The sequence below is a fragment of the Burkholderia sp. SIMBA_051 genome (genome assembly GCF_046534915.1).
Classification (GTDB): domain Bacteria; phylum Pseudomonadota; class Gammaproteobacteria; order Burkholderiales; family Burkholderiaceae; genus Burkholderia; species Burkholderia ambifaria.
In genome coordinates this window covers 55,486-170,398 of sequence record NZ_JAWRXS010000015.1, presented here as the reverse complement: position 1 = coordinate 170,398, position 114,913 = coordinate 55,486, and the positions used below count along the sequence as shown (strand labels likewise).

Genomic DNA, 114,913 nt, shown 5'->3' with positions numbered 1-114,913 from the left:
CAAGGCGGTGATGATCGGCACGGTGCCGGCGCTTGTCGTGCTCGGCTGGCGCTGGAAGCCCGCCCGGCTGATGATGGCGTCGATCGCGGTGCTGTCGCTGCTGTCGATCCAGATCTACCAGGGCGATCTCGCGCGCGCCGATTCGGCGTTCTTCCTCAAGTACTTCCTGTCGAGCCAGTCCGCGATCCTGTGGATGAGCGCGCTGTTCGTGCTCGCGACGATCTTCTACTGGATCGGCTTGCTCGCACGCTCGGAGTCGGGTTCCGCGATCGGCCAGAAGCTCACGTGGGTCGCCGTGCTGATGGGCTTCACCGGCCTAATGGTGCGCTGGTACGAGTCCTACCTGATCGGTGCCGACGTCGGGCATATCCCCGTATCGAACCTGTATGAAGTGTTCGTGCTGTTCAGCCTGATCACCGCGCTGCTTTATCTGTATTACGAAGGCCACTACGGCACGCGCGCACTCGGCGCATTCGTGCTGCTGGTCATCAGTGCGGCTGTCGGTTTCCTGATGTGGTACTCGGTCGCGCGCGATGCGCAGCAGATCCAGCCGCTCGTGCCGGCGCTGCAGAGCTGGTGGATGAAGATCCACGTGCCGGCGAACTTCATCGGCTACGGCAGCTTCGCGCTGTCGGCGATGGTGTCGGTCGCGTACCTGATGAAGGAGCGCGGCGTGCTCGCCGATCGCCTGCCGACGCTCGAGGTGCTGGACGACGTGATGTACAAGTCGATCGCGGTCGGCTTCGCGTTCTTCACGATCGCGACGATCCTCGGCGCGCTCTGGGCCGCCGAAGCATGGGGCGGCTACTGGAGCTGGGACCCGAAGGAAACCTGGGCGCTGATCGTGTGGCTCAACTACGCGGCTTGGCTGCACATGCGCCTGATGAAGGGCCTGCGCGGCGCGGTCGCCGCCTGGTGGGCGCTGACGGGCCTGCTCGTGACGACGTTCGCGTTCCTCGGCGTCAACATGTTCCTGTCCGGGCTGCACAGCTACGGCAAGCTGTAAGATTTCCGACGCTGGTCCGACAAAAGACCGCCGGCGCACTGCGTGCCCGGCGGTTTTCTTTTGTAACGGGCTGGTGGCCCGGGCGTCGAACGGCGCATGGTCGGCCGGGTCGAACGCTGATGAAGCGTGCGCGCCGCGCATGCAGGAGGAGCAGCACGATGTGGATCAAAACCCCTTGGCGCACCGTACTGACCGGCGGTGATATCGCGCAGAGCGAGATTACGCCGCGCGCGATGTTCGAGAACCGGCGGCGCGTATTGCAGGCGGCCGGCCTGGCGGCGGCGGGCGGATTGCTGGGCGGCAGCGGCGCGGCGTTCGCCGCGTATGCGTCGCCCGACGCGCGGGCCGCGAAGCTCGCGGCGAAAACGAACCCGAAGTTCGTCGCGGCCGACAAGGTGACGCCGTTCAAGGACATCACGTCCTACAACAACTACTACGAATTCGGCACCGACAAGGGCGACCCGGCGCAGAACGCGAGCACGTTGCGGCCGCGCCCGTGGCGCGTGAGTGTCGAGGGCGAGGTGCTGCATCCGAAGGTATTCGATCTCGACGAACTGCTGAAGCTCGCGCCGCTCGAGGAGCGCGTGTATCGGCTGCGCTGCGTCGAGGGCTGGTCGATGGTGATTCCATGGATCGGCGTGCCGCTGTCCGAGCTGATCAAGCGCGTGCAGCCGACCGGCAACGCGAAATACGTGCAGTTCGTCACGCTGGCCGATCCGTCGCAGATGCCGGGGTTGTCGACGCCGGTGCTCGACTGGCCGTACTCGGAAGGGCTGCGGATGGACGAGGCGATGAATCCGCTGACGCTGCTGACGATGGGCGTCTACGGTCAGGTGCTGCCGAACCAGAACGGCGCGCCGGTGCGCATCGTCGTGCCGTGGAAGTACGGCTTCAAGAGCGCGAAGTCGCTCGTGAAGATCCGCTTCGTCGACAAGCAGCCGAAGACGAGCTGGAACACGTATGCGTCGAACGAATACGGTTTCTATTCGAACGTGAACCCGAACGTCGACCACCCGCGCTGGAGCCAGGCGACCGAGCGCCGGATCGGCGAGGACGGCTTCTTCACGCCGAAGCGCAAGACGCTGATGTTCAACGGCTACGGCGATCTCGTCGCGTCGATGTATCAGGGCATGGATCTGAAAAAGAATTTCTGAGCGCGACGGTGAGAAACGACATGCCTCCTTCGACACTGGAGCCCGTGCGCGCGTCCGGCACGCGCACGGCAGCCGCGGGTAGCGCCCGGGCCGGCGCCGTGCGTACGACGTCGCCGCGCTGGCTGGTGCCCGCCAAGGTGCTGGTTTTCGCGGCCGGCCTCTATCCGCTCGCGCGACTCGTGCTGTTCGGGCTGACCGACCGGCTCGGTGCGAACCCGATCGAGTTCATCACGCGTTCGACGGGCCTCTGGACGCTGATAATGCTCTGCGTCACGCTCGCCATCACACCGCTTCGGCACGTGACGAGCGTTCCTGCGTTGTTGCGTTTTCGCCGGATGATCGGCCTGTTCGCGTTCTTTTATGCGACGCTGCATTTCACGACGTACCTGTGGTTCGACAAGTGGTTCGACGTGCTCGCGATCCTGAAGGATGTCGGCAAGCGTCCGTTCATCACGGTCGGCTTCGCTGCGTTCGTGCTGCTGATTCCGCTGGCCGCGACATCGCCGCGTGCGATGGTGCGCCGGCTCGGCCGTCGCTGGGCCACGCTGCATCGCGCGATCTATGCGATCGCGCTGTTCGGCGTGCTGCATTTCTGGTGGATGCGGGCCGGCAAGCACGATCTCGCGCAGCCGAGGCTCTACGCGACGATCGTCGCGGTGCTGCTCGGCTGGCGGCTGCTTGCATGGGGCTGGCGGCGCGTCCGTACCTGACGTGCGGGCCTGAGAAAAACAAAAGGCGATGACCGGAAGTCATCGCCTTGGGGCGCGAGAGAAACCGCCGCGGCGGGCGTGCGACTACTGCGCGGCGGCCGGGCCTGATGCCGGCGTGGCGGGCTTCGGCGCACTGCTCGACAGCTCGGGAGACAGCGTAAGCGGCGTGCCGGAAGAATCGGGAATACTGTCGGACGCGTTTTCATCGGTCGGCTTGACGTCCGACGGCGGCGTGTCCTGTTGCTGGATGGGCTTCGCCGGCAACGGGGGCACGGTAGGCAGATAGAGCGGACCGCGTTGCCCGCAGCCGGCAAGAATCGCCAAAGCCGCTACAATCGCGCTCATCCGGAAAACGACTCGCATGATCGTCCCTGAGCAATTATTTAACCGATAGAGTTTAGCATGTCCGATACTGAATACCTGGCCCGTGCCGAGGCTGTGCTGGCGTCCGTCGAACGTACCGTGGACGCCGCGAACGACGGCGATCACGACATCGATCTGGAGCGCAACGGCAGCGTGCTGACGCTCACGTTCGAGAACGGCTCGAAGATCATCATCAACCTGCAGCCGCCGATGAAGGAGCTGTGGATCGCCGCGAAGGCGGGCGGATTCCATTACCGTTTCGTCGACGGCGAATGGCGCGATACGCGCACCGGCACCGAGTTCTTCTCGGCGCTCACCGACTACGCGACGCAGCAGGCCGGCCTGGCGATCACGTTCCGCGCATAACGACGCTCGCCCGCCCGCCGGGCGCCGATACGTCGGATCAATGCACAAAGAAAAAGCGCCCCAGCGGGGCGCTTTTTTCATGGCCGGGCCGTTCGTCAGTGGCCGCGGAAGAGGTTCATGATGTCCTGCTTTTCCTGCTCGTCGACGTGCGGCACCGGTTCCTCGGTGTCCTGCACCGCCGGCGCCTGCGGCACGCCGACCGTCGACACGAAGCCGTGCCCCGGCGTGAACTCGGTGAAGTACAGCTCGCCGCCGATCGACTGGACGTCGTCCGGCATCGTCGGCTTGAACTCCGGCACGCCCTTCAGCGCCGCACCCATGTATTCGATCCAGACCGGCAGCGACAGGCCGCCGCCGGTTTCGCGATCGCCGAGGCTGCGCGGGTTGTCGTAGCCGATCCACGCGATCGCCGCGAGCGTGTGCTGGTAGCCGGCGAACCACGCGTCGTGCGAGTCGTTCGTCGTACCGGTCTTGCCCGCGAGGTCGGTGCGCTTCAGCACGTTGGTGCGTGCGCCCGTGCCGCGCTGCGCGACGCTCTGCAGCAGGCTGTTCGTCACGTACGCGTTGCGTGCGTCGATCGCGCGCGGCGCGTTCTGCTCGGCGATGAGCGGCTGCGCGCGGGCGACGATCGCGCCGTTCGGATCGGTCACTTCGGCGATCAGGTACGGGTTCACGCGGAAGCCGCCGTTCGCGAACACCGAGTACGCGCCGGCCATCTGCAGCGGCGTGACCTGGCCCGCCCCGAGCGCCATCGGCAGGTAGGCCGGATGGCGGTCGGCGTCGAAGCCGAAGCGCGTGATGTACTGCTGCGCGTACTTCGTGCCGATCTGGTTCAGGATCCGGATCGACACGAGGTTGCGCGAGCGCTGCAGCGCGGTGCGCATCGACATCGGACCTTCGAAGCCGCCGCCGTAGTTCTTCGGCTCCCACGGCTGGCCGCCGGTTTCCGCGGCGCTGAAATACAGCGGGCCGTCGTTGATCACCGTGGCCGGCCCGAGGCCCTTGTCGAGCGACGCCGAGTAGATGAACGGCTTGAACGACGAACCCGGTTGCCGCCACGCCTGCGTGACGTGGTTGAACTTGTTCTTGTTGTAGTCGAAGCCGCCGACGAGCGAGCGGATCGCGCCGTCTTGCGGGACGATCGAGATGAACGCGCCCTCGACCTGCGGCAACTGCGTGATCGACCACTTGCCGGCATCGTTCTTCACGACACGGACGATCGCGCCCGGGCGGATGCGGCGGTTCGGCTGCGCGTTGGCCGACAGCGCGCCCGACGCGAAGCGCAGGTTGTCGCCTTCGATCGTCGCGGTGCTGCCGTCGATGAAGGCCACCGTGATCTGGCGCGGGGTGGCCGCGGTGACGACCGCCGCGATCAGTTCGCCGTTGTCGGGATGCTCGAGCAGCGCGTCGTCGATCGCCTGTTCGCGGTCGTCGGCGCCGGCCGGCAGCTCGATGAAGCCTTCCGGCCCGCGATAGCCGTGGCGGCGCTCGTAATCCATGATGCCCTTGCGCAGCGCGGTGTACGCGACCTGCTGGTCGGCGGAATCGATCGTCGTGACGACGTTGAAGCCGCGCGTGTAGGTTTCCTCACGGTACTGCGCATACATCATCTGCCGGACCATTTCCGCGACGTACTCGGCGTGCACGCTGAACTCGCGGCCCGCGCCCTTGACGACGAGCGGCTGCGCGACAGCCTCGTCGTACTGCTCGCGCGTGATGAAGTTCAGCTCGAGCATCCGCTGCAGGATGTATTCCTGGCGGACCTTCGCGCGCTTCGGGTTGACGACCGGGTTATACGCCGACGGCGCCTTCGGCAGCCCCGCGAGCATCGCCGCTTCCGCGAGCGTGATGTCCTTCAGGTCCTTGCCGAAATACACGCGCGCGGCGCTCGCGAAGCCGTACGCACGCTGGCCGAGATAGATCTGATTCATGTAGACCTCGAGAATCTGATCCTTCGTCAGCGCGCGCTCGATGCGGTACGCGAGCAGCATCTCGTAGATCTTGCGCGTGTAGGTCTTCTCGCTCGACAGGAAGAAGTTGCGCGCGACCTGCATCGTGATCGTGCTCGCGCCCTGCGACGCATGGCCGTTCGTCAGCGCGACGAAACCGGCGCGGGCGATGCCGGTGAGGTCGACGCCGCCGTGATCGTAGAAGCGCGCGTCCTCGATCGCGAGGATCGCCTTCTTGAGCGAGTCGGGCACCTCCTTGAAATGGACGATGTCGCGGCGTTCCTCGCCGAATTCGCCGATCAGCACGTGATCGGACGTGTAGATGCGCAGCGGTACCTTCGGACGATAGTCGGTCAGCGCGTCGAGCGACGGCATGTTCGGCCACGCGACGACGAGCGCGTAGCCGAGCACGAGGCCGCCGGCCACGACGAGGGCCACGCACATCGCGGCGACGCCGATCAGGGCTTTCTGCCACCAGGGCCGTTTCTTCGGCTCCGGCGGGGGAGGCGGGGACGTAGGAGACGTGGATTGCATAGGCATACCGGAAAACAGTCCCGCGATTATAGCTGCCCGGTAAGACCGGCCCTGACGCGACGGGTGGCCGGCGAAAAGCGGCGCATCGCGGTGCCGCCAGCATAACGTCCGCGCGGCCGCCGCGCGCCATGCCTGGCCGTCCGGCCGACTGTCGGAGGCACGCGCCACTTTGCAGAATCAGGCATCGGAAACGCGGCGTGGGCCGCAACGAGCGCGGGAGGCTGGGATGACAGCACGATGGGCGGCGCGGTTCGCGCCGGGCAGGCACCGTTCGACGGGCATCGACGTCGGAGCGGACGAGGTGAGGGTGGCCGTGCTGAACCGGCGCGGCCGGGGCGCGGATGTGCGGGTCGAAGGGCTCGAGCGGGAGCCGGTAGGACTCGCGGACGGGCCGGAGGACGCGCGCTGGGCCGCGGTCGCACGGGCGTTGGCGGCCGCCGTGTCGCGGCTGTCGGCGGCAGGCGTGCGCTGCGGCGCGCATGGCGTGATGGCGCTGCGCGACGACGAGATGCGCACGGCAACGCTCGACCTGGCCGGGCGCGAGGACGTCGCCCACGCCGCCCGGCAGGCGGCCGAACGCATCTCGGGGCTGGCGCCGGACAGTTTCGCGTTCGACTGGCGGCAGGAAGATGGCGCGCATTCGGGCGAGATCGCGGTCGCCGTGGCGCCGCAGGCCTTGCTCGAGCGGCGGATCGACGTGGCCGCGCAGGCCGGCATCGACCTGACGGCCGTCGACGGCGAGTCGGCAGCCGCGCTGCGCGCATTGCGCCATGCCGCACAGTTCGAGCTCGACGCGCACGGCCCGTACGCCGCATTCTGGTTCGGCGACACGGGTGTGCGCGGCTGGCGGGTCGACGGTCCGGTTGCCGCGCCTATGCTCGCGGTATCCGGCGACGTGCGGGCGGCGCTCCCCGACGCATTGCGGCAGTGCGTATTCGAGCCGGTGCGCTGCGTGCTCGTGGCCGGCGACGCGCGCTGCATCGCCCGCTGCGGTACGTCGGTCGCGGACATCGGAGATGCACTCGGCGTGGCGGCGGTGCCGTTCGACTGCACGGGATGGAACGGGCTGCCGGGCGAGCCCGGCGGTGTGCCGGACGCTGCGGCATTTGCCCTCGCGGTCGGGCTGGCGCTGCGCGGGGTGTGGGAATGATGGCCGATACGGGGTTCGGGCGGACCATCGTCGGCCACGCCGCGCTCGGCGGCTTCAATCTGCTGCCGTACCGGGAGCGTCTGGCGCACGCGTTGCGGCGGCGCCGTGCCACGCAGTGCGGAGCAGCGATCGTGCTCGGCGTGTTCGGGGCCTGCGTGTGGACGGGCGCGCAGACTGTGTGGAGATGGGGCGTGGATGCGGAGCGTGCGCGGGTGGAGGCGCAACTGCGGCAATTGCAGCCCAAGGTCGCGGCCGTCCGGCGTGCCGCCGGCGCGGCCGCCGACCTCGCGCAACGCGATGCGCGGTCGGTCGTGCTTGCCGCGCCTTACCGGCGTGCCACCGGGCTGCTCGCGACGCTGGCGCAGGTGCGCGACGACACCGTGCGGCTCGACGCATTGCGCACGACTTCGTCCGGCGCCGTGCTCGACGCGCGCGCGACGAGTTACCGCGCGGCCGCGCGATGGCTCGCGCGGATCGCTGCCGAGCAGCGCGACTGGCGATTCGATATCGGAGAGCTGACACAGGCTTCGGCCACGCCGGTCACGGCTTCAGCCGCGCCGTTCCGGTTTTCAGTACAGGTGCGCTGGCACGACGCGTCGCCGCAAGGCGCAGCGGGAGGCGGCGCATGACGGCGATCGTGCATAGGTCCGTGCCGCGCGTTGCCGGGGCGCTTGGCCACGTGGCGCGGGTATCGCCGGCCACCGCGCACGCCATCGGCTGCGTGGTGGCATTCGTGTCCGTGCTGGTGGGCGGCATTCATCTGATGGATGCCGGCGACTGGAGCGGGCTCGCGCGCAGTCGCGCGTTGCTGGCAACGGCACAGGCGCGTGCCGCCGACACCCAGCGGGCACTCGCCGCCGCGCAACGGCACGACCCGGCCCCGGGCTCGGCCGCCGGGCGCAATGTCAGCGCGACGCGTGCGCCGGCGTGGCCCGCGCTGATGCTGGAACTGGCCGACCTGGCCGGAGCGAGCGGACTGCGGATCGTGTCGATCGAACCGCAGCGCGCGGACGATGCAGCACCGGATGGCCGGCGTACGGTGCGGATCGTCGCGGACGGCGGCTTTCCGGCGCTGCTGAGGCTGATGGGCGGGCTGGCGGGTTTGCCCGCGCTGGTGGTGCCGTCGGTCCTGCATATCGAACGAAAACCGCCCACGGCGCGGGTCGACATGACAATCGACGTGTTTCCGGCGCTGCCGGGAGCCCGTTTGCCGGATGGGGCGGCGCCCATGCTCGCCGGTGCGTCAGGCGACGATCCATTCGGCGGCGCGGGTTCGCTCACGGTAGCCGACGATGCGGTGCCGCGTCTGGCCGGCACCATTCGCGACGCGCGCGCCGGGCTTGCGTTGTTCGACGCCGGTGACGCTGGATTCGCGACCGTCGCCCGCGGTGAAGCGCTTGGCGCCGCGCGGGTGATGCGCGTCGATGCCGGCGCCGTGACGCTTGCGACGGCCGATGGCGCGCGCCGGTTCGTCATGGACGACGGAGGTCGTCCATGACGAAATACGGATGGTGGGCGATCGCATTCCAGGTCGCATCATGCGTGGCCACGGCGCACGCGGCGCTAACGCCATTGCCTCCGTTGCCCCCTTTGCCGCCGGCCGGCTGGTCGATCGCATCGGTGCCAGCGTCTGTCGAGGACACACCGCTGCCGCAGGGCACGCTCGATGGCGCGGACGGCATGAACGGTGCCGCATCCACACAGGACGGCCCACAGCCGTTCGATCAGGCCGCGCGTGCAGCCGTTCGGGCAGGCACGACCGCGCCGGTACCGTTGCTGGAAGGGCCGCCGATCCCCTTGCCGCCGCCGACGCGCATGAGCGACGCCACGGCGCGGCACCCCGGCGATGCGGACGACGCGCGGCGAATCTCGCTGAACCTGCAAGGCGCCGGGCTCGCGGCCGCATTCGACGCACTCGCACGATTCACCGGGCTCAACATCATCGTCGGTGAACAGGTGCGCGGCACCGTGACGTTACGTCTGAACAATGTCCGCTGGCGCGATGCATTCGATACGTTGCTCGACACGCACGGGCTGGCCATGTCGCGGCGGGGCAACGTGATCTGGGTCACGCCGGCTGCCGAACTCGCCGCGCGCGAGCGCGAGCGCTTCGAAACGCACGCCCGCGCGGCCGATCTGGAGCCGCTCGCGAGCCGGACCTTCGCGCTGCACTACCCGCGCGCGCTGGACGTGCAGCGGCTGCTGGCCGGTGCGACCGGCCAGCGCCTGCTGTCGAAGCGCGGTGCCGCGGCGGCCGATCCGCGCACGAACCTGCTGTTCGTCACCGATCTTGCGCCGCGCATCGCGCAGATCGCGGGGCTGATCGACGCGATCGACCGGCCGTCGCGACAGGTGCGGATCGAGGCGCGCATCGTCGAAGGCGAACAGGGCTTCTCGCGTAACCTCGGCGCTCGCATCGCGTTGCGCGCGCAGGGGCGGGCGCCCACCGCCGATGGCGCGGCATCCGCGACCGACACGCGCAACGCGCTCGATCTCGCCGCGCGGCCGCTCGGCGGCTTCGAGGCGGCGACGGCCGGCTTCACACTGTTCGCCGCGCCGCTCAGCCGCGTACTCGACGTCGAGCTGAGCGCGCTCGAGGCACAGGGGCGGGGCCAGATCGTCTCCAGCCCGCGGGTGGTCACGGCCGACCGCGTGAAGGCGATCGTCGAACAGGGCTCGGAGCTGCCGTATCAGGCCAAGGTCGGCAATGGCGTGAGCGGCGTGCAGTTCCGCCGCGCGACGCTGAAGCTCGAGGTCGAGCCGCAGATCACGCCCGACGGGCGCGTCGTGCTCGACCTGGACGTGACGAAGGACAGCATCGGGGAGCCGACCGCGGCCGGCCCCGCGATTCATACGAAGCACGTCCAGACGCGCGTGGAGGTCGAAAACGGCGGGACGGTCGCGATCGGCGGGATTTATGAGCAGCTGAACCGGGATGATGTGACGCGGGTGCCGCTCTTGGGCAAAATACCGATACTGGGCGCGCTTTTCCGGCACCGCGCGCGGCGCGACCAGCGCAGCGAACTGGTCGTCTTCATCACGCCGACGGTCGTCGGCACGCAGTGCGACACGCCCGGCGGGGGCGACGCGGACGCGGGAAAAAGGGGGCCGGAAGCGGGCGGCGCAGGCTCGACAAGGCAGCCGCTTTGCCAGTAAGCTGCGCCACACACCAGCAGATTCAAGCAGAGGAAGCCGTTGCAAGCGCGGGACCCACACGCAAACGTATTTTTCGTCGGCCTTATGGGAGCGGGTAAGACCACCGTGGGCCGTGCGGTCGCGCGCCGGCTCGACAGGACGTTCTTCGACTCCGACCACGAAATCGAGGCCCGCACGGGTGCGCGCATTCCGGTGATCTTCGAGATGGAGGGCGAGGCCGGCTTTCGCGACCGCGAATCGCAGGTGATCGCCGATCTCACGCAGCGCGAGAACATCGTGCTCGCGACGGGCGGCGGCGCGGTGCTGCGCGCCGAAAATCGCGATTGCCTGAAAGGCCACGGCATCGTCATCTATCTGCGCGCCAATCCGCACGATCTGTGGCTGCGCACGCGCAAGGACAAGAACCGCCCGCTGTTGCAGACCGGCGATCCGAAGGCGCGTCTCGAAGCGCTCTACGAAGTGCGCGACCCGCTGTACCGCGAATGCGCGGACTTCATCATCGAGACCGGCCGTCCGTCGGTCAACGGCCTCGTCAACATGGTGCTGATGCAACTCGAACTCGCAGGCGTCATCGCCAAGCCGCTACAAGCATGATTACCGTCAACGTCGACCTGGGCGAGCGCGCCTACCCGATTCACATTGGTGCCGGCCTGATCGGCCGCACCGACCTGTTCGCCCCTCATATCACCGGTTCGTCGGTCACGATCGTCACGAACACGACGGTCGATCCGCTCTACGGCGACGCGCTGCGCGCGGCGCTCGCGCCGCTCGGCAAGCGCGTATCGACGGTCGTGCTGCCTGACGGCGAGGCCTACAAGAACTGGGAAACGCTGAACCTGATCTTCGACGGCCTGCTGACCGAGCGCGCCGACCGCAAGACGACGCTCGTCGCACTCGGCGGCGGGGTGATCGGCGACATGACCGGCTTCGCCGCCGCGTGCTACATGCGCGGCGTGCCGTTCATCCAGGTGCCGACGACGCTGCTGTCGCAGGTCGATTCGTCGGTCGGCGGCAAGACCGGCATCAACCATCCGCTCGGCAAGAACATGATCGGCGCGTTCTACCAGCCGCAGGCGGTGATCGCCGATATCGGCGCGCTGACCACGCTGCCCGATCGCGAGCTGGCGGCCGGCGTGGCCGAGGTCATCAAGACGGGCGCGATCGCCGATGCGGAATTCTTCGACTGGATCGAGGCGAACGTCGACGCGCTGAACCGCCGCGAGCCGGCCGCGCTCGCGCATGCCGTGAAGCGCTCGTGCGAGATCAAGGCGAGCGTGGTCGCGGCCGACGAACGCGAAGGCGGCCTGCGCGCGATCCTGAACTTCGGCCATACGTTCGGCCATGCGATCGAGGCCGGGCTCGGCTATGGCGAATGGCTGCACGGCGAAGCGGTCGGCTGCGGGATGGTGATGGCGGCCGATCTGTCGGTGCGGCTCGGCCTCTTCGACGAAGCGTCGCGGCAGCGGCTCGATGCCGTGATTGCCGCCGCGCACTTGCCGGTGCGCGGGCCGGCACTCGGCGATGCGCGCTACATGGACCTGATGCGTGTCGACAAGAAGGCCGAAGCCGGCGCGATCAAGTTCATCCTGCTGAAGCGATTCGGCGATACGCTGATCACCCAGGCGCCCGACGAAGCGGTGTTCGCTACACTGGCGCAGACGACCCGGTAACGGCGCCCCGGATGCCCCGGCGCCACTGACATGGAGCAGACGTGAGCGAGACATCCAGCAGCAAACTGCCCGAGGCCGGCCGCGCATCCGTCGCGACGCTGGTCGAGCCGCCGACGCTGGCGGCGCTGGAAGCCCATCTCGCTCCGTATGCCGCCCACGCGTCGCAGTCTCGCGGCCGCCGCCATCCGGAAACGCCGCCGGCGGCGCGCACCGAATTCCAGCGCGACCGCGACCGCATCGTTCATTCGACCGCGTTTCGCCGGCTCGAATACAAGACGCAGGTCTTCGTCAATCACGAAGGCGACCTGTTCCGCACGCGCCTCACGCACAGCCTCGAAGTCGCGCAGATCGCCCGCTCGGTCGCGCGCAACCTGCGCCTGAACGAGGATCTCGTCGAAGCGATCTCGCTCGCGCACGATCTCGGCCATACGCCGTTCGGCCATGCCGGGCAGGACGCGCTGAATGCATGCATGCGCGAGCACGGCGGCTTCGAGCACAACCTGCAGAGCCTGGCCGTCGTCGACGAGCTCGAGGAGCATTACGGCGCATTCAACGGCCTGAACCTGTGTTTCGAGACGCGCGAAGGCATCCTCAAGCACTGCTCGCGCGAGAATGCGCGCAAGCTCGGCGCGCTCGGCGAACGGTTCCTGCAAGGGCGCCAGCCGTCGCTGGAGGCGCAACTCGCGAATATCGCGGACGAAATCGCATACAACAACCATGACGTCGACGACGGCCTGCGCTCGGGCCTCATCACGATCGGGCAGCTCGCCGAAGTCGAGCTCTGGCAGCGCCACTACGAGGCCGCGCTGGCGGAGTTCCCGCATCTCGAAGGCCGCCGCCTCGTGCACGAGACGGTGCGCCGCATCATCAACACGCTGATCGTCGACCTGATCGACGAGACCACGCGCAATCTCATGCGCGTCGCGCCCGCGTCGCTCGACGACGTGCGCGCGGCGCCGCCGCTCGTCGCGCACAGCGAAGCGGTCGCCGCGCAGGCCGCCGCCCTCAAGCGTTTCCTGTTCAAGAACCTGTACCGCCATTACAAGGTGATGCGCATGGCGAACAAGGCGCAGCGCGTCGTCACCGGGCTGTTCGACGCGTTCATCGACGATCCGCGCCTGCTGCCGCCGCCGTACCAGTCGGACGACGAAGCGCAGCAGCCGCGCCTCGTCGCGCACTACATCGCCGGCATGACCGACCGCTTCGCGCTGAAGGAATACCAGCGCCTGTTCGTCGTCAACGACAACTGACTGTCACAAACGATCACTAGACTTCGCCGGTTCAATGGCGACGGGAATGTTGCACACGCTGTTGGTAACGTTTTCATAGGAGAGGTCGATGAAGAAGAAGCCTGCGGGGACCACGATTCGCTCGATCGCGCTTGGCGGCGCGCTGATGTTCGGTGTGCAGCATGCGGCGTTCGCCGCGACGGAGATCCAGTTCTGGCATGCGATGGAGTCGGCGCTCGGCGAGCGCGTGAACGAGCTCGCCACGCAGTTCAACGCATCGCAGAGCGACTACAAGATCGTGCCGGTCTTCAAGGGCACTTACGACCAGGCGCTCGCGGCGGGCATCGCCGCCTATCGCAGCGGCAACGCGCCGGCGATCCTGCAGGTCTATGAAGTCGGCACCGCGACGATGATGCAGGCGAAGAAGGCCGTCGTGCCCGTCTACGACGTGTTCAAGCAGGCCGGCGTGCCGCTCGACGAAAAGGCGTTCGTGCCGACCATCGCGAGCTACTACAGCGATGCGAAGACGGGCCATCTCGTGTCGATGCCGTTCAACAGCTCGACGCCGGTGCTGTACTACAACAAGGACGCGTTCAAGAAGGCCGGGCTCGATCCGAACCAGCCGCCGAAGACGTGGGCGGACGTGCAGGCCGATGCGGAGAAGCTGCGCAAGTCCGGGATGACCTGCGGCTTCACGACCGGCTGGCAGGGCTGGATCCAGCTCGAGAACTACAGCGTGTGGCACGCGCTGCCGTTCGCGAGCCGCAACAACGGCTTCGACGGCGCCGACGCGGTGCTCGAATTCAACAAGCCGCAGCAGATCGCCCACATCGCGTTCCTGCAGCAGATGCAGAAGGACGGCACGTTCACGTACGCGGGCCGCAAGGACGAAGCGTCGGCGAAGTTCTACAGCGGCGACTGCGGGATCCTGACGACGTCGTCGGGCGCGCTCGCGAACGTGCAGAAATTCGCGAAGTTCAGCTACGGCACGGGCATGATGCCGTACGACGCGAACGTGAAGGGCGCACCGCAGAACGCGATCATCGGCGGCGCGAGCCTGTGGGTGCTGGCCGGCAAGGATCCGGCGACCTACAAGGGCGTCGCGAAATTCCTCGCGTTCCTCGCCTCGCCGCCGGTCGCCGCGAAGTGGCACCAGGAAACGGGCTACCTGCCGGTCACGACGGCCGCGTACGACCTCACGCGCCAGCAGGGCTTCTATGCGAAGAACCCGAGCGCGGAAACCGCGATCAAGCAGATGTTGAACAAGCCGCCGCTGCCCTACACGAAGGGGCTGCGTCTGGGCAACATGCCGCAGATCCGCACGGTCGTCGACGAAGAGCTGGAGCAGGTCTGGGCGCAGAAGAAGTCGCCGAAGGACGCGCTCGACTCGGCCGCCTCGCGCGGCGACGAGCTGCTGCGCCGCTTCGAGAAGTCGGGCGGCTGATCCCGCATCGCGTCCGTACCGCCGGCCGCCGCCTCGCGCATGCGCGCGGGCCGGCGGCGCGGTTCCCTTTCCGTTTCGCCTGACCGGATGCCCGCGATGGAATCCCGTTCCCGTTTCGGCGCGAGCCTGCTGCCGTACCTGCTGATCGCGCCGCAGCTCGCGATTACCGCCGTGTTCTTCCTGTGGCCGGCCGGCGTCGCGCTGTGGCAGTCGACGCAGATGCAGGATGCGTTCGGCACGTCGAGCGAATTCGTCGGCTTCGCGAATTTCACGCACCTGTTCGCCGATCCGCTGTACCTCGACTCGTTCCGCACGACACTGGTGTTCAGCTCGCTCGTCACGGTCAGCGGGCTCGTCGTGTCGCTGGTGCTCGCCGCGTGCGCCGACCGCGTGATCCGCGGCGCGCGCGTGTACCGCACGCTGCTGATCTGGCCGTATGCGGTCGCGCCGACGATCGCCGCCGTGCTGTGGGCGTTCCTGTTCAACCCGAGCATCGGCCTCGTCACCTATGCGCTCGCAAAGGGCGGCATTGTCTGGAATCACGCGCTGAACGGCAGCCAGGCGATGTTCCTCGTCGTGCTCGCGTCGGTGTGGAAGCAGGTGAGCTACAACTTCCTGTTCTTCTATGCGGGGCTGCAGGCGATTCCGCGCTCGCTGATCGAGGCGGCGGCGATCGACGGCGCCGGGCCGGTGCGGCGTTTCTTCAACATCGTGCTGCCGCTGCTGTCGCCGACGAGTTTCTTCCTGCTCGTCGTGAACCTCGTCTACGCGTTCTTCGACACGTTCCCGGTGATCGACGCGGCCACCGCGGGCGGCCCCGCGCAAAGCACCAAGACGCTGATCTACAAGATCTTCACGGAAGGCTTCCAGGGGCTCGACATCGGCAGTTCGGGCGCGCAGTCGGTCGTGCTGATGATCATCGTCGTCGGGCTCACGGTGATCCAGTTCCGCTTCGTCGAACGCAGGGTGCAATACGCATGATCGAAAATCGCAAGGGTTTCGACCTGTTCTGCCACGCGGTGCTGGTCGCGGGCGTCGTGGCGATCGTGTTCCCCGTCTACGTCGCATTCTGCGCGGCGACGATGAACGCGCAGGAAGTGTTCACGATCCCGCTGTCGCTGGTGCCGAGCACGCACCTGCTGGAGAACATCGCGTACATTTGGGGGCACGGCAGCGGCGGCACGACCGCGCCGTTCGGCCGGCTGCTCGTCAACAGCTTCGTGATGGCGCTCGGGATCGCGGTCGGCAAGATCGCGGTGTCCATCCTGTCCGCGTACGCGATCGTCTATTTCCGCTTCCCGTTCCGCAACACGGCGTTCTGGCTGATCTTCATCACGCTGATGCTGCCGGTCGAGGTGCGGATCTTCCCGACCGTGCAGGTGGTGTCGACGCTGCACCTGACGAACGCCTACGCGGGGCTCACGCTGCCGCTGATCGCGTCGGCGACGGCGACGTTCCTGTTCCGCCAGTTCTTCATGACGCTGCCCGACGAGCTGATGGACGCCGCGCGCATCGACGGCGCGGGGCCGATGCGCTTCTTCTGGGACGTCGTGCTGCCGCTGTCGAAGACGACCATCGCGGCGCTGTTCGTGATCACCTTCATCTACGGCTGGAACCAGTATCTGTGGCCGATCCTGATCACGACGGAGGCGTCGCTGTCGACGGCGGTGGTGGGCATCAAGACGATGATCGCGAGTGGCGACGCCGCGACCGAATGGCAATACGTGATGGCGGCGACGCTGCTGGCGATGATTCCGCCGCTCGTCGTCGTGCTGGCGATGCAGCGCTGGTTCGTGCGCGGCCTCGTCGATTCCGAGAAATGAACACGGACGGCAACCGGGAGAAGGACCAAGTATGGCTGCGCTGAGCTTGAAGGGCGTCAGGAAATCCTACGACGGCAAGCAGCACGTGCTGCACGGCATCGACGTGGAGATCGCCGACGGCGAATTCGTCGTGCTGGTCGGCCCGTCGGGCTGCGGCAAGTCGACGCTGCTGCGGATGATCGCGGGGCTCGAGACGGTGACGGACGGCGAGATCGCGATCGGCGACCGCGTGGTCAACGCGCTGGAGCCGAAGGATCGCGACATCGCGATGGTGTTTCAGAACTACGCGCTCTATCCGCACATGACGGTCGCGCAGAACATGGGCTACGGGCTGAAGATTCGCGGCATCGAGCGCGCGACGATCGACTCGCGGGTAGCCGCGGCCGCGAAGATCCTCGAACTCGAGCCGCTGCTCGCGCGGCGCCCGCGCGAACTGTCGGGCGGCCAGCGGCAGCGCGTCGCGATGGGGCGTGCGATCGTGCGCGAGCCGTCGGTGTTCCTGTTCGACGAGCCGCTGTCGAACCTCGATGCGAAGCTGCGCGTGCAGATGCGGCTCGAGATCCAGCGGCTGCATGCGCGGCTCGCGACGACGAGCGTGTACGTGACGCACGACCAGATCGAGGCGATGACGCTCGCGCAGCGCGTGATCGTGATGAACCGCGGCTATGCGGAGCAGATCGGCGCGCCGGTCGACGTGTACGAGAAGCCGGAGACGGTGTTCGTCGCGGGCTTCATCGGCTCCCCGGCGATGAACCTGATGCATGGTCGGCTGTCCGAGGATGGCGCGACCTTTGCGGTCGCGGGCGGCGGTCCGGCGCTGCCGGTCGCCGGCGCGCCCGGCATCGGCACCACGATCGCCACCGGGCGCGACTGGGTGCTCGGCGTGCGCCCGGAGCACATGACGCCGCAGCCGGGCGTCGCGCAGGCATCGTTGCCGGTCGATTCGTGCGAGCTGCTCGGCGCGGACAACCTCGCGCACGGCCGCTGGGGCAACCACGACGTCGTGGTACGCCTGCCGCACGCGGATCGTCCCGCGCGCGGCACGGCGCTGGGCGCCGCGCTGCCCTCGCACCGGCTGCATTTCTTCGATCCCGAGACCGGCAAGCGTGCCGGCTGACCCTGACGAACCCGCTGCGAGGCGCACGATGACTTCCCGTACCGACTGGCCCTATCCGCGCGTGGTCGCCCATCGCGGCGGCGGCACGCTTGCGCCGGAGAACACGCTTGCAGCGCTCGACGAGGGCGCGCGGCGCGGGCACCGGATGGTCGAGTTCGACGCGAAGCTGTCAGCCGACGACGTGACGTTCCTGCTCCACGACGACACGGTCGACCGCACGTCGAACGGCCGCGGGCCGGCGGCGGGCATGCGTTATGCAGCGCTGGCCGCGCTCGACGCCGGCGCGTGGTTCGACGCGCGCTTCGCGGGCGAGCGGATGCCGACGCTCGAGGCGGCGGCGGCGCGCTGCATCGCCCACGGGCTGGCCGCGAATGTCGAGATCAAGCCGTGCCCGGGGCGCGAGCGCGAAACCGGGCAGCGCGTGGCGGCCGACGCGGCTGCGTATTGGCACGGCGCGGCGGTGCCGCCGCTGCTGTCGTCGTTTTCGTTCGATGCGCTGCAACAGGCGCGCGCGACCGCGCCGGCGCTGCCGCGCGGGATGCTCTACGAAGCCGTGCCGGACGACTGGCATGCGCAGGTCGTCAGGGCGCTCGGCTGCGTTTCGTTGCATGCAGACCACAAACGGCTCGACGAACCGCTCGTGCGGGCGATCAAGGCGGCCGGGCTGCGCATCCTGGTCTACACGGTCAACGACCTCGAACGGGCGCGCGAACTCGTGCGCTGGGGCGTCGACGCGGTCTGCACGGACCGGATCGACCTGATCGGCCCGACGGCACTCGACGACCTCGTATAGCGCCGCGCACCCCGGGCAAAATTCTGTCCGGGAACCTGCGTGACGCGAAAAAACGACGCCCCGACGGGATTCCCGCCGGGGCGTTTTGCATCGTGGAGACGTTACGTCGGGAAAAATCCGCTACAAATTGCAGCAGGATTAACCATTCCCCAAATATTCGACTACGCTTAGAAGCGGTAGCCGACGTTCAGGTACGTGACGATCGGGTTCAGCGAGATCTTCGCTTTCGACGTTTCGGTCAGGGTGCCGACCGGCGTTCTGCGGGCCGTCGTGAAGGTGGCGGTCACGCTGACCGGGATGTACGAGATCGACAGGCCCCCGAACCAATGCTTCGTGAAGTTGTACGTGAAGCCGGCATTGAGCACGGGCGCCCACTGGTTGCTGGTCGTCGCGCTGGTCGGGCCGCCGAGCACGCCGTTCTCGAAGCTGCTGTTCGTGATCTTTGCGCCGGTGAACCAGACATACGTCGCGCCGACGCCGAGATACGGACGGAACTTCGCGTTGGCGTCGTTGAAGTGGTAGCGAAGCAACAGGGCGGGGCTCCACTGGTACGCACGGCCGAGTACGCCGAAGTTTTCGAACCGACCCTTGCCGGTGATGTCGAACTTCGGCGGTATCCCCATGACGAGCTCGGTGGAGATGTGGTCGGTAACGAAGTAGCCCGCGGCGAGGCCGAGCGTATCGGCGTCGTTGATGCCGGCGCCCGTATTGGGAATCGATTGGTTGATGGGCGTGCCGCCGACGCGGTAGACGAACAGCGGGTCGCTGCTGTCCTGCGGCGACAGGTGCAGCCAGCCGGTGCTGACGTAGAAGTCACCTGCGGATTGTGCGTGTGCCGGGCCGCCCGCAAATGCGAATGCGAGCGCTGCGGCCCCCGTAATGGCCAGTTTTCGTTTCATTGTGTCTCCTCCGATCAAAGGCGTGCTCATTATGACGACTGCGTTTAAAACCAAACAAGCTCGCAAGTTAGAGCTTTCTCCCTAGGATTCGCACGACCGTACGCTTCCGCGCCCCGTAGGGACAGGCATTCTACGCAGGTGCGCACTTTCGGACCTTCGGGTATTTCCTAACGCGTTCAAACGGACATTCAGCATGGCACGGTTAGCACGACTCTACGTTCCCGACCAGCCGCAGCACGTGATACTGCGCGGCCTGGATCAGCAACCCGCGTTCGTCGACGACCAGGACTACGAACTCTTCATCGATTGCCTGAAGGCCGCGGCACGCGATCACCATCTTTCGGTGCATGCCTATGTGTTGCTCCCGCGTCAGGTGCAACTCCTCGTGACGCCGAGCGACGAGGCGAGCCTGCCGAAGGCGATGCAGGCGGTCGGCCGCCGCTACGTCGCGCATTTCAACCGGCGCTATTCGCGTCGCGGCACCCTGTGGGAAGGCCGCTATCGGGCGACCGTGATCGAAGGCGAGCGCTATTTCCTGCTCGCGAGCCGCGTGGTCGAGATGAGTCCGGTGCGCGCGCAGCTCGTCGCGACGCCCGACGCCTATCGCTGGTCGAGCTACCGGCACCACGTCGGGCTCACCGTCGACAGCCTGATCACCGACCATCCGCTCTACTGGGCGCTCGGCAACACGCCGTTCGACCGGCAGCGTGCGTACAAGGAGCTGTGCGAACAGCCGCTCGACGAGCGGCAGGCCGATCAGCTTCAACAAGCGACGCTGAAGGGCTGGGTGCTCGGCGGCGAGAATTACCGCGAGTGGGCGGCCCGCACCGCGAATCGTCGCGTGTCGCCGCTGCCGCGTGGACGCCCCAGAAAGGTGCGTGAAAACACGCCGCCCATCCAGCAATAGCGCGGGACAGGCGGATCACGAGGCGGCGCCGCGGGCGCCGCTTCTTTTTGCACCAAAACGATACGGCCCCAATAAAAGAGCACCAGATCAGCGCGCGGCTTTAATTGGGGTTCGATCAAGCGGTTTTTGTTGCTATTCCTTTGATTCGTCGCGTATATTCCGAATTCCGGTGGCCCGGGTGAAGCTCGCCCAACCACTGTCGGCCGTGCCGTCTCCCGTCGGGAGCGGGATCGACGGCAACAAAAAAATGGTTCAACGGCCCTCGAGGCCCCCTTTACGACGGTGTCCCCATGAACGACCACCAGAAGCCGCTCGCCGCGGTGCCCGCCGCACAAGGTCTGTACGACCCGCAAAACGAACACGACGCCTGCGGCGTCGGCTTCGTCGCTCACATCAAGGGCAAGAAGTGCCACGAGATCATTCAGCAGGGTCTGAAGATCCTCGAGAACCTCGATCACCGCGGCGCGGTGGGTGCCGATCCGCTGATGGGCGACGGCGCCGGCATCCTGATCCAGATTCCGGACGCGTTCTATCGCGAGGAAATGTCGAAGCAGGGCGTGACGCTGCCGCCGGCCGGCGAATACGGGGTCGGGATGATCTTCCTGCCGAAGGAAAACGCATCGCGTCTCGCGTGCGAGCAGGAGCTCGAGCGGACAGTGCGGGCCGAGGGGCAGGTCGTGCTCGGCTGGCGCGACGTGCCGGTCGACCATGCGATGCCGATCTCGCCGACGGTAAAGGCGAGCGAGCCGCTGATCCGCCAGATCTTCATCGGCCGCGGCAAGGACATCATGGTGACGGACGCGCTCGAGCGGAAGCTGTACGTGATCCGCAAGACCGCGAGCCACCGCATCCAGGCGCTGAAGCTCAAGCACGGCAAGGAATACTTCGTGCCGTCGATGTCGGCGCGCACGGTCGTCTACAAGGGGCTGCTGCTGGCAGGCCAGGTCGGCGTGTATTACCGCGACCTGCAGGATGTGCGCGTCGTGTCGGCGCTCGCACTCGTGCACCAGCGCTTCTCGACCAACACGTTCCCGGCATGGGAACTCGCTCACCCGTACCGGATGATCGCGCACAACGGCGAGATCAACACCGTGAAGGGCAACGTGAACTGGCTGAACGCGCGTACCGGCGCGATCGCATCGCACGTGCTCGGCGACGACCTCCCGAAGCTCTGGCCGCTGATCTACCCGGGCCAGTCGGACACCGCGTCGTTCGACAACTGTCTCGAACTGCTGGTGATGGCCGGCTACCCGCTCGTGCACGCGGTGATGATGATGATCCCGGAAGCGTGGGAACAGCACACGCTGATGGACGACAACCGCCGCGCGTTCTACGAATACCACGCCGCGATGATGGAGCCGTGGGACGGCCCCGCCGCGATCGCGTTCACCGACGGCCGCCAGATCGGCGCGACGCTCGACCGTAACGGCCTGCGCCCGGCGCGCTACATCGTCACGGACGACGACCTCGTCATCATGGCGTCGGAAGCCGGCACGCTGCCGATCCCCGAATCGAAGATCGTCAAGAAGTGGCGCCTGCAGCCGGGCAAGATGTTCCTGATCGACATGGAACACGGCCGCATCATCGACGACAAGGAGCTCAAGGACAACCTCGCGAACGCGAAGCCGTACAAGAGCTGGATCGACGCCGTGCGCATCAAGCTCGACGAGATCGAGCCGAAGGCCGAGGACGTCGCGGCCGGCCGCACGCAGGGCGCCGCGCTGCTCGACCGCCAGCAGGCGTTCGGCTATACGCAGGAAGACCTGAAGTTCCTGATGGCGCCGATGGCGCAGCAGGGTGAGGAGGCCGTCGGTTCGATGGGCAACGACTCGCCGCTCGCGGTGATGTCGAACAAGAACAAGACGCTCTATCACTACTTCAAGCAGCTGTTCGCGCAGGTCACGAACCCGCCGATCGACCCGATCCGCGAAAACATGGTCATGTCGCTCGTGTCGTTCATCGGCCCGAAGCCGAACCTGCTCGACACGAACAACATCAACCCGCCGATGCGTCTCGAAGTGTCGCAGCCGGTGCTCGACTTCAAGGACATCGCGAAGATCCGCGCGATCGACCAGTACACGGGCGGCAAGTTCAGCGCATACGAGCTGAACATCTGCTACCCGGTCGCATGGGGCAAGGAAGGCATCGAGGCACGCCTCGCGTCGCTGTGCGCGGAAGCCGTCGACGCGGTCAAGTCGGGCTACAACATGCTGATCGTGTCGGACCGCAAGACGGACGCCGAACACGTCGCGATTCCGGCGCTGCTCGCCACGTCGGCGATCCATACGCACCTCGTCCAGCAAGGGCTGCGCACGAGCACGGGCCTCGTCGTCGAGACGGGCTCGGCACGTGAGACGCACCATTTCGCGCTGCTCGCGGGCTACGGCGCGGAAGCCGTGCACCCGTACCTCGCGATGGAAACGCTCGCGCAGATGGCCGAAGGCCTGCCGGGCGACCTGTCGCCGGAAAAGGCCGTCTACAACTTCACGAAGGCGGTCGGCAAGGGTCTGCAGAAGGTGATGTCGAAGATGGGCATCTCGACGTACATGTCGTACACCGGCGCGCAGATCTTCGAAGCGCTCGGCCTGTCGAGCGACCTCGTCGAGAAGTACTTCAAGGGCACGGCGTCGAAGGTCGGCGGCATCGGCCTGTTCGAAGTCGCGGAAGAGGCGATCCGCCTGCACCGCGATGCGTTCGGCGACAACCCGGTCCTGCGCGACATGCTCGACGCGGGCGGCGAGTACGCGTACCGCGTGCGCGGCGAAGACCACATGTGGACGCCGGACTCGATCGCGAAGCTCCAGCACGCGACGCGCAGCAACTCGTACCAGACGTACAAGGAATACGCGCACCTGATCAACGACCAGACCAAGCGTCACATGACGTTCCGCGGCCTGTTCGAGTTCAAGGTCGAGCCGACCAAGGCGATCCCGATCGACGACGTCGAGTCGGCGAAGGACATCGTCAAGCGCTTCGCGACGGGCGCGATGTCGCTCGGTTCGATCAGCACCGAAGCGCACGCGACGCTCGCGATCGCGATGAACCGGATCGGCGGCAAGTCGAACACCGGCGAAGGCGGCGAGGACGAGAAGCGTTATCGCAACGAGCTGCGCGGCATTCCGATCAAGTCGGGCGAGACGCTGAAGTCGGTGATCGGCGACGAGATCGTCAGCGACATCGCGCTGAAGGACGGCGATTCGCTGCGCTCGAAGATCAAGCAGGTCGCGTCGGGCCGCTTCGGCGTCACCGCCGAGTACCTCGCATCGGCCGATCAGATCCAGATCAAGATGGCGCAGGGCGCGAAGCCGGGCGAAGGCGGCCAGCTGCCGGGCCACAAGGTGTCGGAATACATCGGCAAGCTGCGCTACTCGGTGCCGGGCGTCGGCCTGATCTCGCCGCCGCCGCACCACGACATCTACTCGATCGAGGATCTGGCGCAGCTGATCCACGACCTGAAGAACGTGAACCCGAGCTCGAGCATCTCGGTGAAGCTCGTGTCGGAAGTGGGCGTCGGCACGGTTGCGGCCGGTGTCGCGAAGGCGAAGGCCGATCACGTCGTGATCGCGGGCCACGACGGCGGCACGGGCGCATCGCCGCTGTCGTCGGTCAAGCATGCGGGCACGCCGTGGGAACTCGGCCTGGCCGAAACGCAGCAGACGCTGGTGCTGAACCGCCTGCGCGGCCGGATCCGCGTGCAGGCCGACGGCCAGATGAAGACGGGTCGCGACGTCGTGATCGGCGCGCTGCTCGGCGCGGACGAATTCGGCTTCGCGACGGCACCGCTCGTCGTCGAAGGCTGCATCATGATGCGCAAGTGCCACCTGAACACGTGCCCGGTCGGCGTCGCGACGCAGGATCCGGTGCTGCGTGCGAAGTTCAAGGGCCAGCCCGAGCACGTCGTGAACTACTTCTTCTTCGTCGCTGAAGAAGTGCGCGAGATCATGGCGCAGCTCGGCATCGCGAAGTTCGACGACCTGATCGGCCGCGCCGACCTGCTCGATACGCGCAAGGGCGTCGAGCACTGGAAGGCGAAGGGCCTCGACTTCTCGCGCGTGTTCTACCAGCCGGAGGAGTGCGAGGAAGTCGCGCGGCGTCACGTCGACGTGCAGGATCACGGGCTCGAACGCGCGCTCGACCACGTGCTGATCGAGAAGGCGAAGGCCGCGATCGAGAACGGCGAGCATGTGTCGTTCATCCAGCCGGTGCGCAACGTGAACCGTACCGTCGGCGCGATGCTGTCGGGCGTGATCGCGAAGAAGCACGGCCACGACGGCCTGGCCGACGACGCGGTGCACATCCAGCTGAAGGGCACGGCCGGCCAGAGCTTCGGCGCGTTCCTCGCGAAGGGCGTGACGCTCGACCTCGTCGGCGACGGCAACGACTACGTCGGCAAGGGCCTGTCGGGCGGCCGGATCATCATCCGTCCGACCAACGACTTCCGCGGCAAGTCCGAGGAAAACATCATCTGCGGCAACACGGTGATGTACGGCGCGATCGAAGGCGAGGCGTTCTTCCGCGGCGTCGCGGGCGAGCGCTTCTGCGTGCGCAACTCGGGTGCGACGGCGGTCGTCGAAGGCACGGGCGACCACGGTTGCGAATACATGACGGGCGGCACGGTCGTCGTGCTCGGCGAAACCGGGCGCAACTTCGCGGCCGGCATGTCGGGCGGCCTCGCGTACATCTACGATCCGGAAGGCACGTTCGCGGCGAAGTGCAACAAGTCGATGGTCGCACTCGATCCGGTGCTGCAGCAGGCCGAGCAGGAGCGTACGGTCGACCGCGCGCTCTGGCATGCAGGCATGACGGACGAAGCGCTGCTCAAGGGGCTCGTCGAGCGTCATTTCCAGTTCACGGGTTCGCCGCGCGCGAAGTCGCTGCTGGAAAACTGGGACGCGGCGCGCCGCCAGTTCGTGAAGGTGTTCCCGCACGAATACAAGCGCGCGCTGGGCGAGATCGGTGCGAAGAAGGCGGCGAAGGAAGTGCTGGCCGCCTGAGCGACGAACGACATAGCGAATGCCGCGCGCGCATGACTGCCGCGCGCGGCTCCCCCACCCGATACACCGAACAGAAGAGCACCTTATGGGCAAGGCAACCGGTTTTCTGGAGTTCGAACGCCGCCACGAGGCGTACGAAGCACCGCTCACGCGCGTGAAGCACTACAAGGAATTCGTCGCGGCGCTGACCGACGCGGACGCGAAGGTCCAGGGCGCGCGCTGCATGGATTGCGGCATCCCGTTCTGCAACAACGGCTGCCCGGTCAACAACATCATCCCGGACTTCAACGATCTCGTTTACCGCCAGGACTGGCAGCAGGCGATCGAAGTCCTGCATTCGACCAACAACTTCCCCGAGTTCACGGGCCGCATCTGCCCGGCGCCGTGCGAGGCAGCGTGCACGCTCGGCATCAACGACGATCCGGTCGGCATCAAGTCGATCGAGCACGCGATCATCGACAAGGCTTGGGCGGAAGGCTGGGTGAAGCCGCTGCCGCCCGAGCACAAGACCGGCAAGACGGTCGCGGTCGTCGGTTCGGGCCCCGCGGGCCTCGCCGTCGCGCAGCAGCTCGCGCGTGCGGGCCACGACGTGACGGTGTTCGAGAAGAACGACCGCATCGGCGGCCTGCTGCGTTACGGGATCCCCGACTTCAAGCTCGAGAAGTGGCTGATCGATCGCCGCATGCGCCAGATGGAAGCGGAAGGCGTGACGTTCCGCACCAGCGTGTTCATCGGCAAGGATCCGCTGCCCGAGTCGATCGGCAGCCTCGCGAAGGAAACCATTTCGCCGGAGCAGCTGAAGGAAGAATTCGACGCGGTCGTGATCGCGGGCGGTTCGGAGACGCCGCGCGACCTGCCGGTGCCGGGCCGCGAGCTCGCCGGCGTCCATTTCGCGATGGACTTCCTGCCGCAGCAGAACCGCGTGAACGCGGGCGACAAGCTCGTCGACCAGCTGCTCGCGAAGGGCAAGCACGTGATCGTGATCGGCGGCGGCGATACGGGTTCGGACTGCGTCGGCACGTCGAACCGTCACGGCGCGAAGCAGGTCACGCAGTTCGAGCTGCTGCCGCAGCCGCCGGAAGAGGAAAACAAGCCGCTCGTGTGGCCGTACTGGCCGATCAAGCTGCGCACGTCGTCGTCGCACGAAGAAGGCTGCGAGCGTGACTGGGCGGTCGCGACGAAGCGTCTCGAAGGCAAGAACGGCAAGGTCGAGAAGCTGATCGCGGTGCGCGTCGAGTGGAAGGACGGCAAGATGCAGGAAGTGCCGGGCTCCGAGTTCGAGATGAAGGCCGACCTGGTGCTGCTCGCGATGGGCTTCACGCAGCCGGCAGCCACCGTGCTCGAGGCGTTCGGCGTCGCGAAGGATGCGCGCGGCAACGCGCGTGCGGCAACCGAAGGCGATCGCTCGTACTACACGTCGGTCGACAAGGTGTTCGTGGCCGGCGACATGCGTCGCGGGCAGTCGCTCGTCGTCTGGGCGATCCGCGAAGGCCGCCAGTGCGCGCGCTCGGTCGACGCGTATCTGATGGGGCATTCGAACCTGCCGCGATAAGCGCGGTTCGCGGGCCACTGCCGTACCAGCCGGGCGTCCGAAAGGGCGCCCGGTTTTTTTATGGCCGGCGTGTGGAGGTGTCGCAGGCGTCGGCCGTCGATGCCCCCGGCCGTGCGGGTTTGCGGCGGCTCCGACTCCTCATCATCTCCCCGAAGCGTCGCCTAACCTGATCACATCAGACGTTGATTTTCCCCGATCCCGTTTCCTTTCAATTCGTAATAATCCTTGGAAACTGTCATATCATGTCGCCCCTCCGGCAGCGTTCGCGCGACCGCCGAATATGACTTATCCCATTTACAAGGATTCTGGATGGAAGCATTCGTGCAAGGGCTGATCGATGCCGTCAACGGTGTGCTGTGGAACTACGTGCTGATCGCGCTGCTGCTCGGCGTGGGCGCGTGGTTCACGCTGCGGTTCCGGATGATCCAGCTGAAGGCGCTGCTCCTCAGCATGAAGCTGGTCGGCAGCAAGGGCGAGCCGGGCAGCATCTCGTCGTTCCAGGCGTTCGCGACCGGCCTCGCGAGCCGCGTGGGCACCGGCAACATCGCGGGGGTCGCGGTCGCACTGACGGTCGGCGGGCCGGGCGCGATCTTCTGGATGTGGATGACGGCGCTCGTCGGCATGTCGTCCGCGTTCGTCGAGGCGACGCTCGCGCAGATCTTCAAGGTGTCGCATCCGGACGGCAGCTATCGCGGCGGCCCCGCTTACTACATCCAGACAGGCCTGCGCTCGCGCGGCTTCGGCGTGCTGTTCTCGCTGTCGCTGATCCTCGCGTTCGGCTTCGTGTTCAACGCGGTGCAGGCCAATGCGATCGCCGATGCGTTTCACACGTCGTTCGGCTGGCGCCCCGAGACGGTCGGCCTCGGCCTCGTGTTGCTCACCGCGCCGCTCATCTTCGGCGGCATTCGCCGCATCGCGTCGGTCGCGCAGGTGATCGTGCCGGTGATGGCGATCGGCTACCTCGGGCTGGCCGTCTACGCGGTCGCGACACACGCGGCGCTGGTGCCGGGCGTGCTCGCGCTGATCGTGAAGAGTGCGTTCGGGCTCGAGCAGGCGGCGGGCGGCCTGACCGGCTATGCGGTCAGCCAGGCAGTCGCGATGGGCGTGAAACGCGGGCTGTTCTCGAACGAAGCCGGCATGGGTAGCGCGCCGAACGCGGCCGCGACCGCGAGCGTGCGGCATCCGGTCGTGCAGGGGCTGATCCAGATGCTCGGCGTATTCGTCGACACGATCGTGATCTGCAGCGCGACCGCGTTCGTGATCCTGCTGTCGGGCCAGTACGAGCTCGGCACCGGCATGGAAGGCGCGGCGCTCACGCAGCGCGCGATCGCGAGCCACGTCGGCGGTTGGGGCGGCATCTACATGGCCGTCGCGATCTTCTTTTTCGCGTACTCGTCGGTGATCGGCAACTACGCGTATGCGGAAGGCAACGTCGAGTTCATCACGAAGCGGCGCGGCGTGCTGCCGCTGTTCCGCATCGCGGTGCTGGGGATGGTGATGTTCGGCAGCGTCGGGCAACTGCCGCTGGTGTGGGCGATGGCCGATACGAGCATGGGGCTGATGGCGATCATCAACCTGGTCGCGATTCTCGCGCTCGGCAAGTATGCGCATGCCGCGTGGCGCGACTATCGCCACCAGCGCGCGCAGGGCATTGCCGAACCGGTGTTCACGCGCGACACGATTCCCGAGCTCGCACGCGTGCTGCCGGCCGACGTGTGGGGCGAGCACGGCCCGTTGCCGCTGCGTCCGGTTTCGGCCGATGCGGTGGACGACGTGGTGGCCGAGGCCCGCGTCGCGGTGCGCGAGTCATGAACGGCGACCGGCTCCGTGCGTTCGTCGCGCTGATGCCCGATACGGCATCGCGCGACGCGCTGCACGCGCTGCCGGTCACGCGCGGCGCACGGCGCACGCTGCCCGCGCAACTGCACGTGACGCTTGCGTTCATCGGCGCGATCGAACGCGCACGGTGCGACGCGCTGGCCGAGCGGCTGCCGGCGCTCGCGAGCGCGCATGCGCTGCCGTTGCAGCGGGTCGAGCGGATCGCGTGGTGGCCGAGCCTGCCGCGCGCGCGGTTGATCGTCGCGGAACTCGCCGCCGATCCCGCCTGTGCGGCGTTGAATGCCGATTTATCCGCGCTGTTGCGCGACCTGGGCGTGCCGGCCGACCGCCGGCCGTTCCGGCCGCATGTGACGCTCGCGCGGCTGCCGCGCGATGCTGACGGACAGCCCGCGCACGGCGGCGCGACCGGCCGGCCGGTCGCGGTGCGCTTCGTCGCGCTGACGCTGTTCGAAAGCCGGCTGTCGCACGACGGTGTGTCGCATGTGCCGATCGTGTCGGTGCCGATCGGGCGGGCGTAGCGGGAAGGGGGCAGGACGAACGAGAGAAGGCCGGCGCGTGCGCCGGCCTTTTGCTTTTGCGCTTACGCGGCGACCTTGTCGGTATCGGTCACGCGCTCGACGTTGATCATGCCGACGTGGAACGCGGCCAGCGACTCGCGGTGGGCGATGCTGACGATCGCAGCCTTCGGCAGCCGTTCGGCGAACAGGTGATAGAGCCGCGCTTCGTTGTCCGCGTCGAGCGCGCTCGTCGCTTCGTCGAGGAACAGGAAGTCCGGCTTGTGCAGCAGCACGCGCGCGCCGGCGAGACGCTGCTGTTCGCCGGGCGACAGCACGCGCGTCCAGTGGCCGGTTTCGTCGAGGCGCCCGACGTAGTCTTCGAGGCGGCATGCGCGCAGCGCGTCGCGGCACGCGTCGTCGGTGAACGCGTCGGGCGCGGCCGGATAGGTGAGCGCGGCCTTCAGCGTGCCGATCGGCAAGTAGCTCGTCTGCGGCACGAACATCATCCGCGCGCCGACCGGCGCGTCGATCGCGCCGTCGCCGAACGGCCACAGGCCAGCAAGCGCGCGCATGAACGTGCTCTTGCCGGAACCCGACTTGCCGATCACGAGCCAGCGCGAGCCGGGTTCGATCGTCAGGCTGCCGATGTTCGCGAGCGCGGTGCCGTTCGGCAGCGCGAGCTTCAGCGACGATGTGGACAGCTTCGCGGCATCGACGTAGTGCAGGTTGATGCCGCCGTGCTCGGTTGCCGGCGACAGGCTTTCCTTCAGGTGCGACGTTCCCATCACGCGCTTGAATTCACGCAGACGGTTGACGGTTGCGCGCCATTCGACGAGGGTCGAGTAACTGTTGATGAACCACGAGAACGAATCGCTGACGGTGCCGAACGCGGACGAGATCTGCATCAGCACGCCGAACGAGAACGCGCCCGCGAAATAGCGCGGCGCGGCGACGACGAGCGGGAAGATGATCGCGATCTGCCCGTAGAAGCTCAGCACGAACGTGAGGCGCTTCGTGTACTTCATCACGCGCCACCAGTTGTCGCGAATGCGCATGAACAGGCTCTGCGCGTTGCGGGTCTCGGTTTTCTCGCCGTCGTAGAACGCGATCTGCTCGGCGTTCTCGCGCACGCGGATCAGCCCGAAGCGGAAATCGGCCTCGACGCGCTGCTGCTGGTAGTTGATCGACACGAGCGGGTGGCCGACCTTCTGGATGATCAGCGAGCCGATCACCGCGTACAGCGCGGCCGCCCACACCATGTAGCCGGGGATCGTGATCGGCGTCGCGCCGAGCGAGAGCGTCAGCGCGCCGGCGAGCGACCACAGGATCGTAATGAACGACACGAGCGTGACGACCGTCGACAGCAGGTCGAGCGACAGCGCGAGCGTCGTCGTCGCGAACGACTGGAGGTCGTCGGTGATCCGCTGATCGGGGTTGTCGGCGAGGCGGTCGCGTTCGATCCGGTAGAACGCGCGATCGCCGAGCCACTGGCCGAGAAAGCGGTCGGTGAGCCACTGGCGCCAGCGGAACCCGAGCATCTGCCGCAGGTAGCGGCCGTACACCGCGAGGATGATGAAGCCGAACGCGAGTGCCGAGAACTGCATCAGCAGGTTCGGGAAGTCGTGGACGTCCTTCGACTGCAGCGCGTTGTAGAACTGCGCGTTCCACTTGTTCAGCTTGACGTTGATCCAGACGACGCAGAGATTGATCACGATGATCGTGACGAGCAATCCCCACGCGGTTTTCCATTCGGACGACACCCAGTAGGGCTTGATGAGGCTCCATGCGGATACCGGGCGCTCGTCCTGCGGCGCGTCTGAGGCGGAGCGGACGGGATCGATCGATTGGGTCATGTGCTTCCTGATGAGTAGCCGGCGCGCGGGCCGGGCGAAGCCGGGCGCGCGCCGCGATAAGGCATGCCGGGGCGCGGCGCCGACTGACGGCGGGCGCACGGATGGTCGCCCGCGCGTCTTAAACGGCGCTTAAGGGCCGGCGGTGACGCGGCAACCGGCCGCTCGCGCGGCCGGCCTGCGGGCATTGTGCCAGAGCGGCGCTGCGCGACGGCGAATTTGCCGCAAGGGGGACAGTTTGCGGCGCTTTCCGCTTTTATGGTCTAATGGCCGACGACGAAACAGGGGTGCTTCGAGCGCGGCCGACGGTTCATTCCGGGCGACGCGGCGAGGCTGAGAAAGACCCTTCGCACCCGATCCGGGTAATACCGGCGAGGGAAGTTTCTGATCCCGCCGGGCCGCGCTGGCCGCCATCCCACATGGTCAGCGCCCGAGTCCCGCCCGGCCGGCCTTTGCTGCCGGTTTCGTCCTTTTGGGTACGCGCGTTGCGCGTTACGGAAGGAATGATGACCGCTCAATCTTCAGTCTTTTGCGCTGTTCCCGATCCGCTGTCGTGTGCGTTCGCACAGGGCGGCGCGCGCACGTCGACGTCCGTCGCACGGGCCTGCGCGGTTTGCGGGGAGGGCGCGCGATGAACGTCCACGCTTCACGACCGGATTTCGCGGTGCTCGGCGGCGGCCTCGTCGGCCGTCTGATCGCGTGGCGGCTCGCGGGCGACGGGCATCGCGTCGCGCTGTACGAGCGCGGCGGCCCGGACGGCGAGCAGTCGGCCGCGTGGATCGCGGCCGCGATGCTCGCGCCGCTCGCCGAGGCGGCGAGCGCCGAGCTGCTGATCACCGAGCTCGGCGTCGCATCACTCGCGCGCTGGCCGCAGTGGCTCGCGGAACTGCCCGAACCGGTGTTCTTCCAGCATCACGGCACGCTCGTCGTCTGGCATCACGCGGATCGGGCGGAGGCGCCGCTGTTCGAGCGGCGCGTGCGCGCGAACACGCCGGCCGAGCTGTTCGACGGCGGCTTCGTGACGCTGGCCGGCGCGCAGGTCGACGCGGCCGAGCCCGCGCTCGCGGGGCGCTTCGCGCGCGGGCTGCTGCTGCCGCGCGAAGGGCAGCTCGACAACCGGCAGGCGCTGCGCGCGCTGGCGGCGGGCCTCGCGCAGCGCGGCGTCGAGCTGCACTGGCACGCGACGATCGACGACGCGAACCGGCCCGACGCACATTTCACGATCGACTGCCGTGGCCTCGGCGCGAAAGCCGCGCTGCCCGCGCTGCGCGGCATCCGCGGCGAAGTCGCGCGGGTGCACGCGCCGGGCATCGGGCTCACGCGGCCCGTGCGGCTGTTGCATCCGCGCTATCCGCTGTACATCGCGCCGAAGCAGGACGACCTGTACGTGATCGGCGCGACCGAGGTGGAGGGCGAGGACATGTCTCCCGTCAGCGTGCGCTCCGCGCTCGAACTGCTGAGCGCGGCGTTCTCCGTGCACCCGGCGTTCGGCGAGGCGCGCATCCTCGAACTGAATGCGCAGTGCCGCCCGACGCTGCCCGACCACCGCCCGGCGGTGATCTGGGACGGCGCGACGACGCTCGCCGTCAACGGCCTGTACCGGCACGGCTTCATGATCGCGCCGGAAGTCGCGCATGCGGCGGTCGCGTTCGCGCAGGCCGCGCTCGGCGGCGCGTTCTCCGATGCCGATGCGTTCACCGCGTGGCGCGATGCCGCGCGCTGGCCGGCGCTCCTTCATCACCGCGACGACGCGCGCCAGCCGGCCTGATGCGCGCCGCCGACCGAATTCGATCAAGCCTCATGGATATCCAGATCAACCAACAGACCCTGACGCTGCCCGACGGCGCGACGGTGGCCGACGCGCTCGTCGCGTTCGGCGCGCGTCCGCCGTACGCGGTCGCGCTGAACGGCAATTTCGTCGCGCGCACGCAGCATGCGGCGCGCGCGCTCGCGACGGGCGACAAGCTCGACGTGGTGCACCCCGTCGCGGGCGGCTGAGCGCCGCCGGTTCGCCCCCGCTCTTCCAGGAAAACGACATGACGTCCCTCACTTCCGCCGACGCGCTGACGCTGTACGGTGAAACCTTCGCAAGCCGCGTGCTGCTCGGCACGTCGCGCTATCCGTCGCTGCAGTCGCTGTCCGATTCGATCGCCGCGTCGCGTCCGGGAATGGTCACGGTCGCGCTGCGCCGCCAGATGACGGGCGGCACCGCCGAAGCCGGCTTCTTCGACCTGCTCAAGCGTCACGCGGTGCCGCTGCTGCCGAACACGGCCGGTTGCCAGACCGTCGCCGAGGCGGTGACGACCGCGCACATGGCGCGCGAGGTCTTCGAGACCGACTGGATCAAGCTCGAGCTGATCGGCGACGACTACACGCTGCAGCCCGACCCGGTCGGGCTGATCGAGGCGGCCGCGCAGCTGGTCAAGGACGGCTTCAAGGTGCTGCCGTACTGCACCGAGGATCTCGTGATCGGCCGGCGCCTGCTCGACGTCGGCTGCGAGGCGCTGATGCCGTGGGGCGCGCCGATCGGCACCGGCAAGGGCGTCGTGAACCCGTACGGGCTGCGCGTGCTGCGCGAGCGGCTGCCGGACGTGCCGCTGATCGTCGACGCCGGGCTCGGCGTGCCGTCGCATGCGTGCCAGGTGATGGAGTGGGGCTTCGACGGCGTGCTGCTGAACACGGCCGTGTCGCAGGCCACGCATCCGGAGATCATGGCGCGCGCGTTCGCGCAGGGCGTCGAGGCCGGCCGTGCGGCCTACCTCGCCGGGCCGATGGATGCGCGCGAGACCGCGCACGCGAGCACGCCGGTCGTCGGGATGCCGTTCTGGCACCAGGACGGGGGCGGCGCATGAGCGCGCGTTTCGCCGATGCGTTCTGGCCGCCGGCCGACGAGCTGGCCGAAGCGGCCGAGCGGATTCGCGCCCGCCTGGGCGACTGGCCGGCCGGCACGACGCCGTGGCGGCTGTGCGTCGCGGCGCCCGACGTGCCGGTCGACGGCGACGTGCTGATCGTGTCGGCCGGCGACCATGCCGCGCAGGCGCGCGCGTCGGCGGCATCGCGCCCCGCGGCGCCGGATGCGGTCGCGATCGAGTTCGACGAACACGGCGCGACGTTGCATGCCGCGGGCGTGCGCCATGCGCTGGAAGCCGCGCATCCGCTCGGCGACGACTGGATCGCGGCACTCGCCGCATTCCTCGATTGTGGTTTCGCGCCGATCGACGCGCTGGTGCTGGCGCTCGCGTGGCGTGACGGCGACGAAACGCGCGGCGCGGATGCGTGGCCGGTCGACGCCGCGCGATTTCCGCGCGTCGCCGGCCTGGCCGCCGCGCCGGAGCCCGCATTTCCGCCGTGCCCCGCGCAACTCGGCCTCTATCCGGTCGTCCCCGACGCCGAATGGGTCGAGCGCGTGCTCGATTGCGGCGCGCGGACCGTGCAGCTGCGCGTGAAAGACGCGGACCCTGCCGCGTTGCGCGCTGAAATCGCGCGTGCGGTCGCGGCGGGGCGCCGCTATCCCGATGCGCGCGTGTTCATCAACGATCACTGGCAGATCGCGGTAGAAGAAGGGGCGTACGGCGTACATCTAGGTCAGGAAGACCTGGAGACGGCCGATCTGGCCGCGATCGCGCGCGCCGGCCTGCGGCTCGGGCTGTCGAGCCACGGCTATTACGAAATGTTGCGGGCGTTGCACGAGCGGCCGAGCTATCTCGCGCTCGGCCCCGTGTACGCGACCGCGACCAAGGCGGTTGCGGCGCCGCCGCAGGGACTCGCGCGGATCGCCCGCTATGCGCGCTTCGCGGGCGCGCGGGCGCCGCTCGTCGCGATCGGCGGCGTGGGCCTCGACGCGTTGCCCGACGTGCTCGCGACGGGTGTCGGCAGCGTCGCGGTCGTCAGTGCGATCACGGGCGCTAGCGATTATCGGGCGGCGGTTGTTGCGTTGCAGCAATGTTTTGCCCGACAATTTGACAATCATTGACCGCAGGGCCTGGAACGCCGTCACGACATCATTCCAATGCAGGCCCTATAATTCGGCGTTCTGCGTTAAAGGACTGTCCGCTCCGTGAGCCCCACTCCTACCGAGACTCTGCTGGAACTTCGCGACGTCGACTTTGGCTATGGCGAGCGCCTCGTCCTGTCGAACCTGAACCTGCGCTTCGGGCGCGGCCAGGTCGTCGCTGTCATGGGCGGGTCGGGCTGCGGCAAGACGACCGTGCTGCGCCTGATCGGCGGCCTGGTGCGTGCAAGCCGCGGCCAGGTGCTGTTCGACGGCGCCGACGTCGGCGCGCAGACGCGCGACGGCCTGTACGCGCTGCGCCGCAAGATGGGCATGCTGTTTCAGTTCGGCGCGCTGTTCACCGACATGTCGGTGTTCGAGAACGTCGCGTTCGCGCTGCGCGAACACACCGACCTGCCCGAAGACCTGGTCCGCGACCTCGTGCTGATGAAGCTCAACGCGGTCGGGCTGCGCGGCGCGCGCGACTTGATGCCGTCCGAGGTGTCGGGCGGGATGGCGCGCCGTATCGCGCTCGCGCGCGCGATCGCGCTCGATCCGCAGCTCATCATGTACGACGAGCCGTTCGCGGGCCTCGATCCGATCTCGCTCGGCATCACCGCGAACCTGATCCGCACGCTGAACCAGGCGCTCGGCGCGACGTCGATCCTCGTCACGCACGATGTGCCGGAATCCTTCGCGATCGCCGATTACGTGTATTTTCTGGCCAACGGCGGCGTGCTCGCGCAGGGGACGCCCGCCGAGCTGCGCGCGTCCACCGAGCCGAGCGTGCGGCAGTTCATCGACGGCGCGCCGGACGGCCCGTTCAAATTTCATTACACGAGCCCGCCGCTGGCAGCGGATTTCGGGCTCGGCGGAGGGCGCGCATGATCAGCGCGATCGGACGTTACGTCATCGGCGGCCTCGAGCGCGCGGGCTACGGCACGCGGCTGTTCGTGCGCCTCGTGCTGGAATTCTTCCCGCTGCTGCGCCGGCCGCGGCTCGTCACGAAGCAGATCCACTTCCTCGGCAACTATTCGTTCGTGATCATTGCCGTGTCGGGCCTGTTCGTCGGCTTCGTGCTCGGTCTGCAGGGCTACTACACGCTGAACCGCTACGGGTCCGAGCAGGCGCTCGGCCTGCTGGTCGCGCTGTCGCTCGTGCGCGAGCTCGGCCCGGTCGTGACCGCGCTGCTGTTCGCCGGCCGCGCGGGCACGTCGCTCACGGCCGAGATCGGCCTGATGAAGGCCGGCGAGCAGCTCACCGCGCTCGAGATGATGGCCGTCGACCCGATCAAGACGGTGATCGCGCCGCGCCTGTGGGCCGGCATCATCGCGATGCCGCTGCTCGCCGCGATCTTCAACGCGGTCGGCGTGCTCGGCGGGTATTTCGTCGGCGTCGTGCTGATCGGCGTCGATCCGGGCGCGTTCTGGTCGCAGATGCAGGGCGGGGTCCAGGTGTGGGCCGACGTCGGCAACGGCGTGATCAAGAGCATCGTGTTCGGGTTCGCCGTGACCTTCATTGCACTGTTTCAAGGGTATGAAGCGAAGCCCACGCCCGAGGGCGTGTCGCGCGCGACGACCAAGACGGTCGTATTCGCGTCGCTCGCCGTACTCGGCCTCGATTTCCTGCTGACCGCGCTGATGTTCAGCTAAGCCTCAGCCAAGCCAAATTTTGGGATGACGATGAAAAAGACTGCTCTCGACTTCTGGGTCGGCCTGTTCGTGGTGGTGGGCTTCCTTGCGGTGCTGTTCCTGGCGCTCAAGGTCGGCAACATGAGCTCGCTGTCCTTTCAGCCGACCTACTCGGTGCGGATGAAATTCGACAATATCGGCGGGCTGAAGCCGCGCGCGGCCGTGAAGAGCGCCGGCGTCGTGGTCGGCCGCGTGAAGGCGATCGGCTTCGACAGCAATACGTATCAGGCGCTCGTGACGATCGACGTCGACGGCCAATACCCGTTCCCGAAGGATTCGTCGGCGAAGATCCTGACGTCCGGCCTGCTCGGCGAGCAGTACATCGGCCTCGATCCGGGCGGTGACACCGAAATGCTGAAGTCGGGCGATACGATCACGATGACGCAGTCGGCGATCGTGCTCGAGAATCTGATCGGCCAGTTCCTGTACAGCAAGGCGGCCGACGCGGGCGGCGCGAAGCCGGCATCCGGCGCATCGGCTGCACCGGCAGCGCCGGCCGCGCCCGCACCGGTCGCGGTGCCGGCGTCCGTGGTGGCCGGCTCGGCCGCCCAATAACCACACGAGAGAAAGACAAGAGGGAATGACCATGCAGACGATCCGCATCAGGCACGCCGCGCTCGCAGTGGCGGCAGTCGCCGCGTTGAGCGGTTGCGCGACCGTACAGACGCCGACCAAGGGCGATCCGCTCGAAGGTTTCAACCGGTCGATGTACAAGTTCAACGACACGGTCGACACGTATGCGCTGAAGCCGGTCGCGAAGGGCTACCAGTACGTGGTGCCGCAGCCGGTGCGCGACAGCGTGACGAACTTCTTCTCGAACATCGGCGACGTCTACATCGCGGCGAACAACATCGTGCAGCTGCGGATCGCGGACGGCGTCGGCGACATCATGCGCGTCGTGATCAACACGGTGTTCGGCGTCGGCGGCCTGTTCGACGTCGCGACGATCGCGAAACTGCCGAAGCACACGGCCGACTTCGGGATCACGATGGGCCGCTACGGCATGCCGTCGGGCCCGTACCTCGTGCTGCCGCTGCTCGGCCCGAGCACGCTGCGCGACACGGCGGGCCTCGGCGTCGACTACGTCGGCAACCCGCTCACCTACGTGAAGCCGGACGGCCTGAGCTGGGGCCTGTTCGGCGTGAACCTCGTCAATACGCGTGCGAACCTGCTCGGCGCGGGCGACGTGCTGGATGCCGCGGCGCTCGACAAGTACTCGTTCGTCCGTAACGCGTACCTGCAGCGCCGCCAGATGCTGATCAGCAACGCGCGCGGCGAGGCCGCCGCGACGTCGAGCAACGACGCGCTGCCGAAGTACGAGCTGCCGGACGACGGCGCGGCACCGGCGGCAGCCGGCGCGGCCGGTACGGCGGGCGCGGCGGCGGTGGGTGGCGCGACGGCGCCGGCAGGCGCATCGGGCGCGGCGGTGCCCGCACCGGCGTCGGGTACGCCCGAAGCGCCGAACCCGGCCAGCGAAACGAACGTGCCGGCGATGCAGGTGGCGCCGCCGTCGCCGGGCGGGTTCCGCTTCCCGAGCATCCGGCTGCACTGACCCATTTACATTCGTTACAGCCGGAAACGATTCAGTCGGTAGCGTTCGCGAACTTGCGCGTAAGCTACCGGCTCCAACCTCCGCATCGACTCTTCATGCAGGTCACTATGATGAAAAAACTGTTCCTGATTCCCGTTTTCGCGGCGCTGTTCTCGTTCGGCAGCGCAGCTCACGCGCAAGTCGACCAGTCGAACCCGCAGGCGCTGATCAAGACGGCGACCCAGCAGGTGCTCGACGAGGTCAAGCAGCAGACGATCAAGCAGGGCGACACCAACCGCATCATCACGATCGTCAACAAGGACATCCTGCCGTACACGGATTTCCGTCGCACCACGCAGCTCGCGATGGGCCGCAACTGGCGCGCGGCGTCGGCCGAGCAGCAGCAGCAGGTTCAGGAGCAGTTCAAGCTGCTGCTGATCCGCACGTATTCGGGCGCGCTCGCGCAGCTGAAGCCGGATCAACAAATCCAGTACCCGCCGTTCCGCGCCGATCCGGCCGACACCGACGTCGTCGTGAAGACGGTCGCGCTGAACAACGGCCAGCCGGTCCAGATCGACTATCGCCTGTACAAAACGTCCAACGGCTGGAAGGTGTATGACCTGAACGTGCTCGGCGCGTGGCTGATCCAGACGTACCAGCAGCAGTTCAACGAGAAGATCCAGCAAAGCGGCGTGGACGGCCTGATCAAGTTCCTGACGCAGCGCAACCAGGAACTTGCCGCGGGCAAGCAAGCTTCGTGAGCGGCTTCGCGGCCGGCTCCTCGCTGACCGTCGCGAGCGCGAAGTCCGCGCTCGCGGACGGTCTCGCGCGCATCGACGCGGGCGCCACCGCCGTCGATTGCGCGGCGCTGACGCAGTTCGACTCGTCCGCGCTCGCCGTGCTGCTCGCATGGCAACGCGCCGCGAAAGCCCGCGGCGCGACCCTCGACATCCTCAATCTCCCCCCGAAGCTCGCCAGCCTCGCGAACGCCTACGGCGTCGACGCGCTCATCGAAGGCACCGGGCGACATTGACCCTGTCCGATCGAAGCCTGCCGCGCCAGCCGGCGCGCGCACGCTTCAGGCCGCGCGCCTTCAGCGCCGGCCTCTCCAGCCGGTTTGCCCTATAATCAAGCGTTTTGCGGGGCAGCCAATCGGCGTCCGGCCCCCATTTTCATCCGCAGCAAGCACAGAATAGGCGTCGCGGCCCTTGCGTCGCGCACAGTCATGTCAGCCATAGAAATCCGTCACGTCAAGAAGCGCTACAAATCGCTTCAGGCGCTCAAGGGCGTCAGCCTGTCGGTCGAGGAAGGCGAGTTTTTCGGTCTGCTCGGCCCGAACGGCGCAGGCAAGACCACGCTCATCAGTATCCTCGCCGGGCTCGCCCGGGCCGATGAAGGCAGTATCTCCGTGCTCGGCCACGACGTCGTCAAGGACTTCCGCGGTGCGCGCCGCGCGCTCGGCGTCGTGCCGCAGGAGCTCGTGTTCGACCCGTTCTTCACCGTTCGCGAGACGCTGCGGATCCAGTCCGGCTATTTCGGGCTGCGCCGCAACGACGACTGGATCGACGAAGTGATGGCCAATCTCGACCTCACCGAGAAGGCCGACGCGAACATGCGCGCGCTGTCGGGCGGGATGAAGCGCCGCGTGCTGGTTGCGCAGGCGCTCGTGCATCGGCCGCCCGTGATCGTGCTCGACGAGCCGACCGCCGGCGTCGACGTCGAACTGCGCCAGACGCTGTGGAAATTCATCTCGCGGCTGAACCGCGAGGGCCACACGATCGTCCTGACTACCCATTACCTCGAGGAAGCCGAGTCGCTGTGCGACCGCATCGCGATGCTGCGTCGCGGTGAAGTCGTCGCGCTCGACCGCACCGACGCGCTGCTGCGCCGCTTCGCGGGGCTGCAGCTGTACCTGCGGCTCGCGACGGGCGCGCTGCCCGCCGAGCTGCGAGGGCTGGAGACCGATCCGGCCGCGCGCGCGCCGGGCGAGCATCTGCTGCGTCTGACGAACTACGACGATGTCGAGCGCATCCTCGCGCAGTGTCGCGCGGCGGGCTGCACGTTCGACGAGATCGAGGTCCGCAAGGCCGACCTCGAAGACGTGTTCGTCCAGGTGATGAACGGGGCCGAGGTGATCGAGGGGCTGGCATGAACCAACAACCCACACGCGAACTGCGTTCGCCCGGCGAGGCGCGACCGCCCCGTTCCCTGCAAACGCCCGAGCCCGCCGTGGTGGCGGGCAGCGGGTTTCGCACGCTGTTCTACAAGGAACTGCTGCGGTTCTGGAAGGTGTCGTTCCAGACGGTGTGCGCGCCGATCGTGACGGCGCTGCTGTATCTGACGATCTTCGGCCACGCGCTGTCGGGCCGCGTCGAGGTGTATCCGGGCGTCGAGTACGTGAGCTTTCTCGTGCCCGGCCTCGTGATGATGAGCGTGCTGCAGAACGCGTTCGCGAACAGCTCGTCATCGCTGATCCAGTCGAAGATCACCGGCAACCTCGTGTTCATGCTGCTGCCGCCGCTGTCGTACCGCGACATCTTCGGCGCGTACGTGCTCGCGTCCGTCGTGCGCGGCCTCGCGGTCGGCGCGGGCGTGTTCGTCGTGACGATCTGGTTTGTCCCGATGCATTTCGCGGCGCCGTTGTTCATCATCGCATTCGCGCTGCTCGGCTCGGCGATCCTCGGCACGCTGGGGCTGATTGCCGGGATCTGGGCCGAGAAGTTCGACCAGCTCGCCGCGTTCCAGAACTTCCTGATCATGCCGCTGACGTTCCTGTCCGGCGTGTTCTATTCGACGCACTCGCTGCCGCCCGTGTGGCGCGAGATCTCGCGTCTCAACCCGTTTTTCTACATGATCGACGGCTTCCGTTACGGGTTCTTCGGCGCGTCCGACATCAACCCGCTCGCGAGCCTCGCGATCGTCACCGGTTTCTTCGTGCTGCTCGCGATCTTCGCGATGCGGCTGCTCGCGACCGGCTACAAACTGCGTCATTGATATCGACAGGCAGCGGCCGCCCACGGGCGGCGCGCGCCGACAGGAGCCCCCTCATGTTGCCGACTCCCGAACAGGTCAAGCAATACATCGCCGGCGGTCTCGCCTGCACTCATCTGGAAGTCGAAGGCGACGGCCAGCATTTCTTCGCGACGATCGTGTCGGCGGCCTTCGAAGGCAAGCGGCCGATCCAGCGGCACCAGCTCGTCTATGCGGCGCTCGGCGATCGCATGAAACAGGAAATTCACGCGCTCAGCATGAAGACGCTGACGCCCGCCGAATGGCAGAACGCATAACCGGAACCACTGAGTGCAAGTCACCGTCAACGAGCGCGACGCCGTCCAGAGCGTCGCCACGGCACACCCGGCCGCCAACGGGGAATCGCAGGGACACGGGATGGACAAGCTGGTGGTCGAAGGCGGTCGCCGGCTCTCGGGCGAGATCGTCGTGTCGGGCGCGAAGAATGCCGCGCTGCCGATCCTGTGCGCGGGGCTGCTCAGCGCCGAGCCGGTCGAACTCGACAACGTGCCGAACCTGAAGGACGTGCGCACCACGCTGAAGGTGCTGAACCAGATGGGCGTGAAGAGCGAAACGGACGGCTGCCGCGTGCAGCTCGACGCGTCGCGCGTCGACAACCTCGTCGCGCCGTACGAGCTCGTCAAGACGATGCGCGCGTCGATTCTCGTGCTCGGGCCGCTGCTCGCGCGCTTCGGCGAGGCGAAGGTGTCGCTGCCGGGCGGCTGCGCGATCGGCGCGCGTCCGGTCGACCAGCACATCAAGGGCCTGCAGGCGATGGGCGCCGAGATCAGCATCGAGCACGGCTTCATCGAAGCGCGCGCGAAGCGCCTGAAGGGCGCGCGCATCGTGACCGACATGATCACGGTGACGGGGACGGAAAACCTGCTGATGGCCGCGACGCTGGCCGACGGCGAGACGGTGATCGAAAACGCGGCGCGCGAGCCGGAAGTGAGCGATCTCGCACACCTTCTGGTCGCGATGGGCGCGAAAATCTCCGGCATCGGCACCGATCGCCTGGTGATCCAGGGCGTCGAGCGGCTGCACGGCGCGCGCCATTCGGTGATTCCCGACCGCATCGAGGCCGGCACGTTCCTGTGCGCGGTCGCGGCGGCCGGCGGCGACGTGCTGCTGACGGGCGTGCGCCCGCACATCCTCGACGCGGTGATCGACAAGCTGCGCGAGGCCGGCGTGTCGATCGAGGAAGGCGACAGCTGGCTGCGCGTGCGGATGGACCGCCGCCCGTCGGCGGTGACGATCCGCACGTCGGAATACCCGGCGTTCCCGACCGACATGCAGGCGCAGTTCATGGCCCTCAATTCGGTCGCGACGGGCACCGCGCAGATCGTCGAGACCATCTTCGAGAACCGCTTCATGCACGTGCAGGAGCTGAACCGGCTCGGCGCGAACATCACGATCGACGGCAACACGGCGCTCGTGACGGGCGTCGACAAGCTGTCCGGCGCGAACGTGATGGCGACCGACCTGCGTGCATCGGCGAGCCTCGTGATCGCCGGCCTGCGCGCCGAAGGCGAAACGCTCGTCGACCGCATCTATCACCTGGACCGCGGCTACGACCGCATGGAAACCAAACTGACCGCCGTCGGCGCGAACGTGCGCCGCCTCTCCGGGAGCCAAGCATGACCGCGCCGCTGACCCTCGCCCTGTCGAAGGGCCGGATTTTCGAGGAAACCCTGCCGCTGCTGGCTGCCGCCGGCGTGCAGGTGGCCGAGGATCCGGAAACGTCGCGCAAGCTGATCCTGCCGACGACCGATCCGAACCTGCGCGTGATCATCGTGCGCGCGAGCGACGTGCCGACCTATGTCGAATACGGCGCGGCCGATTTCGGCGTGGCCGGCAAGGACGTGCTGGTCGAGCACGGCGGCTCGGGCCTGTACCAGCCGATCGATCTGAACATTGCACGCTGCCGGATGTCGGTGGCCGTGCCGGCCGGCTTCGACTACGCGAACGCGGTGCGCCAGGGTGCGCGCCTGCGGGTCGCGACCAAGTACGTCGAAACGGCACGCGAACACTTCGCCGCGAAGGGCGTGCACGTCGACCTGATCAAGCTGTACGGCTCGATGGAGCTGGCGCCGCTGGTCGGGCTGGCCGACGCGATCGTCGACCTCGTCAGCTCGGGCGGCACGCTGAAGGCGAACAATCTGGTCGAGGTCGAGGAGATCATGGCGATCTCGTCGCGCCTCGTCGTGAACCAGGCTGCGCTGAAGTTGAAGCGCGCGGCGCTCAAGCCGATTCTCGACGCGTTCGAACGCGCGTCGCAGAATGGCAATTGAGCGCATCACCGTAACGGAACTCCCATGGCCATCACCATCCGCAAACTCGATTCGACGAGCGACGGCTTCGGCGCCGCGCTGCGCGCGCTGCTCGCGTTCGAGGCGAGCGAGGACGAGGCGATCGAGCAATCGGTCGCGAAGATCCTCGCCGACGTGAAGTCGCGCGGCGACGCCGCGGTGCTCGAGTACACGAACCGTTTCGACCGGCTGGACGCGAGCAGCGTCGCCGCGCTCGAACTGCCGCAGGACGCGCTGCAGACGGCGCTCGACGGCCTCGCGCCGAAGGCGCGCGCGGCGCTGGAAGCGGCCGCCGCACGCGTGCGTGCGTACCACGAGAAGCAGAAGATCGAGTGCGGCACGCATAGCTGGCAGTACACGGAAAGCGACGGCACGGTACTCGGCCAGAAGGTCACGCCGCTCGACCGCGTCGGCCTGTACGTGCCGGGCGGCAAGGCCGCCTATCCGTCGTCGGTGCTGATGAACGCGATTCCCGCGCGGGTTGCGGGCGTCGGCGAGATCGTGATGGTCGTGCCGACCCCGGACGGCGTGAAGAACGACCTCGTGCTCGCCGCGGCGCTACTCGGCGGCGTCGATCGCGTGTTCACGATCGGCGGCGCGCAGGCGGTCGGCGCGCTCGCGTACGGCACGGCCACGGTGCCGGCGGTCGACAAGATTTGCGGGCCGGGCAATGCGTACGTCGCATCGGCGAAGCGCCGCGTGTTCGGCACGGTCGGCATCGACATGATCGCCGGCCCGTCGGAAATCCTCGTGCTGTGCGACGGCACGACCGATCCGAGCTGGGTCGCGATGGACCTGTTCTCGCAGGCCGAACACGACGAGCTCGCGCAGTCGATCCTGCTGTGCCCGGACGCCGCGTTCCTCGAGCGCGTCGAGAAGGCAATCGACGAGCTGCTGCCGACGATGCCGCGCCGCGAGGTGATCCGTGCGTCGCTCGAAGGCCGCGGCGCGCTGATCAAGGTGCGCGACATGGCCGAAGCGTGCCGGATCGCGAACGACATCGCGCCCGAGCACCTCGAGATTTCCGCGCTGGAGCCGCAGCAATGGGGCCAGCAGATCCGCCACGCCGGCGCGATCTTCCTCGGCCGCTACACGAGCGAAAGCCTCGGCGACTACTGCGCGGGCCCGAACCACGTGCTGCCGACCTCGCGCACCGCGCGCTTCTCGTCGCCGCTCGGCGTGTACGACTTCATCAAGCGCTCGAGCCTGATCGAAGTCAGCGCCGAAGGGGCGCAGACGCTGGGTGAAATCGCCTCCGAGCTCGCGTACGGCGAAGGGCTGCAGGCGCACGCGCGCAGCGCCGAGCTGCGGATGAAGGGGTGACACGCGCCGCAGCCGGTGCCGACGCACCGGCCGCGGTCGACGAGGAGACCCTGCGCAGGGCGGCAGCCGCCGCCGTGCCGAGACCATTTGACGCCGGCGCGAAGCACGCCGGCTTGAGACCATGACGACGCCCCAAGACATCATCCGCCGCGACGTGCTCGCGATGACGAGCTACCCGGTGCCCGACGCGAGCGGCTTCGTGAAGCTCGACGCGATGGAGAATCCGTATTCGCTGCCCGCGCCGCTCGCGGCCGCGCTCGGCGAGCGCCTTGCGCAGGTCGCGCTGAACCGCTACCCGGCGCCGCGCCCGGGCGCGCTGCTCGACAAGCTGCGCCGCGCGATGGGCGTGCCGGCCGCGTGCGACGTGCTGCTCGGCAACGGCTCGGACGAAATCATCAGCATGATGTCGGTGGCCTGCGCGAAGCCGGGCGCGAAGGTACTCGCGCCGGTGCCGGGCTTCGTGATGTACGAGCTGTCCGCGAAGTTCGCGCAGCTCGAATTCGTCGGCGTGCCGCTCAAGGGCGACCTGACGCTCGACGCCGACGCGATGATCGCGGCGATCGCCGAGCACCGGCCCGCGCTCGTCTATCTCGCGTACCCGAACAACCCGACCGGCACGCTGTACGACGAAGCCGACGTCGAGCGGATCATCGCGGCCGCGCAACACAGCCTGATCGTGATCGACGAGGCGTATCAGCCGTTCGCGGAACGCTCGTGGCTGCCGCGCGCCGCCGAGTTCGACAACGTCGTCGTGATGCGCACGGTGTCGAAGCTCGGCCTGGCCGGCATCCGCCTGGGCTATCTCGCCGGGCTGCCCACCTGGCTGACCGAGTTCGACAAGGTGCGCCCGCCGTACAACATCAACGTGCTGACCCAGGCGAGCGCCGATTTCCTGCTCGATCACCTCGACGTGCTCGATGCGCAGGCGGCCGAACTGCGTGCGGAACGCACGCGCCTCGCGCAGGCCGTGGCCGCACTGCCGGGCACGACGGTGTTCCCGAGCGCCGGCAATTTCCTGCTGGTGCGCGTGCCGGACGCCGCGGCGGTGTTCGATGCACTGCTCACCGAGCGGGTGCTGATCAAAAACGTGAGTAAAATGCATCCGTTGCTGGCCGAATGCGTGCGGCTGACCGTCGGTTCTCCCGACGAAAACGCACGCCTGCTGGCTGCCTTGAAACTCGCGCTGCCCGGTTGAGCCCAGGGCGCGGCGGCGCGCGACGATCAATCCCCATTTACATCAGACTCAATCAAGGAATTGCCATGCGTGTGGCGGAAGTCGTTCGCAATACCAGCGAAACGCAGATCCGTGTGAAGCTCGATCTCGACGGTACGGGCCGGCAGAAGCTGGCCACCGGCGTGCCGTTTCTCGACCATATGCTCGATCAGATCGCGCGCCATGGTCTGATCGATCTCGAGGTCGAAGCGCATGGCGATACGCATATCGACGACCACCACACGGTCGAGGACGTCGGTATCACGCTCGGCCAGGCCGTCGCGAAGGCGATCGGCGACAAGAAGGGCATTCGCCGCTACGGCAATTCGTACGTGCCGCTCGACGAGGCGCTGTCGCGCGTCGTGATCGACTTCTCGGGCCGGCCGGGTCTCGAATTCCACGTGCCGTTCACGCGTGCGCGCATCGGTACGTTCGACGTCGACCTGTCGATCGAATTCTTCCGCGGGTTCGTGAACCACGCGGGCGTCACGCTGCATATCGACAACCTGCGCGGGATCAACGCGCACCATCAGCTCGAAACGGTGTTCAAGGCCTTCGGCCGGGCGCTGCGTGCGGCGGTGGAGCTCGACGAGCGCGCGGCGGGGCAGATTCCGTCGACGAAGGGCAGCCTCTAACCTTCCGGACGGGCGCACGCCCAGGACAACCTCACGGCTTCGGCGCGACGCGCCGGCTTGCGATGGATCTGCTCAAATCGTTCATTTCGCTGCTGGCGCTGATCAACCCGGTCGGCGCGGTGCCGTTCTTCCTGAGCCTGACCGCGCAGCAAACGGACGGCGAGCGGCGCCGCACGATCCGGATCGCGTCGGTGTCGGTGTTCTGCGTGATGACGGTGACGACGCTGCTCGGGCAGCAGATCATCGACTTCTTCGGCATTTCGGTCGGCTCGCTCGAAGTGGGCGGCGGGATCATCATGCTGCTGATGGCGATCAACATGCTGAACGCGCAGATCGGCAACACGCGATCGACGCCGGAGGAGCGCTACGAGGCCGAGTCGAAGGACAACATCGCGGTCGTGCCGCTGGCGATTCCGCTGCTCACGGGCCCCGGCTCGATCAGCACGGTGATCATCTATGCGGCGAACTCGCATCACTGGTATGAGCGGGCCGGGCTGGTCGCGATCGGCGCGGCCCTGGCTTTTCTGTGTTTCGTCGCGATGCGGCTCGCCGAGCCGATCGCGAACTGGATCGGCCGCACCGGCATCAACATCGCCACGCGGCTGATGGGTCTGATGCTGTCGGCGCTGGCGGTGGAATTCATCGTCAACGGACTGAGGGCGCTACTGCCTGCACTGAGATGAAAACTTCGATTGCGATTGTGGATTATGGGATGGGCAACCTGCGCTCGGTCGCGCAGGCGCTCAAGAAGGCCGAACCGGCCGCCGACGTGGCGATCGTCGACACGCCGGCCGCGATTCGCGCGGCCGACCGCGTCGTGCTGCCCGGCCAGGGCGCGATGCCTGACTGCATGCGCTGCCTCGGCGAATCGGGGCTGCAGGACGCGGTGATCGAGGCCTCGCGCACGAAGCCGCTGCTCGGCGTGTGCGTCGGCGAGCAGATGCTGTTCGACTGGAGCGCGGAAGGCGACACGAAGGGCCTGGGCCTGTTGCCCGGCAAGGTCGTGCGCTTCGAGCTCGACGGCCGGCTGCAGGATGACGGTTCGCGCTTCAAGGTGCCGCAGATGGGCTGGAACCGCGTGCGCCAGTCGCAGCCGCACCCGCTGTGGGACGGCGTGCCCGACGACGCATACTTTTACTTCGTACACAGCTATTACGTGAGGCCGGACAACCCGGCACACACGGTCGGCGAAACGGCATACGGCGCGCCGTTTACGTCCGCGGTCGCGCGGGACAATCTCTTCGCGACCCAATTCCACCCCGAGAAAAGCGCGGAAGTCGGGTTGCGTCTGTATCGCAACTTCGTACACTGGAAGCCGTGAGCGTCGCGTGCGTGCCACAGTCGGCGGGCCGGAACGGCCTGTCGCACGATGCACGCACACGAAAGCGCCGAAAGAGTTGTACTAAACTAGCGAGGCGGCGCGGTACCGGATCGACCGGTGCGCGCCGGATTCTTTTCTTCTTCCACGACGACACCCGATTGCTATGCTGCTGATTCCGGCCATCGATCTCAAAGACGGTCAGTGTGTGCGCCTCAAACAGGGCGATATGGACCAGGCCACGATTTTCTCCGAGGACCCGGCGGCGATGGCCCGCAAGTGGGTCGATCTCGGCGCCCGGCGGCTGCATCTGGTCGACCTGAACGGCGCATTCGCCGGCAAGCCGAAGAACCTCGATGCGATCGAAGCGATCCTCGACGAAGTCGGCGACGAAATCCCCGTACAGCTCGGCGGCGGCATCCGCAGCCTCGAGACGGTCGAGAAGTATCTCGACGCCGGCCTGTCCTACGTGATCATCGGCACGGCGGCCGTGAAGGACCCGGGCTTCCTGCGGGATGCGTGCACCGCGTTCGCGGGCAACATCATCGTCGGCCTCGATGCGAAGGACGGCAAGGTCGCGACCGACGGCTGGAGCAAGCTGACGGGCCACGAAGTGATCGATCTCGCGCTGAAGTTCGAGGACTACGGCGTCGAATCGATCGTCTACACCGACATCGGCCGCGACGGGATGCTGCAGGGCATCAACATCGAGGCGACCGTGAAGCTCGCTCAGGCGGTCGGTATTCCGGTGATCGCCAGCGGCGGCCTGTCGAACCTCGCGGACATCGACAGCCTGTGCGAAGTGGAAGAGCACGGCGTCGAAGGCGTGATCTGCGGCCGTGCGATCTACTCCGGCGATCTCGATTTCGCGGCCGCGCAAAAGCGCGCGGACGAACTGAACGGCGAACTCGACAACGCGTAAGCGCGGTTGTCCCGTTCGCCGGGGCTGCCTGCGGGCGGCCCCGACCGGAAGCCTCGCGCGAGGCTTCCGTAACCGGCCGTCCCATCGCGGCCTTTGGCGCAACATCATGGCTCTAGCTAAACGCATCATCCCCTGCCTGGACGTGACCGCCGGGCGCGTCGTCAAGGGCGTCAATTTCGTCGAGCTGCGCGATGCCGGCGACCCCGTCGAAATCGCCCGCCGCTATGACGACCAGGGCGCCGACGAACTGACGTTCCTCGACATCACCGCGACCTCCGACCAGCGCGACCTGATCCTGCCGATCATCGAAGCCGTCGCGTCGCAGGTGTTCATTCCGCTGACCGTCGGCGGCGGCGTGCGCGCCGTCGAGGACGTGCGGCGCCTGTTGAACGCGGGCGCGGACAAGGTCAGCATGAATTCGTCGGCGGTCGCGAATCCGCAGCTCGTGCGCGACGCGGCCGATAAATACGGCTCGCAGTGCATCGTCGTCGCGATCGACGCGAAGCGCGTGTCGGCCGACGGCGAGACGCCGCGCTGGGAAGTGTTCACGCACGGCGGCCGCAAGAACACGGGTCTCGACGCGATCGAATGGGCGCGCAGGATGGCCGAGCTCGGCGCGGGCGAGATCCTGCTCACGAGCATGGACCGCGACGGCACGAAGTCGGGCTTCGACCTCGCGCTCACGCGCGGCGTGTCGGACGCGGTGCCGGTGCCGGTGATTGCGTCGGGCGGTGTCGGCTCGCTGCAGCATCTGGCCGACGGCATCAAGGACGGCCGCGCCGATGCGGTGCTGGCCGCCAGCATCTTCCACTACGGCGAGCACACGGTCGGCGAGGCGAAGCGCTTCATGTCCGATCAGGGCATTCCGGTGAGGTTGTGATGAATACGGAAACGAAAGCGCTGCCCGCGTGGCTCGACAAGGTCCGCTGGGACGACAACGGCCTCGTGCCGGTGATCGCGCAGGAAGCGTCGACGAACGACGTGCTGATGTTCGCGTGGATGAATCGCGAGGCGCTCGCGAAGACGATCGAAACGCAGCGCGCGGTTTATTATTCGCGTTCGCGCAAGCGCCTGTGGTTCAAGGGCGAGGAGTCGGGCCACGTGCAGCACGTGCACGAGGTGCGGCTCGACTGCGACGAGGACGTCGTGCTGCTGAAGGTCGAGCAGGTGTCGGGCATCGCATGCCACACCGGCCGGCATTCGTGCTTCTTCCAGAAATTCGAAGGCACGGTGGACGGCGGCGACTGGGTCGCGGTCGATCCGGTGCTGAAAGACCCCGAACACATCTACAAATGACGCAATCGACCGAAGACACGCTGCTGCGCCTCGCGGCCGTGATCGATAGCCGCAAGGGCGGCGACCCCGATCAATCGTACGTATCGCGCCTGTTTCACAAGGGCGACGACGCGGTGCTGAAGAAGATCGGCGAAGAAGCGACCGAAGTCGTGCTGGCCGCGAAGGACGTGCGTCAGGGCGGCGCGCCGACGGCGCTGGTCGGCGAAGTGGCCGATCTGTGGTTCCACTGCCTCGTGATGCTGTCGCATTTCGACCTGAGCCCGGCCGACGTGATCGGCGAGCTCGAGCGCCGCGAAGGGCTGTCGGGCATCGAGGAAAAGGCGCTGCGCAAGCGCCGCGAGCGCGAGGAAAACGGCGGGTGACGGCTCGCAGCCTGCCGCGCCGGCAACAGTGCGGTAAGCTGTAAGAATTGTCATCTAACGGGGGTAGCATCATGACCGATACGCCGAGCGAGTTTCCGACGCCGTCGCTGCCGGGCGCAGCGGATGCCGAGCGGTTGAAGGGCTTGCGCACGCTGACGCACGTGCTGTACGGCCTCTACGCGATTCATTGGCTGACGGGCGGCGTGACCGGCATCATCGCGATCATCATCAACTACGTGAAGCGCGACGACGTGGCCGGCACGCAGTACGCCGATCATTTCGAGTGGCAGATCCGCACGTTCTGGCGCGCGCTGATCGCCTACGTGATCGGCTTCGCGCTGATGTTCGTGGTGGTGGGATTCGTGATCATGTTTGTCACGTGGATCTGGACGCTGTACCGTATCATCAAGGGTTGGCTGTACCTGAACGACAACAAGACGCTCGATCCGCAGGCCTGGTTCTGACCGGCGCGCGGGGCGTTTCGCAGGAGCAACATGAGTCACGATCCGAATTGCCTGTTCTGCAAGATCGCGGCGGGCGAGATCCCGAGCGAGAAGGTGCACGAGGACGACGAATTCGTCGCGTTTCGCGACATCCGCCCGGCGGCCGAGACGCACGTGCTGGTGATTCCGCGCCTGCACCTGCCGACGCTGTCGGCGGCGAGCGAAGCCGATGCGCCGATGCTCGGCCGGCTGATGCTGCTCGTCGCGCGTCTGGCCGACCAGCTCGGGGTGGCCTACACGGGCGGCGAAACCGGTTTTCGCACGGTGATCAACACGGGCCCCGGCGGCGGGCAGGAGGTCTACCACCTGCACGCGCATATCCTGGCCGGTCCGCGCCCGTGGCTGCGGATGGGTTGACGTAGCGGGGCGTTTCCCCGCATCGATAGTCGAAGCCGGCGTGCCGCCGGCGATTTGCGCCGCCACGCGGCATGGTTGAGGAGAGGTTTCATCATGGGTGGATTGAGCATTTGGCACTGGCTGATCGTGCTGCTGATCGTCGCGCTGGTTTTCGGTACGAAGAAGCTGCGCAACATCGGCAACGACCTCGGCAGCGCCGTGAAGGGCTTCAAGGACGGCATGAAGGAAGGCGAGACGCCGGCGGATGCGCAGCAACTGCCGCGCACGGGCACGGTCGACGTCAACGCGAAGGAAACGACGCGTTCCGACTCGAACAAGGCGTAACGCCGGCAAGCTGACAGGCATACGCGATGCTGGATCTCGGTCTTTCGAAGATGGCGCTGATCGGCGTCGTCGCGCTCGTGGTGCTCGGCCCCGAGCGCCTGCCGCGCGTCGCGCGTACGGCCGGCGCATTATTTGGCCGCGCGCAGCGGTACATCAACGACGTGAAGTCCGAGGTCTCGCGCGAAATCGAACTCGACGCGCTGCGGACGATGAAGACCGATTTCGAGTCGGCCGCGCGCAACGTCGAGACAACGATTCACGACAACCTGCGCGAGCACGAGAAGGAACTGAACGACACGTGGCATTCCGCGGTCGGCGGTCTTAACGAAGGCTCGGTCGATGCCGGCACGTACGGCTCCGACACCCCCGCGGCGCCGTCGTGGCGCGGCAGTACGGCCGCGCTCGCGCGCAAGCGTCGCAACTGGCGTGTGAAGCAGGCGGCGATGCCTGTCTGGTACAAGCGCGCGACCACCCGCCGCACGCACGTGCAGTCGGGCGCCGCGCGTGTCGCGCGCCACCAGCCGGCCAGCCTGCGCCGGCCGACGCGCTTTCTCTGAGTCGAGCGCATGCTCGCTCGTCAATCCTACCGAGGGCCGGTGTGAGCGACCCCCAGCAGAACCCGGGCGACGCCCCGGAAGAAACCTTCATTTCCCATCTCGTCGAGCTTCGCGATCGCATCATTCGCGCGGGGCTGGCCGTGATCGTCGTGTTCCTCGGGCTCGTGTACTGGGCGCCCGACATCTTCCGGCTGCTCGCGCGGCCGCTGATGGAAAACCTGCCGAAGGGCGGCAGGATGATCGTGACCGACGTCACCGGCTCGTTCTTCGTGCCGATGAAGGTCACGATGCTCGTCGCGCTCGTGATCGCGTTGCCGATCGTGCTGTACCAGATCTGGGCGTTCGTCGCGCCGGGCCTGTACCAGCACGAGAAGAAGCTCGTCATGCCGCTCGTCGGCAGCAGCTACTTCCTGTTCCTGTGCGGGATGGCGTTCGCGTACTTCCTCGTGTTCCCGACGATCTTCCGTGTGATGGCGCACTACAACGCGCCGCTCGGCGCGGAGATGTCGACTGACATCGACAACTACCTGAGCTTCGTGCTCGGGATGTTCATCGCATTCGGGGTCACGTTCGAGGTGCCGATCATCGTCGTGCTGCTTGTGCGGATGGGCGTGCTGACGCTGAAGAAGCTGAAGGAGATGCGGCCGTACGTGATCGTCGGCGCGTTCGTCGTCGCGGCGGTCGTCACGCCGCCGGACGTGTTCTCGCAGCTGATGCTCGCGCTGCCGCTCATCGTGCTGTTCGAGGTCGGGCTGCTGGCCGCGCGGTTCTTCGTGCCGAAGCCGACGACGGAAGAACCCGAGCCGGAGAACGGCGCCGCCAGTTGAGCAGGAAAGGGTGCGCGGTGGCCGGCATGCTGGCCGCCGTCGATGCGGCCTTTCGGCCAGCGACATCGCAGCCGGGCGAGCGGCTGGAAGGGCCGGTGATGAGGGCAAGAACAGGGCTTCGCCGCGACGAAGGCGTTTCGTGGCAAAGCGGAAGGGCAGCCGAATCGAGTTGACCCCCAAGCGTTGGACATCATTCCAGCGCTTGGGGGTTTTTCGTTTCCGGCTGCTGCGTGCAAGCGGCGCAGACGCGCCGCCCGCTGGATGTCACTCGCTGTCGCTGTCCTGTTCGTCGAGCGCTTGCTTCGGTGGCGGCGGGCGCTTGCCGATCACGACGTTCACGTCGAACTCCTTGCCCTTGCGCACGACGTGCACCTTGGTCGACGTGCCCGGCTTGATCTGCGCGACGGTGTTCAGCAGCTTTGTGGTGTCGGTGATTTCGTCGCCGTTCACGCTCACGAGGATGTCGCCCGGCTTGATGCCGGCCTTGTCGGCCGGCCCGCCCTGCAGCACGCCCGCGACGATCGCGCCCGTCTTCTGCTGGAGCCCGAACGACTCGGCGATTTCCGGCGTGACGTCCTGCGGCTCGACGCCGATCCAGCCGCGCGTGACCGAGCCCGTCGTGATGATGCTTTCGAGCACGGTGCGCGCCGTCGACACGGGGATCGCGAAGCCGATGCCGAGCGAGCCGCCCGAGCGCGAATAGATCGCCGTGTTGATGCCGAGCAGGTTGCCGTTCACGTCGACCAGCGCGCCGCCCGAGTTGCCGGGGTTGATCGGCGCGTCGGTCTGGATGAAGTTCTCGAAGGTGTTGATGCCGAGGTGATTGCGGCCGAGCGCGCTGATGATCCCCATCGTGACCGTCTGGCCGACGCCGAACGGGTTGCCGATCGCGAGGACGACGTCGCCGACCCGCGACTGGTCGGAACGGCCGAGCGTGATCGTCGGCAGGTTCGTCATGTTGATCTTCAGGACGGCGAGATCGGTCTCGGGGTCGCTGCCGATCACCTTCGCGGTGGCCGTGCGGCCATCGGCGAGCGCGACTTCGATCTGGTCGGCGCCGTCCACGACGTGCTGGTTCGTTAGAATGTAACCTTCAGGGCTCACGATGACGCCGGAGCCGAGGTTGGCGGCCGGTTCGTCCTGCTGCTTGCGTGCGTTGCGGTCGCCGAAGAAATAGCGGAACAGCGGATCCTTCGCCCGCGGATCGGGCGGCAGCGAGCCGTCCTTGCTGGAGAATACGTTGACGACGGCGGGCATCGCCTTTTGCGCGGCTTCCGCGTACGACGTGGTCGCCGGCGCTCCGCCGATGCCCGGCGCCACTTCCCGCAGCGCAACGATCGGCGTGGCGAGCTGCTTGCCGAGCTGTCCTTGCCGTTGCAGCCATTGCGGCTTGAGCGTCACGACGATGAACATCAGCGCGAGCAGTACGGTCACCGCCTGCGCGAAGAACAGCCAGAAGCGTCTAAGCATCTGAATGGATTAGAGGTTTATATGGATCGGATCGAACTTGAATTGTACTTGAACAATACCCTTGAAACCGCGCGCTTCAAGGACTATTGCCCGAACGGCCTCCAGGTCGAGGGGCGCCGCAAGATCGAGAAGATCGCCACCGGCGTGACGGCGTCGGTCGCGTTCCTCGAAGCCGCGCTCGAATGGGGGGCGGATGCGGTGCTCGTCCATCACGGCTATTTCTGGCGCAACGAGGCGCCGCAGATCACGGGCCGCAAGTACCAGCGCCTGAAGCTGCTGCTCGCGAACGACCTGAACCTGTTCGCGTTCCACCTGCCGCTCGACGCGCATCCCGAGCTCGGCAACAACGCGCAGCTCGGCCAGAAGCTCGGGCTGATCGGCGATCAGCGTTTCGGCGACGGCGACCTCGGCTGGATGGCGACGCTGCCGATGCCCGTCACGCTCGAGCACTTCGTCGCGAAGGTCGAGCGCACGCTCGGCCGCACGCCGCTCGTGCTCGGCGATGCGGACATGCAGCTGCGCCGCATCGCGTGGTGCACCGGCGCCGCGCAAAGTTATTTCGACGCCGCGATCGATGCCGGCGCCGACGTGTTCCTGACCGGCGAGGTGTCGGAATCCGTCACGCACGCGGCCGCGGAGAGCGGCGTCGCGTTCGTTGCGGCAGGGCACCATGCCACCGAACGCTACGGAATCCAGGCGCTGGGGCGCCACTTGTCCGAAGAATTCGATATCGAACACCTTTTTATCGATATTCATAATCCGGTCTGAACGACGGATTTGCGGCAGTGCATCCAAATTTCACAATGTAGCAGATGCTTAAAAGTGAAATGATTTAATTGCTCCGATAGTGGGGGAAAACCCTTAACTATCAACCACTTCGAAGGGATTTTCATCTCCGGGCCTTGTAAATGACGACTCCATTCGAGCAAACTAGCGGCGGAATGGAAAGTCGTGACGGAAAATCCAACTCAGAAGTGGGGCGTGTGATGCGAGACAAGGAAGAGAAACGCGTCGACAGCGGCCGCCGTACCTGGCTGATTGCGACATCCGTAGCAGGTGGCGTGGGAGGTGTCGCCACCGTTGTACCTTTCGCGGCGTCGCTTGCGCCGTCCGCGAGAGCGAAAGCGGCCGGTGCGCCGGTCGAGGTCGACATCAGCAGCCTGAAGCCCGGCGAGATGGTGACGGTGCCGTGGCGCGGCAAGCCCGTCTGGATCCTGAATCGCACCGATTCGATGCTGGCCGATGTGGTCAAGGCCGACAAGGAAGTGGCCGATCCGACCACGAAATCCCCGTATTCGATGCCGTTGCCCGCGTATTGCGCGAACGAATATCGCGCGCGGACCGATCGCAAGAACATTCTCGTCGTGATGGCCGTCTGTACGCACCTCGGCTGCACGCCTAGCCAACGCTTCACGCCGGGTCCGCAGCCGAACCTGCCGGACGACTGGCCGGGCGGTTTCCTGTGCCCGTGCCACGGTTCGACCTACGACCTCGCCGGTCGCGTGTTCAAGAACAAGCCGGCGCCTCAGAATCTCGACATCCCGCCCTACATGTTCACGTCGGCGACGACCCTCGTGATCGGCAAGGACGAGAAAGGAGAAGCGTGATGGCCGTCGACAACAAGGAAGTCTCCACCACAGGTCTCACCGGCTGGATCGACCAGCGCTTCCCGCTCACGTCCACCTGGAAGAAGCACGTTTCCGAGTACTACGCGCCGAAGAACTTCAACTTCTGGTACTTCTTCGGCTCCCTCGCGCTGCTGGTGCTCGTCAACCAGATCGTCACGGGCATCTTCCTGACGATGAACTACAAGCCCGACTCGACGCTCGCGTTCGCGTCGGTCGAGTACATCATGCGCGAGGTGCCGTGGGGCTGGCTGATCCGCTACATGCACTCGACCGGCGCATCGATGTTCTTCGTCGTCGTGTACCTGCACATGTTCCGCGGGCTGATGTACGGGTCGTATCGCAAGCCGCGCGAGCTCGTGTGGATCTTCGGCTGCGCGATCTTCCTGTGCCTGATGGCCGAGGCGTTCTTCGGCTACCTGCTGCCGTGGGGCCAGATGTCGTTCTGGGGGGCGCAGGTGATCGTGAACCTGTTCTCGGCGATCCCGTTCGTCGGCCCGGACCTGTCGCTGTGGATCCGCGGCGACTATGTCGTCTCCGACGTCACGCTGAACCGCTTCTTCGCGTTCCACGTGATCGCGATTCCGCTCGTGCTGGTCGGCCTCGTGATCGCGCACCTCGTCGCGCTGCACGAAGTGGGGTCAAATAACCCGGACGGCATCGAGATCAAGGCAAAGAAGGACGCGAACGGCGTTCCGCTCGACGGCATCCCGTTCCATCCGTATTACTCGGTGCACGATTTCTTCGGGGTCTGCGTGTTCCTGATGGTGTTCGCGCTGATCGTGTTCTTCTCGCCGGAGATGGGCGGCTACTTCCTCGAGTCGAACAACTTCGTGCCGGCGAACCCGCTGCAGACGCCGCCGGAGATCGCGCCGGTCTGGTATTTCACCGCGTTCTACGCGATGCTGCGCGCGACCACCGACCCGTTCAAGATCGTGCTGATGATCGTGATCGCGCTGCTCGGCGTGCTCGCGCTGGTCCGCGCGCGCGGCAAGTGGAAGATCGGCCTGCCGGTGCTGGCCGCGGCGATCGTCGTGTTCATGTTCCTGACGGAGTCGAAGTTCTGGGGCGTAGTCGTAATGGGCGCGGCGGTGATCACGCTGTTCTTCCTGCCGTGGCTCGACCGCAGCCCGGTGAAGTCGATCCGGTACCGGCCGTTCTTCCACAAGGTGTTCCTCGGGATCTTCGTCGTGGCGTTCCTGACCCTCGCGTTCCTCGGCACACGGCCGCCATCACCGGTCGCGACGCTGATTGCGCAGGGCTGTGCGCTGATCTACTTCGCGTTCTTCCTCGGCATGCCCGTCTGGACGCCGCTTGGCACGTTCAAGCAGCCGCCGGAGCGGGTGCGCTTCAAGCCCCATTAATGTGAGCGAGGAGAGAACGACATGAAGAAACTGCTTTCGACGCTCGCACTGATCGGGGCGACGGCCGTTGCGCTGCTGGCGGCGCCGGCCGTGCGCGCGGAAGGTAATTTTCCGCTCGACCGGGCGCCCGATAACACGGAAAATCTCGTTTCGCTTCAGCACGGCGCGCAATTGTTTGTAAACTATTGCCTGAACTGCCACAGCGCGAACCTGATGCGCTACAACCGTCTGACGGATCTGGGCATATCCCAGAAGGAGATCGAAACGAATCTCCTGTTCACGACCGACAAGGTCGGGAACACGATGTCCGTCGCGATGCGGCCCGAAGACGCGAAGAACTGGCTCGGCACTCTGCCGCCCGACCTGTCGGTCGAGGAACGGGCGCGCGGCCGCGACTGGCTGTACACGTATCTGCGGAGTTTCTACCGCGACGATACGCGGCCGACCGGCTGGAACAACGCGGTGTTCGAGAACGTCGGCATGCCCCATGTATTGTGGCAACTGCAGGGGCAGCGCACTGCCAAATTCGAAGACAAGACGGACGAGGAGACGGGCGAGAAGGTCCACACGCTCGTCGGCTTCCAGCAGGTCACGCCGGGGACGTTGTCGCCGCCGGACTATGACGCTGCGGTGGCCGACCTGGTGGCCTATATGACATGGATGTCCGAGCCGGCCCAGCAGACCCGCAAACGCCTCGGCGTGTGGGTGCTGATCTTTCTCGGTGTCCTGACTTTCCTGGCCTGGCGGCTCAATGCCGCGTACTGGAAAGATATCAAGTAAACACGCCTGACCGGCGTGGGGCCGGCGCAAGGCGGAACCCGTGAAAGGGGTTGCGCCGCGTGCCGGCCCTCGGCTTTTTTGAGGAAACGCAAATATGATGGTTCTGTATTCCGGCACAACTTGCCCGTTCTCCCAGCGTTGCCGGCTGGTGCTGTTCGAGAAGGGCATGGATTTCGAGATCCGTGACGTCGACCTGTTCAACAAGCCGGAAGACATCTCGGTGATGAACCCGTACGGTCAGGTGCCGATTCTGGTCGAGCGCGACCTGATTCTGTACGAATCGAACATCATCAACGAATACATCGACGAGCGCTTCCCGCACCCGCAACTGATGCCGGCCGACCCGGTGCAGCGCGCCCGTGCACGCCTGTTCCTGCTGAACTTCGAGAAGGAGCTGTTCGTTCACGTCAGCACGCTCGAGAACGAGAAGGGCAAGGCAGCGGAGAAGAATCACGAGAAGGCACGCCTCGCGATCCGCGATCGCCTGACGCAGCTCGCGCCGATCTTCGTGAAGAACAAGTACATGCTCGGCGAGGAGTTCTCGATGCTCGACGTCGCGATCGCGCCGCTTCTGTGGCGTCTGGATCACTACGGCATCGAGCTGTCGAAGAACGCCGCACCGCTGATGAAGTATGCCGAGCGGATCTTCAGCCGTCCGGCCTATATCGAAGCACTGACGCCGTCCGAAAAGGTCATGCGTCGTTGATGATGCAATGAAGGCATGACGGAGCGGGCCGCGCGGCGTGCCGTGTGCCCGCTCCGGGTTCGAGGATTGTGATGCAAGAGATTTCAACGAAGCCATATCTGCTGCGCGCGCTGTACGAGTGGTGCACCGATAACGGTTACACGCCGCATATCGCGGTGAGGGTCGACAACTCGACGCGCGTGCCGCGTCAGTTCGTGCGTGACGGCGAGATCGTGCTCAACATCAGCTTCGAGGCGACGAGCCAGCTGCAGATGGGTAACGAGTGGATCGAGTTCACCGCCCGGTTCTCCGGGAAGGCGCACAAGATCGAGATTCCGGTGGCCAACGTGCTCGCGATCTACGCGCGGGAGAACGGGCAAGGGATGGCGTTCCAGGTCGATGCGGTGGCGGGTGAGGGCGCGGATTCGGGTGCGTTCGAAGACGATGCCGCGCCGGCCGACGAGGCGTCGCGTGACGAGTCGCCTGCCGTATTGACGCCTGTCGTCGATATCGGCGCGAACGAGGAGCCGTCCGAAGGCGCCGACGAACCGCCGAAAACCGACGGCGACGGCTCGAAAGGCGGCAGCAGACCTCGCCTCAAGATCGTGAAATGAGGTAGAATCTCGCGCTTACGCCGGCTTAGCTCATCTGGTAGAGCAGTTGATTTGTAATCATCAGGTGGCGGGTTCGAGTCCTGCAGCCGGCACCAAACACTAGTATCAAGTAGTACCGGGAAGTCCCAAAACCCGCGTCCAGCCTAACGCTGACGCGGGTTTTTTGTTTCTGGAAGTGCCGAGTGGAACCGGGGCATCCCGGAAATTTGGGGGTAAGATTCGGGGTATGACTTCCCGGATTTGGGGGTATGCCGTACCCCCGGCGAACAATGAAAACCAAACCTCTTACCGACGCCAGGTGCCGCAACGCTAGATTCGATGAGGCCGGGGGAAACAAACTCTTCGACGGCGGCGGACTGTATCTCGATCTGCGCTCCAGTGGTTCGAAGAAATGGCGGCTCAAATACCGGTTCAATGGCAAAGAAAACTTGCTGACGTTCGGCGACTATCCCGCGACGTCGCTCGCTGATGCTCGGTCGAGGCGTGACGAAGCGAAGCGGCTGTTAGCGGAAGGGAAGAACCCCGCGTTCGAGCGTGACGTCGAGAAGCAGACTCGCGCCATTGCCGCACAGAACACCTTCGAGGCCGTCGCACTGGAGTGGTACGAGGCGCAGCAAGCGACGTGGAGCGCTTCGCACGCGAACCGAGTCAAGAAACAGCTCGATCGCGAGGTGTTTCCCCTGATCGGCCAGCGTCCGATTTCTTCGATCGGCGCACCGGATTTGCTCGCGGTCATTCGACGAATCGAAGGCCGAGAGGCGTTCGAGACTGCGCGCAAGACGTTGCAGACATGCGGCCAAGTCTTTCGCTATGCCGTTGCGACGAGCCGTGCCGAGCGAGATCCGTCGCCGGACCTGCGAGGCGCATTGAAGGCAGTGCCCGTCAAGCACATGGCGCGGGTCGGCGAAAGCGAGCTGCCGGAGTTGCTTCGCTCGATCGCTTCCTATGAAGGCGAGCCCGAGACCCGGCTCGCTCTGCGATTCCTGGCATTGACGTTCGTGCGCACCATCGAGCTGCGGCAGGCCGAGTGGACGGAGATCGACTTGGAGCGCCGAGAGTGGCGCATTCCGGCCGAGAAGATGAAGATGCGCCGCGTGCATATCGTGCCGCTCGCTGACCAGACGATCGCGCTGCTTTCCGAGCTACGCGCGCTGACGGGCCACCGTCGCTGGCTGTTCCCGAACAGCCGTAGACCGTTGCAGCAGATGAGCGAGAACACGATCCTGTATACGCTATACCGGATGGGCTATCGCAGTCGCATGACCGGGCATGGGTTCCGTGGTCTCGCCTCAACGATCTTGAACGAGAAGGGCTTCAATTCCGACTGGATCGAGCGTCAGCTCGCCCACTCGGAGCAGGACGGCGTGCGGGCGGCATACAACCACGCCGAGTATCTGTCCGAGCGCCATCGCATGATGCAGTGGTGGGCGGACTATCTCGACAAACAGGGTGGGGCGAAGATCATCCCGATCGTGGCGGCAAGATAGACCCGTGCCGCCACGCGTATGACCCCCTTGCTGCGCACCTCCCACGTTTCCTAGGCGCGGTGGCTCTTGTCGTTCCTCCAGTTATGGAACAGGCAGCCAAGCCAAAAAATCGCCGGTGGGATGTGTTGGTAGCACACCCCCGGCACCCTCTCGTCAGCGCGACGAAATATGCTCAATGATTGAGCATTCCCCGCCTTTTTCCTTGAATCGTCCACAGATTCCTAGAGCCGTGTTCGATTAGGTGCCAACAAGTACCGCAACGATATCGAAAGGTCTGCTCCCCTAAGAGATTTGCCTCGGATTATCTAAGCCCACAATACATGGTGTCACTGTTCGGCTAAGGATCTGCGCTTTTTGTCGTCCGCTGAACTGTGACGTTGAGTGACAGCGTTCTTCAAGGCTCAGCGGCTGCAAGGGATCGGTTACGGAAATTCGGAGCGGCAACGCCTCCCGTTCCGGAGACCTTTGGGGGCTTCCACAAGAGCTAATCGACGAGTTAGCGGCCGAATCTGGGGCATTCCGCACTTTAATAAGCAAAACCGCGCACAAAGGCAGGTGCCAGCCGGAAATCCCGAATGGCGTGTTACTGGACGCTGCAGCGGGTAATATACGATCGAGCAGTGATGCAAATGAGGAGCATTGCTGTCGCACCATGCATCGAGCTATCATGAAATATGATTTCAATCAAGGGGCGAGCAATGGTAGTGGCGGATGCAGGCGCTTATCTAGAAAGTTGGGCGATCGAACTGACCTCGCGCGCGAATCGAGTACGGAATCTGATCGGTGACGCTCACTGGTTGTCAGACGGCAGCCACAAGGAGGCGCTCCTGCGAGACTTCATACAACGTCATTTACCCCGCCACCTGGAAGTTTCAAATGGATTTATTAAGTCTCCGTCCGATCGTGGGGGCTGCTCTCCTGAAATTGATATCCTCATCGCAGACGCATCAATGCACGCGCCGTTGTTTGCGGAGTCGGATTTGTATATAACGCCTCCTATTAGCGTTGCAGCACATATACAGGTAAAAACATCATACGCAAAAAGCGAATTGATATCCGCCCTCCAAAATATTCACGACAGTCAGACGATTGTCGCGGCGCATGCGCGGCCAGAGAAAGTATGGCGGGCAGTGTGCTTTTATACGGTGCCCGACAGCCGCACTCCGGCCTCGGTAATTGATACTTTGGAAGCGTCACTACTGGAGTTAGCTCAGTCAGATTGGCTGGAGAGCGGCGCACCCCTCGAATACACTTTGCCAACGTGCATCGTAGCGCTTTCGGATTGGGTAATTTTCTTTTCAATCGCCGAAGAAAGTTTTGTGACCCTTCGCTTTTTTGAACTCGCGAAACTAAGCGCGGCATGCGCAATGGCTGACCTTTTTGCGGCCCTTCGTCGTTGGTCGGGCGGCGACGTCACTGGGGATCTCGACAGACTGATTGAGTCACTGCCGATTCCCACTCCGATTGTTCGAAAAATTAATCTCGGAGCCCAATAAAATGAAAATTATTTCGCTTGAGACCGCATTGGCGTCGCTAACACGTCTTCCGGGAATCGTCATCGGTCCCGACGTCACTTGCGCTCCAGGAACCATCGCTAACGTGCTGTCGGGTTCTGTACGGATTGTAGCTCCGGATGAACTTGACTCGCTTGAGCAGGGGCAGCACTTTCGTCCCGCAATTGATGCGTTGGCGACAAAGTTGCAAGATCGGTTACCGCGTCTGACTGACGAAATTTGTGAAAGACTACGTGAGCTCAAACCGTCACTGGATCTTCCGTATCTTGCCAAGGCGGGATGGTCCGCATGCATATCTCTTACTGATGACGTTCTATTTGAGTCTGCTTTAAGAAATCATTTTGATTCGATCCCGACCTCACTGTCTGCAACGATTATCGACGGACCGTCGTTGGTGCCGCCAGAGCGCACTGTACCCATTTATAAGTTATTGGGGAATCTAAATAATCGTGATCCTGCGCACACTTTGGCAATGTCAGAGTCCGCGTTGCTCGTGCGTCAACAAACATGGCCACGAATGTTGCGCACGTTCCCGGACTACCTCAGAGAGGGGCCACTTTTCCTGCTTGGCACAGCATCTGTAGCGCCACTGGTGAAAATTGTCCTAGGGACGCTCCTTGGTATGGGGCGACCGAATGTCTCAAAACTGGTGTTTCTGAAAGATGACCCCACGCTCCGCGATTCGACAATTTTGGCGCTTTGCAATCAATTCGAGACCGCCACAGTCGACGCAAACCTTAGAGATGTATGTGCCGCCATTGCGGAACTCAAACCTCAGAAGAGTTATGTGAGTGCAGAAGCGCCGAAGACGATATCTAAGCTCCAGCAGATTCTGAAGATGCATGAGGATATTCTGTCATCAGTGCCTTCGTCGATTCCCGAATCGACAAAAAGTGGGTTGCATCTTCCAGCCCTGATTGACGGATTGTTCCGACCCGCAGCCATTGATTGGCATCCGTTCATCATGGGTCTCGATCTTCGACGGACGATTACCGACCAGCTCAAGCATTCAATCACGGCATCACTTGAGGATTCCTCGACCGGTCGACTCGATCCTGTCGTGGCACGCGGTGAAGCTGGAATCGGAAAAACTATACTGCTGAAACGAACTGCCGTTGAGTTGGCTGCTGATGGTTTTGTGGTGCTTTGGTGTCGGAGGTCTACGGGTCCAGGGTGGGTCAGGAATTTCCGTAATCTTGCCGGTGAGCTCGCAGAATATTTCAAATCCGTGTCGAACCATCAGGGAGTCGTCGTTTTTTGTGACGACCCTTGGGCGTTGCGCATGGACGCCAGCGAACTGATGGGGTGTTTCGATCGGTTTCCGTTCCGCATCGCGTTTGTCTTCGCTTTGAGAAATTCCGACTTCTTTTCATGGGAACACAGCACGCTGCCGCTCGGAAGTGGAGCGACCAGTGACCATGAGATCCCATTTGAACTTGACGATCGCGAATGGAAAGATCTCGGCGTTATGCTACAGAAAATCGGGGCCGTGAAGGATCAAGCGGAAGCGGATAGGGAGATGTCGCTCGTACCTCGTAGGAACGCCTCCGACATTCTATGCAGTCTCTGGTACCTAATCCCCGAAACACGCTCCCAGCTCAGCGACTCTTTGCGTGACGAGTATTGCCGGCTCGGAAACGTGCCGGAATCTCTTGCTAGCGCAGCACAAGCGATTGCTGCCGACAGCGACACAGCGAGGCGTGCGTACGAATACGTCACGGTAACAAGCAACCTAGACATCGGGCTACCCATAGAAGTGCTTGTTCGTGCACTGGCAATCAACTACGACGACTGGATGGAGATGATCGTCGATGGACGACCATTATGGGGATTGCTCTATGACGAGCAAGATTCCGAGAGCGGAAACATTCTTTTTCGCACAAGGAACGAGATTGTCACTCGCGTACTACTGGATTTGGTCAACGGTGGGGTCGGCCATGTTGGCGAATACAGAGTTTTATGCGATTTGTTGCGCGCTTGCGATGGCGGTTCTGCCGTCTACCGCAACTTTATACTAGAACTGTTAGTCCGAAATAGGTCTCGGCTTCAGAAAATACTCAGCTACGAGCAGGGAATAGAGCTATTCGACATAGCGCAAAATGCTCTCATTTACGAGGATCGACTACTGGAACACCATAAGGGGATCTGGATCGACGACGTTGGGCGTGACACCAAGGCTGCTTACAGTCAACTCGAGAAAGCGCTTCATACGGAGGTGTACCCCAGTGCCGAGCGTGACGCACCGCTGGAACACATCCACACATCGATGGCCTCTTCTATCGTCAAAATGGTGAAGTCTGGCCAGCAGGACCGCACTATCGGCTTCCAGCTTGTGCGCGATCACCTGCGTCAAGCGTCGAGCCCTACGTTCTTCAACGCACATACGGCACACGTATCCGCCAATCTACTCTTTCAGCTATCTCAGCAAAGCGGTAAGTCTACGCCAGACGGGATTGCGCTGGCATCCATCGGCGACGCGCTCCAAGAAATTGAACGGGCATTCCAACTAATCGGTACGCATGGTCGAAATCATTTCCGAGATGAGAAGAGTATTGCGATGCTAACCGATCTGCAGTCCAAGATCATTCGTTCAATACCCGACCTCGATTCGCTGAAGGCGCTGGCGCAAAGAATGTTCGACGAGACGGGGAGCCAATTGGGTTTTGAGGTTGTAGCCCGTCGTTTGCTTGTCGAGGCTTCTGAAGGTAACAAGGGCCATGCATACAATGGTGTGAATGAGTACATATCCGAATGCGTTGCGCAAATTGAAGATCGCGGGACGCGTTTATCTACAGAACTTGTTGTTATACGCATTGATCTGATCGTTCGTTGGCGGATCCAACGATTTCTCTCAGTGCAATGGGAGAACTTTACTCACGATCTTAAATCGATCCTGGAAAATGTACGTTACCGTGATGACGCAATAAAGCGTTTCTACTATGCTGTCGGTTTATTTCACCTCAAACACGTCACCGAAGCCAATGCCGTCTTTGCCGGTCTTCGTCGGCTCCAGTTGTCGGCGAGCCCTCGCGAGATTAGATGTTATTACCTCGGTGACCAAGGGGACGCGCGACGGGTGCAGGGCACTGTGCAACGCAAGCACAATTACTCTTATGTGCTGGTGACTGACTTGCAATTGTCTGTGCCCATGCGTTCGCCCACTGCTGGGGGGGGGACGGGCTCGGTGGTCCACGCATATATTGCATTCTCCTTGAACGGGCCGACGGCAGTGCTCGACAAGCCCGGACCGAGCGACATCGGACTTCCTTGAATACGGACGATCGCTAGGGAAATGAGCAGAGAGTGCCCCCATTGTCTAAATATAGAACGGACATTCCAAACCGGCGAAGGTCTTGCGGAGGGAGTGTCTGCAATGGTCGATCGCTCGCTGTCCTTCGCGGCTAAGCGAATGGCCGTTGCACCTCGAAAGCTGCCATTGATTTCGCGTCGGGTCGAAAGGCCGAGGTGGGTCGGTTGTTGTCGTTCGAATAGTGGCACCTTCCCGTCTGTCACAGCGACCGACCAGAAGGCAATCGACCTCTAATCAAAATGCGCCTGTCCAAAACCGATCCCTTTCGAACAGTGACGTTCTAGTATGTACGAAAATAAGGCTTGATGATTTACGTACATACGGTATGATTCGTACATCCATTTCGTACACATTGAGAGTGCAGCATGTCACGGACCTTCGCATACGCTCGCGTCAGCACGACTGATCAGACTGCAGCTAACCAACTTCGTGAGATCGAGGCAGCTGGCTTCTCCGTCGACAAGCGCCGGGTCATTACGGAGAGCATATCCGGCAGCGTCAGCGCGGACCAGCGACCGGGGTTTGCGGAATTGCTCCTCAAGATGGAAGACGGCGACGTCTTGATCGTGACGAAGCTCGACCGGCTTGGCCGAAACGCAATGGACGTGCGTTCGACCGTCGAGACTTTGGCGGAGCGTGACATCCGGATTCATTGTCTTGCCCTTGGCGGCGTTGATTTGACCAGCGCGGCTGGCCGGATGACGATGCAGGTATTGAATGCTGTCGCCGAGTTTGAACGTGACTTGTTGATCGAGCGGACGCAGGCAGGCATCGCGCGGGCAAAGGCAGAAGGGAAGGTGATGGGCCGGCGATCCGCACTTACCAAGCAGCAGCAAGATGAAGTGCGGCGACGGCTCAGCGAAGGGGAGACTGTTGCCGGTCTCGCAAGACAGTATGGTACGAGCCGGCAGACCATCATGCGAGTACGCAGCGCGGAGTATGGTTCCGTCATCACGTCTGCTTCCAGTGAGCCTTGACTCCCGTTTGCCCCTTGGAGTGGTTATTTTTGCAGAGGCAACGCCGATACGAACAAGGCGGCGCTCGCGATACTAATCGAAATGAGCGTTAAGAGCCAGCAATCCGGTAGACACGCTCTCGTTCTTTGTTGGTCAATATCTTCTTGTCGTGTTCTGATAGGTCAAGGGTCGCAATATCTCCGACGAGTGATTTGTATTCAATCAATCGGTGCAGGCGATATGTATCGAAAAATCCATCGCCGGGAAGGCCCGAGTCTCTTTTTGCCATTAAGCTCGTGTAGTTTGCCGTGCGGAAATCGCAAATTTCATTGGCAGCATCTTCCAACGCGCGATGGCATTCGCCTCGCTCAATGGACGTACTTTGCTTGGGAAGTCCAACGGACTCGTATAAAAATTTAAAACTGACCGTTCGCCTTTTTTCTGCTGCGTCCTGCAATATCTGAGCAATTACTTGCACCATTTTTTCATGACTCAACATCAGGCACCTTTTCGTGATAGCAAATTCAATCGTTTTTGCCTAGCGAGCAATATCGAGAGGCGACTCGAACCAGTTCCACATGTGGATCTCGTGACGATCGACAGGGTTTTTCGGCACGTCGTTCCAAGTGTCGCGCTAAGATTTCACTTAGGCTGAACGTAGAACTGTTTCAGCGTGCCGGTTCCATCGGTGACAACCACCTTGAAAGCCCGATCCTTGGGCGTGCTGCTGCCGACTGTCACCACAACGAACGCGATGCCTGAGCGCAATTCGATTTTAGCGCTCGGCGCGATAGCTCCGGCTGCCGTAGGCGGATCAGCGATTGCAACGGCATAGGACGACGGTGTCCCGCCTGAAATCGCCACCGACACGGGAGTCGATGTCGTGACGGGAAACGTCTGGTTCGAGTCCGCGTCAGCCGCTCCGAGCGTGAGCGGCTGAGTGAGCGCCGGCCGAACTCCGGTCAATTGCTGGTAGGCGCAGCCGCCATAGTTGGTCGCTCCGGCGATCGACTGAGGTGGCGGAAACTGCTGCGCGGCCTGCACATACAGGACGACCTTGTCATTCGCGGTCTTTATCGCCTGAGCTGCGGCGTTCCATTGAGTTTGGAGCGCCGTTTTTTGCGTGTCCGTGTCCAGGGCATATTTTGTGTCCGACGGCAGTGCCAGGGTCTGCGTGGCTGACGGGGTACGCAGCGATGTAGGCAGCGTGAAGGCGGACCCGAACAGTGCTTTGTCGTCGGCGATGGTGGGCTGATCCTCCGCGATCTGCTCATTAGCTTGCGCGATGATCAAATGTACGGCCTTGAAGAGTGCCGCTTTGTGCGCCCGCAACCCGCCCTCCAAGTATGCGTCGGCCGCCCATTTGTCTCGCCGAGCCTTGGTCAGTTGATCTCGTAGAGGTTGAATGGATACCTTGGCCTTCTTGGCCATTGAATCCAGCTTCATGAGTTCACTGTCTGCCGCGGTGAATGCTTGCTCGACTGCATCGTGGACGTCGTCGGGTACGTGTCGGGCACCGATCGCCATCTCGGCAACAGCATATTCACTGCGCGCGCACTGGATCGCTGCTTCGGCTCGCGTGTAAATGCGCTCGTAGCGCGGGGCGAGCAGATAATTACGAGTAGCATAGACGGCTGCGCCGCCTGCGGTAAGCGCGGCGATCGTTTTCGTCGCGCTACCGATGAGCCCTTTGTAGGCGATGAAGGCCGAAAGAGGAATCAGCCCCGAGGCTGAATAAACGCGTCCGCCGGCCGCTTCCGCCCGATATAGCGCCACGACTCTTTGTGCCTGAATGGCGAAGTCTTCCGCTTCCTCGGGCGTGTAATCAATGAGCGAGCGGGGCGCCTTTCCGCTCGGCAGATTCGCTGACGAATTCCCATTTCCTCCCGCGCCTAAAGGCGGGCTCAAAACGGGCGATGTAATGTATCCCCCGTCGAACATCGCACATCCACTAAGGCTAAGCGACGCCAGCAAAATGCAAAGCGGCAATTGCGCTACCGGAGATCTTTTATTCAATTCTTTCCCCTTCCATCAGGATGCGCGGCAGGCCTCGCCCGTTCCCCAAGGGGACTTCCTTCGGGCGCGGGCGAGGAGGGATAGCGCGGACGCCGCAGGTGTCCTTTTGGGAATCCCCTGCCTTCAATTAGACGGAGGATGTCAAACAAAGGCGGCTGCGCGCCGCGTCACATCAGATCAAATGCCCACAACCTGAGCCGGACCCACTGGCGGAATCGCGCCGTAGTTATTGCCGATGGCGACATCGGGGTCTACAGACAGGGCGCCGACAGTCGACGGCATGCCCTGAACAATCGACCAGAGGTGATTCGGATCGTACCCGGACCAACCCCGCGACTGTGCGAGCCATGTGTATTGGACGAGACCGGCTTGCGCAAGTGCGAGGCATGTGCTGCCCGAACCGTAAGCGCCAATCGCGTAGGGTGGACAGCCGTTATCCGTTTCGGCTGTGGCTAGCCCTTGTGCGACGCCGTTGAAGTAATCGGTGATGCAGCCGTTGATGTCGGCGCTGCTGGCGTCATAGTCGACTGCGAAGTACAACGCCGTCTTGGACGGTGCACTCAATGCCGCCGCTTGCGTCGCCGCTCGCTGTCCGTCGCTCTGACCGCGGCTGTTACTGAAGTAGCTGGCCGATGTCGAGCCATCCTCATAGACAAGGATAAGCGAAAGCCCCGCTGCGCTGATTGCAGAGGCTTCCGGGGCATTGATCACCTTCCAGGTGGATTTGCTGAGATAGCGTCCGATAAAATCGTAACCTTGCGCGCGAATGCTAGCCGCATAGGGCGAGCAATTTTGCGTCGTGTCGAGTCCTTTTGGCATGTGAACCCCCGATGGTCTTGACGATGTTCGTTTTTTTACTGCGGTTCGCCAAAGATGCAATAGGATTTAGGCCTATTGACGCAATCCCAATCGCATGCGTTGGCCAATGTATCCAAGATACAACGATACGCTGGCAACCTACCCCGATCATGCTTGTGCTTTGTGTGGCGCCGACGTCATTCGCATTATAGGCGGTCACCGGCAATTACCAGAAATAGCTTCACGCCGGCGAACTGCTTGTAGTGTTCGAAAACGGTAGGGTGTAGTTCGACTGCCCCATCGTCGCGGATCCAAAGCAGATGATTGTCATAGAGAGCATGGAGGTCCTTGCGCAACAGGTAGCCGTCGCTCGCACTGTTGTGGCCCAGCTTCCAGTTGCGCCCATGCTTGTGTGCAGCATCCAATGCCTTGACGACGGTGCAACCGCTAATTACACACGCTCCCTTGCAGGCCAAATATACGCGCCTGCGAAATGCAGCCTGGTCCGGCCTGCTTTCGACGCTGACGAAACGGGCTGCCCTGACTTCCAGTGTGTCGGGTTCTGCTGCGATATCCGCTATGTCCTCGTCAGCGGCGCTCCAGACTGCATAAAGCCGCTGGCGCTCTGCTTCATCATCGGAGACATGAAATTCTTTCGCCAGTCCTTGTGAGCACCGCTGAGTCTTTTTGCTGACAATGAGTGCGGTGATGATCGGCTCGTCGAGATTGTCGGCCTGATGGCCGAGGTAGTCCGTTGCGTGTCGCAAGCTGAACCGATCGATGCCGAATGCGTCCATGACTTGCCCATACGTGACGACCCGCTTGTTACGTGCGACCTCAATCAACCAGGTCCGCATGGCGGCAAGCTTCGGACGAAATGCTGCTTCCCTTCTCACGGTTGGGGGCTTCCCGCTGGCGGCCTGGTCTAGAAGCGACATGATTCGTGGTTTCACATTGGCCCCGACATTGCCCGCTGGCTTCAATCCGGGAATCCACTGCCTGCCCGCTTCTTGCAGCACCGCTGAGATGTTTTGCATTCGATACTCAAATGCCTTATCAGTACGGCCAAACTGAGACGCTAAGTCGCGATATATTTGCCTTTTGGAGTATGGTCTTTGCTCTGCTTCGAGCGTCGCCATGTTCGCGTATGCCTCCACGGCAGCCGCAAGTTCCTCATCGCTCCAGTTCTGTGCCATCTTCAGCCCCCGACATATAGACGCCTATTCGGCCACGATGATAGATCGTAGGACGTTAAAGCGGGCGACGGCGTCGAGCAATTTTCGCGTAGCTTCTGAGTCGAACGAGCAAGTCACTCCGAGAAATGGTTCACACTCGCGTTTGTCTTAGGGCTCGCTACAGAAGCGTCCAAGGATGGATGCAGTTCCGTCACGTTCCGAAACCTCTCTCATCGAAAAGTGATTCTTGACACCACAGAAATGACAGTCTGCATCTATTGCCGTAAGCCGAAGAGCAAAGAGGATCTCACACTGGAGCACGTGATTCCCCAGTTCCTCGGCGGCGCCTGCGTTCCTGACGAATTCAAGACTCGATCAGTGTGCAAAAGCTGCAACAACGATTTGGGCCTGTTCGTCGACGCCAGTTTCGAGAAGCATTGGTTCGTCACGGAGAAGCTTCGCGAGATACATTACTCGACCTTCGATCCTAGTCAGGAAGTCGGGCTGCCACTTATATGTATGGGGCATTCGGACTTGCGGCCGCCAATGATGGAGGAGGGGGAAACGTGCGAGGCGTGGATCGGCCCGCTAGGCGAGCAAATCTACTGGGTACGCAAAGACGATTCGAGACTGTACTGGTATTCCGGTGGAAATCCGCGAACAGTCAAGAAAACAGCCAGCCGCGCATATTATCTATTCAGCGAGCGGTCGCCCAAGAATCCAGCATTGTCGTTGCGAGCATTTCGCGACTCTTTTGCAGGCCGGCGAGTCAGGAAAATCATGTGTACGACCGTCGATTTTGATCCGAAGGTCATCGGATTTTCCGACCCAGACGAACTGGACAAGACACGGATCGACTACATCCTTCGGAATTGCCTAACGAAGCCGCGGCGTCGTAACCGCGTGAGGATGTATGTGCATTACGACGTTCGGTTTATGGCAAAGTTGGCAATTGGCATGGCTCATTGCCTGTTCGGCGAGCGAGTTCTCAGTACGGCCTACGCCGACATGTTGCACAAGGGACTATGGCACCGGCCCGATGAAGACGTACCCGAGCTGCAGGGGGCGACCGATTGGATGAAGCCGCGCGACCCGCACTTCGCAAAGGTCATGGGGGATCCAGATGCAGTTACGATCGCGATTGTCCCTGTCGCCAATGCTGTCGCCGTCAATTTAAACCTTGGCGAGTCGATGAATTGGAGCATCCAGTGCGCGAGCGGAGAGAGTCTAGCCCCCGAGGACGTTGACGCGCTGGGAATGGGGCGCGTTATTGTCCTGTATCCGCAGCTACATCGATCCGTTGATCTGCCTATGGTCGACTATATTGCACATAAGATCGGGAATCGCCCGCACCCCAAGCTGACAGAAATCGGTGCGATGTTGAATCGCAATCGTGATTACCTGAAGAGTCTTTGATTGCAACCGGGGGCCAGGGTGCAAGCGATGTTGCGCATGACGGATCACAAGGCGCTGCCTCACCGCAACATCACGCCGTTTCGCTGTGCAGCTTCGGCGTCTTGTGTAGCTCGACCCAGAAGCCGTTGAGTTGATCATCCTGTACGTTGAACCGGCGCAGCCAACCTTCGGTCGCTACGACCGTATTTAGCAGGGGCGCAGTACTGTCCAGTGTCCCGTCTTGCAGCGTATCGACCTCATCCGCGATGATCGGCCGCAGCGCGTGGTTCAGAATGACGTACGCGGCGGGTGGAGATACGGGAATGCCTGGTCCATTGGATACGCCGGACTCCGGCGCGACGCCGGCCTGAATAATCAAGCCCCCGTTCCCCAGCGGAATACGGGCGAACCAATCTGGCGGGAGTCCGAGTGCCGATGCGCCGCCGACAGCCGCGACTAAGTCCGCATCGAGCGCGTTGAGCCAGTCAACGGTCTTGATCTTCGTGTAAAGCTTGCGAACGGTGGAACGCATTGGATCGCCGACGTCGATTCCCGGCCCGAAACGGCGCGCGTAGAAATACTCGCTGGCTTCGTTTGGTCGCCGCCCCATTGGAGGCACGTTCACAGCTAGCCCGCCATGGCCGCTAACCGTCGGCAACGCTTCTGCGAATGCGCGGAACATCGCCTCGAATACGCCGGGGCGGTGCGCGATAAACGCACGCGGTACCGTGAAGACCAGTCCGTCGAGCCCGCGTTTCCGTGCAGCCTTCTTTTCGCTAAGCGCGAACACCGTGAATTCATAGAACCCGGTCGCGAGCTTGTGCTCGGCGCTGGTGATCGCGACCGCAAGGGCCTCGTCGGCGGGGACGCTCGTCGCGAGACTTTCGAATCCCGGAGACTTGTCGTACTGGATCGGTTCTTCTCCCTCGGAATAGAACCAGCGCAGCGGCCCGGACTTCGACGGCGTCTGGCCGGCCGCCACTTCGAGCGCGTGTTGATACTCCTCGATCGCCGCGCTGTACTGCTTGAAGCAGCGCACCAGCGCTTGCCGAACCTCCGACGTGAAACCGTTGCGGAAGTAAAGCACGCCCCGCACTACAAGGGCGGCGCCCGTGATCCCTTTTTGGTGCGTGGGCTCGTAAAGCCCGAAAGGCATGGTGTCCGCACGGCGCGGATCTTTGGCCCAAGCTTCAATTTCGTCGTTCGTCATGGCGTCAAAGCGGGAGCGGGAATGCAGGTGGCGGCAACGAGGGCGCGGTCGGGAGCGGTGGGCCACCGGGCGCGCTGCTATTGCCGCCGAACAAGTCGTCAAGCTCGGATTGTCGCGCGGATTGCTTCGAGCGCGAAGTTTCCTTCTGGCCGTCGTCGTCGCCGCATCCGCAATCAGCCGCGCCGAGGTGGACAAACTTCGACGGGCCGCCCGCGATTTCGATGTAGTCGTCTTCCTGATCAGGGCCGTATCGATCGCCGGGGAACTTCATTTCCACGACGGTCTTGATATTCGATTGCTCCGGAGGCTTCGACGGGTCGTTCACGATGACGACGTCAGGGCGGCGGACGTCGCCTTTCTCGTATTTCCTGCCCTTGCTGGGCCACACGTCCTTGATCCACTGGCGAATGCCCGAATTGGGCTCCAGCGGATCGTCGTAGTCCATGATCGGCTCGGGTGGATTCGTCGTCATATCGTACGGCTGTTCCGGCCGGTATTCCGTTGGAACGCCCGTCTGCATCTTCGACACCTCATTCGGCAGCCCGAGGCGCATTTCGACGCAGCGCTGCCGCTGGATTGTTCCAGCTTTCGTCGCGACGCCGATCCGACGGCACTCGCAGAACGTGTGACACAGAACTTTCCGGTCTTTCGGGGACAGTTTGGAGGCGCTTAATCCAACCTGCGTTGTCTGGCCACCGGTGCTTGAGCCCCCAGTTGACGACCCTGGGGAGTAGGGGCCGGTCATGCATCGCTCCCGGGCTGATGGAACGACAGCGATGCAGCTTGGTGACTGCTGATCCAATCGGTGTGGCCGCTCGCGTCCGTCGTGCCTTGGATCGTTTGGCCGTCCGCCGACGTGACCGTGTATGGGTGATTCGGAATCGGCGCGCGTGTCTTGTCGTCGACGAGCTGGAAGCGGCCGCGATATGCGCCATCGTCTTGCGCGGTCGTCTGCGTGACTACGCTTTTGCCTGCGCCAACCGAGCCGCCTGCGCCGGAGGTCGGCTCTACCGTCGCCATGCCTTGCGATGCTATCAGCGTCGCACCGCAGGCAGTCTTGTCGCCTTCGGTCGCCACAGCCCGGCCGCCGAACGTCATGCTGCGAACGCGGACGCCGACAATTGGGTAGACGCCGCCGCACTTGGGACACGACACCATGTCGCCTTCGAGCGCGAGAGGCCTGCCGAAGGCGATGTTGGTAGACGTGCAGGCGAGCACCCGGCCACCGTGCGAAGTCGTATCGCCTTCCCGAATGAACGCAGAACTCATGCCGAATCCTCTGTTGAAATTTTGCGAGGACTGTAGCACGCACCGAATAAGGGTAACTACCCTGTCAAAGTTGCCGGGAGGCTTCACAGGTGAATGGAGCGGTGCAATTTTTGACCGTCCAAAGTCACTTTTCATTGAACACAAGGCCAGCTTTTGCCGTTGCCTCGGGGAGGGCTGCGGCACGGGAGTTTCTTTGCGCGCAGCGTTCCAGACCGCAGGGTGCTTCTCGACACGGCGGGCGTCATGCGACGTATTTGCCGGCTATCTCCAACTTTGTCTCCAAGTAAATGAGTGTTTTGGAGATACACTTGGAGATACTCGGACCCTTGCCCAGTAAGGCTTCCGGGGTGAATTGAGCATATATCTCCAAATCTCCAGAAGTTTTCTGTTCGGCCGGCCAACGATCGGCGACTTACGCCACAATTTTTCGCTCGGTGGCCTCATCCACATGGGCTCAACCGATTGGGGGTATGTTTGGGGGTTCGTGTTCCAATCGTTGATTCCATTTTTGTTTTGAATCAATAGATTGGCTAAGGATTGTTGATCCTGCAGCCTCCGAAAAAGGGGTTACGGAATTTTTCCGTAACCCCTTTTTTCTTTTCGGCGCAATCGGCAACGACGCGCTGATTGGGGATGCCTTCCGCGCGGTGCAATGCGGCCACAAAGCCCACCTCACTACACCCCCCTTCCCCTGTCACGCCCGCGTCACGCTGCACCCCTAACGTTGCACATTCCCGTCGCGGCACCATCGTCGCGATCCGGGCGTGCGCACACGCACGCGACGCCGTGCCCGCGTCGCGCAAGCGGCCAACCGGGATCTCGCTCCCGACAGCGCACCGACCATTTACCGCGCCATTCCATTCGAAAACACGATCGACGCCGATTGAGTTGAATCGCGGACGATCAGGAGACACGGACCATGCTGAGTCCACATGAATTTTCGATGCTGCTGCGCATTGCTCGCGCGCCGGACAGCGTCGACCCGTCGAACCCGGCTTTCGCCGTGCTCGTCGAAAAGCGGCTCGTCGACGATACGCAGGTACGCGTGAATGCGGTGGCTGCACGCCCGGCACTGACGCCGATCGGACAGCTGCTGCTCGCGCGCTTCGACGAAGCTGCCTGAGGGGAAACGAACAGACCCGCGGAGGAGCGTCACGCCTTCGCCGCGGCGAAGGACGTGACGGATGAAAGCGCGGCGAACCGCTTACTGCGCGAGCGGCACCGTCACGTCGCTGCCGAACCAGTGCATCGAGATCTTCTTCAACGTGCCGTCCTTGCGCAGCGAATCCAGCGCATCGTTGATCGCCTTCTCGAACTTCGGATTGCCCTTGCGGAACGGGATCGCCATCTCCTGCTTGCCGCCGTTCAGCACCGCGCCCGAGCGCAGCGGCAGGTTCGACGTCTTGATCATGTACGGCAGCATCAGGCGGTCGTCGAGCGTCGCCTCGATCCGGCCCGCGGCGAGGTCGCGCAGCTTTTCCGGCGCGCCCGGATACGTCTGCACCTCGATACCCGGCACGCTGCGCGCCATCTGGTCGTAGTTGGTGCCGAGTGTCACGCCGAGCTTCTTGCCCTTGAAATCCTCGAGCGACTTGAAGTTGCGCGTGTCGTCCTTGCGCTGGATCAGCTGCGCGGCCGAGTACGTGTACGGCTGGCTGAAGTCGAGCACTTCCTTGCGTTGCGGCGTGATCGTGACCTGGTTGACGATCACGTCGAACTTGCCGGCCTGCAGCCCCGCGATGATCCCGCTCCATTCGGTCGGGATGAACTGCGTCTTCACGCCGAGCTTGCCGGCGACCGCATTCGCGACGTCGACGTCGAAACCCTCGAGCTGACCCGAGGTGCCGCGCGAGTTGAACGGCGGATACGTGCCTTCGAGCCCGACGCGCAGCACGCCGGCTTTCTTCACCGAGTCGAGCAGGTCTTCCGCGTGCGCGGCGACGGCCGTGAAACCGAGGGCCGACGCGAGCAGCAGCCCCGACAGCAGAAACTTCGAACGTTTCATCGCAGATCTCCAGTGTTCAGTGTGGTAATGGTGCGCCGGGCATCGAGCGTGCCCGGGCTGGGCCGGAATACGGGCACGTAGACACTACTCGCAACCAGCGCGCGCCGAAAGTCGAATTGGCCCTGATTGCAATCGATTTCAGCGGGCGGCGGTGCGGTGCAGCGTGACGACGGGGCATGGGATGCGTTTAGAAATGCGCTTTTAAATCAGGGCCATTTTTCCTTTCATGCCGTAATTTGTCTGTAAAATCGCGCGAGCGAAATCGCATTGCGCGCCATCCGAGGGCGCGTCACAAGAAGAAAAGGCCGTTGCCATGAACATGCAGAACACGATTGCCGCATTGCGCGGCGGGTTGCTTCAGCAGGACCGGCTGCTGAAGCTCGATACGCCATTGGGGGCCAACGTGCTGACCGTGCAGCGGGCGGTTGGCCGTTCGCGCATTGGGCGCGCATACGAATTTACGCTCGACGTCCTGTCGGTCGATGGCGATCTGGAACTCAAAAAACTGATCGCGCAGCCCGTTACGTTGTGGATTCAGCAGAGCGATCGCAGCTACCGGCCGGTCAACGGCTACGTCCATACCGCGCGCCGCCTCGGCGCCGACGGCGGGCTCACGACTTATCAGCTCACGTTCGCCGATTTCACCCATTTCCTGAAGTTTCGTCGCGACCAGCGCCTCTGGAACGACACGACCGTCGACCAGATCATCAGCGACGTGCTGAATCAGCATCCGCAAGCGCAGGGGCATTTTCGGTTCGCGCTGTCGAAGCCGCTGCCGAGCCGGTCATACACGCGTCAGCACGACACCGACTGGCATTTCGTGCACCGGCTGATGGAGAGCGAAGGCCTCTACAGCACGTGGCAGCAGGCCGACGACGGCAAGTCCCATACGCTCGTGATCACCGACAACCTGCAGGCGTTCGCGTCGCTGTCGCCGGAAGCCGTGCGCTTCTATCGCGGCGGCGCGGCGAGCGAAGCCGACGCGTTCACGCAATGGTCGGGCACGCGCACGCTGCAGAGCGTGACGCGGACGACGCGCACGTTCGACTACAAGAATCCGTCGCAACCATCGAACCCGAAGGGCACGACGCTGCCGACGATGGGCGGCCAGGGCGAATTGCCCGATCAGCTCGAAGTCTACGAGTACACCGGGGCGTACACGTATCTGGACCAGACGCGCGGCGACCATCTGACGAAGATCAGGATGGAGGAATGGGAGTCGCAGGCGAAGCGCTTCCATGGCGTGGGCGGCGTGCGCGCGATCGATGCCGGCCGGCGCTTCGTGCTGTCGGATCATCCCGAGCACGATCGCGATCCGGCAGACCAGCGCGAGTTCGCGGCGATCGGCGTCGAATGGTGGATCGAGAACAACTTGCCCGTCGCGAGCAGCAGCGCGGACTTTCCGTACAGCCTGCGCGACGCGTTGACGCAAGCGCAGGAGGGCTACGGTGCCGATCCCGCGTTTCGCGTGCCGCATGATGACGGCTCGGTCGGCTTCTACCTCGTCGAAGTCGAAGCGCAGCGCGTGAGCGTGCCGTATCGCAGCCCGTTCGAACACGAGAAGCCGAAGATGCATCTCGAGACGGCGATCGTCGTGGGGCCGCAGGGCGAGGAAGTCTATACCGACGAGTTGAACCGGATCCGCGTGCAGTTCGTGTGGGATCGTCTGAACCCGGGCAACGAGAGCGCGTCGTGCTGGGTGCGCGTGGTGCAGTCGGATACTGGTGGCGGCTACGGCGGCGTGCATGTGCCGCGCATCGGCGAGGAAGTGCTGATCGACTACGTCGGCGGCGATTGCGACCGGCCGCTCGCGGTCGGTCGCGTGTACAACGGCGCGAACCAGCCGCAGTGGCATAGCGACGGGATTCTGTCCGGATATCGGTCGAAAGAGTATTCGGGCGGCGGCTACAACCAGCTCGTGATGGACGACGCGACCGGGCAGAACCGCGTGCAGCTGATGAGCAGCAGCGCGAACAGCCTGCTGCATCTCGGCTACATCATCGACCAGAACGGCAATTCGCGCGGCTCGTATCTGGGCAGCGGGTTCGACCTGCGCTCGGATGCGTATGGCGCGGTGCGGGCGAGCCAGGGCCTGTACGTCACTACCCACCCGAAGGCGCCGAACAGCCAGCCGCTCGACGTGAAGGAAGCGCAGCAGCAGCTCGTGACGGGCGAGAGCCTGGTCGAGGCGATGTCGGGCGTGAGCGAGCAGCATCAGGCGGAGAGCATGAAAGACGCGCAAGACACGATGCGCGCGTTCACCGACGCAACGCAGAACAGCGTGTCGGGCAGCACGTCGGGTGGGCGAACGGCAGGCGGCGGCACGGGCAGTGCGAACGCATTCAAGGAGCCGGTGATGCTGTTCGGCAGTCCGTCGGGTATCGGGATGTCGACGCAGCAGTCGCTGCACATGGTCGCGAACGATCACGTGAACGTCGCAAGCGGACAGAGCGTGCATGTTGCGGCGGGCAAGTCGCTGATCGGCAGTATTGGGCAGAAGCTGAGCCTGTTCGTGCAGAACGCGGGGATGAAGCTGTTCGCGGGCAAGGGCAAGGTGGAGATCCAGGCGCAGTCGGACAATGTCGAGGTGACCGCACAGAAGGCGGTGAAGGTTGTGTCCGCAACCGACCGGATCGAGATCGCGGCTGATCAGGGAATTCTGCTGACCAGCGGCGGCGGGTATATCCGCATCCAGGGCGGCAACATCGAGATTCATACGCCGGGCGCGGTGGACGTGAAGGGCGCGTCGCATACGTTCGCGGGGCCGGCGAGCATGGGCTATCCGCTGCCGAGCCCGCGGCCGGATCAGCCGGGGCAGCTCGAACTGTTTCATAAGTACGTGAACGGCGAAGCGGTGAAGGGCGGGTTGTTTACGGTGAAAGACGTGAACGGCGCCGTGCTGAAGAAAGGTGCGCTCGACAACAGCGGCTATACGGTCGTGAGCGGCTTGCCGCCGGGCGCGGTACGCGTCGAGTTCGGGAAGGACCCGCGCGAGTCGGATCAGCCGGCGAATTACTTCAAGCAGGCGAAGTGGCCGGCAGAGCCGGTCGAACCGTCGCCGGAAGCCGCGCAGGCAGCGGCGAGCGGGCAGCTTGCGAGCCAGTTGCAGGGAATGGCGCCCGCGGCGACCACCGCGGCGATGGGGCTCGCGAGCGGCGGCGGCGCGGGCGCTGCGCTCGGCGGGCTCGCGAGTTCCACATTGCCGGCCGCCGCGAGTGCGCTGGGGGGGGCGGGCGTCGCGTCGGCGTTGCAGACGGCCTCCAGCCTGAGCGGTGCCGCGAAGCAGGTGGCCGGGATGGTGCAGGCCGCACGTCAGGGTGGGCTTGCGGCGCTGGCCGCGCCGGCCGCGAATGCCGCGTCCGGGGCGCTGCAGGGAGCGTTGCCCGGCGTCACTGGAATCGCGGGCAAGGGTGCCACGACGGTGGCGTCAGCCGCGGGCGGCATGAAGCTGCCGACCCCCGGGTTTGGCGGACCGCTGAAATCCTGAGAGGGCGGCTTGTTAGCCGTCTAAAAAAAACGAATTGAACGAAGAGCGACATGGCACAACAACTTCCACCGGGCGCCGAGAAGGAACAGGCCGTTACCTGGCTCAGCGATGTTTCCCCCAAGGATGTCGCCGCGGGCGGCAACCGCTTCGATGCGTGGTTGCGACGGATCAGCGGCAACCACATCACGTTCGAGGACGTGAAGACGTTTGCCGGCGCGGTGCCGATCGTCGGCAACATCATGGCGATGGTCGACGCGCTCGGCGATATTGCCGAGATCGTCGAGAAGCGCGGCGGTCAGGTGCTCGACTACATGAGCCTCGCGATCAACCTGCTCGGCATCATTCCGATTCCGCCGACGCTCGCGCCGTTCCGGATGTCGGCGCGCCCGCTGCTCGCGCTCGTTCGTCACGAATTGCTGGCGACGCGCAGCAATCTCGGCGCGGCGATCATCTCGGTGCTGGTCACGCATATCAACGCGACTTGCGCGACCGAGATCGAGGATTTTCTCAACAAGCTGAAGGCCGGCCTCGTCGAGCTGCTCGACGGATGCGCATCGAAAGCCGAGGAGATCATGCTCGCGCTGGCGACGGGCATGGACAAGGCGCTGCACGGGCAGCTCTTCGACGCCAACGCCAATCTGAGGCGCCAGCAGCAGCTCGCCAAAAAGCTGGCGGACGCACGGCCGTGGTACAGCCCGAGCCGCGTCGGCGACGGCATCCAGTTCGCGTATGAAGGCACCAAGGCGCTCGGGAAGAAGGCCGTGAACAAGACGGCCGGCACCATGGCGACGCTCGCGCCCGATGCATGGCTCGAGCCGTTTCGCAGCACGGTGACGTTCCTGCGGACCGAGGCGCCGAAGATCGCGAAGTCGATCCGTTCGCTCGCCGGCAGCGAAGAAGGCAAGATGATGTGGCTGGTCGTGCAGTTGATGGAGGCTGTCGCACGCGTCAAGGTACGCGCGAAGCTCCATGAGCAGAGTGCGGACGTCAAGGCGGCGGGGACGAGCCAGGCGAAGAAGACGCGCGGGCAGGAGGGGCTGGAGAAAACCAACGGGCAAGCCCCATCCGAAGGCCCGGGGAAGAGCGCGTGCAAATCTTGCGGCGTCGGGGCATCGCCCGCATCGATCGATTTCGCGTTTGGTGACGAAACGTTCTCGCACGTGGATTTCGACCTGCCGGGCGCGCTGCCGCTCGTGTGGGAGCGGACGTACCGTTCCCGGCTTTCCGCGTATGACGACGGCGAACTGGGTGCGCGGTGGATTACCCCCTATACGACGCGCATCGACATCAGGAACGGTCAGTGGATCTATCGCGATGCGGAAGGGCGCAGCATCGAGTATCCGGCGCTTGCGGCCGGCGCGGTGCACGACGATCTGTCGGAGAACCTGACGCTGTCGCGGCTCGACGATACGTGGGTGACGATCGCATACGGCCACGCCGTGCTGCATGTGTACGAGCGCCGCGGCGACGCGTTCCGGCTCGCGATGCAGAAAGACCGCGCCGGAAACACGATCACGCTCGACTACGATGCGCTTGATCGCCTGGCGCGCCTCATCGACGCAAGCGGAAATGTGCTCGCGTTCGAGCACGACAAGCATGGCCGGATCCTGCAGATCGAGCACGTGCTCAAGGACGGTGCGCGCCGTACGCTGGCGAGCTACGAATACGACGCGGCTGGTGACCTCGTGCGCGCGGTCGATCGGCACGGCAATGCGCGGACGTATCAATATCGACGTCACCTCGTGACGCGCTACACCGACCGCACCGGCCGCGGGATGACGCTCGAATGGGATGGCGCGGATGCCGAAGACAACGCGGACGCGAAATGCATCCGTGAATATGCCGATGACGGCAGCCTCGATCTCCGGCTCGCGTGGAACCCGAATATCCGCCTGACCTATGTGACCGACGCGCTCGGTCAGATGACGCGCTACTACTTCAATATCCATGGTTACGTGTACCGGATCGTGTATCCGGACGGCAACCAGGAGTGGTTCCGGCGCGATGCGCATCACAACCTCGTGCTGCATATCCGCCAGGATGGCAGCATCGAGCGGCGGGAATACGACGCGCGCGGCAATCTGGTCCAGCACGAGCTCGCGGACGGCAGCGTCGTCGCGATGGCATACGACGACAAGGATCAGATGATCCGGCTCGTCGATCCGAACGGACACGTGTGGCAGCGCAAGTACGACGATGCGGGCAACCTCGTCGAGGAGATCGATCCGCTCGAGCATTCGACGAAGTACGAATACAACGACAAGGGATTGCCGACGCAGATCACCGATGCGAAAGGCGGCTCGAAGGTGCTCGAGTACAACGAGGCGGGCCAGGTCACCAGCTATACCGACTGCTCCGGAAAGAAGACGGAGTGGCGGTACGACGATATTGGCCGCGTGATCGAGACCAAGGACGCGTCCGGGGGCGTGGTTGCCTACGGTTATGGTGCGAATGGCCAATTGACGGAGATTCGCTCGCCGGCCGGTGTCGAACACGTGCAGTACGACGCCGAAGGGCGAATGCTCGCGCATACGGATCAACTCAATCGATCGACGCGATATGGCTACGATGCGGTCGGCCGCATTGCGAGCCGCGCGGATGCGCTCGGCCAGACGATTGCGTATCGCTACGACCGTCTCGGCCGGTTGAGTGCGCTGACCGATGCCAACTTCGCGACGTACCAGTTCCACTACGATCCGGCCGGGCGGCTGATCGAGGAAGTTGCGTTCGACGGCAAGTCGACGCGCTATCAATACGATCCGGACAGCGGCCGCCTTGTTTCGGTCGACGAAGCGGGTTGCGTGACGTCGATCGACGTCGACGCAAACGGCCGTCTGCTGAAGCGGGTCGCGGGGGAGAGCGAGGAGCGGTTTGCCTACGACGCGAGCGGCCGGCTGATTGACGCCGCGAATCGATACAGCCGCGTGCAGTTCTTCTTCGATCCGGTCGGCAATCTGGTGCGCGAGCATCATGCGTACGATCTGTTCGGCGAACGACGCAGCTACGTGTGGCATCACGAATACGACGAACTCGGCAACCGGCGACGGACCGTGCGGCCGGACGGGCATGCCGTCGACTGGTTGATGTACGGTTCCGGCCATGTGCACGGGATGCTGCTCGATGGCGAGGAGCGTGTGCAGTTCGAGCGTGATGATCTTCATCGCGAGACGGTGCGCGTGCTGTCGAGCAAGATCGGTCAGCGTACGCACTACGATCCGGCAGGGCGCGTGCTGCAGCAGACGATCCAGCGGTCGACATCGCCCGCGCCGCTCGCCGAGCGGCGGTATCGCTATGACGCGGCGGGACAGTTGTCGCGGATCGAGGATAGCCGCAAGGGCGGGATCGACTATCGATACGATCCGGTCGGACGGTTGATCGAGGCGATCAGTCCGGTCGCGAAGGAACGGTTCGCGTTCGATCCGGCGAGCAACATCATCGATCCGGCGCGGACCACGGAGACGCCGGCCTCTCGTCCGAGCCCGGTGCGGCCGGAAAGCACGTTGCCGGTCGAGGTGCCGAAGGTGCTGGGCAACCTGCTGAAGGCGTATGCGGGGATGCACTTCGAGTACGACGCGCGCGGGAATCTGGTGCGCAAGCGTACGCCAGCGGGTGAGCAGGAGTATGAGTGGGACGAGTTCAATCGCTTGCTGTCTGCGCGGGTTGCGGAGACGTCGCGGCAGAGTCACGCGCGGTATTTCTATGACGCGTTCGGTCGGCGCATTGCGAAGGAAGTGAACGGCGAGCGGACGGTGTTCGGGTGGGATGGGGACACGCTCGCGTACGAGAGCGATGGCGAGCGGGGCACGCACTATATCTACGAGCCGGGGACGTTTGTACCGCTGGCGCAGTACGTAGCCGAGCCGGTAGAGGGGATCGCGACGCCGGAGTGGAAGAGTACCGATCGCTATGTGCCCGAGGAGGATCCGCTGCAGAAGGTGCCGGAGCGGCGGGGTGGCGCGGCGCTGTTCTATTATCACTGTGACCAGATCGGCACGCCGCAGCTGCTGACTGATGGCGATGGTGACGTGGTGTGGGAGGCGTCGTATAAGGCTTGGGGGGAAGCGCGCGAGGTTATTGCGCGAGCGTCGAAGGCGGCGGGGATCGTTGCGAAGAATCCGTTGCGGTTTCAGGGGCAGCAGGTTGATGATGAGACAGGGCTGCATTACAACCGGCATCGATATTATGATCCGACTAGTGGACGCTTCGTGTCAGCGGACCCGATCAAACTGGTCGGCGGAATCAATATCTATAGCTATGGGAAAAATCCGATCGGATCAATAGATCCAATGGGACTTGCAGCGTTGGGTCAACTTGGCACCTACGGTAGTCTCAATGGCGGGGATAATGTCGGTGACAATCTGGAGGTTCATGAGCTTGTGCGCCATGAGGCGCTCGTGCAAATGGGATGTGCAAATAAACGTCGTCGAAACCGAGACAATCCCTCAATCGCTGTCGATCCGACAACACATGACACGATTCACGCCAATGAAAATGCGCTGGCTCAACAGCATTTGGGCTTGGATCCAAATAAGTTTAATTTTGATCCGCAAACTGGTGGCCCATCGAAACGACAAATGGACGTTTGGCAAGGCGCCTTGCGGAAAGCGGGTTTGTCCGCTGCTCAATCGCGTCGTTTGCGGGGAAGTTCGATCAAATATTTGAAGTCGCTCAAGTGTTGCTGTGACGAATGACATGGAGAGGATGAATATGTATACAGAAGTGACTTTTAGCAACAAGGGACCTGCGCCAGGAGATGGATTTGTCGGCGGGGGCGTCAAGCTGCCTGCAGGAATTCAATGGCCAACTGGCGCTGACGGGGAACCTTTGGTCCACCTCTTTAGCGTGCCAGCAACATGGTTCTCCGATCGAGTGAGCGGTGCGCGATGGATATCCGTATTTATTCCTTATGAGCTGCGCACTGTGAATCATTACAGAAAACTTCGTGCGCGAGATGGGCGATCTGATGCGGTAGTGATTGCTTATGATGAAGGTGATTCTGAGCGAAACGAAAGCCACGGTGTTGTGCTGGAGCGTGGAAGAATGGAGAGGATGCTGAGTAAAGAAGCCGATGACGATGAAAATTTAGCGTCCAAGATTGATGGTGTCGATGCTTGGCTCCAGTCGCCGATTAATATCGAAGGATTTCGGCGTCGTCTTTCAATATACGGCGGAGATCTTGACCTGGCCGTTCCGTCAACGACTGGTATTTTGTCTGATGGGATGGGGTATTTGTTTTTGTCAGATGGTGATGGTCATGATGGTGGGGGTGATTTTGGAAGATTTTGCCTTCAATTGGGGTAAGGATTTGACGGGGGTAATTCCCTGTATCAGATTATTCGGTATCGAAAGCCCCAATCGGATTGGCCGGCGGCGTCAATATTTACCAGTACGCGCCGAATCCGACGGGGTGGGCCGATCCGCTTTGGCGCGTTGTCTAACATCAACGGCAACTCGCCGCGAAGCAATGAGATAGGTGCTTACATGCTTGTGCGGATTTCGCAAGCGAAGAAAAAAGCGATGAATTCTTACGGCTATTGAAAGCGGTTGAGGAGAACATGAGCTATGAAGTCGTAGTGGAACTTCTTAGAACGTTCTCGGATGCAGACGATTTTGAAATTCAAGAGCGAACTCGAAATGTCGTGGAGGCAGCCGATCGCCACATATTTTATCCCGCATTGATTCGCGAGCTTGGAGGAATAATTGAACGAGCTCCTCAAAAACAATGGGCGGTTACGCTTGTAGGGATCGAGTTGGAATACGGGGATTTTGAGTTTTTGATGGGAAATGTGTTGCAGTCGAGCGATGAAGAGAGGGCGGGATTTATCTCATTTCTGAAATCCAGCGAATTCATGGACGAGTATCCCGCAGTCTCGAAGTACTTGATTGGTTTGTAGGGGTTGAATTAAGTAGGGCGGCGGAGCAGTGAGTCGATTTATTGATGGAGATGCAATTGATTGCTGGGGTGCACAATCTTTCATCATAAATGGTGCGCCGCCTTCCATTGCTCGTTGCAAATTAGTATTCCTTCGATGCTCCATATCCAAATCAATGTCCTGCTGGAAAATCAATGTGTGTGAGGCCTATACTTTTTTATACGGTCCGCAGCGCTCTTTCTTGAAACGATTCAAGCCCAGCGGATTGACATTGATCGAGAGCAATACTGGCAGGATCGTGCGGCAGAGGCGAACGCCTCAAAAAAATGGAGGATTCAATCTGTGATTCCATCAACAGTCGACCAGTATCTGGCAGGATCTACGGGAGATATCGCTAGAGGTGATCCGAAAGCAGCCATGAGGGCACTTCAGGATCTGGGGGTTGCTCCAGGTATTGATTTTGGGCAGTTCTACCTTAAGTATCAGGGTGGCTTTATAAGTCCTCGACCTGTTGCGGAGTTGCTTGATATCGAGGGGCCGTCTATTCCCGCAATTCCGGACCAAACAGAGTATGTAAGGGATCGATACGGTATTCCGGAGCAGTATTTGGCTTTAACGCCTGATGAAAGCGAAGGGATGTACCTGTACGGTCGGAACGACGGTGCCGTTTATGATCTCGATATTTATTTTTTAAATTATTTCCTAAAAGGAAATATCCAAGCTCGCTGGGCCACATTTAACGAATTCTTGATTTGGTATTTTGAGTCGCCGGTATAAGTAAAAAAAGGGCCGCGCCAGCGGCACTTGTCCTTTCCGGGCGCGCGCGTCAGATCGACGCGATCTGCCGGACGCCCGGTAAGGAGCTTGCTCGCGGGCGGGAGCGAAGCAAAGAATGGTCGCTGCTACAGACGCTCTGAGTTGCAACACGCCGACCTACATAAGACTCAGCATCAAATCGGAGGTTACTAATGTCAGCACATCCAAAGAAGATAGAGAACGTGCTGCGACTCAATGCGCAATCCCGATGCGAATATTTCATCCGCAAGGTCTCCGACTTTGAGGTTGTCTGGAGCCTCTTTGATCAGGGGTGGGCCACTGCCTGCACCGGGGCGGCGACAGTGGCGCCTTTCTGGCCTGAGGAGGCGTTCGCAAAGTTGTGCGCGACTGATGAATGGCAAGGATTTCATCCAAAGGCGATTGCTCTAGAGGATTTTCTAGAGCGATGGCTGCCAGGGATGGCGAACGATCAGCGAATTTGTGCTGTCTTTGCGGCACCGAGTGATCGCGGGACACTCATGTCGCCGATGGACCTCGAAAAATTGATCAGACGGGAACTCGAGCAATACGAGTAACGCCGCGAAGGATTCGACGTTCGGTCGCCGTATTGCGAAGGAGGCGTACGGCGAGCGGCCGATGTTCGGGTGGGATGGTGACACGTTGGTGTACGAAAGCGATGGTGAGCGGGGGACACACGAAATCTACGAGCGGGGACATTTGTGCCGCTGGCGTAGATGTGGCAGAACCGGTTGAGGCGGCACCGCGCCGGAGTGGAAGAGTACCGACCGCTATGTACCGGAGAACGATCCGCTGCCAAAAAATGCCAATTAGGAGGTGTCAGTGAGTGAAAACCATGTAAGTGAGTACCGGAAGGAGCTTCTTTTCAGGAGGGCCAACGGAAAGAAGATTTGCGGCACTTACCTTTCCAAGGTGGCAGCGTTATTTCCATCGCTTGATCGTCCAGAATTGCTTTCCCTTGAGGAAACAGATTCGATTTTAGAGCGGTTCAGGCTGATCCGTGCTGGACTTAGTCAGGAAACAATGCGGATTCCTGTGGAGGAAATTCGTTCTGAATTGTCGCTCATTAAAAATTTTGGACGCGAATTTTATATTCTGATCGACGAGGACTGGAAGTATTGCGGCTTGCTGAAGGTTGGGGCGATAGGGTTGCTAAACGTAGCGCTCGAATTTGGGGCTGAGATATTGGAGGATCTGGTTTTTATATCGGCCGACATGTCATTGGCTGTTGATTTCGATTTCTTCGAGTTGGACGGGGTTCGATTGATAGATATAAAAAGATGGAGTAAGGAGTAAAGGTAAAGAGCCGCAGTATGTGGAGTGCTACGCCTTACCGATCTGTTGATGAATCTCAAAGGCTTGACGCTTGGGGAGAGGTGAGATCAGGACCGCACGCTTCCACCGGAATCTCGGATGCTTGCCGCAAGCGTGCCTTGAAGAACGCGGATAAATACTTCGATCGACTCGGAGCCATCAAATGACGGACTTCACCACATTGCTGGGCGCTGGCTTTCACAGAAACGCCCCGTCCACACCGGCGGCCATCGCGAGCCTGGAAACGAGTCTGTGCGCTTCGCTTCCACCGAACTATAAGGATCTCCTCCGGTGGTCGGACGGGGGCGAGGGAGAGGTTGGTGACCTCTATCTGGCTCTGTGGGCCGTCGAGCAGGTCGTCGAACTTAATGCCTTGTATTCAATCACGAAGCGCATGGGGCATGAGTTCGTGGGTATTGGTACGGATGGCGGGGATTACTGCTTTGCCCTCGATCTCAGAGGAGGCGAGCGCTTCGTTGTTGTGCCGCTTGGCGTGCTCACAGAAGATGAAATCAAGCCTTTGGCTCGCGACCTTGTCGACGCACTGACTAGCATTCGAGACGGCGGCATAACGGGAGATGATCTATAACCGGCGCGTGATTCAAGCAACGGACAGTTCATCAGCAAAGACCCGATCGGGCTGCCGCGATCGAGGCCCGGTGTTGACAAGATGACGATCGGGGATCTTGACTGCGATAAGGTACTTAACGATGCGGGAATTTAATTCGAAAGGTTTGAATGCTCTGGATTTCGAGAGCGTTCGCAGTGCGTTGCTCGCGGGGAAGGGTGGAATTTCCCTCGAAAAAGTCGTCTGTCTACCAGAGGCTGATGTTTTGTGTTGCGCGTATATGGGAAAATATTTCAATGTGAAATTTGATCTGGATTACGGAGTTTCTCTTGAGGCTGTGAGTGATTTTTCCGTTGATGAGCTTGAGGACATTGCTCGGATTTTGACGTGCTAGAAGATGACGGGCTTCCAAGGGTGTTGTCGGCGAGTCGCTTCCCTCAGCACCCGCACGACGCAGGATGATCAAGCCCGACCAATTTCCCCGTCGCGGAATCGGCATAATGACGGCCTGCCAACGTGACACTGCGGCGCCCAGCAAAACTCATCCTCGTTACCACCGCACTACCCATGTCGACCATCACCGCGACCACCGCGTCGCTGAAGCACATCCTCGAACACCCCGGCGACTTCTCCGGATGGCTATGTCTGCCGCCGACGCCATGGACGCTCGATACAGAGGGCGCATTCACCGAAAGCGCCGACCACACTGAAGCCGACACGCTGCCCGCCACCGCCCCGCAACCCGGCTGGCGCGTGACCCTGAACAGCGCGACGATCGAGGACATCGTGATCAACGCCCATGACCAGGTCGACGAACCAACGGTCGCGCAATTGTTCGATGCATTCGTGTTCTACGTCGACAACGACGAGTTCATCCTGCTCTGACAACGCGCGCAACGTGCCAAGCGCCACAGGAAAAAAGACCGCCGAGCGGTCCTTTTTCGATGAAGCATCAGCCCGGAACGAAGCCTGCCCCTCAAGGCAACGAAATCGTCAAATTCGCAGACTCCGGCCCGACCTTGACGACTTGCGAGTAAGGCGCCAACGCCTGCAGCGTCTTGTCCTTCAGATACGTATTGAGCCCGAGAAACCCCAACAGCGCGACGAGCGCGAACACCGCCCCGATCGCCCAAACCGGCACCTCGCGCTTCAACCGATGCGCGATCTGATCGGGCAGCGGCCAATGCGGCGCGAACGGCGCGCGCTTGCCTTTCATATGCGCGATCTCGTCGCCCAGCCGCGCGGTGAGGTAAGCCAGCTTCTCCGGCCCCTCGAGCAGATACTTGCCCTGGAAGCCGAGCAACAGGCACATATGAAACACCTCGAGCGACTGCAACCGCGCCGCGCCCTGCGCGCGGCATTCCTCGAGATACTGAAAGAACTTCTCCCCCGCGAGCTGCTCGCCGAACAGCACGAGCTGCAGCGGCCGGCGCTCCCAGTCGGTCCGGATCTTGAACTGCGACGACAGCACCATTTCATCGACCGCCGCGCAATACGCGAACTTCGCGGCGTACACGTCTTCCGCGGCGATATTCAGCTTCTTCGCGCCACGCTCGAAATCCGACAGGAATTCCTGGATCTTCGTGCTGAACTCGCTCGCGCTGTCCGGCTCGCGGCCGTTCTTGAGCAGGAACAGCATGAAGAACCCGTCGTACAGCAGGTCGACCAGCGAACGGGCCTGGAACGCGGCGTCGGTCGACGCCGGGGTCTGCAGCGGTGCCGGCGTGTTGTCGCCGAACAGGGAGGGCGCGTAGCTCATGAGGTGACCGCGATCAGTTCGAATTTCAGGTCATTGATGCCAGTCGGCGCGTAGATCATCGCGGACTGGGCCTGCAGCATGCGCTCGTACAGCGCGCCGCGCGAATCGAGCGAGAAATAGCATGCGCCCGGCCGCACGGGGATCGCGGGCGGCACCTGCGGCGTGTACGACAGCCGCACGCCGGGCATCGCCGACAGCACGAGCTTGTCGACGTCGTCGGGCGCACCGACCTTGAAGCGGGCCGGCACGGCATCGATGAGCTCGACGTTCGGCATGTCGGCGGACACGGCCAGGTAGAACTCGGTCTTGTCGTCGATCTTGCCGGAATCGAGGCGGCCGAGGTGGAACGACGGACGCACCTCGTCGAGCGTGATCGCGAAGTAGCGCGTCGAGATCACGGTGTCGAGCAGCTCGCGCAGCATCAGGTCGAGACGCGCGAAGCTCGGGCCGGGATCGTCATGGCGATACACGGGCAGATCGGCGAGCGTATAGCCCTTCGAGAACGTCATCAGTTGCCCCGCGAGGCGCAGCAGTTCCTGGAACAGTCGTTCCGGATGCAGCGCCGCATGCTGGTGCAAGTGCGCGAGCGTCGCGAACGCGGCGTTCGCGGTGTGCAGCAGCCAGAACGATGCGATGTCGCCCGAGCGGAACTCGATGATGTTCTTCGACGGCTCGCGGTGAAAACCGTACAGCGCGTTGACCTTGGCCTGCAGCGCGTCGACCAGTTGGCGCAAGCGCTGGTGGAGGATCGGCGAAGCCTCGATCGCGAGGCACGGCGGCACGAAGCTGTCGTCGATCTCGAACCCGGACGTCGCGGTGCGGCGCACGCGCACGAGCGGCACCGACAGCAGCTGGTCGCGCGGCTCGCTGTGCGCGATCAGCTTGACCTGCGTCTTCAGGAACGTGATGTCGGCTTCGGCGGCGTCGGTGAAGTTGTCGGCGACGCTCGTCTGCTCGCTGACGAAGCGCGTCATGAAGCCGGCGGCCGGATCGTCGCTGTAGTTGGTGCCGTTCTCGCGCAGCGGATGCAGCGCGAGGTAGAACACGAATTCGTTGATGCCGTCGGGCAGCGTGTCGAGCGCGATCGGCGGCGGCAGGTCGTCGGCCTGCGGCGCGGCATACAGCGCGCCGTCCGGGAACACGAGCGCGAGCTCGGCCACGCGCAGCACGTTGCTGCCGAGCGCATCGCGATCGATGCGCACCGAGCGCACGCCCCAGTTGTACGGCTGGATCGCCTGGATGGATTCGAACAGGCGCGCCTCGTGGTAGGCGTCCTGCCGCTGAAAGTGTTGAGGCCGGAGGAACAGCCCTTCCCCCCACAGCACCTTGGCCGAATAACTCATGTCAAATCCGGTTAATGTGGCGTTGCGATGTAATCGATTTGGTCATGCCCGAATTAACTCGCCAATTGTTAACTCTTGTTAATTGACATTCGCGCGTCATGTCTTTAACCGCAGCTGACCGACGAAAGCAAATTCAGCGGTTGCGAAGGCGCCCCTTGTTGCGGGGCGATCACGGAGCCATCGGTGACCGTCATCGCGCAATTATGCAGGCCGATGATTATGCCGGATTTCTCCGACTTCGCCGGGTCGAACGTCAGTTTCCATCGCTGGATGGCGGGATCGCGGAACAGCGCGACGATGCCGAATGCCTGCGCTTCGCGCGATACCTTTTCGGTCGCGATATAGCGCTGGCCCGGAATCAGCGTGATTTCACGCACGTTCAGCAGATCGGCGCCCAGCGCGGCCTTTTCCTTGGTCGGATCGGTGAACGCGTCGAACGGCGCCTGCTGGAACGACGTCGGATCCTTCAGCGCGTAGAGTCTTACCACTAATGCGAGCGGCTTGCGATCGTTCGCGGCATTGAGGTTGGGCGCGGCGGCGAGCGTGAGCCCGATGTTGCGCGGGGGCTTCTGGGCATCCGGCAGATCGGGCTTGCCGACGCCGGCAGCCTGCAGCACGGCGCTCGCGGCGGAGCCGAGCAACGGGGCGGCCGCGCATCCGGCCAGGAGCGCGCAGGCAATGAGCGGCAGCGCATAGCGAATCATTGATCTCATCGTATTTCCGGCGTGCCGCCTTTAACTCCCCTGTCAAAACTACCGGGCCTTCCGCGCTCTTCGCGCCTGTCCGGCTTATCTGGTGTTCAACTATTAAGCAAACGTGCGGCGCAGCGCGCCCCCGGAAAATTTTTCCGTCGCCCCGGCGACGCCTGGCTGGTCAAGTAAAACTTGCGCATTCCGGTCGATGGGAAAGCCGCCGCCGGGCCTTTGCCGGAGGCGTTTCGAGGGGTAGCGCTCGGTTTTAAAAGGAATTACTCTGCACGCAGCGATTGAATTATGAAAAATTGATCGGTACTATACCCGCGCGCTTCATGCAAAGCAAAAGAACCAGATTCTCAACGATTTTAATACTCACGCGCCGGTGGATATAAGATGAAAGACCGTCTCTTCGCAAAACTTTCTGGGGTAGTGCTGGCTTGCGGCGTGATCGCCGGTTGCGCGAGCCAGCCGCCGGCGCCGACTGCCGAGGTGTTCAACAAGTCGCTGGCCGATGCGGACGCCGTTGCGAAGTCGGGTGACCAGGACAAGGCGCTCGGCCTGTACCAGCAACTCGCGAAGGCGGATCCGACGCGCGAGGAGCCGTGGTCGCGCATCGCGCAGATCCAGTTTGCCCAGAACCACTATGGCCAGGCGATCGTCGCCGCGCAGGAAGCGCTGCAGCGTGACGCGACCGACCGCCAGGCGAAGAGCGTGCTGGCCGTCGCGGGCCTGCGGATCGCGACGCAGTCGCTCGGCGAGTTGCGCCAGGACGCATCGCTCGCCGGCGACGCGAAGTCGGACGCGCAGGCGCTCGCGAAGCAGCTGCGCGACACGCTCGGCGAATCGGCGCTGTTCCCGCCGGAGCAACGCGTCACGAAGGCGCGTACGCCGCGCCGTATCGTTCATCGTCCGAAGGCCGGTGCGGCACCGGCCGCTGAAGCGGCAACGACCGCGCCGACGCCGCCTGCGGCACCGCAGGCCGCCGCGGGGCAGAAGGGCGGAGCCGATCCATTCAGCGCGCTGCGCAACTGACCGCAACTGACGCGATAACCACAACTAACCTGGGAGCCGTCGAGATGGCCAAGAAAGAAAGCATTCAGAAAAGCTTGCAGAAAATTCGGCCGCCGCGCGTCCAATTGACCTACGAGGTCGAGAAGGGCGACGCGATCGAGGTGAAGGAACTGCCGTTCGTCGTCGGGGTCGTCGGCGATCTGGCGGGCCAGTCGGAAATCGAGCAGCCGAAGCTGCGCGACCGCAAGTTCGTCAATATCGACCGCGACAACTTCGACGACGTGATGAAGGCGATCGAGCCGCGCGCCGCGTTTCAGGTGGAAAACCGCCTGAGCCCGGAAGGCGGCAAGTTCGCGGTCGACCTGAAGTTCCGTTCGCTGTCGGATTTCAGCCCGGACGAAGTCGTCGAACAGGTCGAGCCGCTGCGCCGCCTGCTCGACGCGCGTTCGAAGCTCGCCGACCTGCGCAACAAGCTCGCCGGCAACGACAAGCTCGAGGATCTGCTGTCGGAAGTGCTGAAGAACACGCAGCAGCTGCAGGAGCTCGCGAAGGGCACGGGCGGCGACAAAGACGGCGAATGACGACGGAGTATTGAGATGAACCAGCAAACGGCTGCGGCCCAAGCGAGCGGCGCGGAATACGCCGCCGGGACTTCGTTGCTCGACGACATCGTCGAGAAGAGCAAGGTCGCGAAATCCGATTCCGAGCATGCGCGTGCGAAGGACCTGATCGGCGAACTCGTGCACCAGGTGCTCGACGGCACGGTGATCGTGTCGGACAACCTGTCGGCGACGATCGACGCGCGCGTCGCGGAGCTCGACCGCCTGATCTCCACGCAGCTCTCCGCGGTGATGCACGCGCCGGAATTCCAGCGCCTGGAAAGCACGTGGCGCGGGATGGACTACCTGGTCAAGGAAAGCAACACGGGCCAGACGATCAAGATCAAGGCGCTGCACGCCCCGAAGCGCGACCTCGTGCGCGACTTCAAGGGCGCGAGCGAGTTCGACCAGAGCGCGCTGTTCAAGAAGGTCTACGAAGAAGAGTTCGGCACGTTCGGCGGCTCGCCGTTCGGCGCGCTGATCGGCGACTACGAGATCTCGCGCCAGCCGGAAGACATGTACTTCATCGAGCAGATGTCGCACGTCGCGGCCGCTGCACATGCGCCGTTCATCGCGTCGGCGTCGCCGGAGCTGCTCGGCCTCGAGTCGTTCTCCGACCTCGGCAAGCCGCGCGATCTCGGCAAGGTGTTCGATACGGTCGAATACGCGAAGTGGAAGTCGTTCCGCGATTCCGAGGATTCGCGCTACGTCGGCCTCACGCTGCCGCGCTTCCTCGGCCGCCTGCCGTTCAATCCGAAGGACGGCCAGACCGCGGAGAACTTCAACTTCGTCGAGGATGTCGACGGCACCGAGCACGACAAGTACCTGTGGTGCAACGCGGCATGGGCATTCGCGGCACGCCTGACCGCCGCGTTCGACGACTTCGGCTGGTGCGCGGCGATCCGCGGCGTCGAAGGCGGTGGCCTCGTCGAGGATCTGCCGACCCACACGTTCAAGACCGACGACGGTGAAGTCGCGCTGAAGTGCCCGACCGAAATCGCGATCACCGATCGCCGCGAGAAGGAGCTGAGCGACCTCGGCTTCATCCCGCTCGTTCATTGCAAGAACTCGGATTACGCTGCGTTCTTCGCCGCGCAATCGGTGCAGAAACCGAAAAAATACAGCACCGACAGCGCGAATGCGAATGCCGTCCTGTCCGCCCAGCTTCAGTACATCTTCTCGGTATCGCGCGTCGCGCATTACCTGAAGGCGATGATGCGGGACAAGATCGGCAGCTTCGCATCGGCGCAGAACGTGGAGACTTTCCTCAACCGGTGGATTTCGCAGTACGTCCTGCTCGACGACAACGCATCGCAGGAACAGAAGGCGCAATTCCCGCTGCGCGAGGCATCCATACAAGTGTCAGAGATTCCGGGGAAGCCGGGCTCGTATCGTTCGGTCGCGTTCCTGCGCCCGCACTTTCAGCTCGACGAACTCTCGATTTCTCTGCGACTTGTCGCTGATCTGCCCAAACCGGCAAATTCATAAGCGAGCAAATCGCCCGGGCGGGCCGCCTGGGTAGGACGTTAAAACCACCTCTTTGGGGAGTCGAAGGGCCATGTTACATATGCACTTGCAGTTTGGTAGTCCCGCGGTGAAGGGCGAGTCCGCGGACAAGGACCACCAGGGCTGGATCGAGCTGAAATCGTGGGATCACTCGATCGTTCAACCGCGTTCGGCAACCGCATCGACCGCTGGCGGTCACACGATGACGCGTTGCGAGCACGGCGACATGATTTTCACGAAGGAAATCGATTCGTCGAGCCCGCTGCTGTACCAACACGCTTCGGGCGGCACCACGTTCGACGAGGTGACGGTCCATTTCTCGCGCGCTGACGGTGAAGGCAAGCGCGTGCAGTATCTGGAAGTCAAGCTCAAGTACGTGATCATCTCGAGCATCGCCCCGAGCGTTCGCGAGGAAGGTCTGCCGCTCGAGACGTTCTCGCTGAAGTACGCAGCTGTGCAGTGGAAGCAAACCCAGCAGAAGATCGGCGGCAACCAGGGCGGCAACACGCAGGGCGCCTGGAGTCTGACGAAGAACGACAAGACCTACGCGGTCTAAGGTCGGTTGCGGCAACGGGGCGCGCTGCGTCCCGTTGCCGTTTTCGCTGTGCGAGCCGGCTGATGAAACGATTCGAACCCAGTTTTCTCGACAAGCTGTTCGACGACGAACCGCACCTGCCGGCCTCGGCAGCGATGCGGCAATTGTCGCTGGACGAGCTCAAGAACACGGTCGCCCGCGACGTCGAGGCGATCCTCAACACCCGTATCGCGCACACCGAACTCGAGCTGGCGGAGCTGCCGGAATGCCAGAAGTCGGTGCTGACCTACGGGCTGAACGATTTCGCGGGGCTGAGCCTCGCGAGTCATTACGACCGCGCGTTCATCTGCAAGTCGATCCAGCAGGCCATTGCGCGCCACGAGCCGCGGTTGCAGCAGGTGCAGGTGACGTTCGAGCTGAACGAGCAGTCGACCAACGCGCTTTACTTCGCGATCCAGGCGCTGCTCGTCGTGCATCCGGCCGAGGAGCCGGTGAGTTTCGACGCGATGCTGCAGCCGTCGACGCTGCAGTATTCGGTCACGCGCACACGCGCGGCAAGAATGCTGTGAGTCAAGCCGCCGAGCGGGCCGGACCGCCCGGTGGAGGAACAGGGTCCGGCAGGAAATATTGAGGTTCGGGGTCGTCGATGGAAGAATTGCTGCCGTATTACGAGCGCGAATTATCGTTTTTGCGGCGCTATTCGCGAGATTTCGCCGAACGCTATCCGAAGATCGCCGCGCGGCTCGCGTTGTCCGGCGAGCACTGCGAGGATCCGCACGTCGAGCGGATGATCGAGTCGTTCGCGCTGCTGGGCGCGCGCATCAACAAGAAGCTCGACGACGACTACCCGGAATTCACCGAAGCGCTGCTGGAAGTGCTGTATCCGCACTACCTGCGGCCGTTCCCGTCGTGCTCGATCGCGCAATTCACGCCGGCTTCGCCCGGCCAGCAGACCGAACCGGTCGTGATCGACCGCGGCACCGAGCTGAAGAGCCGTCCGATCCGCGGCGTGCAGTGCCGGTTCCGCACCGCGTACGACGTGACGCTCGCGCCGATCCGCATTTCGGAAGCGCGCTACATGCCGGTCGCGCTCGCGCCGAGCGCGACGGTGCTGCCGTCCAACGCGACGGGCGTGATCTCGATCACGTTCGAATCGCTCGCCGCGCAGCTCGATCTCGGCGCGCTGAAGCTGCCGACGCTGCGCGCGCACCTGCACGGCGAACAGTCGTTCGTCGCCGCGCTGACCGACTGCCTGTTCGTCAACGTGCTCGGCGCGTATGTCGAGCCCGAGCGCAACGGCCGCTGGACCGCGCTGCGCAAGCTGCCGATCGCGCACGCCGGCTTCGACGAGGACGACGCGCTGATCGACTACCCGGCGAAGTCACACCCCGCCTATCGCCTGCTCACCGAATACTTCGCGTTCCCCGACAAGTTCGATTTCGTCGATTTCGACGTCGCGGCGATCGCGCGCGCGGCCGGCCGCTGCCAGCGCGCGACGCTGCATCTGGTGCTGCAGGACGTGCGCAGCGATTCGCACGTCGCGCGGCTGCTCGAGCTGCTGACGGCCAGCCATTTCCGGCTGTTCTGCACGCCGATCGTCAACCTGTTCCGCCAGCACGGCGAGCCGATCCGCATCACGCACCGCGCGGTGTCGTACCCGGTGATCGCCGAAGCGCGCCGGGCGTTCGCGTACGAGGTGTACTCGATCGATTCGGTGAAGCTCGTCCGGCAGCAGGCGCATGAGGAATCGGTGATCGAGTTCCGGCCGTTCTATTCGCTGCATCACGGCGAATCGGCGCGGATCGGTCATTACTGGTTCGCGCGCCGCAACGACTGGGTCGCGCAGAAAAGCCCCGGATACGAAACGGAGATCTCGATCGTCGACATCGACTTCGAGCCGACGTCGCCGCAGACCGACACGCTGAGCCTCGACCTCACCTGCACGAACCGCGACCTGCCGTCGATGCTCGCGTTCGGCCTCGAAGGCGGCGACCTGTTCCAGGAAGGCGGCGCGCAGACGAGCGGCATCTCGCTGCTGCGGCGCCCGACCCAGAGCGTGCGTTTCGAGCGCGGCCGCGCCGCGCACTGGCGGCTCGTGTCGCACCTCGCGCTGAACCACGTGTCGCTGGTCGCGCACGGGCTCGCGCCGCTCAAGGAAATGCTGACGCTGTACGACCTGCGGCGCACCGCCGTGTCGATGCGCCAGATCGACGGCCTCGCCGGCGTCGAGCAGCGCGGCGCCGTGCAGTGGCTGCCCGGCAAGCCGTTCGCGACCTTCGTGCGCGGCATCGAGATCCGGCTGACGATCGACGAGGAGCACTTCGTCGGCGCGAGCCTCGCGTCGTTCGTGCGCGTGCTCGACAGCTTCTTCGGGCTGTATGTCCACCTCAACAGTTTCGTTCAACTAGTCGTGGTGTCGAAGCGCACCGGCGAGGAGATCATCCGATGCAAGCCCCGAACCGGCGAATCGATCCTGGCGTAGTCGACGCGCTGCTCGACGAGCCGCACCGCTTCGAATTCTTCCAGGCGGTGCGCGTGCTCGAAGGGCTGTTCGCGCGGCAGGCGTCCGATGCGCCCGGCGCATGGCGGCAGGGCGACGTCGTCGCGCAGCACATCGAATTCCGCAACACGCTGTCGCTCGGCTTTCCGCCGAGCGAGATCGAAGGCGCGCGCTCGTTCCACGACGGCGGCGCGCTGCTCGATTCGGATGAGGAGCGCGGCGCCGCGCTCGCGGCCGGCGAGCTCGGTCACGTCGAGCTGACGCCCGCGTTCTTCGGGCTGCTCGGCGCTCAGGGCGCGCTGCCGCTGCACTACACCGAGCAGATCGTCGCGCGCGAGCACCTGAAGCGCGACCACGCGGCACGCGCATTCTTCGACGTGTTCTCGAACCGCGCGACCGCGCTGTTCTACGCGGCGTGGAAGAAATACCGGCTGCCGTTCCATTACGAACTCGATCGCGACGAGCGCTACCTGCCGCTCTTGCTCGCGATCGCCGGCGTGCCGAGCGACGAGATCCGCGACAACCTCGCGGCCGGCGCGGGCGGCGTGCTCGACGAGGCCGTCGCCGGCTACGCGCTCGCCGCGCGGCACCGGCCGATGTCGGCCGCGTACCTGCAGCGCGCGCTGTCCGACTACTTCCGCGTGCCGGTGAAGATCGACCAGTTCGTCGGCAAATGGTACGACGTGCCGCCCGACCAGTTGAGCGTGCTCGGCGAGGTCAACGCGGTGCTCGGCGCGACGGCGCTCGTCGGCGAACGTGTGTGGCAGCGCGACATGCGCGCGCGGATCGTCGTCGGCCCGCTGTCCAAGCGCGACTACGAGGCGTTCCTGCCCGGCGGCGCGCACGCCGTCGCGCTCGAACGAATGCTGACGCTGCTCGCCGGCGTCACGCTCGAATACGAGGTGAAGCTCGTGCTGAAGCGCACCGAGGTGGGCGCGAGCGTGCTCGGCGCGGGTTCGCGGCTCGGCTGGGACGCGTTCCTCTGCACGCGCGACGCGCCCCACGACCGCTCGGACGCCCGCTACGAACTGCACGTGATTCACTGATTCCAAACGACAACAACATCGAACCTGAGATCGACGCCATGAGCACGCCTCTGAAGACCCTGATCACGAAACTGAACCCGCTGTGCCGGCACGCGACCGAGCGTGCGGCGAGCGCGTGCCTGGCGCGCGGCCATTACGAGGTCGATCTGGAGCACCTGTTCCTCGCGCTGCTCGACGAAGCGACGGGCGACCTGCCGCTCGCACTGCGCGCGAGCCGTGTCGATCCGCATGCGCTGCGTGCCGATCTCGAGCGCGAACTCACGCGGCTGAAGACGGGCAACACGCGCACGCCGGTGTTTTCCGTACATCTGATCGCGCTGTTCGAGCAGGCATGGCTGATCGCGTCGCTCGATTCGCAGCTCGGCCGCATCCGCTCGGGGCACCTGCTGCTCGCGCTGCTGACCGCGCCCGATCTCGCGCAGTTCGCGCAGCGCATGTCGCCGCAGTTCGCGGAAATGAACGTGACGGACCTGAAGCACAAGTTCGACGAGATCATGGGCGGCTCGAGCGAGGCCGAGCCGCGCCAGCCGGATGCGGAAGACGGCGACGTCGCGCCGGCTGCCAACGGCGCCGCGCCCGCGGCCGGCCCGTCGAAGACGCCCGCGCTCGACACGTACACGACCAACCTCACGCAGCGTGCGCGCGACGGCAAGATCGATCCGGTGATCGGCCGCGAAGCGGAGATCCGCCAGGCGATCGACATCCTGATGCGCCGCCGCCAGAACAACCCGATCATGACCGGCGAGGCCGGTGTCGGCAAAACGGCGGTCGTCGAGGGGCTCGCGTTGCGGATCGCGGCCGACGACGTGCCGCCGCCGCTGCGCGGCGTCGCGCTGCACGTGCTCGACATGGGCCTGCTGCAGGCCGGCGCGAGCGTGAAGGGCGAGTTCGAGAACCGTCTGAAGAGCGTGATCGACGAGGTGAAGAAGAGCGCGCACCCGATCATCCTGTTCATCGACGAGGCGCACACGATCATCGGCGCGGGCGGTCAGGCCGGCCAGAACGACGCGGCGAACCTGCTGAAGCCGGCGCTCGCGCGCGGCGAGCTGCGCACGATCGCCGCGACGACGTGGAGCGAATACAAGAAGTATTTCGAGAAGGATGCGGCGCTCGCGCGGCGTTTCCAGGTCGTGAAGGTCGAGGAGCCGAGCGAGCCGCTCGCGGCCGCGATGCTGCGCGGGATGTCCGGGTTGATGGAGAAGCACTTCAACGTGCGGATCCTCGACGATGCGATCACCGAGGCTGTGCGCCTGTCGCATCGCTACATCAGCGGCCGCCAGCTGCCGGACAAGGCGATCAGCGTGCTCGACACCGCGTGCGCGAAGGTCGCGCTCGCGCACAGCGCGACGCCGGCGGCGATCGACGACACGAAGAAGCGCATCGAGCGCATCGACGCGGAAATCGCGTCGCTGGAACGCGAATCGGCGGGCGGCGCGTCGCACGACGAGCGGCTTGGCGAGCTGCGCGGCGCGCGCGACACGGCGCTCGCGCAATTGGCCGAGGACGAGGCGCGCTATGAAGCCGAGCGCGTGATCGTCGCCGAGATCACCGAACTGCGCGACACGCTCGACAAGGCGCGCGGCCCGTCGGAAGACGGCGAGCCGGTCGACGTGTCGGCCACCCGCGAGAAGCTGACGGAGCGCGTCGCGGCGCTGCACGCGCTGCAGGGCGGCGAGCCGATGGTGCCGCTCCAGGTCGACGGCCACGTGGTCGCCGAGATCGTCGCCGCGTGGACCGGCATTCCGCTCGGCCGCATGGTGAAGGACGAGATCGACACCGTGCTGAACCTGCAGCCGCTGCTGAGCGCGCGCGTGATCGGCCAGGACCATGCGCTGGATGCGATCGCGCAGCGCGTGCGCACGGCAACCGCCAACCTCGAGGATCCGAACAAGCCCCGCGGCGTGTTCATGTTCGTCGGGCCGTCGGGCGTCGGCAAGACCGAGACGGCGCTCGCGCTGGCCGACATCCTGTACGGCGGCGAGCGCAAGATGGTCACGATCAACATGAGCGAGTACCAGGAAGCGCACAGCGTGTCGGGCCTGAAGGGTTCGCCGCCGGGCTACGTCGGCTACGGCGAAGGTGGCGTGCTGACCGAGGCCGTGCGCCGCAACCCGTATTCCGTCGTGCTGCTCGACGAGGTCGAGAAGGCGCACCCGGACGTGCTCGAGATGTTCTTTCAGGTGTTCGACAAGGGCACGATGGACGACGCCGAAGGGCGCGAGATCGACTTCCGCAACACGCTGATCATCCTGACGTCGAACGTCGGGTCGGCCGCGGTGATGCAGGCGTGCCTGAACAAGCCGGCCGAGGAGCTGCCCGATCCGGACGCGCTCGCCGAGGCGCTGCGCCCGCAGCTGTACAAGACGTTCAAGCCCGCGTTCCTCGGCCGGATGAAGGTCGTGCCGTACTACCCGATTTCCGACGACGTGCTGGCCGAGATCATCGAGCTGAAGCTCGAACGGATCCGCCGCCGCATCGACGCGAACCACAAGGCCGCGTTCGAGTGGGACGAATCGCTCGTCGATGCGGTGCTCGCGCGCTGCACCGAGGTCGACTCGGGCGCCCGCAACGTCGACCACATCCTGAACGGCACGCTGCTGCCGGAGATCGCGGGCCACGTGCTCGGCCGGATCGCCGACGGCGCGGCCATCGCGCGCATCGCGGTGCGCGCGGACGAGGCCGGCGAATTCGCGTACACCGTCGAATGAGCACGGCCGCGCAACACGCATTGATGAACTGACCGAACCATGCCGATCAATCTTCCCGAGCTGCTGACGCCGATCAGCGATGCGTCGCCCAGCGGCGACGACCTGCTGTTCTCGAACGAATTCGACGCGATCCAGGACGCGCGGCGCTACGACGATCCGACGCTCGACCAGGGCGAGTGGGTGACCGAGATCAAGGAGGCCGACTGGGGCTTCGTCGTCGATCACGCGGGCGAGTTGCTGCGCACGCGCACCAAGGACCTGCGGCTCGCCGTGTGGCTGACCGAGGCGCTCGCGCTGGAGGACGGCATCACCGGCCTCACCGAAGGCTATGCGCTGCTGGAAGGCCTGTGCCGCGACTATTGGGACACCGTACATCCGCTGCCGGAAGGCGACGACATCGAATACCGGCTCGGCAACGTTGCGTGGCTGTCCGGCCGCACGGCCGAGTTGCTGCGCGGCATCCCCGTGACGGAAGGCGCGTCGAACGCGTTCACCACGCTCGACTGGGAAGTCGCGCAGCATGTGGCGCAGGCCGTGAAGCGCGACCCCGAACACGCGGACGACATCGCGCGCGGCAAACCGTCGGTCGAGCAGGTCGATGCGTCGCGGCGCGTGACGCCGATCGCGTTCTACACGACGCTGCTCGCCAATCTGAAGGCGTTCGAGTTCTCGCTCGATGCGTTCGAGGAGCGGCTCGTCGAACGTGCGGGCGATTCGGCGCCGAGCTTCCGGCAGGCGCGCGACGCGTTCGAGACCGTGTACCGGCTCGCCGAGCGCTTTGCGCGCGAGCAGGGCTATACGGGCAGCGCGCCGCATGCGCCGTCGGCACCGCAGGCGCAGCCCGAGCGCCTCGAGCCGAGCTTCGGCGACGCGTTCCCCATCCAGGAGACCCATGTGCAGTCGCAGACCGCTCCGCGTCCTCCGATGACGCAAATGATTGCCGGCATCCAGAACCGCGCGCAGGCCGTCGACCAGCTGCGCGCCGTCGCGCGTTACTTCCGGCAGACCGAGCCGCACAGCCCGGTCGCGTATCTCGCGGACAAGGCCGCCGAATGGGCCGACATGCCGCTGCACAAGTGGCTCGAGAGCGTGGTGAAGGACGACGGGTCGCTGTCGCATATCCGCGAGCTGCTGGGGGTGAGGCCTGATGAGCAGTCGTGAGGCAGTCGTGGGCGACGGCTTCGAGACCTGAGAGCGCGGGCGGGTTCGCGATGAAGGAGGGCTGTCGCGATGCACGCGCCGCTCGCGGACCATTCTCTGCCGCGTTGCGAGTTGTAGCAGCAGGCTTGCTTTTCGTGTCGATGGCGGCGTGCAGCAAGTCCGATCCGATCTACACCAGCATTTCAACCGAGGCGCTGAACTACCTGCCGTACAACCTTGTTCGGTTCACGATCACCGATCAGTTTGGCAACAAGGCACGCGGTGGCGGTGATCTCGAACCTGGCGCAGGTGAAGGCAGCATCGCCTGCTGTTACTTGCTGAAGGGCACTGATTTCAAGGTTCAGTGGACCTATTACGATGCGGACGACTGGCGACCGGGCGAGCAGGTGAAGAAACAGCAGGCGGAGACGGACGTGTCGTTGCCGCCGACCAAGGAGCCGGATTCGATCGGCTCGCGCATTCTCGAGGTTCACTTCTACCCCGACCGTCATGTCAAACTGGCATTTCCCGGCGAGATGCTGGGCAGTACACGGTTGCCAATCGTGGACGTGTCGCGTGATCTGGCGAAACGATACGGCAAGCAGCTCGACAAGAAGTATCAGGACAACGACGCCCAGTCGCACCGCCGGATTTCGAGAACCGTTGCGGAAGCGTGGATCAAGTACCGCTTCACCGATCGCAGCGACCTTGAGCAATACGCGTATTACGCGCTTCTGGTGAACCCCCGGTTCGACGCGCACCCGGCGGTGCAGAAACTCATCCAGTCAGGCAAGGGGAAGCCGGGCGCATTCGCGAAGGCGGCGGCCGTCCTGTCGCCGACGGTTGTGAAAGAGCTCGGGCAGAACCGATTCCAGGCGGTAGCGGTGCCGTCGATTCCCGCGGGGCTGGTGCCGCCGCCACGTGAGGACAATAGCCATGGCCGGAGCTAACGATCGAAACGCCATTCGACTCGATCCGGACGGCGGGCTGTACTCGAACATCTCGCGTCGTTTCGATGCGCACCGCACCAACATGGACATCGACCGTCACGTGAATCAGTTCTGGTTCCAGCTCTACTATTCGCACCCCGGGACGAATCTCAACGCGGATGCCAAGTCGAACGTCCGGCTCAATGTCGACCTCGCCGCGGGGAAAATGACCGGCAAGAAGGTTCTCGATGCAACGCGTGCGCGATTCGACAACGCGACATGGGATGCGATTCGCAATGCGCATCAGCGGGACTCGTTGGGGGTGCTTTGTGGCGTGGCGTAGGTCGGCGCTGGGTGTGTTCCTGCTTGCGGCAGTTTTGAGTGCGTGCGGGAAATCGGAGCCGGTGTATAGCGGGATTTCGGTAGTGGGCCGGAATTATCTGCCCTACAACATGAATGGATTCACGATCACTGACGCTTATGGCAACAGGGCAAGCGGCGGCGGTGACGATCCGCCCGGTGCGGGCGGCGGGAGTGTCACGTGCTGCTACAAGCTCAAGGGTTCGGAGTTCACGGTCAAATGGAAGTACTACGACGCAGACCGATGGACGATGGATGACGCGTACGAGCGGCAGGTCGAGACAAAGGTCGTGATGCCGCCGTCGACTGTTCCCGAGAGAGTCGGGACCCGTATTCTCGAGGTTCATTTCTATCCGGACCGTCACGTCGAGTTCCAGTTTCCAGGCGAACTTCTGGATGATGCGCGCATCCCGATCGTCGACGTTTCCCGATGGATGGCAACTCGTTACCGGGCGCAACTGGACAAGAAATTTGCAGATACGGACGGGCAGTCGCATCGACGCATCGCACATGCAGTGGCCGCTGCGTGGTTGAAATACCGGCTGACCGATCGGCGCGATCTCGAGCAATACGCGTACTTTGATTTGCTTGTGAACAGCCGATTCGATTCGCACCCGGCGGTTCAGCGCATCTTGCAGACTGTCGCCGGTCAACCCGGTACGTTTGCGAAGTCGATGCAGGCTCTGCCGAACAACGTGCTGTCCGCATTGGCGAGCGGCAGCTTCGAGCCCGTCGCTGTCCCGGCGATTCCCGACGGCTTGCTGCCGTTACCACGTGTGGACGAAGTGCGACGTGGGTGATTGCGCGGAGAGCGGTGGGGCCACGGGAGAAGGGTGCCTTGCGCGACAGGCGGCACGACATCTATGCACGGGATACGCCGTCAGCGCATGTTGGACAATATTCGGACACAAAACATCAGCGAATAGCGCGACGAGCTTTTCGTCGCTGGCGAGTCGTGTCCTTGTAGGGTACCTGCTCGTGTTGGACATGGCGGCATGCGGCAAGTCGGAGCTGACATAGCCGAAACCACGTACGGAGGAGAGGCCGCATGGCTGAGAAAATCAAGCTCGCGCATCTCTATCCGAAGAGTGACTGCATGCCGTGCGATGCGACGATTCGCATGAGTTTCTTCTTCGATGCCCTGGGCCGCAATGCTGATCGCGCGGAGTGCCTGAGCGAGCTGGCGGAGCAACGAGCGACGACTCTGCTGGATTACTTGAAACAGGCGAACGATCAGGGAATGCCCGATCCTCGGGCTACATACCACGGCGATCAGCCGCGTCACATGTTTGGAGGCAGCCAAGCAGAATCCGAAACCAGTCGTTCCGTATGCGTCATGAACCGCTGACGCGACTGCATGCTCGCCGCGTTTTGCGCTTTACCGCGTCCCTTTTGCGCTCCTCAATCCACGGCAGCAGCGAAATACCCACCGCACACAACATCAACCCGCCGACCACAGCGAACAGACCGAACCCGATTTCCCGTACCCACGCCCCGCCCGCCACCACGTCGTTTCGCCGGGCAATGCCCGGAAACATCGACGAAACACGCAGGCCGTCGTTCGCGGCCGCGTTGCAGTACGTCTTCGTGAACGCAACAAGCTGTTCGTGGCTGAGGTTCGAGGCGGCCGAACGCGAATACACCGGCGACCCGGCAGGCTGCCACGTCGTATCGTACTGCTGCGTCTGTCCCACGCCATAGCGGAAGAGGGCGCGCGCCTCCCATGTCACACTGGATTTGCCATATCGCAGCGACACCTCACATCGCTCGACCATGGCGGGGACGTGAGGCCACGCACGAGCGCGAACGAGGATGGCCGAATTGATCGTGGCAGCTGCACCCGCCAGCACGAGGAAGCCACCGGCTAACAGAAGAATGGCCGACCGCAAGCAGCGCAGTGCGTATTTCACTGGAATATGGCTGGATTCAGTAGCCGGCCGGTCAGGCGACCGACTTGTTGACACTGCGGAAGCAGAATGGGGCGTGCGCAATCCGCGGAACGAGTCTGCCGGTATCCAGCCCCCGGTTCGCCATGTCGCGGAATCGCCGCCTACTGCCCCACCCGAAACTCGATCCGTCGATTCCTCGCCCGTCCGTCCGCCGTATCATTCGGCGCAATCGGCTGATCCGGCCCGACTCCCGTCGTCGTCATCTGCTGCGGCGGGATGCTCTTCGTGATCAGATACCCCTTCACCGCATCCGCGCGCGCCTGGCTCAGCGCGATGTTCGACGTCCGGTTCCCCGAGTTGTCGGTGTGGCCGATGATGTCGACCGTGCGGTTCTGCAACTTCGACAACGCAGCCGCCATCTGATCGAGAATCTGCCTGCCTTGCGGCGTGAGCGTCGCGCTGCCCGTCTCGAACTCGATCGTGCGGTTCGCGAGCGTCTGGTCGAGCAGCCCCTGCTCGGACGCCGACACACGCAACCCGTTCTTGATCGTATACGTCGGGTTCAGCGTGTTCGCCATGTCGCTCGCGAGCTGCTGGCGCTGCGCTTCGTTGTGCACCTCGCCCTTCACCTCGATCTGCGTGCCGTTGATCTTCAACTGGCCCTTGCTGATCTGCTTGAGCTGCGCGCCGAGCAGTTTCTGGACGTTCGCGCTCCAGTTCGGCGGCGTCGCGACGTCGCCGACCTCGATCTGGTCGACCACGTTCGCCGCGCCGTAGGTGTCGCGCAGCTTTTGCAGCACGGCGGCCTTGGTCGCCTCGTCGGGCACCTTGCCGCCGGCCACCACCTGGCCGGGCGTCGCGTTCGCGGGCGGCGGCGCGATCGTGCCGGCCGTGCCGTGCACCACCGTGCCGGACCCCGCGGCCGGTGCGGCGGCGGGATTGGAATTCGCGGGCAGGGCGGCGGTCGCGACCGTGCCGTTGCCGACCGGCGTGACGGTCGCGCCGCCCGTGTTCTGCGCGTAGGCCGCGCCGCTGCCGATGAGCCCGGCGGCGACGAGGGCGGCCACGAAGGGCGAGAAGTGCGACAAGCGCGCCCGGCGGACGTGAATCGTGCGTTGCATCGCGTCAGCCTCCGATGAACGCTTCGCGGAATGCGTCGATGGCGACGCGCAGCGAGAGTTGCGGTTGGTCGAGGTAGCTGACGAGCTTGCTGATCTGATGATCGTTTTGCGCATGGGCGTCGATCCACTCGGGATCGTCGATGTCGATGTTGTGGGCGGCGTAGGTCTGCGGGTCGACGACGCTCAGCAGCGTCTTCGAAGACGCGCCGTTGAAGCCGATGATCAACCGCTCGCGCTCGGCGATCGAGCCGATGAAGATCGCGAGCTCGAAGTCGGCCTGCGCGACGAACGGAGCGATCAGTTCGAGCCAGAACGCGGCGACGAGGCTGCGATAGAACGGATCGACCGGCAGCGGCAGCGTGAGGCCGCGCTCGATGTGCGACGAACCGCTCTGCATCACGGGCCGCAACAGCGAGCCGAGCGCGAGCATCGCCCCGCGCAGCCGGACCGGATGGCCGCTTTCGAGCAGCATCTGCTGCAGGCCGTACAGCGACTGGTGTTCGATGAAGTCGTTGAAGGTGCCGTCATGCGACGTGCCGGGGCCGCCGACGTCGATCGGCACCTGCGTGTCGCCGAGCGCCTGCAGCGCGCCGGGCGGCTCCTCCTTGGCCAGCAGCGGCGGGATCTGCGCGGCGACGCGCGACCACAGCCGCGCGAACGCGAGCGGGCTGCGCGCGAGGAACGCGAGCGGCCGGTCGACTTCCAGCGCGGTCGCGCCGAGGAACGGGAAGCGGCGCATCGACACGTCGTGGCTCGCGACCATGTGGCCGGCGATGGCTAGCTTGCTGCGCGAGCCGAGGAACGCGAAATGCATCGGCTTCGCATCCTCGTAGACGATTTTCCAGCGCGGATCTTCCGCGAGCAGTTCGAGCGCCTGCGCGATCCAGCGATCGAGCGTCTGCAGCAACTGCGGATTGTGCGGGCTCTTCACGAAGTCGCCGCGCGACGGAATCTTGCCGAAGTAGGCGATCTGCGCCTGAACGGTTTGCGTCATTGCGCCCCCTGTGCATTCGTTGCGGTGGCGGCCGTGACGGCCGGTGCCGCGGCCGGCGCGCCGGTGCCGGCCTGCGTCGCGTTCTGTGCTGCGCCCGCGCTCGCGTCGGCGACCGACGACGGCAGCTGCAGGCCGCGCAGGCTCTGCTGCTGCGGCTGGTCGCCGCCGCCGCTCGTCGGCTGCGACGTGCTGATGATACGCATCGTCACCGACACGTTCACGCTGCCCTGGATCCACGTGAGGTCGAAGGTGCCGTCCGGACGGCGCTTGCGCTGCGCGGAGTTGATCAGCTTCTCGAGACCGTAGCGGCCCGGCTCGTTGACGAGCTGCACCGTGCGGCCGTCGAAGGTCGTCGCGGACAGCGTCGCGCCCGGCGACCCCTGCGGGTTCGGCCACACGAAATTGGTCCACTGCGGCGGCGTGTTGCGGTAGCGCAGTTGCTGGCCGTCGATCGCGATCGTGTATTCCGTCGTGCCCGTGCTCGGCTGCGGCAGGATCTGGAACACGGTCTGCGGTTCGGCCGCCGCGGCCGCGCCGCCTGCGGCGCCGCCGGCGAGCGGGGCGACCCAGCGCGCGAAGCCGTTCGTGAAGTCAGGCGTGAGGCCGATGCCCATGTCGCCCCACGTGCGGGCCGCGAGCGTGTCGCCGCGTCGCACCGCGAGCGGGCCCAGCGTCGTGCCGACGAACTTGGCGATCGCACCGTCCGGGCCGAACACCTGCGCGATTTCGCCTGCGCCGGCCTCGACCTTCGCATTCGCGGCGAACGGGTACTTCGTCGCGAGCGAGCTCTGGAACGGCTGGTAGACCTGCGCGTTCCACACCTTGTTGACTTCGGCGCTGGCCGGCTGGATCACTACCGAGAACGCCTGCATCAGCGGGCGTACCAGCAGCGGACGCAGCGACTTGCGTTGCGAATCGGTGAGGCCGGTCAGCATCTGCTCGTCGACGAACTTCAGCGAATCGGCGAGTTCCGAGCCGTTGCCGTCGAGCGTCTGCTGCATCAGCTGGCGCGCGCCGGGGCCGGGGTCGCCCTGGTTCTTGATCACGTTGAAGCGCGTGCGCACCTTCGACAGCGAATCCATGTAGCCCTTGAGCATCGACGTGCCGTCGTGCGTCGCGACGATCCGCGCGAGCCCGATGAACTCCTGGCCGATCGGACCCATCGGCACCTCGGCCGGATTGCCGTTGATGTCGATGTTCGCGGCCGCCATCTGGCCGGCCTGCGAGCGCGTGAACAGTTGCTTGACCCAGTTCACGACACCCGTCTGCGCCTTCTTGATCGTCACGTTCGCGAGCGACGGGTTGTCCCACGACGTCTGGTCGTACGCGGTCTCGAGGATCTTGCGGATCGGCGAATCCTGCGGATCGCCGAGGCGGTTCATCCCGTCGACGGCCTGGCCGAAGCTGCTGAAGCCCTGCACCGCGATGCCCTGCATGAACTTCTGCCAGTGCTGCGCGTACTCGGTCTTGTACATCCCGACGAGGGTCTTCTGGATCTGCTCGGGGCTGCCTTCCAGCGTCAGGTCGTCCTGCGTCGACGTGTTCAGCACCCAGTCCTTCGCCTGCAGTTCCTTGGTCGCCGCGTCGCGGATCGCCGGCTGCACGTAGTCGAACCATGCCTCACGCGTGAACGTGCCCGGAATCGCGTAGCTGCCGGCGACCAGCCCCTGGTTGCCGTCGCCGACGATGCGCGCGATGGTCATCGGCGCGAAGCGGGTCGACGCGCGGGCCTTGATTTCCTCGTAGACGCGCTGGCGGGCCGGCATGCCGCGCACGACGCGGCGCAGGTTCTCGCGGGTCTGGTCGACGAGCGCGAGGTTCGCGTCGATCATCGGCCAGTCGTCGTCGGTCACGCGCGACAGATAGAACGAGATCATGCGCTCGGCGCTCTTGATCATCTCGTCGCGCGGCATGTTGCCGCGATTCGTCTCGAGCCAGCCGCGCCAGAAGCGGGCGAGCTGGTCGGTCAGGTGCGCCTGTTCGACATGACGCTTGTCGGACAGCATCAGGTAGGTCTTCAGCGCGTTGTACGCGTCCTGCACGTTGGTCGGCGACGCGTCGCTGTACAGCCCGCCCTGCGGCGCAGCCGGCTGTTGCGGCGCGGCGGCCATCGCGGCGGATGCGCCTTGCGCGGCGCCGGCCGGCGGTGCGGCGCCCGGCGGGTTGGTCGAGACCGGCACCGCGCCGCCCTGCACGGCACCCGATTCGGGCGGGCGCGTCATCGGCACGAGCTGTTCGGGGTGCGCGTTCACGTCCTTCATGAACGACGCGAGGTTCTGCGAGACCGGCGCGAGCAGGATCTGGCGCACGCCGTTGTAGTACTCGGTCAGCAGATGCTGCTCGAGACGGTCGCCCTGGTACAGGCCGAGCGACACCGATACCGGCTTGTCGCGGCGGAACTGCTCGAGCTGTTCGATCCGGTCTTCCAGGATGTCCATCGCCTGCAGACGCGACTGCAGGTCGTTGCGGCCCTGCTGAAGGCGTGTGACGTTGTCGAGGTCGGCCTGCACGTTCGCGACGAGCTGCTGGTTGCCGATCGTCGACCAGGTCCAGCCGCCGAGGGCGAGCGCGAGGGCCGCGACGAAGCCGAAGAAGGTCGCGTAGCGCAGCCGGGTCTTGGTCGGGCTCGCGAACTGGCGCACGGTCTGGCGGTCCGCGAAGATCACCTTGGAGAACAGGTCGCGCAGGAAGAAGCCGTTCTTCGAGAACGCGCTGTGCGGCTTCGGCAGCGCGCTCGCGTCGAGGCCGAAGCGATGCGCGATGCGCTGCGCGGCGGCGCTGTTGGTTTCGCCTTCCTGCAGCGCGCTGGTGAAGTAGAAGCCGCGGAAGATCGGCTTGTACTGGAACGGGTTGTTCTCGAACAGCGTCGCGAGGAACGCGCGCAGCGACGGCTTGATCGTCGAGAATTCGAGCGGGAAGCTCAACTGGCCCGGCGACAGCTGGTTGCCGCGCGACAGCGACAGCTGCGCGACGCTGATCTCCTTCAGCCCTTCGTACAGCTCCTCGAAGCGCTCGTCGAACAGCGCGACGACGTCGCGCTTCTCGTCCGGCTCGTAGGGCAGGGTGGCGCCCCACACGCGGTCGTACTCGTGCTTGTCGCTGCTGCTGAAGAATTCGGTGAAGCCGGTGATCAGGTCGGCCTTCGTGAACATCACGTAGACCGGCGCGAACACCTCGAGCTTTTCGGTCAGCTCCTGAACGCGCTGACGGAGGTTTTTCGCGAGGTTGATCGCAAATTCGGGGCGGTTGCCGGTGAGTTCGGCGATGCTCGCGGTGACGATGATGCCGTTGATCGGCGCCTTCGGACGGTAGCGTTTCAGCAGGCCGAGGAAGCCGAGCCATTCGCTGCGGTCTTCCTCGTGCACCGAGTAGCGGCCGGCCGTGTCGAGCAGGATCCCCTCGGTCGTGAAGAACCAGTCGCAGTTGCGCGTGCCGCCGATACCGTGGATCACGGCGCTGTTCTTGTCCGCGAACGGAAACTGCAGGCCGGAGTTCAGCACGGCGCTGCTCTTGCCCGCGGCCGGGTTGCCGATCACGATGTACCACGGCAGTTCGTACAGCGCGGAGCCGCCCGACACCTGACCGATCTTCGACGTCTTGATCGTCTTCACCGCGTCGGACAGGCGCGTGCGCAGCACGTCGAGATCGGCGGTCTTCGAGTCGGGCGCGAGCGCGGCCGCGGCCGGCGCGGCGATCTTGCCGGTTTCCGCCTGCTCTTCCAGCACCTGGCCGAGTTGCTGGTTCGCGCGCTTCACGCGCCAGCGGCGCCACAACGCGACGCCGAGCCACAGCACGAGGATCGCCGCGAAGGCGAGCGCCGCCCACAGGAGCGGCAGCTGCAGCATGTCGGCGACGATGAAGAGAATCGCCGCTAGCGCGACGATCCCGACAATCGAGAGCGTACGCGGATGAGTCAGCACGTTGAGGATGCGTTGCATAGGACGTTCAGGTTCCGGTGCGATTCAGTGAGGCGACGCAGGCGCGCCGAGCGGCAAGGGTGGCGCTGCGATGTGTCGCCATGCTGTCAAACGGGATGAAGGGGGCTGGCATCAATGCGCCCGCGGCATCGGAGAAGGCGCGCGCAATAACGAAAGGACGCTGTGAGAATTAAAACGGATGCGGCGGCCTGAAAAAATCGCGCACCGGAATGCCCGATCGATTGCGCCGCCCAAATCGTTTCCTGCCGGGTGATTAAAAAGCCCCATGCCGCCCTCATTATTTCTTGTTCGGCAGCCGTGACTAGCTGCCGCGTCCCAGTTTAAAACCGGGTTTATGGTATTCCACGTGCCCGAGATCCATCATCTTCCATCGGCCGCCCCAGGTCAGTCCGACCTGCTCGGCAACCTGGCCGTACAACTGGTAGCCGCGCATCGCCCACGGATCTTTCTCGGAAATGACCAGCTTGCCGTCGCGCAGGAACGCGTTGTCCGTCGCGAGCCCGAACTGGTGATAACTCTGGAAGGCCGCCGCATTGGTCACGTTGGTGCCCATCTGCGCGAGCCGGTTCTGCCGTTCCGGACTCCGATAACCTTCCAGCAGCGCCATCTCGTAACCATATTGTTCGTGCATGATCTTGTAGACCAGCAGCAAACGCGTACGGAAATCGGGATCCAGCAGGTTCCAGTCGCGGCTCGCATCCTTCAGCGCCGGCCGCACCTGTTCGACTTCCTTCGTGGCAAAGACTTCCGGCGGCAACGGCGGCGGCGGCACGAGTTGTTCGCCCTGCAACAGCGCGGCGATCTTCTCGTCGGGCACGCGCGCCGTGTCGTCGTACTGAAATAATTGCCGACCGCGTAACGCAATGGCCACCAATGGCGGCGTCGCAAGAATACCTGCCGACACCATAATCATCAAGCGCCGCCGAACCAGTAAATTTTGCACGCCACTTAATGCGCCGCGCGTCGCGGTTGCCGATTTAACAATTTGACTGCGCGTGCGTGCGGCGCGATCGTTCGCGCGGCGCGTCATGCGGCCGTGAAACTGGGCGACCGATTCGAAAACGGTCGCCCGGATACCCGGTAAAAGCAACAGGGCCGCGACCGCGACGGCGAGGGCGAAATAGGCGACGAGTGCGACGGCAATCAAGGAAATCCCCGGAAATTGGAATTGATTGTGTTTTGCAATGCTTGCTCTTAGAATCAGGCTGCCTTGAGAGGCCGGGCTATATTATCGCGGTGAATTAAACCAGGATTCAATGAGACGCTGAATGAGTGCGCCGGAAAATTCAAATTCGAAAACCCCGCCCAGCCTGCTGTCCGATACCAAACCGGCAGGCGGGGGTGGGCCGCAGCAATCGCGCATTCTCGCGAATCTGGAAGGACGTGTCACGCCGCCAGCCGAGGCCCCGCGCCGTTCGCTGAAGGGGCCGATCGCGGCCGTCGTCGCGCTCGTGGTCGCCGTCGGCGGCTGGGGCGCGTGGCGCTGGCAGCAGCAATCGGGCGAGCAGGCCGTCGTCGCCGCCGCGCCCGTGCCGGCACCGGCGAAGGTCGAGACGGCCAGCGGCGGCGCCCCGCAGGTCGCGCAGAATGCAGCGTCGGCCGCGCCCGCCGCGCAACCCGCGACGATCGTCAATGACGATGCCGCGTCCCAGACCGTTGCGTCCGCATCCTCTGCGTCGGGCGCCGACAGCAGCCGCTTGTCGCGCGCGCTCGCGAGCGGTGCCGACGATGCGTCGGGCGCAGCCACGGCAGGCGCCGCCACAGCAGGCGCTGCCACGGCCGCCGCCGCAGCGGCGACGAAAACGGCGAAGGCCGACACCGCGAAGGGCGACAAGATCGCCGCACGCGGCAAGGCCGATGCGAAGGCCGAAACGAAGGCGGATGCCCGCAAGCATCACAAGGAACAGCAGGCGGAGCTCGCGCAGGCGAAGAAGCGTCGCGACGCGACGACCCGTACCGC

The 114,913-nt window shown here is 64.2% G+C and carries 106 protein-coding genes, 1 tRNA gene, 1 pseudogene and 1 riboswitch (2 of these 109 running past the window's edge); of the genes and pseudogenes, 87 read left to right on the top strand and 21 right to left on the bottom strand.

Annotated elements, in window-relative coordinates:
- The 3 genes from ccsB to msrQ form a co-directional block, all read left to right on the top strand.
- A protein-coding gene (gene ccsB, locus SB771_RS30155; protein ID WP_175661875.1) for a c-type cytochrome biogenesis protein CcsB crosses the window boundary here: on the top strand, window positions 1–1,006 show its 3' portion. 185 nt of this gene lie to the left of the window's left edge; 1,006 of the gene's 1,191 nt are visible here — the last part of the coding sequence; the start codon falls outside the window, past its left edge; the stop codon is at window positions 1,004–1,006.
- A gap of 158 nt (window positions 1,007–1,164) precedes the next feature.
- Window positions 1,165–2,160, top strand: a complete 996-nt coding sequence (gene msrP, locus SB771_RS30150) for a protein-methionine-sulfoxide reductase catalytic subunit MsrP (RefSeq protein WP_175661876.1) — start codon at window positions 1,165–1,167, stop codon at window positions 2,158–2,160.
- A 20-nt stretch (window positions 2,161–2,180) separates the two neighbouring features.
- The gene (gene msrQ / locus SB771_RS30145) at window positions 2,181–2,870 is read left to right on the top strand and encodes a protein-methionine-sulfoxide reductase heme-binding subunit MsrQ (RefSeq protein ID WP_175661877.1); all 690 of its coding nucleotides are present in this window, start codon (window positions 2,181–2,183) and stop codon (window positions 2,868–2,870) included.
- An 84-nt stretch (window positions 2,871–2,954) separates the two neighbouring features.
- On the opposite strand, the gene lptM is transcribed toward msrQ, so the two are convergent.
- Window positions 2,955–3,233 (bottom strand): LPS translocon maturation chaperone LptM, encoded by a 279-nt coding sequence (lptM, locus tag SB771_RS30140; protein WP_011655770.1) that lies wholly within the window; start codon window positions 3,231–3,233, stop codon window positions 2,955–2,957.
- A 39-nt stretch (window positions 3,234–3,272) separates the two neighbouring features.
- Here lptM and cyaY point away from each other — a divergent pair, with 39 nt between their 5' ends.
- A complete protein-coding gene (gene cyaY / locus SB771_RS30135) occupies window positions 3,273–3,599 on the top strand; it encodes an iron donor protein CyaY (protein WP_175661878.1) in 327 nt (108 codons plus the stop codon).
- Window positions 3,600–3,694: 95 nt separating this feature from the next.
- On the opposite strand, the gene SB771_RS30130 is transcribed toward cyaY, so the two are convergent.
- Window positions 3,695–6,088, bottom strand: coding sequence for a penicillin-binding protein 1A (locus SB771_RS30130; protein WP_410721228.1), 2,394 nt, complete (start codon window positions 6,086–6,088; stop codon window positions 3,695–3,697).
- Between the two features lie 220 nt (window positions 6,089–6,308).
- On the opposite strand from SB771_RS30130, the gene SB771_RS30125 reads away from it, so the two are divergent.
- From SB771_RS30125 to ugpQ, 12 genes are all read left to right on the top strand, one after another.
- A complete protein-coding gene (locus SB771_RS30125; RefSeq protein ID WP_175661880.1) occupies window positions 6,309–7,232 on the top strand; it encodes a competence protein ComA in 924 nt (307 codons plus the stop codon).
- Window positions 7,229–7,861, top strand: a complete 633-nt coding sequence (locus SB771_RS30120; RefSeq protein WP_175661881.1) for a fimbrial protein — start codon at window positions 7,229–7,231, stop codon at window positions 7,859–7,861. The genes SB771_RS30125 and SB771_RS30120 overlap by 4 nt, the downstream gene beginning before the upstream one ends.
- Window positions 7,858–8,730: a pilus assembly protein gene (locus tag SB771_RS30115; RefSeq protein WP_175661882.1), complete on the top strand. Its 873-nt coding sequence runs from the start codon at window positions 7,858–7,860 to the stop codon at window positions 8,728–8,730. Before SB771_RS30120 ends, SB771_RS30115 begins: the two co-directional genes overlap by 4 nt.
- A complete protein-coding gene (locus tag SB771_RS30110; RefSeq protein ID WP_175661883.1) occupies window positions 8,727–10,388 on the top strand; it encodes a type IV pilus secretin PilQ in 1,662 nt (553 codons plus the stop codon). Before SB771_RS30115 ends, SB771_RS30110 begins: the two co-directional genes overlap by 4 nt.
- Before the next feature lie 39 nt (window positions 10,389–10,427).
- Complete coding sequence (locus SB771_RS30105; protein ID WP_011655776.1) at window positions 10,428–10,982, top strand: shikimate kinase; 555 nt, start codon at window positions 10,428–10,430, stop codon at window positions 10,980–10,982.
- Window positions 10,979–12,058, top strand: a complete 1,080-nt coding sequence (gene aroB / locus SB771_RS30100) for a 3-dehydroquinate synthase (RefSeq protein ID WP_175661884.1) — start codon at window positions 10,979–10,981, stop codon at window positions 12,056–12,058. The genes SB771_RS30105 and aroB overlap by 4 nt, the downstream gene beginning before the upstream one ends.
- A 65-nt stretch (window positions 12,059–12,123) precedes the next feature.
- Entirely contained in the window at window positions 12,124–13,308 is a 1,185-nt protein-coding gene (locus tag SB771_RS30095; RefSeq protein WP_085963048.1) for a deoxyguanosinetriphosphate triphosphohydrolase, read from the top strand.
- Between the two features lie 88 nt (window positions 13,309–13,396).
- Window positions 13,397–14,731, top strand: a complete 1,335-nt coding sequence (ugpB, locus tag SB771_RS30090) for a sn-glycerol-3-phosphate ABC transporter substrate-binding protein UgpB (protein ID WP_105834639.1) — start codon at window positions 13,397–13,399, stop codon at window positions 14,729–14,731.
- A gap of 96 nt (window positions 14,732–14,827) precedes the next feature.
- On the top strand, window positions 14,828–15,712 hold the full coding sequence (gene ugpA, locus SB771_RS30085) for a sn-glycerol-3-phosphate ABC transporter permease UgpA (protein WP_175661885.1): 885 nt from the start codon (window positions 14,828–14,830) through the stop codon (window positions 15,710–15,712).
- A complete protein-coding gene (ugpE, locus tag SB771_RS30080) occupies window positions 15,709–16,554 on the top strand; it encodes a sn-glycerol-3-phosphate ABC transporter permease UgpE (protein WP_011655781.1) in 846 nt (281 codons plus the stop codon). Before ugpA ends, ugpE begins: the two co-directional genes overlap by 4 nt.
- A 31-nt stretch (window positions 16,555–16,585) precedes the next feature.
- Window positions 16,586–17,671, top strand: a complete 1,086-nt coding sequence (locus tag SB771_RS30075) for a sn-glycerol-3-phosphate import ATP-binding protein UgpC (protein WP_175661886.1) — start codon at window positions 16,586–16,588, stop codon at window positions 17,669–17,671.
- Between the two features lie 28 nt (window positions 17,672–17,699).
- Window positions 17,700–18,464 (top strand): glycerophosphodiester phosphodiesterase, encoded by a 765-nt coding sequence (gene ugpQ / locus SB771_RS30070; RefSeq protein ID WP_175661887.1) that lies wholly within the window; start codon window positions 17,700–17,702, stop codon window positions 18,462–18,464.
- Window positions 18,465–18,631: 167 nt separating this feature from the next.
- Here the strand turns inward: ugpQ and SB771_RS30065 are convergent, their stop codons facing one another.
- Window positions 18,632–19,363, bottom strand: a complete 732-nt coding sequence (locus tag SB771_RS30065; RefSeq protein ID WP_011655784.1) for an OmpW/AlkL family protein — start codon at window positions 19,361–19,363, stop codon at window positions 18,632–18,634.
- Between the two features lie 193 nt (window positions 19,364–19,556).
- Between SB771_RS30065 and SB771_RS30060 the strand changes: the two genes are divergently transcribed.
- The 5 genes from SB771_RS30060 (at window position 19,557) to thpR (ending at window position 29,173) form a co-directional block, all read left to right on the top strand.
- Window positions 19,557–20,270 carry a transposase gene (locus SB771_RS30060; RefSeq protein WP_006752972.1) on the top strand — a complete coding sequence of 238 codons (714 nt, stop codon included), beginning with the start codon at window positions 19,557–19,559 and terminating at the stop codon, window positions 20,268–20,270.
- A gap of 290 nt (window positions 20,271–20,560) precedes the next feature.
- The gene (locus SB771_RS30055) at window positions 20,561–25,264 is read left to right on the top strand and encodes a glutamate synthase-related protein (protein WP_410721838.1); all 4,704 of its coding nucleotides are present in this window, start codon (window positions 20,561–20,563) and stop codon (window positions 25,262–25,264) included.
- 85 nt (window positions 25,265–25,349) lie between these two features.
- Window positions 25,350–26,816 carry a glutamate synthase subunit beta gene (locus SB771_RS30050; protein ID WP_175661889.1) on the top strand — a complete coding sequence of 489 codons (1,467 nt, stop codon included), beginning with the start codon at window positions 25,350–25,352 and terminating at the stop codon, window positions 26,814–26,816.
- 309 nt (window positions 26,817–27,125) lie between these two features.
- Window positions 27,126–28,628: an alanine/glycine:cation symporter family protein gene (locus SB771_RS30045; protein ID WP_175661890.1), complete on the top strand. Its 1,503-nt coding sequence runs from the start codon at window positions 27,126–27,128 to the stop codon at window positions 28,626–28,628.
- On the top strand, window positions 28,625–29,173 hold the full coding sequence (thpR, locus tag SB771_RS30040; RefSeq protein WP_126227039.1) for an RNA 2',3'-cyclic phosphodiesterase: 549 nt from the start codon (window positions 28,625–28,627) through the stop codon (window positions 29,171–29,173). Before SB771_RS30045 ends, thpR begins: the two co-directional genes overlap by 4 nt.
- 62 nt (window positions 29,174–29,235) lie before the next feature.
- On the opposite strand, the gene SB771_RS30035 is transcribed toward thpR, so the two are convergent.
- Window positions 29,236–31,005, bottom strand: a complete 1,770-nt coding sequence (locus tag SB771_RS30035) for an ABC transporter ATP-binding protein/permease (protein WP_175661891.1) — start codon at window positions 31,003–31,005, stop codon at window positions 29,236–29,238.
- 270 nt (window positions 31,006–31,275) lie between these two features.
- Window positions 31,276–31,399: riboswitch (TPP riboswitch) on the top strand.
- A gap of 234 nt (window positions 31,400–31,633) precedes the next feature.
- Between SB771_RS30035 and SB771_RS30030 the strand changes: the two genes are divergently transcribed.
- From SB771_RS30030 to tatC, 29 genes are all read left to right on the top strand, one after another.
- Window positions 31,634–32,770, top strand: a complete 1,137-nt coding sequence (locus SB771_RS30030) for an FAD-dependent oxidoreductase (protein WP_175661892.1) — start codon at window positions 31,634–31,636, stop codon at window positions 32,768–32,770.
- A 32-nt stretch (window positions 32,771–32,802) separates the two neighbouring features.
- A complete protein-coding gene (thiS, locus tag SB771_RS30025) occupies window positions 32,803–33,000 on the top strand; it encodes a sulfur carrier protein ThiS (RefSeq protein ID WP_006762101.1) in 198 nt (65 codons plus the stop codon).
- Between the two features lie 38 nt (window positions 33,001–33,038).
- Window positions 33,039–33,854 carry a thiazole synthase gene (locus tag SB771_RS30020; RefSeq protein ID WP_006755423.1) on the top strand — a complete coding sequence of 272 codons (816 nt, stop codon included), beginning with the start codon at window positions 33,039–33,041 and terminating at the stop codon, window positions 33,852–33,854.
- Window positions 33,851–34,975, top strand: a complete 1,125-nt coding sequence (gene thiE, locus SB771_RS30015) for a thiamine phosphate synthase (protein ID WP_175661893.1) — start codon at window positions 33,851–33,853, stop codon at window positions 34,973–34,975. The genes SB771_RS30020 and thiE overlap by 4 nt, the downstream gene beginning before the upstream one ends.
- A gap of 84 nt (window positions 34,976–35,059) precedes the next feature.
- Entirely contained in the window at window positions 35,060–35,881 is an 822-nt protein-coding gene (locus tag SB771_RS30010) for an ABC transporter ATP-binding protein (protein WP_011655795.1), read from the top strand.
- A complete protein-coding gene (gene mlaE, locus SB771_RS30005; RefSeq protein ID WP_011655796.1) occupies window positions 35,878–36,645 on the top strand; it encodes a lipid asymmetry maintenance ABC transporter permease subunit MlaE in 768 nt (255 codons plus the stop codon). The genes SB771_RS30010 and mlaE overlap by 4 nt, the downstream gene beginning before the upstream one ends.
- Before the next feature lie 24 nt (window positions 36,646–36,669).
- Entirely contained in the window at window positions 36,670–37,239 is a 570-nt protein-coding gene (gene mlaD / locus SB771_RS30000; protein WP_175661894.1) for an outer membrane lipid asymmetry maintenance protein MlaD, read from the top strand.
- A gap of 31 nt (window positions 37,240–37,270) precedes the next feature.
- Entirely contained in the window at window positions 37,271–38,236 is a 966-nt protein-coding gene (locus SB771_RS29995; RefSeq protein ID WP_011655798.1) for a VacJ family lipoprotein, read from the top strand.
- Window positions 38,237–38,346: 110 nt separating this feature from the next.
- A complete protein-coding gene (locus SB771_RS29990; RefSeq protein ID WP_041489891.1) occupies window positions 38,347–38,976 on the top strand; it encodes a phospholipid-binding protein MlaC in 630 nt (209 codons plus the stop codon).
- Window positions 38,973–39,248 carry a lipid asymmetry maintenance protein MlaB gene (locus tag SB771_RS29985; protein WP_006751811.1) on the top strand — a complete coding sequence of 92 codons (276 nt, stop codon included), beginning with the start codon at window positions 38,973–38,975 and terminating at the stop codon, window positions 39,246–39,248. Before SB771_RS29990 ends, SB771_RS29985 begins: the two co-directional genes overlap by 4 nt.
- Window positions 39,249–39,440: 192 nt before the next feature.
- On the top strand, window positions 39,441–40,367 hold the full coding sequence (locus tag SB771_RS29980; protein WP_012362928.1) for an ABC transporter ATP-binding protein: 927 nt from the start codon (window positions 39,441–39,443) through the stop codon (window positions 40,365–40,367).
- Window positions 40,364–41,209 (top strand): ABC transporter permease, encoded by an 846-nt coding sequence (locus SB771_RS29975; RefSeq protein ID WP_011655801.1) that lies wholly within the window; start codon window positions 40,364–40,366, stop codon window positions 41,207–41,209. Before SB771_RS29980 ends, SB771_RS29975 begins: the two co-directional genes overlap by 4 nt.
- 53 nt (window positions 41,210–41,262) lie before the next feature.
- On the top strand, window positions 41,263–41,502 hold the full coding sequence (locus SB771_RS29970) for a BolA family protein (RefSeq protein ID WP_006477131.1): 240 nt from the start codon (window positions 41,263–41,265) through the stop codon (window positions 41,500–41,502).
- Between the two features lie 13 nt (window positions 41,503–41,515).
- Entirely contained in the window at window positions 41,516–42,865 is a 1,350-nt protein-coding gene (murA, locus tag SB771_RS29965) for a UDP-N-acetylglucosamine 1-carboxyvinyltransferase (protein ID WP_011655802.1), read from the top strand.
- A complete protein-coding gene (gene hisG, locus SB771_RS29960) occupies window positions 42,862–43,515 on the top strand; it encodes an ATP phosphoribosyltransferase (protein WP_006751807.1) in 654 nt (217 codons plus the stop codon). Before murA ends, hisG begins: the two co-directional genes overlap by 4 nt.
- A gap of 24 nt (window positions 43,516–43,539) precedes the next feature.
- On the top strand, window positions 43,540–44,856 hold the full coding sequence (gene hisD / locus SB771_RS29955; RefSeq protein WP_012362930.1) for a histidinol dehydrogenase: 1,317 nt from the start codon (window positions 43,540–43,542) through the stop codon (window positions 44,854–44,856).
- 121 nt (window positions 44,857–44,977) lie between these two features.
- A complete protein-coding gene (hisC, locus tag SB771_RS29950) occupies window positions 44,978–46,051 on the top strand; it encodes a histidinol-phosphate transaminase (protein ID WP_165750775.1) in 1,074 nt (357 codons plus the stop codon).
- Window positions 46,052–46,116: 65 nt separating this feature from the next.
- Window positions 46,117–46,704 carry an imidazoleglycerol-phosphate dehydratase HisB gene (hisB, locus tag SB771_RS29945; protein ID WP_175661895.1) on the top strand — a complete coding sequence of 196 codons (588 nt, stop codon included), beginning with the start codon at window positions 46,117–46,119 and terminating at the stop codon, window positions 46,702–46,704.
- Between the two features lie 62 nt (window positions 46,705–46,766).
- On the top strand, window positions 46,767–47,387 hold the full coding sequence (locus SB771_RS29940) for a YchE family NAAT transporter (protein ID WP_006751803.1): 621 nt from the start codon (window positions 46,767–46,769) through the stop codon (window positions 47,385–47,387).
- Window positions 47,384–48,025, top strand: coding sequence for an imidazole glycerol phosphate synthase subunit HisH (hisH, locus tag SB771_RS29935; RefSeq protein ID WP_006757059.1), 642 nt, complete (start codon window positions 47,384–47,386; stop codon window positions 48,023–48,025). The genes SB771_RS29940 and hisH overlap by 4 nt, the downstream gene beginning before the upstream one ends.
- A gap of 163 nt (window positions 48,026–48,188) precedes the next feature.
- Entirely contained in the window at window positions 48,189–48,944 is a 756-nt protein-coding gene (gene hisA / locus SB771_RS29930) for a 1-(5-phosphoribosyl)-5-[(5-phosphoribosylamino)methylideneamino]imidazole-4-carboxamide isomerase (RefSeq protein ID WP_006751801.1), read from the top strand.
- Between the two features lie 106 nt (window positions 48,945–49,050).
- Window positions 49,051–49,824, top strand: a complete 774-nt coding sequence (hisF, locus tag SB771_RS29925; RefSeq protein ID WP_012362933.1) for an imidazole glycerol phosphate synthase subunit HisF — start codon at window positions 49,051–49,053, stop codon at window positions 49,822–49,824.
- Window positions 49,824–50,240 carry a phosphoribosyl-AMP cyclohydrolase gene (gene hisI / locus SB771_RS29920; protein WP_006751799.1) on the top strand — a complete coding sequence of 139 codons (417 nt, stop codon included), beginning with the start codon at window positions 49,824–49,826 and terminating at the stop codon, window positions 50,238–50,240. Before hisF ends, hisI begins: the two co-directional genes overlap by 1 nt.
- Complete coding sequence (locus SB771_RS29915) at window positions 50,237–50,602, top strand: phosphoribosyl-ATP diphosphatase (protein WP_006751798.1); 366 nt, start codon at window positions 50,237–50,239, stop codon at window positions 50,600–50,602. Before hisI ends, SB771_RS29915 begins: the two co-directional genes overlap by 4 nt.
- Window positions 50,603–50,673: 71 nt before the next feature.
- Window positions 50,674–51,066, top strand: coding sequence for a DUF4870 family protein (locus SB771_RS29910; RefSeq protein ID WP_011655805.1), 393 nt, complete (start codon window positions 50,674–50,676; stop codon window positions 51,064–51,066).
- Window positions 51,067–51,096: 30 nt separating this feature from the next.
- A complete protein-coding gene (locus SB771_RS29905; protein WP_105788609.1) occupies window positions 51,097–51,462 on the top strand; it encodes a histidine triad nucleotide-binding protein in 366 nt (121 codons plus the stop codon).
- 93 nt (window positions 51,463–51,555) lie between these two features.
- Window positions 51,556–51,786: a Sec-independent protein translocase subunit TatA gene (gene tatA, locus SB771_RS29900; RefSeq protein WP_006751795.1), complete on the top strand. Its 231-nt coding sequence runs from the start codon at window positions 51,556–51,558 to the stop codon at window positions 51,784–51,786.
- A gap of 26 nt (window positions 51,787–51,812) precedes the next feature.
- A complete protein-coding gene (gene tatB, locus SB771_RS29895) occupies window positions 51,813–52,343 on the top strand; it encodes a Sec-independent protein translocase protein TatB (protein ID WP_006751794.1) in 531 nt (176 codons plus the stop codon).
- A 41-nt stretch (window positions 52,344–52,384) separates the two neighbouring features.
- On the top strand, window positions 52,385–53,170 hold the full coding sequence (gene tatC / locus SB771_RS29890; protein ID WP_006751793.1) for a twin-arginine translocase subunit TatC: 786 nt from the start codon (window positions 52,385–52,387) through the stop codon (window positions 53,168–53,170).
- 264 nt (window positions 53,171–53,434) lie between these two features.
- On the opposite strand, the gene SB771_RS29885 is transcribed toward tatC, so the two are convergent.
- Window positions 53,435–54,640 (bottom strand): Do family serine endopeptidase, encoded by a 1,206-nt coding sequence (locus SB771_RS29885; RefSeq protein ID WP_006751792.1) that lies wholly within the window; start codon window positions 54,638–54,640, stop codon window positions 53,435–53,437.
- 21 nt (window positions 54,641–54,661) lie between these two features.
- Here SB771_RS29885 and SB771_RS29880 point away from each other — a divergent pair, with 21 nt between their 5' ends.
- The 11 genes from SB771_RS29880 (at window position 54,662) to SB771_RS29830 (ending at window position 66,996) form a co-directional block, all read left to right on the top strand.
- Window positions 54,662–55,408 (top strand): Nif3-like dinuclear metal center hexameric protein, encoded by a 747-nt coding sequence (locus SB771_RS29880; RefSeq protein WP_011655806.1) that lies wholly within the window; start codon window positions 54,662–54,664, stop codon window positions 55,406–55,408.
- 218 nt (window positions 55,409–55,626) lie between these two features.
- Complete coding sequence (petA, locus tag SB771_RS29875) at window positions 55,627–56,247, top strand: ubiquinol-cytochrome c reductase iron-sulfur subunit (RefSeq protein ID WP_006751790.1); 621 nt, start codon at window positions 55,627–55,629, stop codon at window positions 56,245–56,247.
- The gene (locus SB771_RS29870; protein WP_175661896.1) at window positions 56,247–57,629 is read left to right on the top strand and encodes a cytochrome b; all 1,383 of its coding nucleotides are present in this window, start codon (window positions 56,247–56,249) and stop codon (window positions 57,627–57,629) included. The genes petA and SB771_RS29870 overlap by 1 nt, the downstream gene beginning before the upstream one ends.
- A 21-nt stretch (window positions 57,630–57,650) precedes the next feature.
- Window positions 57,651–58,409: a cytochrome c1 gene (locus SB771_RS29865; protein WP_105834623.1), complete on the top strand. Its 759-nt coding sequence runs from the start codon at window positions 57,651–57,653 to the stop codon at window positions 58,407–58,409.
- Between the two features lie 94 nt (window positions 58,410–58,503).
- Window positions 58,504–59,115, top strand: coding sequence for a glutathione S-transferase N-terminal domain-containing protein (locus SB771_RS29860; RefSeq protein ID WP_006400565.1), 612 nt, complete (start codon window positions 58,504–58,506; stop codon window positions 59,113–59,115).
- A 71-nt stretch (window positions 59,116–59,186) separates the two neighbouring features.
- Complete coding sequence (locus SB771_RS29855) at window positions 59,187–59,708, top strand: ClpXP protease specificity-enhancing factor (RefSeq protein ID WP_105834622.1); 522 nt, start codon at window positions 59,187–59,189, stop codon at window positions 59,706–59,708.
- A 19-nt stretch (window positions 59,709–59,727) separates the two neighbouring features.
- Window positions 59,728–59,803, top strand: a tRNA-Thr gene (locus SB771_RS29850).
- Between the two features lie 174 nt (window positions 59,804–59,977).
- Window positions 59,978–61,195 carry a tyrosine-type recombinase/integrase gene (locus SB771_RS29845; protein ID WP_175661897.1) on the top strand — a complete coding sequence of 406 codons (1,218 nt, stop codon included), beginning with the start codon at window positions 59,978–59,980 and terminating at the stop codon, window positions 61,193–61,195.
- Between the two features lie 674 nt (window positions 61,196–61,869).
- Window positions 61,870–62,691, top strand: a complete 822-nt coding sequence (locus SB771_RS29840) for a DUF6602 domain-containing protein (RefSeq protein WP_175661898.1) — start codon at window positions 61,870–61,872, stop codon at window positions 62,689–62,691.
- 1 nt (window position 62,692) lies between these two features.
- On the top strand, window positions 62,693–65,980 hold the full coding sequence (locus SB771_RS29835; RefSeq protein WP_175661899.1) for a hypothetical protein: 3,288 nt from the start codon (window positions 62,693–62,695) through the stop codon (window positions 65,978–65,980).
- Between the two features lie 404 nt (window positions 65,981–66,384).
- The gene (locus SB771_RS29830; protein ID WP_175661900.1) at window positions 66,385–66,996 is read left to right on the top strand and encodes a recombinase family protein; all 612 of its coding nucleotides are present in this window, start codon (window positions 66,385–66,387) and stop codon (window positions 66,994–66,996) included.
- 88 nt (window positions 66,997–67,084) lie between these two features.
- On the opposite strand, the gene SB771_RS29825 is transcribed toward SB771_RS29830, so the two are convergent.
- From SB771_RS29825 to SB771_RS29810, 4 genes are all read right to left on the bottom strand, one after another.
- Window positions 67,085–67,474, bottom strand: a complete 390-nt coding sequence (locus tag SB771_RS29825; RefSeq protein WP_175661901.1) for a hypothetical protein — start codon at window positions 67,472–67,474, stop codon at window positions 67,085–67,087.
- 143 nt (window positions 67,475–67,617) lie between these two features.
- Window positions 67,618–68,916 carry a hypothetical protein gene (locus SB771_RS29820; protein ID WP_175661902.1) on the bottom strand — a complete coding sequence of 433 codons (1,299 nt, stop codon included), beginning with the start codon at window positions 68,914–68,916 and terminating at the stop codon, window positions 67,618–67,620.
- A gap of 252 nt (window positions 68,917–69,168) precedes the next feature.
- Window positions 69,169–69,810: a DUF1906 domain-containing protein gene (locus SB771_RS29815; RefSeq protein ID WP_105817146.1), complete on the bottom strand. Its 642-nt coding sequence runs from the start codon at window positions 69,808–69,810 to the stop codon at window positions 69,169–69,171.
- 185 nt (window positions 69,811–69,995) lie between these two features.
- Complete coding sequence (locus tag SB771_RS29810) at window positions 69,996–70,985, bottom strand: HNH endonuclease signature motif containing protein (protein WP_175661903.1); 990 nt, start codon at window positions 70,983–70,985, stop codon at window positions 69,996–69,998.
- Between the two features lie 240 nt (window positions 70,986–71,225).
- Between SB771_RS29810 and SB771_RS29805 the strand changes: the two genes are divergently transcribed.
- Window positions 71,226–72,380, top strand: a complete 1,155-nt coding sequence (locus tag SB771_RS29805) for an HNH endonuclease (RefSeq protein WP_175661904.1) — start codon at window positions 71,226–71,228, stop codon at window positions 72,378–72,380.
- A gap of 70 nt (window positions 72,381–72,450) precedes the next feature.
- Here the strand turns inward: SB771_RS29805 and SB771_RS29800 are convergent, their stop codons facing one another.
- From SB771_RS29800 to SB771_RS29790, 3 genes are read right to left on the bottom strand one after another with little or no spacing between them, the layout of a single operon-like run.
- On the bottom strand, window positions 72,451–73,569 hold the full coding sequence (locus tag SB771_RS29800; RefSeq protein ID WP_175661905.1) for a DUF3396 domain-containing protein: 1,119 nt from the start codon (window positions 73,567–73,569) through the stop codon (window positions 72,451–72,453).
- Window positions 73,570–73,573: 4 nt separating this feature from the next.
- Window positions 73,574–74,314: a VRR-NUC domain-containing protein gene (locus SB771_RS29795; protein ID WP_175661906.1), complete on the bottom strand. Its 741-nt coding sequence runs from the start codon at window positions 74,312–74,314 to the stop codon at window positions 73,574–73,576.
- Window positions 74,311–74,838 carry a PAAR domain-containing protein gene (locus tag SB771_RS29790; protein WP_175661907.1) on the bottom strand — a complete coding sequence of 176 codons (528 nt, stop codon included), beginning with the start codon at window positions 74,836–74,838 and terminating at the stop codon, window positions 74,311–74,313. Before SB771_RS29790 ends, SB771_RS29795 begins: the two co-directional genes overlap by 4 nt.
- A gap of 919 nt (window positions 74,839–75,757) precedes the next feature.
- On the opposite strand from SB771_RS29790, the gene SB771_RS29785 reads away from it, so the two are divergent.
- Window positions 75,758–75,961 carry a hypothetical protein gene (locus SB771_RS29785; protein WP_006757125.1) on the top strand — a complete coding sequence of 68 codons (204 nt, stop codon included), beginning with the start codon at window positions 75,758–75,760 and terminating at the stop codon, window positions 75,959–75,961.
- Between the two features lie 81 nt (window positions 75,962–76,042).
- Here the strand turns inward: SB771_RS29785 and SB771_RS29780 are convergent, their stop codons facing one another.
- Window positions 76,043–76,843, bottom strand: coding sequence for a cystine ABC transporter substrate-binding protein (locus tag SB771_RS29780; RefSeq protein WP_006751250.1), 801 nt, complete (start codon window positions 76,841–76,843; stop codon window positions 76,043–76,045).
- A gap of 313 nt (window positions 76,844–77,156) precedes the next feature.
- Here SB771_RS29780 and SB771_RS29775 point away from each other — a divergent pair, with 313 nt between their 5' ends.
- From SB771_RS29775 to SB771_RS29730, 10 genes and pseudogenes are all read left to right on the top strand, one after another.
- Window positions 77,157–80,330 carry a type VI secretion system Vgr family protein gene (locus SB771_RS29775; protein ID WP_175661908.1) on the top strand — a complete coding sequence of 1,058 codons (3,174 nt, stop codon included), beginning with the start codon at window positions 77,157–77,159 and terminating at the stop codon, window positions 80,328–80,330.
- A gap of 50 nt (window positions 80,331–80,380) precedes the next feature.
- A complete protein-coding gene (locus SB771_RS29770; RefSeq protein WP_341770297.1) occupies window positions 80,381–85,021 on the top strand; it encodes an RHS repeat-associated core domain-containing protein in 4,641 nt (1,546 codons plus the stop codon).
- A gap of 1 nt (window position 85,022) precedes the next feature.
- Complete coding sequence (locus SB771_RS29765; RefSeq protein WP_208446691.1) at window positions 85,023–85,631, top strand: hypothetical protein; 609 nt, start codon at window positions 85,023–85,025, stop codon at window positions 85,629–85,631.
- A 254-nt stretch (window positions 85,632–85,885) separates the two neighbouring features.
- Window positions 85,886–86,224, top strand: coding sequence for a hypothetical protein (locus tag SB771_RS29760; protein ID WP_175661909.1), 339 nt, complete (start codon window positions 85,886–85,888; stop codon window positions 86,222–86,224).
- Between the two features lie 321 nt (window positions 86,225–86,545).
- Window positions 86,546–86,980, top strand: coding sequence for an SMI1/KNR4 family protein (locus tag SB771_RS29755; RefSeq protein ID WP_175661869.1), 435 nt, complete (start codon window positions 86,546–86,548; stop codon window positions 86,978–86,980).
- 191 nt (window positions 86,981–87,171) lie between these two features.
- Entirely contained in the window at window positions 87,172–87,555 is a 384-nt protein-coding gene (locus tag SB771_RS29750; RefSeq protein ID WP_175661910.1) for a DUF2750 domain-containing protein, read from the top strand.
- A gap of 19 nt (window positions 87,556–87,574) precedes the next feature.
- Window positions 87,575–87,799: pseudogene (locus tag SB771_RS29745) on the top strand (Rhs family protein); the annotation flags it as partial.
- Window positions 87,800–87,820: 21 nt separating this feature from the next.
- A complete protein-coding gene (locus SB771_RS29740) occupies window positions 87,821–88,294 on the top strand; it encodes a hypothetical protein (RefSeq protein ID WP_175661911.1) in 474 nt (157 codons plus the stop codon).
- Between the two features lie 181 nt (window positions 88,295–88,475).
- Window positions 88,476–88,901 (top strand): SMI1/KNR4 family protein, encoded by a 426-nt coding sequence (locus tag SB771_RS29735; RefSeq protein ID WP_175661912.1) that lies wholly within the window; start codon window positions 88,476–88,478, stop codon window positions 88,899–88,901.
- Between the two features lie 546 nt (window positions 88,902–89,447).
- Complete coding sequence (locus tag SB771_RS29730) at window positions 89,448–89,765, top strand: hypothetical protein (RefSeq protein WP_175661913.1); 318 nt, start codon at window positions 89,448–89,450, stop codon at window positions 89,763–89,765.
- Between the two features lie 91 nt (window positions 89,766–89,856).
- On the opposite strand, the gene icmH is transcribed toward SB771_RS29730, so the two are convergent.
- From icmH to tssJ, 3 genes are all read right to left on the bottom strand, one after another.
- Window positions 89,857–90,639 carry a type IVB secretion system protein IcmH/DotU gene (gene icmH / locus SB771_RS29725; protein ID WP_126227064.1) on the bottom strand — a complete coding sequence of 261 codons (783 nt, stop codon included), beginning with the start codon at window positions 90,637–90,639 and terminating at the stop codon, window positions 89,857–89,859.
- Complete coding sequence (gene tssK / locus SB771_RS29720) at window positions 90,636–91,982, bottom strand: type VI secretion system baseplate subunit TssK (protein WP_006751241.1); 1,347 nt, start codon at window positions 91,980–91,982, stop codon at window positions 90,636–90,638. The genes icmH and tssK overlap by 4 nt, the downstream gene beginning before the upstream one ends.
- Before the next feature lie 104 nt (window positions 91,983–92,086).
- Complete coding sequence (tssJ, locus tag SB771_RS29715) at window positions 92,087–92,695, bottom strand: type VI secretion system lipoprotein TssJ (RefSeq protein WP_011655821.1); 609 nt, start codon at window positions 92,693–92,695, stop codon at window positions 92,087–92,089.
- 375 nt (window positions 92,696–93,070) lie between these two features.
- On the opposite strand from tssJ, the gene SB771_RS29710 reads away from it, so the two are divergent.
- The 13 genes from SB771_RS29710 to SB771_RS29650 all read left to right on the top strand — a co-directional run bounded on the left by SB771_RS29710 (window position 93,071) and on the right by SB771_RS29650 (window position 106,359).
- Entirely contained in the window at window positions 93,071–93,709 is a 639-nt protein-coding gene (locus SB771_RS29710) for a tetratricopeptide repeat protein (RefSeq protein ID WP_011655822.1), read from the top strand.
- 44 nt (window positions 93,710–93,753) lie between these two features.
- Window positions 93,754–94,269 carry a type VI secretion system contractile sheath small subunit gene (gene tssB, locus SB771_RS29705; protein ID WP_006751238.1) on the top strand — a complete coding sequence of 172 codons (516 nt, stop codon included), beginning with the start codon at window positions 93,754–93,756 and terminating at the stop codon, window positions 94,267–94,269.
- 15 nt (window positions 94,270–94,284) lie between these two features.
- A complete protein-coding gene (gene tssC, locus SB771_RS29700; protein WP_006751237.1) occupies window positions 94,285–95,775 on the top strand; it encodes a type VI secretion system contractile sheath large subunit in 1,491 nt (496 codons plus the stop codon).
- Window positions 95,776–95,845: 70 nt separating this feature from the next.
- Entirely contained in the window at window positions 95,846–96,349 is a 504-nt protein-coding gene (locus SB771_RS29695; protein WP_006477093.1) for an Hcp family type VI secretion system effector, read from the top strand.
- A gap of 62 nt (window positions 96,350–96,411) precedes the next feature.
- Complete coding sequence (gene tssE / locus SB771_RS29690; protein ID WP_105834611.1) at window positions 96,412–96,897, top strand: type VI secretion system baseplate subunit TssE; 486 nt, start codon at window positions 96,412–96,414, stop codon at window positions 96,895–96,897.
- 77 nt (window positions 96,898–96,974) lie between these two features.
- On the top strand, window positions 96,975–98,810 hold the full coding sequence (gene tssF, locus SB771_RS29685; RefSeq protein WP_105834610.1) for a type VI secretion system baseplate subunit TssF: 1,836 nt from the start codon (window positions 96,975–96,977) through the stop codon (window positions 98,808–98,810).
- Window positions 98,774–99,874 (top strand): type VI secretion system baseplate subunit TssG, encoded by a 1,101-nt coding sequence (gene tssG, locus SB771_RS29680; protein WP_175661914.1) that lies wholly within the window; start codon window positions 98,774–98,776, stop codon window positions 99,872–99,874. Before tssF ends, tssG begins: the two co-directional genes overlap by 37 nt.
- A gap of 38 nt (window positions 99,875–99,912) precedes the next feature.
- The gene (gene tssH / locus SB771_RS29675) at window positions 99,913–102,582 is read left to right on the top strand and encodes a type VI secretion system ATPase TssH (protein WP_175705122.1); all 2,670 of its coding nucleotides are present in this window, start codon (window positions 99,913–99,915) and stop codon (window positions 102,580–102,582) included.
- A 39-nt stretch (window positions 102,583–102,621) separates the two neighbouring features.
- On the top strand, window positions 102,622–103,743 hold the full coding sequence (gene tssA, locus SB771_RS29670; protein WP_175661916.1) for a type VI secretion system protein TssA: 1,122 nt from the start codon (window positions 102,622–102,624) through the stop codon (window positions 103,741–103,743).
- A 50-nt stretch (window positions 103,744–103,793) separates the two neighbouring features.
- Window positions 103,794–104,672 (top strand): DUF3304 domain-containing protein, encoded by an 879-nt coding sequence (locus tag SB771_RS29665; RefSeq protein ID WP_244096849.1) that lies wholly within the window; start codon window positions 103,794–103,796, stop codon window positions 104,670–104,672.
- Window positions 104,659–104,994, top strand: a complete 336-nt coding sequence (locus tag SB771_RS29660) for a hypothetical protein (protein WP_244096850.1) — start codon at window positions 104,659–104,661, stop codon at window positions 104,992–104,994. Before SB771_RS29665 ends, SB771_RS29660 begins: the two co-directional genes overlap by 14 nt.
- Window positions 104,948–105,811 carry a hypothetical protein gene (locus SB771_RS29655; protein ID WP_410721227.1) on the top strand — a complete coding sequence of 288 codons (864 nt, stop codon included), beginning with the start codon at window positions 104,948–104,950 and terminating at the stop codon, window positions 105,809–105,811. The genes SB771_RS29660 and SB771_RS29655 overlap by 47 nt, the downstream gene beginning before the upstream one ends.
- A gap of 248 nt (window positions 105,812–106,059) precedes the next feature.
- Window positions 106,060–106,359 (top strand): hypothetical protein, encoded by a 300-nt coding sequence (locus SB771_RS29650; protein ID WP_175661917.1) that lies wholly within the window; start codon window positions 106,060–106,062, stop codon window positions 106,357–106,359.
- On the opposite strand, the gene SB771_RS29645 is transcribed toward SB771_RS29650, so the two are convergent.
- The 5 genes from SB771_RS29645 to SB771_RS29625 form a co-directional block, all read right to left on the bottom strand.
- Window positions 106,346–106,921, bottom strand: coding sequence for a hypothetical protein (locus SB771_RS29645; protein WP_175661918.1), 576 nt, complete (start codon window positions 106,919–106,921; stop codon window positions 106,346–106,348). The two genes, SB771_RS29650 and SB771_RS29645, sit on opposite strands and share 14 nt — an antisense overlap.
- Window positions 106,922–107,061: 140 nt before the next feature.
- Window positions 107,062–108,021, bottom strand: coding sequence for an OmpA family protein (locus tag SB771_RS29640; protein ID WP_175661919.1), 960 nt, complete (start codon window positions 108,019–108,021; stop codon window positions 107,062–107,064).
- Window positions 108,022–108,025: 4 nt separating this feature from the next.
- The gene (gene tagF / locus SB771_RS29635; RefSeq protein WP_006755789.1) at window positions 108,026–109,015 is read right to left on the bottom strand and encodes a type VI secretion system-associated protein TagF; all 990 of its coding nucleotides are present in this window, start codon (window positions 109,013–109,015) and stop codon (window positions 108,026–108,028) included.
- Window positions 109,012–112,953, bottom strand: coding sequence for a type VI secretion system membrane subunit TssM (gene tssM / locus SB771_RS29630; RefSeq protein WP_175661920.1), 3,942 nt, complete (start codon window positions 112,951–112,953; stop codon window positions 109,012–109,014). Before tssM ends, tagF begins: the two co-directional genes overlap by 4 nt.
- Before the next feature lie 301 nt (window positions 112,954–113,254).
- Window positions 113,255–114,100 (bottom strand): M15 family metallopeptidase, encoded by an 846-nt coding sequence (locus tag SB771_RS29625; protein WP_041491077.1) that lies wholly within the window; start codon window positions 114,098–114,100, stop codon window positions 113,255–113,257.
- Window positions 114,101–114,221: 121 nt separating this feature from the next.
- On the opposite strand from SB771_RS29625, the gene SB771_RS29620 reads away from it, so the two are divergent.
- Window positions 114,222–114,913 carry the 5' portion of a phage tail protein gene (locus SB771_RS29620; protein WP_175661921.1) on the top strand. The gene runs 280 nt beyond the window's last position, so 692 of the gene's 972 nt are visible here — the first part of the coding sequence; its start codon is at window positions 114,222–114,224; its stop codon lies off the right edge, out of view.

Coding starts and splice junctions, on each gene's coding strand:
- tssG (WP_175661914.1), top strand. CDS start 98,774: ATGCAAGCCCCGAACCGGCGAATCGATCCTGGCGTAGTCGACGCGCTG.
- tssA (WP_175661916.1), top strand. CDS start 102,622: ATGCCGATCAATCTTCCCGAGCTGCTGACGCCGATCAGCGATGCGTCG.
- ugpB (WP_105834639.1), top strand. CDS start 13,397: ATGAAGAAGAAGCCTGCGGGGACCACGATTCGCTCGATCGCGCTTGGC.
- SB771_RS29980 (WP_012362928.1), top strand. CDS start 39,441: ATGTCAGCCATAGAAATCCGTCACGTCAAGAAGCGCTACAAATCGCTT.
- SB771_RS29835 (WP_175661899.1), top strand. CDS start 62,693: ATGAAAATTATTTCGCTTGAGACCGCATTGGCGTCGCTAACACGTCTT.
- SB771_RS29650 (WP_175661917.1), top strand. CDS start 106,060: ATGGCTGAGAAAATCAAGCTCGCGCATCTCTATCCGAAGAGTGACTGC.
- SB771_RS30020 (WP_006755423.1), top strand. CDS start 33,039: ATGACGTCCCTCACTTCCGCCGACGCGCTGACGCTGTACGGTGAAACC.
- SB771_RS29975 (WP_011655801.1), top strand. CDS start 40,364: ATGAACCAACAACCCACACGCGAACTGCGTTCGCCCGGCGAGGCGCGA.
- SB771_RS30065 (WP_011655784.1), bottom strand. CDS start 19,363: ATGAAACGAAAACTGGCCATTACGGGGGCCGCAGCGCTCGCATTCGCA.
- SB771_RS29785 (WP_006757125.1), top strand. CDS start 75,758: ATGCTGAGTCCACATGAATTTTCGATGCTGCTGCGCATTGCTCGCGCG.
- petA (WP_006751790.1), top strand. CDS start 55,627: ATGCGAGACAAGGAAGAGAAACGCGTCGACAGCGGCCGCCGTACCTGG.
- hisF (WP_012362933.1), top strand. CDS start 49,051: ATGGCTCTAGCTAAACGCATCATCCCCTGCCTGGACGTGACCGCCGGG.
- SB771_RS29825 (WP_175661901.1), bottom strand. CDS start 67,474: ATGTTGAGTCATGAAAAAATGGTGCAAGTAATTGCTCAGATATTGCAG.
- SB771_RS29815 (WP_105817146.1), bottom strand. CDS start 69,810: ATGCCAAAAGGACTCGACACGACGCAAAATTGCTCGCCCTATGCGGCT.
- SB771_RS29665 (WP_244096849.1), top strand. CDS start 103,794: ATGAAGGAGGGCTGTCGCGATGCACGCGCCGCTCGCGGACCATTCTCT.
- SB771_RS29640 (WP_175661919.1), bottom strand. CDS start 108,021: ATGCAACGCACGATTCACGTCCGCCGGGCGCGCTTGTCGCACTTCTCG.
- thiE (WP_175661893.1), top strand. CDS start 33,851: ATGAGCGCGCGTTTCGCCGATGCGTTCTGGCCGCCGGCCGACGAGCTG.
- hisB (WP_175661895.1), top strand. CDS start 46,117: ATGCGTGTGGCGGAAGTCGTTCGCAATACCAGCGAAACGCAGATCCGT.
- hisA (WP_006751801.1), top strand. CDS start 48,189: ATGCTGCTGATTCCGGCCATCGATCTCAAAGACGGTCAGTGTGTGCGC.
- SB771_RS29885 (WP_006751792.1), bottom strand. CDS start 54,640: ATGCTTAGACGCTTCTGGCTGTTCTTCGCGCAGGCGGTGACCGTACTG.
- SB771_RS29990 (WP_041489891.1), top strand. CDS start 38,347: ATGAAAAAACTGTTCCTGATTCCCGTTTTCGCGGCGCTGTTCTCGTTC.
- SB771_RS30125 (WP_175661880.1), top strand. CDS start 6,309: ATGACAGCACGATGGGCGGCGCGGTTCGCGCCGGGCAGGCACCGTTCG.
- SB771_RS29940 (WP_006751803.1), top strand. CDS start 46,767: ATGGATCTGCTCAAATCGTTCATTTCGCTGCTGGCGCTGATCAACCCG.
- hisC (WP_165750775.1), top strand. CDS start 44,978: ATGACGACGCCCCAAGACATCATCCGCCGCGACGTGCTCGCGATGACG.
- tatB (WP_006751794.1), top strand. CDS start 51,813: ATGCTGGATCTCGGTCTTTCGAAGATGGCGCTGATCGGCGTCGTCGCG.
- SB771_RS29860 (WP_006400565.1), top strand. CDS start 58,504: ATGATGGTTCTGTATTCCGGCACAACTTGCCCGTTCTCCCAGCGTTGC.
- SB771_RS29750 (WP_175661910.1), top strand. CDS start 87,172: ATGTCAGCACATCCAAAGAAGATAGAGAACGTGCTGCGACTCAATGCG.
- SB771_RS29905 (WP_105788609.1), top strand. CDS start 51,097: ATGAGTCACGATCCGAATTGCCTGTTCTGCAAGATCGCGGCGGGCGAG.
- ugpQ (WP_175661887.1), top strand. CDS start 17,700: ATGACTTCCCGTACCGACTGGCCCTATCCGCGCGTGGTCGCCCATCGC.
- tssK (WP_006751241.1), bottom strand. CDS start 91,982: ATGAGTTATTCGGCCAAGGTGCTGTGGGGGGAAGGGCTGTTCCTCCGG.
- tssB (WP_006751238.1), top strand. CDS start 93,754: ATGGCCAAGAAAGAAAGCATTCAGAAAAGCTTGCAGAAAATTCGGCCG.
- SB771_RS30120 (WP_175661881.1), top strand. CDS start 7,229: ATGATGGCCGATACGGGGTTCGGGCGGACCATCGTCGGCCACGCCGCG.
- tatA (WP_006751795.1), top strand. CDS start 51,556: ATGGGTGGATTGAGCATTTGGCACTGGCTGATCGTGCTGCTGATCGTC.
- SB771_RS30110 (WP_175661883.1), top strand. CDS start 8,727: ATGACGAAATACGGATGGTGGGCGATCGCATTCCAGGTCGCATCATGC.
- hisI (WP_006751799.1), top strand. CDS start 49,824: ATGAATACGGAAACGAAAGCGCTGCCCGCGTGGCTCGACAAGGTCCGC.
- aroB (WP_175661884.1), top strand. CDS start 10,979: ATGATTACCGTCAACGTCGACCTGGGCGAGCGCGCCTACCCGATTCAC.
- SB771_RS29780 (WP_006751250.1), bottom strand. CDS start 76,843: ATGAAACGTTCGAAGTTTCTGCTGTCGGGGCTGCTGCTCGCGTCGGCC.
- SB771_RS30030 (WP_175661892.1), top strand. CDS start 31,634: ATGAACGTCCACGCTTCACGACCGGATTTCGCGGTGCTCGGCGGCGGC.
- SB771_RS30075 (WP_175661886.1), top strand. CDS start 16,586: ATGGCTGCGCTGAGCTTGAAGGGCGTCAGGAAATCCTACGACGGCAAG.
- SB771_RS29765 (WP_208446691.1), top strand. CDS start 85,023: ATGGAGAGGATGAATATGTATACAGAAGTGACTTTTAGCAACAAGGGA.
- SB771_RS29775 (WP_175661908.1), top strand. CDS start 77,157: ATGAACATGCAGAACACGATTGCCGCATTGCGCGGCGGGTTGCTTCAG.
- SB771_RS29695 (WP_006477093.1), top strand. CDS start 95,846: ATGTTACATATGCACTTGCAGTTTGGTAGTCCCGCGGTGAAGGGCGAG.
- SB771_RS29840 (WP_175661898.1), top strand. CDS start 61,870: ATGATTTCAATCAAGGGGCGAGCAATGGTAGTGGCGGATGCAGGCGCT.
- ugpA (WP_175661885.1), top strand. CDS start 14,828: ATGGAATCCCGTTCCCGTTTCGGCGCGAGCCTGCTGCCGTACCTGCTG.
- SB771_RS30050 (WP_175661889.1), top strand. CDS start 25,350: ATGGGCAAGGCAACCGGTTTTCTGGAGTTCGAACGCCGCCACGAGGCG.
- SB771_RS30035 (WP_175661891.1), bottom strand. CDS start 31,005: ATGACCCAATCGATCGATCCCGTCCGCTCCGCCTCAGACGCGCCGCAG.
- thpR (WP_126227039.1), top strand. CDS start 28,625: ATGAACGGCGACCGGCTCCGTGCGTTCGTCGCGCTGATGCCCGATACG.
- SB771_RS29865 (WP_105834623.1), top strand. CDS start 57,651: ATGAAGAAACTGCTTTCGACGCTCGCACTGATCGGGGCGACGGCCGTT.
- tagF (WP_006755789.1), bottom strand. CDS start 109,015: ATGACGCAAACCGTTCAGGCGCAGATCGCCTACTTCGGCAAGATTCCG.
- thiS (WP_006762101.1), top strand. CDS start 32,803: ATGGATATCCAGATCAACCAACAGACCCTGACGCTGCCCGACGGCGCG.
- SB771_RS29805 (WP_175661904.1), top strand. CDS start 71,226: ATGACAGTCTGCATCTATTGCCGTAAGCCGAAGAGCAAAGAGGATCTC.
- tssE (WP_105834611.1), top strand. CDS start 96,412: ATGAAACGATTCGAACCCAGTTTTCTCGACAAGCTGTTCGACGACGAA.
- SB771_RS29735 (WP_175661912.1), top strand. CDS start 88,476: ATGACGGACTTCACCACATTGCTGGGCGCTGGCTTTCACAGAAACGCC.
- SB771_RS29870 (WP_175661896.1), top strand. CDS start 56,247: ATGGCCGTCGACAACAAGGAAGTCTCCACCACAGGTCTCACCGGCTGG.
- SB771_RS29790 (WP_175661907.1), bottom strand. CDS start 74,838: ATGAGTTCTGCGTTCATTCGGGAAGGCGATACGACTTCGCACGGTGGC.
- ugpE (WP_011655781.1), top strand. CDS start 15,709: ATGATCGAAAATCGCAAGGGTTTCGACCTGTTCTGCCACGCGGTGCTG.
- SB771_RS29830 (WP_175661900.1), top strand. CDS start 66,385: ATGTCACGGACCTTCGCATACGCTCGCGTCAGCACGACTGATCAGACT.
- SB771_RS29855 (WP_105834622.1), top strand. CDS start 59,187: ATGCAAGAGATTTCAACGAAGCCATATCTGCTGCGCGCGCTGTACGAG.
- SB771_RS30130 (WP_410721228.1), bottom strand. CDS start 6,088: ATGCCTATGCAATCCACGTCTCCTACGTCCCCGCCTCCCCCGCCGGAG.
- SB771_RS30055 (WP_410721838.1), top strand. CDS start 20,561: ATGAACGACCACCAGAAGCCGCTCGCCGCGGTGCCCGCCGCACAAGGT.
- hisD (WP_012362930.1), top strand. CDS start 43,540: ATGGCCATCACCATCCGCAAACTCGATTCGACGAGCGACGGCTTCGGC.
- SB771_RS29820 (WP_175661902.1), bottom strand. CDS start 68,916: ATGTTCGACGGGGGATACATTACATCGCCCGTTTTGAGCCCGCCTTTA.
- tssC (WP_006751237.1), top strand. CDS start 94,285: ATGAACCAGCAAACGGCTGCGGCCCAAGCGAGCGGCGCGGAATACGCC.
- hisH (WP_006757059.1), top strand. CDS start 47,384: ATGAAAACTTCGATTGCGATTGTGGATTATGGGATGGGCAACCTGCGC.
- SB771_RS29770 (WP_341770297.1), top strand. CDS start 80,381: ATGGCACAACAACTTCCACCGGGCGCCGAGAAGGAACAGGCCGTTACC.
- SB771_RS29970 (WP_006477131.1), top strand. CDS start 41,263: ATGTTGCCGACTCCCGAACAGGTCAAGCAATACATCGCCGGCGGTCTC.
- SB771_RS29800 (WP_175661905.1), bottom strand. CDS start 73,569: ATGACGAACGACGAAATTGAAGCTTGGGCCAAAGATCCGCGCCGTGCG.
- SB771_RS29845 (WP_175661897.1), top strand. CDS start 59,978: ATGAAAACCAAACCTCTTACCGACGCCAGGTGCCGCAACGCTAGATTC.
- tssH (WP_175705122.1), top strand. CDS start 99,913: ATGAGCACGCCTCTGAAGACCCTGATCACGAAACTGAACCCGCTGTGC.
- SB771_RS30115 (WP_175661882.1), top strand. CDS start 7,858: ATGACGGCGATCGTGCATAGGTCCGTGCCGCGCGTTGCCGGGGCGCTT.
- msrP (WP_175661876.1), top strand. CDS start 1,165: ATGTGGATCAAAACCCCTTGGCGCACCGTACTGACCGGCGGTGATATC.
- SB771_RS29795 (WP_175661906.1), bottom strand. CDS start 74,314: ATGACCGGCCCCTACTCCCCAGGGTCGTCAACTGGGGGCTCAAGCACC.
- SB771_RS29760 (WP_175661909.1), top strand. CDS start 85,886: ATGAGCTATGAAGTCGTAGTGGAACTTCTTAGAACGTTCTCGGATGCA.
- hisG (WP_006751807.1), top strand. CDS start 42,862: ATGACCGCGCCGCTGACCCTCGCCCTGTCGAAGGGCCGGATTTTCGAG.
- SB771_RS30045 (WP_175661890.1), top strand. CDS start 27,126: ATGGAAGCATTCGTGCAAGGGCTGATCGATGCCGTCAACGGTGTGCTG.
- SB771_RS29660 (WP_244096850.1), top strand. CDS start 104,659: ATGGCCGGAGCTAACGATCGAAACGCCATTCGACTCGATCCGGACGGC.
- SB771_RS30060 (WP_006752972.1), top strand. CDS start 19,557: ATGGCACGGTTAGCACGACTCTACGTTCCCGACCAGCCGCAGCACGTG.
- lptM (WP_011655770.1), bottom strand. CDS start 3,233: ATGCGAGTCGTTTTCCGGATGAGCGCGATTGTAGCGGCTTTGGCGATT.
- tssF (WP_105834610.1), top strand. CDS start 96,975: ATGGAAGAATTGCTGCCGTATTACGAGCGCGAATTATCGTTTTTGCGG.
- SB771_RS29710 (WP_011655822.1), top strand. CDS start 93,071: ATGAAAGACCGTCTCTTCGCAAAACTTTCTGGGGTAGTGCTGGCTTGC.
- mlaD (WP_175661894.1), top strand. CDS start 36,670: ATGACGATGAAAAAGACTGCTCTCGACTTCTGGGTCGGCCTGTTCGTG.
- SB771_RS29810 (WP_175661903.1), bottom strand. CDS start 70,985: ATGGCACAGAACTGGAGCGATGAGGAACTTGCGGCTGCCGTGGAGGCA.
- tssJ (WP_011655821.1), bottom strand. CDS start 92,695: ATGAGATCAATGATTCGCTATGCGCTGCCGCTCATTGCCTGCGCGCTC.
- tssM (WP_175661920.1), bottom strand. CDS start 112,953: ATGCAACGCATCCTCAACGTGCTGACTCATCCGCGTACGCTCTCGATT.
- SB771_RS29730 (WP_175661913.1), top strand. CDS start 89,448: ATGTCGACCATCACCGCGACCACCGCGTCGCTGAAGCACATCCTCGAA.
- SB771_RS29655 (WP_410721227.1), top strand. CDS start 104,948: ATGCGCATCAGCGGGACTCGTTGGGGGTGCTTTGTGGCGTGGCGTAGG.
- SB771_RS29995 (WP_011655798.1), top strand. CDS start 37,271: ATGCAGACGATCCGCATCAGGCACGCCGCGCTCGCAGTGGCGGCAGTC.
- SB771_RS29915 (WP_006751798.1), top strand. CDS start 50,237: ATGACGCAATCGACCGAAGACACGCTGCTGCGCCTCGCGGCCGTGATC.
- SB771_RS29910 (WP_011655805.1), top strand. CDS start 50,674: ATGACCGATACGCCGAGCGAGTTTCCGACGCCGTCGCTGCCGGGCGCA.
- cyaY (WP_175661878.1), top strand. CDS start 3,273: ATGTCCGATACTGAATACCTGGCCCGTGCCGAGGCTGTGCTGGCGTCC.
- SB771_RS29880 (WP_011655806.1), top strand. CDS start 54,662: ATGGATCGGATCGAACTTGAATTGTACTTGAACAATACCCTTGAAACC.
- mlaE (WP_011655796.1), top strand. CDS start 35,878: ATGATCAGCGCGATCGGACGTTACGTCATCGGCGGCCTCGAGCGCGCG.
- msrQ (WP_175661877.1), top strand. CDS start 2,181: ATGCCTCCTTCGACACTGGAGCCCGTGCGCGCGTCCGGCACGCGCACG.
- icmH (WP_126227064.1), bottom strand. CDS start 90,639: ATGAGCTACGCGCCCTCCCTGTTCGGCGACAACACGCCGGCACCGCTG.